Below are 115,343 nucleotides of genomic sequence, written 5' to 3'. Positions count from 1 at the left end.
TCGCGGCAACGATCAGAACGTTGCCATTATTTGTTCCGAGCACGGAACATTTTCGCAAACACCCGCCGGTCACATGTCCGGGAAAGGATGCTCTCGCTGCGCGGCGGCGAAACGAGGGAGCGATCGCCGATCGAGCATTGCCACATTCATCGAAAAAGCTAAGGCCGTTCACCGCGGCAAATATGACTACTCTTCGACAGTTTATCGAACATCCAACGATGATGTCGAAATCATCTGCCCTACCCACGGCCTCTTCTCGCAAAACCCTAACAACCATCTGCGCGGCAAAGGATGCAGGAAATGCGGAGAGATCGTGCTCTCGTCCTTATTCCGCAAAGAGTCGGATGTTTACCTCGCCGAAATTCAGGCCGCACACGGCAGCCGTCTTGATTACTCACTTGCCAACTACAAGAGCGCCTATTCACCGGTCACCCTGATTTGCTCAACGCACGGGCCCATTACGAAGCCGGCCCGCGATTGGCTAAAGCATGGCTGCTTTCAATGTGGAGTGAACACGCGCGCCCAGAATCGTCGCTTTTCCACCCAGAAGTTCATACAGCTCGCGCGAGAACGACACGGCGACAAGTACTCATATGAACTTAGCCGTTACACCGGTATCGCAGAGAAGCTAACTATCTCGTGTCGGCTCCACGGCACATTTCGCCAAACTGCGGCGACGCATCTCAAAGGCAGCGGGTGTCGCCAATGCGCGATCGACGAAGCTCTCTTCACTCCACGCCTCACCCAACAAGAGTTTATCGACCGCTGCATCGCAGTCCATGACGGCTTCTACGATTATTCCACCACAGCCTATCAGAGGACACACGACCAAATCGAAATTATTTGCCCATTGCATGGGTCATTTTCTCAGCTCGCTAGCAATCATGTTCGAGGCCATGGCTGCCGACGCTGCGCGGGATATGGACGGACAACTGAGGAGTTTATCGACGACGCGCGCGCCGTTCATGGTGACCGCTACGATTATTCGAACACTGAGTTCGAGACCGTCGATGGAATAGTCAGCATTATATGCAAGATCCACGGATCATTTCAGCAGCGGGCGCTGGGGCATCTGCACGGCAAGGGATGCACTGGGTGTCAACACGACGGATGGCGCCTTAGCCAGGATGAGTTCTTAGAGCGCAGTCGAGCGATGCACGGTGACGAGTACGACTATTCCCAGGTGGTGTACGGTCGGACCAACCGACACAAGGTGAAGATCATCTGCCTTGACCATGGCCCCTTCGAGCAGATGCCTGTGGCGCACTTAGAAGGGCATGGATGCCGTCATTGCTATTACGATGGCCGTCGTATGACCCTGGAAGAATTTCTCGAGTCAGCGCGAGCCGTTCATGGTAACAAGTACGATTACGCTGAAGTCGCCTATCATGGAATGAGTGAGTCCATAGACATTAAGTGTATCGTTCACGGCGTCTTTCGGCAGGCAGCATACACACACGTGCGAGGATCTGGATGCCCAGATTGCAATCTCTTCGGCCAATATTCACTCAAGGCGGCCATCCGCGGCGATTACGATTCTGCCGCGAGCGCCGGTGAGCGCACGCTATATGTTGCGCGCCAGCTTCGCTCCGGCGAACCCACTTTCGTCAAAGTGGGGCTCGCGAAGCAGGGCTACAAAAGACGGTATAGCGCTAGCCATCCCTACGCGACCGAGGGAAGTCCAGACCGCTTGACATTACCGACCGAGCTGGCGGTCATCATGGAGCAATGCATTCTGAGGGCGACAACTCGCTTCCATTATGACCCGGATCTCGAATTCCCCGGCGGAGCCCGAGAGTGCCGCACGTTGGAAGCACTTCCAATTATCGAAGATATGATCGCCGACTTTTCCAGCAATCCCGCGCGTCTAGCCGCAACGCCTTGGGTTGAACAGGAGGCTCGGCGACACGGACTTCTGCATCTCGTAGAAGATTTCCGTAGGCGCATAGGGCAATTGGCCAGCTAGGCGACGTGGAGCGAGGCTTCAAGGAAGCCGCCATGTCCTCTCCGCCTGCCGATCTCCCGAGCTGAGGTCGTGGCGTCTTAAGAAGATAGGCCTCTTACGCTTGCGGACGTGTGTGCGGAGATATTCGATGACCGGATAACGCTAGCAAACCTCAAGGCCGAGCACAGGCGGGGCAACCTTGTGCTTTTCAAGATTGGCCCGGCGTACTTCACGACGCGGCGGCCATGTCGAAGCGATGATTGAGAAGTGTCGTCTTCCTATGCGGGCGTCAGGGTCTAGAGGCAGTTCAGCCGAAAACCGCACGGATGGAGCCAGAGCCGCACGGGCTGCGGCATTGGCATTAGCTGAACACCTCAAGAAGAAACGCCAAAAGTGTTGAAGCTAAACGTCACGCGTCAGCTTCGAGCGTTGCGCCAGTTCTTTCCAGCCCGTTCGCACGCTGCCCGTATGTAAGGCAGCGCTTCTAGGATGTTGCGCCGTGGTGCCCAATGATGGCGGCCGAACGTGTCGGAGAAGCCTATTCGCTGATAGTCCCCCTTCGCCAGCCTTTCATGATCGGGGACGAGATAGGCGGTGTATTGCCCACCCACGGGCACTGGAGCGGGAAGGCCTGCTCCAAAATGCCCTCTCGTAACATCTTGATGAAGTGGGTAGTTGTCGAGAGTTGATAAGAGGCCGAAGCCTTTGTCAGGCGAGAAGCGCTCACGCAGATCAATCATCACATGTGTGAGCGTTACCTCGGAGGGGCCCATGTTTGTGGCTCGCAGTGTTAGAACCTCAGGCGTTTCGTCTGAGCCGAGTTCAACCACCTGAACCATGGAGAATGTGACACTCACCACCGGCTTAGGGTAGATGAATTTCGACCAGACGTTCCAAACGAAAGCCGCGAGCGAAACAATCAGCGACAAAATGCTGATTATGAGTGCCCAATCCCCAGTCTGCATTTGAGTCCCGCGCCCACTTAAAGCTTCGACGAAAAAGCAATCTTGCTAAAGTCGTTCTCTATGGTTGCGATACCCGACAGCGCGAAGAATCCAAGCATGCAGAACTTCTCCTTGCACGACATCTGCTCGTAAATCCATTCGCGCCGCGTTCCGTCTCGCCGCCGGTGCTCAAGCGCGAAATGGGTAGGTATACGTCGCCCCAACAACTTACTGACGGGCTCTTCGAGCGCATCTACGTCGCCCGCAGTCAAGGATTCTTTCTCCCGGTGCGCGAAATCGTTCCTGATGGTGTTGAGCACTTTTGCCGGTTCGATGCGAACTTCCGGCAGTCCGAGAGCCCGCAGAAAACGAATGCGCTGATCCATAAACCGGTGTTGGAGGTGCTGCGCCGCAGGCACCATCGTTGTAACAATGTGCTCTAAGGCGCGATCAATCTCGAAGTGCAGACGTACCACGGCCCCAATATCATCCGGTGTGTCGATAGCTCGCAACATCCTTGCAGTGTCGACGGGGAAGTTAAAAGTAGTGGTATCGGGCATGACTAACGCTGTGCTCAGGGGAGGGTTGGTCCTAAAACGGAGGGACTCCTTGGCCGTTCAACCTGAGTAGCAGCCAAATCGACCATGCTTGAGGCCGCGAATGTACCCGCGCGACACCCGCTCTTCCATCTCGCGCTCTAAGAACTCGTTCGCAATTAACAGCGCCTTCACGGCTTCGCGGGCGTCACCGCCGCACGCAGCTATGGCCTGATCGGCGGCATATTCCAAGGCTTGCGCGTCCGATTGGAGCTTGGGAGCGACGGCTTCAGCCATAAGGAAATCTGGATGACAGGGACTAGGCATTGTTCGCATTATGTTCTAAGCTAGTCAAGCGTGCACGACGGGAGTAACTAAACCGCGCGCGTCTCCAGGGGTGAACTATTGCCGACGCATCTTTTCAGAGGAATCGCCGTCTTTTGCGTGGTGAGTTTGCATGTAGTCGCCTGCTTCGCTGCTGAGGTGCTCGACACCAACGCGCTCTACGAGACGCTCAGAAGGTCGACTTACGCAGACCTTCAGCAGTTTAGGGAAGCTGCGGAGAAGGAGCGGCAGCGCAAGATAAGAGATAAAGTGCCGCCGCTGACCGCCGAGCGGGCCGCGGAAGGGGACTCCGCCATTGCCTTTGTTTTGTACAACAAGACTATGATCTACGTGGCTTGCGCTGAAGCGCTTGCCAATAACCCACCTCAACAGCCTGGCGAAGACGCGCTTAAAGAGTGTGTTTCCGCTAAGGGTGTTCAGTTCAACAAGTATCTAAAGCTGACCGAGTACGCTGACAGTCTTGGAAGCAAAAAGTTCGCGATCTGCGAAATGAAGGCTCGTGATTACGAGCGCGAGACGCGCTTTCCCCCGTATGACTTTCTTCGCGATCCTAGGGGGCCAAGGCTCCTCGACTTCGGCATTATGAACGAGTGCCTTACGTCGGAGCTTCGCTGACACATGCAGCGCTTGCGACTGACCGCGGCTGTTCTAGCAGCCGCCTTTGCTGTCAGTGAAGCGGCTGCTCTTGAACTGATCGGGCGAGCCAGCATCCTTGATGGCGACACGCTCGAAATTCACGGCACGCGCATTCGCTTGTGGGGCATAGATGCACCTGAAGGCTCGCAGCTCTGCCGAGGTGAGGACAGCTTGCCTTATCGTTGCGGTGCGAAGGCCGCGAACGAGCTGGACGCCTTCATAGCGCATCGGCCGGTTAGCTGTGAGCCGGTTGGGCGTGACGTCTATGGGCGCATAGTCGCAACGTGCTCAGTGGGCGGCGTTGACCTGGGGGACTGGCTTGTACGCGGTGGGCTCGCATTCGATTGGCCGCGCTACTCCAAAGGCAAATACGACAGTGCGCAACGCGAAGCGGATCACGCCGGGCGGGGAGTATGGGCGGGCAGCTATGTTGTCCCGTGGCTGTATCGGGCGTGCATCAAGGAAGGCGGGAGGCCGGGCGGCTGTTCGGATGACGTTGCATTGCCTCGGTAACTGTGTTGTGTCGCCAACGTTACGCACTAGAGGGTGACCTAATAATGCGGCTTCTATCTTCCTTGATCGCGATCCCGGCGTTTTTCCTCTTGAGCGGCACTGGAATAGCGGCGGATGTCTATTCCTGCGAGGTAAAAGCGGCATATGCTCTAAGCGATGACGGTACGATTCTGCGAGACGGGATCATCCCAAGTTCTCGCTTCATGCTCGACAAGAATACCGGGCAGGCGGTGGGGACGTTGTTCAATCAATTCACTGAGGGCTGGAAGGTCGTTCAGCGGGGGTCGAGCGCGCACTCGCTTGTAAGCGAAGGCATATACTTAGGCAAACCGATTTACCGCATCGTCGTTTACGGTTTCAACGCGAAGAAGCAGAAGCCTTTTGCGATTGAAGATCACGTAAACCCAGGTTTCGTCCAAATCTTCAGCGGGCTTTGCGAGTAGGCAAGCAAGGTCGGAGATTGTCGGGAGTAATACAGTGCGGCATGTAATCCTAACTGGTCTCGCTCTCGTGTTGTCGAGCGGCAGCGTGCATGCAGACGACAAAGCTCTTATTGAGAAGGTCAAGTCGACTTGGCGGGCGCAAAACGGCGAGACTGCCGAGCAAATCTTCGCCAAGGCCTCGAAGGTAGCGCACTTCGTTCCGAAAGCGTGGGAGGTTGGTCAGAAGACTGACGCGGGCGAGTCCGTGTTCTTCTCGTGGGCCAAACACAAGGCCGATAAATCGGAGGATGAATTCACTATCACGTGGGAAGTCGCACCCGATGGGACAGTGAAGCTGGATACGCCGTATGCAAAGCCAATGGAACTGGGCTGGCAGGCATTCGCGCTCTCCCTGCTCGCTGACGAAGCGTCAAACGACGAAAGGAGCGTCAAACGTCGTTTTCTGCATGATCCGGCAAACTTCAACTTCGTGACGACCGCTCAAGGCAAGCTGGGCGATGTTCTGCGGCGCGGCCGTTGCACTATCGGCGATCCGGTTGGGGTGGAATACTTGCCGAAGGTTGATGAGAAACAGACTGCGAAAGGCGACCTGTGGCGCGTTCAGCTTTCGGTAGACTGCAATATTCCCGGACCGCGCTATTTCACCCGTGATGGAATCATTGTCTTCGAGAAGCCGGAGGGGCGAGATTGGGAGCCCCAATCGTTCTTTGCAAAACGGATCGCCACGTATGCTCCCGGCTCTTGGTTTGATCGTGCGGACCCGAAAGAACAGGAAGTGTTTGAGGTCGGCCGTAGCGCTTTGGAGCGTGCAGGCATCCCGGCGCGGAGACTGCAATCACCTTTTCCGAGATAGAGCGAGAGGCGCCTTCGTCACCGAATACGGTACCGTGAAATTTTCCGCACTTAAAAGCCGAGTTTATAGGCAGGACAGTCGTGCGAATGGAGGTAACTTATCGCACGCGCAATGATCCTAGTGTAACTACCGGCGCCATGAAGGTCGTTGGTGCATCGGACAGCCGTTCCCTCAAGTATATTGGCGTTGCGCGACGTCATGGTCCTCACAGCTTCTAAGCTAAGCGATGGGTCGCGAAATTTCGTTTCATATTTGCAGATGGCCGTCTTGCCATAAATTCTCATGATAGAGCCGCGCATCTCCCACTCGTCGCTGATATTCCTAAAATCGATACGCGTATGCCAAACGGCGTAATGATCTCTCGGCATCTGCGGACCGGTCCAATGGAAATTCCCGGGCGGCCCCTTTATCGGGCGGGAGAACTCTCCGCTGGAGGTGACGGGGACGAAGTCGCGCCGCTCGTACGTGCATGGCTCGCCATTGATCTTGACGAAGTCAACAAGGTCAACTGCGGGGTCAATTGGCTGTTGCAAGATGCTATCATCTTTAACGGTGCCACCGGCTAATGTGCCAGCGTATGATGCAAATTGCAAAACCCGGGTCGCTGCCTTTAGTAATTCCTGTTCGTCATCGGCTCTCGCAAGTCTTGGATGATCTAACGCTGCGATTGCAGCAGCGGTGATTAAGGATATTGCGAATTTTAGGCAGCGCATTCAGGCCGCATCCCTTTGCAGACTTCGACATCAGTGCGCATACCGTCCCCTGATCCGACGGGCTGCTCAACGCTCACCGAGGCTGTGCGTGCGACAAGCTCGGCAGTCTCGCGAACCAGGGTGCCAAGTTCTTTGTTCCAGTCCATCTTGCTTGCTCCCGGGCGCAATTTGCCAGCGGCGAGGGCGGGCGGTCAAATGGCCATGTGATCAACGGGCCTTCCAAGGTTAACGACCCTGACGGCTCGCGGCGTGCTTATCCCGAGGCTAGGCGGGGCGTTCTTTGGGAACCGGGAACGCCTCACGGGCGCTTTTTGTTTGCTCCGCGACAGCCACCCGGCTCGCGTTCAGAATGTGCACAGTAGAGCCATGGATTATCTGCCCGAACTTGAGCGCCTTGAGCATCAGCTCGATTTAGCGCATCGGGCTATGCGGCGCATAACCGATAGAGAGACCGTGCAGCGCCTTCAGGCGTTCGCGCATGAGATCGGCGATAGCTTGCGCAGGCTGCAAGCGGCAGCCCGTGAAGAAGCGATCAGAAGGCGGGCCTACGATCTGTGGCAGAGCGGGGGGCGGCCCCAGGGTAGGGACCTGGAATTCTGGCTGAGCGCAGAGCGGGAGTTTCTACGGGGCACAAGTTGCCAACCCACACGTTCGAGTGGCAACGTGGGGTAAGTCGTGGGGGAATTTGAAAAACAACAAAAAATGTAATGATATCAGCTTTGTCAGGCGGACACCCCTTCCGCCAGCCCCCTCAACATCGTCACATCGGCTGCTGCAGCAACTCCTGCGCGCCCCCCTGGAGCGTGAGGCCTGCTTCAGCAAGCCCGGCCAGGAGGCGTCAGGCTTGGCAAAGATAGGCGATGCCGAGCGCCTGGAAGCGCTTACATGGAGCTTCGCACGCCGGGAAAAGTGAGAGAAGCCCCCGGTATCGTGCGGGCCTTTTGCGTCTTGGATTCAAATCGAATGAGCGTAACATGTAGTTATTTCAAGTCGTTATATTGGGAGGCAGCTTTGCCATCGAGTATTAATTTGATCGTCTCTGCATATGTGCGTTTGAAGAACCGCCGGGCGCTGGAGGATATGCGAGAACTTCGGCGCCAATTGCTTGCCAAGCAACACTCATCATCCGGTATCGATCAGCGTCATTCTCAAGAACTTGTTCTTGAGGATCTGCGAGTGATCGAGCACGGTCTGGAACTACTTCGTCTGCCTCCAGGCGCGTAGAGGCCGCAAGCAACCCCCGCGGTGTTTCCTAATCCGCGCACCTGAGTTCGGACGTTTGCAAATCCGAGTAGGACGATCGTCCCATCGCATCGGGCGCGCCCCTTAGAGCATGTTGGTGTCCCGGGCCAGCGCATGCCTTGGTTGGTCCGGCAACTTGGCCTGAGCTCCAACCCCGCCCGTTGAGTTCGGACCCTTTGCTATCCGGACGTAAAACGCCGCCTTGTCGTGTCGGGAAAAAGATGCAATTGGCGCGACCGAGAATCGGGTAGGTTCTGGCTGCAGCCGATGTCCATTCAAGCCCCTATTCGGCTGCTGGAATGCGGCCTCGCTTTCTCTGCCCGGAGAAGGCGAGGCTGTTTCATTTTTGAGGCTATCGATCGCGTTCGTTTTTCGACGTGCATGGGAACGCTGCTTTACAAGCGCGATTGAAACGGCAGCTTGCGGAGCAAGAGGCGCTTTTGATTGAATTGAAGCGGCAGCAGGCCGAACGGGCGGAAGGAATTGGCCTGTGCGCAAGTTTTCCAACTGGGCCTGCATGTCTTTCATTGCAGCTGCTCCATTCCCCAGCAGAAATCGTATGGCCAATGTTCGGAAGCGAACAGAACGGATTGCGGGTTTTTCCTAGTATCGGAGTGCTTGGTCTCCCCAAGGTCCAAGCGCTCCAACGGCCCCGGCCTCCACACCCCAAACGCCCCCCAACGGCCGGGGCCGTGTTCGCGCGGTAGCCATGGCGCCGGTGATCTGACCTTCGCTCCGCGCTAGCCACAGGCAAAGCAAATGAACGCCGGCCGCCCGGACAAGCGTGGCGCCAATAGAAATTAGGAGCATTCGGCAATGCGCGGTTTTGATCGCCGCTCGCCTTGAAAGGGCGCGGAATTCAAGCTGGGCCGCCGGCGATATTGAGATGAAAAGCCGGCGGCCCGCTTTGAGTATCATACTGACCCGACATTCCCAATTGCGGGAATTTGTCTCGCTTCCTAGCGTCGGTTCTTGTTTCTCTCGCAGAACAGAAGGCCCGCCACTTTTGATTTTGGCGCAGATGCTCCGCCTCCAGCGTCTGCGACGGTAAAGCTCGGACTTACGCCGTTTGCGCCGAGCTGGAACGTGTTGCCGACTCCGGCAACAAGCGCTCCTGCAGCGGGAGTGTACTCCTGCCATCCTTTCGGACAGCTAGGCAGATTGAAGGCCAGGACAGTGTGCTCAGGTAAGTCTTGCGCTTGGGCCGGAAAGTTGGACGCGCTCAGGACAACGATTGACATTGCGGCAGCAATTCTCATGGCTTGAAAATCCCTTCAGCTAAATGGTCACCGGCGCAGCATAGTTTGCCCGGTGTATTTCCGCGTGCCCAAACGGCAAGCTGTTGCACAAGATTGAGGCCGGCGCGGCACCCGCGCGACAACATCGCGCGGAGATCCCGCGCGTTCAGACCGGGCGCCAATCAAGTTCGATTTGCGGAGTGACTTCGCCGCGCGCGTCGATGATCTGCGGCAGGTCGTGGCTCACACCGTGCCGGCGAACGATACGGCCGGCGATCCGAATGAGGTCCTCGGAAAACCCACCGGCCCGCACCGGCGGGTCCTTCTCATCATGCCAGGCAGGCAACGATGGCGAGCACGACGTCGGCGCCGAGCTCGCCCGAATACATCCAGACAGCAATGCCGGCACCGAGAGTAAGCGCAATCAGCTTGAGAGTAATCATCTTCAATCTCCCCCTCCAAATCCCGGGAAAAAGTAGCAACATTGTGTTTCCGGGATGCTTCGCGCGGGGAGGCAAGTTGTTTCCTTCACCGAACCGTTATCGGCTCTCGTCCCACGCGGCTTCGCTGCGAACCTCGGTTTTGAGGGGCGCTGGCCCGGGCGACGGATTTTCCGAAGTTGGCAGAATGCCACTGTTTTGCCCGACGCGTCAAACGGGCTTTTCGCGGCTCCGAAAAAAGGCGTTGTGCCGGCGGGGCTTGGCTACTGTGCATGGGGTTGTTTTTCGGGATTTTGTTGGGAGGGCCTGCGGGCAGGGCCGGCGGCTTGAAATCGTGCGCCGGGGCCTGGCGGTTTTCCGCCGGTAAGGTCCTGAATAAGCGGACATTTCGGGTCGGCGCTTGCCGCCCGCCCGGTTCGGCCCATGGAACCCTTTTGCCGCATCTGCGTTGTCTCCGCATGACCGAAGACCTTTCCTTCCGACGCAAACCCTTGACCCCTGAACAGCGCCAGGCGCGCGATGCGGCACGCCGGATCGAGGCCGAAAAGGCCATGCGCGATCATGAGGAGGCGCAGAAGGCGTTTTACGCCAACAAGGACCGCCTGAAGGCCGAACGGCTCGCGCGTGAAGCGGAGGCAGCGAAGGGGTGACCTGATCCGGTCCTCGCCAACGACCCTCTGAACAGATCCCGCGATGCCGGCGGCTAGTGCCGGCTGGACATCCGCGTCGCGCTCAAGGCCAGCTTGAGCGCCTGGACGGCGCCTGCGAGCGCGCCGCGGGGCGACTGTGCCTCGATCGCTTCGGCAGCCACGCGGCAATCGTCGGCGACCTTGAGCAGCCCGCATCGGGCGAGGTCCAGGGTGGACAGGGCGGCCTGCTCCAGGCAGACCCGTTCAAGTCGTCGAAACTCCCGCAGCTCTTTGTTCATGCGTCAGCTCTCGATGTCCCCGGGCCATGCGGCGCTGAGTCCCGTTAACGAACGGTAAACATCCCAACCTAGCCGGTCTGGCTGGCGCGGGGCTGGCGCCATGCCGCCGGCCGGCGGCGCATCGGCAGGCTTGACGCCGTTTGCCTTCCGCCGGAAGCTTCAAATGATCCTAAACTGACGTGAAGCACGGAGACGTTCGCCCCCAGGCAGTGCGACCCTCATCAGCGAAAACGCAATGGAGCTGACCATGACCACGTTCGACAAGCGCGAGCAGGGCTTTGAAGCCAAATTCGCCCACGACGAGGAACTCATCTTCAAGGCCACGGCCCGGTCCAACAAGCTGCTCGGGCTCTGGGCCGCAAGCCAGCTCGGGCTCAGCGGCGATGCGGCAGCGAGTTACGCCACGGCGCTGGTGACGGACCATCTGCAGAACCAGACGATGAGCGAGGTCGTGGACAAGGTGTCGGGCGATCTCGCCGGGAAGGGCGTATCGCGCGAGCAGGTCGCAGCCAAGCTTCAGGAATGCCTGCACCAGGCCATCCAGCAACTGGAAGCGAACAAGTAAAGACGGCGGGCCTTTAAGCCTCACTCGGCATGTCTGCGCATTCCGGAATCGCTGATCCTGTCGACGTAGGCGATGCCGAGCGCCGAGACGATGAAGGTGATGTGGATCAGCACCTGCCACATCACGCCGGTCTCGGTGAAGCCGGCCCTGTTCGAGCCGAGATTGCCGGCCTCGATGAAGGTGCGCAGCAGCGCGATCGACGAGATGCCGATGATGGCCATGGCGAGCTTGATCTTCAGGACGCTCGACGTGGCCGAGCCATTCCGGCTCGTCGGGATGGCCCTGGAGGTCGAGCCGCGAGACGAATGTCTCGTAGCCGCCGACGATCACCATCACGAGCAGATTGGAGATCATCACGACGTCGATCAGCGCCAGCACGCTCATCATGATCTGCTGCTCGGTGAGATCGATCGCGTGCCAGGAGAGGTGCCAGAGCTCCTTCAGGAACAGCACGATGTAGACGCATTGCGCGACGATCAGCCCGAGATAGAGCGGCAGCTGCAGCCAGCGCGAGCCGAAGATGATCATCGGCAGCACGCCGAGGCGGGGCGAGGGCGGGCGGGCTTCGGTGGTTGGTACAGGCTCAACCGACATTCAGGCTGCATCCTCGCGAGCTGAGATGATCTTGCTTTCATGTAACCCGGCAAGATGGCCGGCGGAAGACGCGACGCGCTCGTCGCCTTCCAGGGACCGTGGCGTTTCGTGCTACCGTGCCGGCTGTCCGTCCGTGCGACGGCGTGGATCGGGAGGTGGGGAGTGTCTTGGAGCGGCTTCGGCGAGGGGCCCGGTGCGATCGCGCTGGCCGCCGCGATCCTGGTTTGCTGCAGCGGTGCAGACGCGTCAGCAACGCCGCTGACGCCGTTTCGCTACGAAGCGCAGGCGCAGCGCCATTGTCCGCATGACCAGGTGGTCTGGCTGGATTTCAAGAAGGGCGTCTACTACGCCAAGCGACAGAAGCGCTATGGCCAGGGGTTTGACGGCAGCTTCGTTTGCCTGGGCGAGGCCCGCGACAGCTTCTATCGCCGCTCGCTGTTGGGACTACGCTGAACGGCAGGCGTCGTGGATGGACCGGTTATTTTTGGCCCGGCAGCTTCATCGGCACGTGCGCGGAGGTGCTGATGATTCGGGGGCTTCCGTCGGGATAGGTGCGGTCGCCGCGGATCAGGGATTCCAGAACCAGGAAAAATTTCTCGGCAAGCATTTGCGTCACCCTCGTTGGTGATGGCCTCTTGAAATGGGTCGAGGCGCCGTATGCAGAAATTCAATCAACTAAACGGGAGCAGGGCAACAGCGGACCGGGCCGCATGCTGCATCGCGGTGTAGTTGTGGTTAGAAAAAGGGAAAGTGGTGGTGGTGCTCAGCCGAAGGCCAGTGCCACGAGGCTCGAGCAGAGCAGGACCAAGCCGCCGGCGGTCAATGCCAGGAAGCCATCCGATACGAAGTCATGGTTGCGCATGGGACACCTGCCGCTCTCGTCTTCGATGCGCGATCGGATCGATCAAAATTGTCCGAACGCGCCGTCTTGAAAGAGGTGATGCTTTGCCGTTCGCGCGAGTGCCTTCAGGCCCTCGTGCGGTAACCTTCGAACGCATGGGCCAGGAAGATCCCCGCGCTTACCAGACCCATCAGTGCCGAAACCGTCTCGATCATCGTTAAATTCCAAATCCCGCCCTTGCACGCGAGAGAACGCGGGCGGCCTTGCACAGTCAAAAGAATTCCAGTGAGCGGCGCGACAATGGGGGTGGAGTGAGGATTTGGCGCAACAGAATGTCCGGCGGTGGCACAGAGCAGGGCAGCCGCGCTCCGTAGATCAACGGGGGGAAACGAACGTCCCGTTTACCATCCCGGCGCGATGGCTGTGGGCTCCCCATTTCCGCCGTGTTCAGGTTGCGTTATCGTTACTTCGTCCGACGCGGTGGTGGGCCGCCTCGGAGCAAAGGACCGGACAGCGATTCCCCGCGGCCTAAGCGGGTACGCCTCCGGCAAGATGGTATTTGGGGCGAATGGGGATCCGACGGTCAGATTCGGTTTTGCGGACCGCGCGCGGTGTTGCGGCGGTCGCGGCCTGCCTCGCGCTCGCCAATTGCGCCTCCTCCAACAAATTCGCCAGCCGGGTCGATCCGAAATACGGCGTGTCCTCGAGTCCCCGGGTCGTGGCCCTGGGGGATCCGGTCCCGAAGGGCGGCGGCACCTACCGCGTCGGCAAGCCCTATGTGGTGGCCGGCCGGACCTATGTGCCGGAGGAAGACGTCAACTACCGTGCCGAAGGCATGGCGTCCTGGTACGGCGATGATTTCCACGGCCGCCTGACCGCCAACGGCGAAGTGTTCGACATGGGCTCGCTGACCGCGGCGCATCCGACCCTGCCGATGCCGTCCTATGCGCGGGTGACCAATGTCTCGAACGGCAAGTCGCTGATCGTCCGCGTCAATGACCGCGGGCCCTATCACGGCAACCGGCTCATCGACGTCTCGAACAAAGCCGCCGAACTGCTTGAATTCAAAGGCAATGGCGTCGCCAAGGTCCGCGTCGAATATGTTGGCCGTGCCCCGCTCGAAGGCTCCGACGACCGCCAGCTGATGGCGACCCTGCGCACCGGGATTCCGGCGCCGTCGCCCTCGATGGTCCGGGTCGCCTCGGCACGGCCGTTCGTGCCGGAGCTGCCGTCCTCGAACCGCGGCGCCATTCGCGGCGAGGTCCCGATGCCGGAGGGACGGCCCTACAATCTCGGCAACACGTCCGCCGACATGGCCTCGCTCAATGCGACCTCGGAAATGTCGGCCTCGAGCCGCAGCCGGGGCCGGGCGCTCCAGAACGCCCGCGCCGTCTCGTATGACGAGGACGGCCGCTATGCCGCCGAGAGCGCTCCGTCGTCGGCCGACGGCGCCGCCGAGGCCCGCAGCATCCTGAGCGGCCGCGGCCTCTACTGAGCCGCGCGCTCCTTCAAGAACTTCACCAGCGCAGCGTTCACCTCGTCGGGTCGCTCCTGCTGCACCCAATGTCCGGCGCCCTCGATGATCAGCTTGCGCTGGAGATTGGGCAGGACACGCTCGAGCTCGTTGACGCGCTTGGCTCCGATCAGGCCGGTGATGACGGCGTCTTTCGAACCGGCAATGAACAACGACGGCTGATGGATCTTCGCATCCTGCCAGGGCGCCGTCAGTTCCCAGTTGCGGTCGAGGTTGCGGTACCAGTTCAGCCCGCCGCGGAAGCCGGACTTGCGGAACGTCTCGGTGAAATAGGCGAGGTCGGTCTCGCTGAGCCAGGCCGGCAGCGGTTCCTCGGCGGTCGCGTGTTCGAGAAAGCCTTTGCCCTCCTGGACGAACAGGGCGGCGGAGGGATCGGCAAGGCCGCGTCCACCGAGCACGATGCGCATGGTGCGGGCAACGTCGCGCTCGAGCTCGGCTTCGGCAACGCCGGGGGCCTGGAAATACTGCCAGTAGAAATTGGTGACGCCGCCCTGGCGCAGCAGATCGAGCGGCTTGCCGCGGCCGCGGAACGGCGGTGGCACGCTCAGGCCCGCGACGGCCGTGAAGATGTCGGGCCGGAACAGCGCCGCATGCCAGGCGACCGGCGCGCCCCAGTCGTGGCCGACCACCATCGCCCTGGTCTCGCCGAGCGCCTGCACCAGGCCGACGACGTCACCGACCGTGTCGAAGATCGAATAGGCCGCAGCGTCCGGCGGGGCTGAGCTCTGACCGTAGCCGCGCATGTCGGGGGCGACGACGTGAAACCCGGCATCCGCCAGCGCGGGGATCTGGTGGCGCCAGGAGTAGGAGAGCTCCGGCCAGCCATGGCACAGCACCACCAGCGGACCGTGACCGGCTTCGCGGACGAAGAGATCGATCCCGTTGGCCTTGATCACGCGGGTGGAGGACATCGCTTTTCCGCCTTGTTTCAGGGATTTGGTCTGGAAACATGAGGTGTCACGATAGGGGCGTGACGAGAATCGTGCAATCTCGGGACAGGCGTCCAACCGCGTGTTGTTCGCGCCAGTTCCAGCTGTTAGAACGCCTCTCTCAGGGCTTGGCCATGGCATTTCCTCTTTTTCCGCTCCGTCGCCCCCGGTTCACTGCCGGAGCGCTGGCGCGCGGGCTGATCGCAGCGGCCGTGGTGGCCGGCATCGGCTGGAGCGGGGCGCTCTACGCCGCCAACCAGAGCGTCCAGGGTGCCAAGAAGACGGAAGAAGCCGGCTTCGACGGCGATGCGCCCACCGCGATCCTGATCGAGGCCTCCAGCGGCAGCGTGCTGTTCGAGAAGAACGCCGACGAGCTGCGTGCACCCTCCAGCATGATGAAGCTGATGACCGCGGAGGTCGTCTTCAACGCCATCAAGAAGGGCGACATCAAGCTCACGGACGAGTACCGGATCAGCGAGAACGCCTGGCGCAAGGGCGGGGCGCCTTCGGGCGGCTCGACCATGTTCGCCGCCATCAACAGCAAGGTTTCGGTCGACGATCTCCTGCACGGCGCGATCATCCAGAGCGGCAACGATGCCTGCATCGCACTCGCCGAGGCCATGGCCGGCAACGAGCGGATTTTCGCAGCCGACTTCATGACCAAGCGCGCCCGCGAACTCGGCATGACCAAGTCGACCTTCGGCAACTCCAACGGCCTGCCCGATCCCGGCAACAAGATGACCGTGCGGGAGCTCGGCATCCTCGCCCGGCACATCATTCTCGACTTCCCCGAATTCTACAAACTGTTCGGCGAGAAGGAGTACACTTGGAATAAGATCCGCCAGCCCAACCGCAATCCGCTGCTCAATTCGATGGAAGGCGCGGACGGTCTGAAGACCGGCTATACCAAGGAAGGCGGCTACGGCATGGTCGGCTCGGCCGTGCAGAACGGCACGAGGCTGATCGTCGTCGTCAACGGATTGGAAGATCCCGAGGATCGCGCCACGGAAGCCAAGAAGATGCTGGAATGGGGCTTTCGCAATTTCGAGACCCGCACGCTGATCGCGGCCGACCAGCAGGTCGGCTACGCCAAGGTGTTCGGCGGCGAGAGCCGCTCGGTGAAGCTCGTCGCCAAGACGCCGGTGAAAGTGATGGTGCACAAGAACGGCAGCGACAAGCTGATCGCGCGTGTCGTCTATAGCGGTCCGGTGCGTGCGCCGGTCGAGGCGGGCCAACGGGTCGGCGTGGTCAAGGTCTGGCGCAGCGGCAACATCGCGGTGGAAACGCCGGTGTATGCGGCGGAGGCGATCGGCACCGGCTCGACCATGCGCCGCGCGATCGACGGCGCCAGCGAGCTCGTGATCGGCATGTTCCGCGCAGGCGCCGAGAAGCTCTGATCATGAGTGAGAGCGCGGTACAGTGGCCGTCCGGACGCGGACGCTTCATCACCTTTGAGGGCGGCGAGGGGACGGGCAAGTCCACCCAGATCAAGAAGCTCGCTGACCGCCTCAAGGCCGCAAGGATGCGCATCCTCGTCACGCGCGAGCCGGGCGGCTCGCCTGGGGCCGAGATCATGCGCCATCTGGTGCTGTCGGGCATGGGCAAGCTGCTCGGGCCCGAGGCCGAGACCCTGCTGTTTGCCGCTGCCCGCGACGACCACGTCCGCACCGTGATCGAGCCTGCGCTCACCAAGGGCGCCTGGGTGCTGTGCGACCGGTTCGCCGACTCGACGCGGGCCTATCAGGGCAGCCTCGGCCGCGTCCCGATCGGACTCATCAACGCGATGCAGCGGGTCACGATCGGCGATCTCAAGCCGGACCTCACCATCATCCTCGACCTGCCGGTCGAGATCGGCCTGCAACGCGCCGCGACGCGTCGCGGCAACGGCACGCCCGACAGGTTCGAGAGCGAGAAGCTCAGCTTCCACCAGGGCCTGCGCGAGGCCTATCGCAAGATCGCGGCGGACGAGCCCGGCCGCTGCGTGCTGATCGACGCCAATTCGGATCCCGACACGGTTGCCGGGCGGGTCTGGACCGCGCTGCGCGAACGTCTCCTTCCCACACCGGCCTCGGTGATTTCGGCATGAGCCCGCGTCAGACGGAGCGTGAAACCGCCATTCCGCATCCGCGCGAGACATCGATGCTGTTCGGTCATCGCGAGGCCGAGACCGCGCTGCTGACGGCCTATCGCAGCGGACGCATCCCGCACGCCTGGCTGATCGGCGGGCCCCAGGGCATCGGCAAGGCGACGCTGGCCTATCGCATGGCGCGCTTCGTGCTCGCCCACGGCCAGCCTCGGGCGCCTTTCGTGCAGCGCGCCGAACACCTCGCGACCGATCCTGACGACGCCGTGGCGCGGCAGGTTGCTGCGAGCTCGCATGGCGGCCTGTTGACGCTGGAGCGCACCGCCAATGACCGTGGCGTGATGCGCACGGTGATCACAGTGGATGAGACGCGCGAGACGATCTCGTTCTTTGGCTCGACCGCGGCGGCGGAAGGCTGGCGCGTCTGCATCGTCGACACCGTCGACGAGCTCAACCCGAATGCAGCCAATGCGCTGCTGAAGATTTTGGAGGAACCGCCACAGCAATCGCTGTTCCTTCTGGTGAGCCACGCGCCCGCGCGCGTGCTCGCCACGATCCAGTCACGTTGCCGCAAGCTGCGCCTTCGCCCGCTCGCCACGGATGACGTGATTGCCGCGGCGGCTTCGGCCGCCGATCTTGATCCGAACGACCCGGCGCTGCGCGAGGCCGCGGAGGCCTCGGAGGGAAGCGTCGCGCGGGCGCTGACGCTGCTCGGCGGCGATGCCCTGAAGCTTCAGCAGCGCACGGCGGCGATGCTCGCGCGGCTGCCGCAGGTCGATCCGCGCGAATTGCACACGCTCGGCGATTCGCTTCCCACCAGCGACCGCGTCGCGCTTGCCGCCTTCATCGACGGCATCGACCGCTGGATCGCGGAACGCCTGCATGCGGACGAGGCCAGCGCCAACCAGAACCTGCCGCGCCTTGCGCGCCTAGCTGAGGTATGGGAAAAGATCGTCCGCGCCGCGCGCGACACCGAAACCTTCAATCTGGAGCGAAAGCCCTTGGTTTTCTCGGTGTTCGGCTGGCTGGCGGACGCAACGCGCTAGAGCATGACCCGGAAAAGTGCGGAGCGGTTTTCCGGGATGATCATGCGCAAAACAACAACCTAACGCAGGTTCGTTTCCAAATTTCGAGAAGCCGGTAAAGGAATTCGTCGTGGCAACGCGAGCTAAGAAAACCGCCAAGGGCAAGAAGAAGGCTGCGAAGAAGGCCGCCAAGAAAGCCACGAAGAAGGCTGTGAACGCGCCTGCGCGCAAGGCTGCCAAGAAGGTCAAGAAGACCAAGAAGGCTGCCGCCAAGAAGGGCGTGAAGAAGAGCGCTGCGAAGACGGCAAAGAAGGCCGGCAAGAAGGCTGCGAAGAAGCAGGTCGTCGCCAAGAAGGTAGCGAAGAAGGCGGCCAAAAAAAAGCCAGCCAAGTCTCCGGCGAGCACCAAAGCTCCGGCGAAGAAGGTGGTCAAAAAGGCGAAGGTGGTCGCGCCCGCCGTGACCGTCGCGCCAGCTCCTGTCGTCACCCCGCCCAAGGCCGCGCAGCCCAAGGCTGTGAAGCCCAAGGTGTCCAAACCCAAGGCGCCGCCTGCGCCGAAGCCCGTTGCAACTCCGCAAGCCGCAGCACCCGCTGCCGTTCCTGTGCGCGACAACGTCTTCTACATCACGACCGCCATCGCCTATCCGAACGGCAGCCCGCATATCGGTCACGCCTATGAGGCGATCGCGACCGACGTGCTGGCGCGCTTCGCGCGGCTCGACGGCAAGGATGTGTTCTTCCTGACCGGCACCGACGAGCACGGCTTGAAGATGGTCCAGACCGCGCAGAATGAGGGGCTGACCCCGTCCGCGCTCGCGACCCGCAATGCCGGCCGCTTCAAGGAGATGGACGAGCGTCTGAACGTATCGTTCGACCGTTTCATCCGCACCACCGAGGAGCAGCACCATCGCTCGACCCAGGAGATCTGGCGGCGCATGGAAGCGAACGGTGATATCTATGCCGACACCTATGCCGGCTGGTACTCGGTGCGCGACGAAGCCTATTACGCCGAGGACGAGACGCGCGTGAATGACGACGGCGTGCGCCTCGGTCCGCAGGGCACGCCGGTCGAATGGGTCGAGGAGAAGAGCTATTTCTTCCGCCTGTCGGCCTATCAGGACAAGCTGCTCAAGCTCTACGAGACGAAGCCGGATTTCATCGGACCGGACTCCCGCAAGAACGAGGTGGTGAGCTTCGTCAGGAGCGGCCTGCGCGATCTCTCGATCTCGCGCACCACCTTTGACTGGGGCGTGAAAGTGCCCGGCGACGAAGAGCACGTGATGTATGTCTGGGTCGACGCGCTGACCAACTACATCACCGGCGTCGGCTTCCCCGACGAGAGCGACCAGAACTGGCGCTACTGGCCTGCGGACGTGCACATCATCGGCAAGGACATCATCCGATTCCATGCAGTGTACTGGCCCGCGTTCCTGATGTCGGCCGGTATTCCCGTGCAGAAGCGGGTCTACGCGCATGGCTTCCTGTTCAACAGGGGCGAGAAGATGTCGAAGTCGGTCGGCAATGTCGTCGATCCCTTCAACCTCGCCGACCAGTACGGCGTCGACCAGATGCGCTATTTCTTCCTGCGCGAGGTGCCGTTCGGACAGGACGGCAACTACAATCACGAGGCCATCGTCGCCCGCATCAACGCCGACCTCGCCAACGATCTCGGCAACCTCGCGCAGCGCTCGCTGTCGATGATCGCCAAGCAACTCGGCGGCGTGCTGCCGGAGCCCGGCGAGTTCAGCGACAACGACAAGGCGATCCTGGCGATGGCCGACGGTATGATCGCGGCCTCCCGCGAGGCCATGGCGACGCAGCAGATCCATCACTGGCTCAACGCCGTGTGGGCCGTCGTCGCGGAGGCCAACCGCTATTTCGCAGGCGAGGCGCCGTGGGCCCTCGCCAAGACCGACCCGGCGCGACAGAAGACGGTGCTCTATGTCACCGCCGAAGTCGTGCGCCAGATCGCGATCCTGGCCCAGCCCGCGATGCCGACCGCCTCGGGATTGCTGCTCGACAGCCTCGGCATCCCGCAAGGCGAACGCAACTTCGCCATGCTCGGCGGCGAGAAGCGTATCGCACCGGGCTCGACGCTGCCGGCGCCGACCCCGGCGTTCCCGCGCTATATCGAGCCGGCGGCCTGAGGCATTCCGACGATGCTGGTCGACAGTCATTGCCATCTGGATTTTCCGGACTTTGCGGAAGATCTCGACGGGATCGTGTCGCGTGCGCGTGCGGCCGGCATTGGCCGCATGGTCACCATCTCGACGCGGGTGCGAAAGCTGAACCAGCTTCTGGCGATCGCCGAGCGGTACGACGATGTCTATTGCTCGGTCGGCACCCATCCGCACAACGCGGATGAGGAGGACGGCATCGCGCCGGACGAGCTGATCGCGCTGACGCAGCATCCCAAGGTCGTCGCGCTCGGCGAAGCCGGCCTCGACTATTTCTACGACAACGGCTCGCCGGAAGCGCAGGCGAGGGGCTTTCGGGCCCACATCGCGGCCGCCCGCGCCACCGGCCTGCCGCTGGTGATCCACACCCGCGAGGCCGACGAGGATTGCGCCCGCATCCTGGAAGAGGAGGCGGCCCGCGGATCGTTTCGCGCCGTGCTGCATTGTTACACCGGGGGGCGCGAGCTGGCGCTGAAGGCAGTGTCGCTCGGGCTTCATATCGGCTTCACGGGCATCCTGACCTTCAAGAAGTCGGACTCCTTGCGTGCGCTCGCGGCCGAATTGCCGTCAGATCGTATTCTGGTTGAAACAGACTCACCCTACCTTGCGCCCGGCAAGTTCCGCGGCAAGCGCAACGAGCCGGCCTATGTGGTCGAGGTCGCCAAGGTCCTCGCCGAGACGCGCGGCGTATCGTTTGACGAGATTTCGCGCCAGACCACCGAAAACTTCTTTTGCCTGTTCTCCAGGGTGAAAGCTTGAGGTTGGGGGCCGCATGACGTTGACGCTGACGATCCTGGGCTGCGGCTCCTCCGCCGGTGTGCCGCGCCCGGCACTCGGCTGGGGCGCCTGCGATCCCAACAATCCCAAGAACCGGCGTCGCCGCTGCTCGCTGCTGGTCGAACGGACGTCCGAGCACGGCACCACGCGCATCGTCATCGACACCTCGCCGGACCTACGCGAGCAATTGCTGTCGACCAACGTCGACCATATCGACGCAGTGTTCCTGACCCACGAGCACGCCGACCAGACCCACGGCATGGACGACCTGCGCTCGGTCGTGATGCACATGCGCAAACGTATCCCGACCTACTTCAACCAGTCGACCGCCAAGGACATCATGGCGCGGTTCTCCTATTGCTTCATCTCGCCGGAGGGCAGCGACTATCCGCCGATCCTGACCCGGCACTCGATCGAGGCCGGCGAAAGCCGGACCATTCTGGGGAAGGGCGGTGCCGTCACGATGACGGCCTTCCTGGTGCAGCACGGCGCCATTCCCGCGCTCGGCTATCGCATCGGGGATGCCGCCTACACGCCCGACCTCAACGACATCCCGCGCGAGAGCTGGGGCGCGCTGGAAAATCTGGATCTCTGGGTCGTCGATGGCCTGCGCTACACCGGCCATGTCAGCCATTTCAGCATCAACGACGCGCTGTCCTGGATCGCGCGCTTCAGGCCGAAGCGCGCCGTCATCACCAACATGACGGCCGATGTCGATTACGAGGTCATCCGGCAGTCGCTGCCATCAGGCGTGGTGCCGGCCTATGACGGGTTGCGGCTGGAGACGCACTGAGCCTATCCAGTGGAAATTTGCCGCAGGCCGGCATGCTCCTTGCTTTCGCGAGCCCCATCGTGTTGGTCTAACGTCTCAAAGACAGGCGTTGGCAGGGAGCGATAATCAGGCAAGGCCAGCATAGCGCCGGGCTTGGTTGTGCCGCAGGATGAGGACGGGGGCCGCGTGGCAGTGGACGGCGACGACGTAGAGGCTGTTGGACTGGTCCGACGCGCTCTGGATTTGCTTTACCTTGGCTCGGGCATTGCGGCCGGCGCCTTTCTGGTTGCGATCTTCGCCATCATGATGGTGATGTCGGTCGGGCGGCAGTTTGCGCTCAACATCCCGGCTGGCGACGATTTCGCATCCTGGTGCATGGCGGCGATGGCGTTTCTCGGCCTCGCGCACACCTTCAAGCGCGGCGAGATGATCCGCGTCGGCCTGCTGCTGGAGCGCCTGCACGGTCGGACCAAGCAGGTCGCGGAAATCGTGGCGCTCGCAATCGCAGCCGCCTTCATTCTCTACTTCACCCGGCACGCGTTGCAGATGACGTACGACTCCTGGCGCTTCAACGACGTGGCGCAGGGCGTCGTCGCGCTTCCGCTCTGGATTCCCCAGCTCGGCTTTGCCGGCGGCCTCGTGATCCTGTCGATCGCGTTGATCGACGAGATGATCAATGTCATCGGCGGTAACCGGCCGAGCTACGAGAAGGGCTCCCCCGACGAGACGCCGGAAGAGTTCGTCGAGCGCATCTCGCAGGGCGGCGGAGGTTGACCATGGCCAATCTCGGCATGATCGAGCTCTCCTTCATCCTGCTCGGCGTCATGATCCTGCTACTGGGAAGCGGCGTCTGGATCGCGGTGTCGCTCGGGCTCGTCGGCTTCGTGGCGATGGCGCTGACCACGAGCCTGCCGCTCGGCTCGGTGCTTGCGACGACCACCTGGAGCGCAAGCTCGTCCTGGACACTGGCCGCGTTGCCGCTGTTCATCTGGATGGGCGAAATCCTGTTCCGCACCAAATTGTCGGAAGAGATGTTCCGAGGGCTGTCGCCATGGGTCCAGTGGCTGCCCGGACGGCTGACGCATGTGAACGTGATCGGCTGCGGCATCTTCGCGGCGGTGTCGGGGTCTTCGGCGGCGACCTGCGCGACCATCGGCAAGATCGCGCTGCCCGAGCTCGACAAGCGCGGCTATGACAAGGGCCTGAGCCTCGGGTCGCTTGCAGGCTCCGGCACGCTCGGTCTGTTGATCCCGCCCTCAATCCCGATGGTCGTCTACGCGGTCACCGCGAACGTCTCCGTGCTTCAGGTGTTCCTCGGCGGCTTCCTGCCGGGTGTGCTCGTGATGGTGCTCTATTCCGGCTACATCATCATCTGGTCGCTGCTGAACCCCAGCAAGATTCCTCCGCGCGATCCGCCGATGCCGTTTCGCCGAAAGCTCCAGGAGTCCGCCAAGCTCGTACCGTGCCTGCTGCTGATCCTCGCGGTCTTCCTCTCGCTCGTCCTCGGCTTTGCGACCGCAACCGAATGCGCGGCCTGGGGTGTCACCGGCGCGCTGCTGTTGGCGTGGTGGAGCGGCACGCTCACGCGCAAGAACTTCCTCGAAAGCATCATGAGCGCGACGCGCCTGACCTGCATGATCATGCTGATCCTGGCAGGCGCGGCCTATACGACCGCGGCGATGGCCTATACCGGCATCCCCGCCGCGCTCGCCACCTGGGTCCAGGGGCAGCAGCTCACCCCCGGCATGCTCGCGCTGTACCTGAGCATCATGTACATCATCCTGGGATGCCTGATCGACGGCATCTCGATGATCGTGCTGACGGCCGTCATCGTGCTGCCGATGGTGAAGCAGGCGGGTCTCGATCTGGTCTGGTTCGGCGTCTATCTCATCATCCACGTCGAGATGGCGCAGATCACGCCGCCGGTGGGCTTCAACCTGTTCGTGCTCCAGAACATGAGCGGTCGCGATACCTTCACCGTCGCGCGGGCTGCGTTTCCGTTCTTCGTGTTGCTGCTGGCCGCCGTGTTCATCATCACGGAATACCCGCAGATCGTGATGCTTCTGCCCAAGCTTGCTTTCCCCGACTGATCTAATTCGACCGTGAGGAGAAGTCCGATGAAATCCCGTCTCATTCGCGCAGGCCTGATCGCCGGCGCCGTGCTGGCCGCAACCCCCACCTTGGCCCAGACCAAATGGAATCTGCCGGCAGCGTACCCTGCCGACAATCCGCACTCGGAAAATCTGGTCGCCTTCGCCAAGGACGTCGAAGCCGCCACCTCCGGCAAGCTTCAGATCACGATCCATCCCGGCGCCTCGCTGTTCAAGGCGCCCGACATCAAGCGTGCGGTCGTCACCGGACAGGCGCAGATGGGCGAGGTGCTGCTGTCGATCCACGAGAACGAGGATCCGGTCTTCGGTGTCGACGTCGTGCCGTTCCTCGCGACCAGCTTTCCGGATGCGATGAAGCTCTATCAGGCCTCAAAGCCCCTCATCTCCAAGAAGCTGGACGCGCAAGGTCTCAAGCTCCTCTTTGTCGTGCCGTGGGCGCCGCAAGGCGTCTACGTCAACAAGCCGCTGGCCTCGATCGAGGACATGAAGGGCCTGAAATGGCGCGCCTACAATGTCGGGACGGCGCGTATCGGCGAACTGGTCGGCGCCCAGTCGGTCACCATCCAGGCCGCCGAGCTGCCGCAGGCGCTCGCGACCGGCGTGGTGAATTCCTTCATGTCGTCGGGCGGCACCGGCTACGATTCGAAGGCGTGGGAGTCGCTGAAATATTTCTATGACGTGCAGGCCTGGATCCCGAAGGACTACACCTTCGTGAACAAGGCCGCGTTCGAATCGCTCGACAAGCCGACCCAGGAGGCCATCCTCAAGGCCGCCGCCACCGCGGAGACGCGCGGCTGGAAGGCCTGGGAAGCGAAGGCCAATTGGTACATCGATCAGCTCAAGGCCAAGGGCATGACGGTCGAGCCGCCCAGCCCGGCGCTGAAGGCCGGCTTCCAGAAGATCGGCGATCAGCTCACGGCCGACTGGCTGAAGAAGGCGGGTGCCGACGGCCAGGCCTTGATCGACGCCTACAAGAAGATGTGAGGGCGGGGAGAAGTGTTAGTGCAAGCAAGTGAGGGCGCCGCGCGCCGTCACCGATCAATGCACTTGGTCACCAGGCATAGCGCAGCGCGGCCTTGCCCGCGCAGGCTCACCACGCTTCCCGGCAGCGCAAGCTGCGTGCTCGTGCGCAGGCCGAGCTCGGTGCGGCTGTCGGTGAAGCTGTCGCTGCCGGACCCGGCCGAAAATGCATTGGCCGCCTCGGGGGGCTGCGCTCCGATCGAGGAGGGCAGGCGGAAGGTGGTGACCTGCGCCGCCGCATAGGGGGGTGAGCCGGTCCGTGTCATCTTGCGATAGCCGGCCCTGTAAGGATCAGCCTTTGCGAACCAATCGCCAGCGTCCTGGCGTGGCGCCCATTGCCGCTGAGAATGCTCTGGTAAAGTGGCTCTGATCCGCGAAGCCACATTTGATCGCAATCTCGGTGAGTGACAGCGTGGAGTTTGCCAACAGAACCTTGCTTTGCTCGATACGCTGATTCATCAACCATCGGTGCGGCGGGATTCCCGTGCTGACTCTGAAGGCGCGGGCAAAGTGGGCGGCTGACACGCCGCACTCGCTGGCGATTCGTGCCAACGCGATTTCGCCATCGAGATTCGCGCGGATTAGTGCCTTCGCCGTCCGAAGTTGCCATGGTGCCAATCCGCTGCGGCAGGAGCGATTGCGAGGGTGGCCGACTGCATATCTCTTGAGGAAATGAATATTGAGCGCCATCGCGACGTGGCCCACGAACAGCTCGTTGGCCTCATGCGGTCTTTCCAGCATCGGCAGAAGGCAACTGCCCAGATGAACCAGGATTGGATCGAGGAAGCTCGCGCCCGCGACAACGTCATATTCAACGCGACCAATGTCGAGCTCGTTCGCCAGCTCATTCAGCGCGTTGTGCGGCAGATACAGGTAAAGAAAATCAAACGGATCCTTGAAGTGAACGATCGTTTCACATCGCAAATCGTAGATGCTCGTCTCGTCCTTCAAGGCGCCCTTGGGCGCATAGCGGCCATCCACCCACGTCTCGGCTCTTTGATGTTGCAGCCGGAGGCAAAGCGCGAAGGCCTCGTCAGGAGGGGACGGCAGCGTCGGATCGCCGACCGGTCCCGAATATGCCATCCGCACGGCGGCGAAGGTTCCCTTCTGTAGCGACTTGAGGAGACCCATGCTCGGCTCGCGGATCATTGGAAATAGCTTCGCAAGCCGATCGCCGTAGAGGCCGTCATCAGTCATCATCTGTTCCCAATGCGCGGCAGGAGATGATTGGTCCAATCTGCATTCAGTCCTGTTACCGTATCTCCATGCAGGCTGGTTTTGATCAATCGGGGCTCAAGGCATTCAAGCGCCAGGGGACGGCCGTCCTTAAAGTTAGGTTCGCATCGGGTTGCCTCCGGAGCAGTTAATGCACGTCACAATGATCTATCTATAGTTGCAAGTTTGCACAATTGCAAAACTTCCCCAGATGACCCGAGGGCGCCATGGAACAGCCACACGAGAAAGATAAGTCACCATCGATCGATCAATTCAATCGAGACTCTCTGAAACTGTCGCTTGAAACTCTCAAGACCGAGAACAGCCGGTTGAAGGATCTTGTGATCCGGCTCTCAGAAACACTCATAAGAACGGTTATGGGAAGAAGGTAACGCCGTCCCAAAGTCGGCTTGCAGGATCGGTCTCGGAGGAAGCGATATCGCTCTTTGCTGCGATCTTGACGAGGCGCGGGTTCGGCTCGCGGATCGTTGCAAATGGTTTCGCAAGCCGAAGCGCGGCCGATGGCGCGATCGGCCAGTCTGCGTTCCATTTGCCCTGGCCTGATTTCCTTGCAGGCTGGTTTTGATCAATCGGGGCTCAGGATGTTCAAGCGTTACCGGTCGGGTGTCCCTAGAGTTCGGCAACACTTCGACTTTCACGCCGGCCGCCTCTGGAGCATTGATGTATTTCACAACGATCAAACCGCACGTCATGTCGGCGTCGGCGCAGACCAATCTGTCTTTCCTGGAAGATCTCGTCCGTGCCGCCCGCTCTCGGTTCGCCGCGCTTGCGGACAAACTTACTGAATTGCAAGCCAGTTCGGTATCGAGGATCCCCTGCGAGTGGAGTTCACGTGACAACAATCCGGGAAGCCGTGCACACGGTCTGGCGGGCGTGACCGAGGATCTGATCGCTATCGTCACGGTTATGGATCGGATGGCCGGCGAGCTCCTGCTGGAATCGAAGCAGTTGTGGGCGTCCGTCGGATTTGTCTCCGGGAACGTCCACAAGATCAGCTTTGGACGATGGCGATTGCTGGGTAGCCGGAAGCGAAACGATCTGTTTGCCGTTGCGGTCGATGAAAGGCTCAGGCGGATGCCGCGCTTGGTGATCTCGCTGCTTGAAGTAGCAACTATATTGGATGGAGCGGTTGCAGACCTGCAGCCGGTCATAACCGGAGAGAGGGCTGGCGATCGGTAGCTACGCCTCCACGGATCACCGAGACGCCGTACCGGGCAAGAACGCCTCAATGCGTAGAGGGGTCCATGGAATCAGCTCAGGCCGTGATCGCCTTGGCCGATCCCACTGCGTTGCGCAGCAGGAATTTCTGGATCTTCCCCGTCGACGTCTTCGGGATCGGCCCGAACACCACGGCCTTCGGCGTCTTGAAGCCGCTCATCTGGGAGCGGCAGAAGGCGATGATCTCGGCCTCGCTCGCACTGGCGCCGTCCTTCAGCTCGACGAAGGCGCAGGGCACCTCGCCCCATTTCGGATCGGGCTTTGCGACCACGGCGGCGAACAGCACCGCCGGGTGCTTGTAGAGGATGTCCTCGACCTCGACGGAGGACACGTTTTCGCCGCCGGAGATGATGATGTCCTTGGAGCGATCCTTGATGATGACATAGCCGTGCGCGTCGAGCACGCCGAGATCGCCGGTGTGAAACCAGCCGCCCTCGAAGGCTTCCTTGGTCGCCTTGTCGTTCTTGAGGTAACCCTTCATCACGATGTTGCCGCGGAACATGACCTCGCCGATGGTCTCGCTGTCGCGCGGCACCTCCCGCATCGTCTGCGGATCGATGACGGTGACGGCCTCCTCGAGCGGGTAGGGCACGCCCTGCCGCCGCTTCAGGCTGGCGCGCTCGGCTGCGGGCAGGTCGTCCCAGCCGGGCTGCTCGGCGCAGACGGAGGCGGGGCCATAGACTTCGGTCAGGCCGTAGACATGGGTGAGCTTGATGCCGATGCTTTCGGCGCCTTCCAGCACCGCGACGGGCGGCGCCGCGCCCGCGATCAGCCCGACGACACGGCGGGCCGCATGGCCGGCTGAAGTTTCCTTGGGCGCATCGGGTGCGTTGATCAGCGTGTTGTAGACGATCGGCGCGCCGCACATGTGGGTAACGCCGTGCTGCTTGATCAGCTCGAAGATTTTGGTCGGCTCGACCTTGCGCAGGCACACGTTGATGCCGGCGGCAGCCGCAATGGTCCAGGGGAAGCACCAGCCGTTGCAGTGAAACATCGGCAGCGTCCAGAGATAGACCGGATGCTGGCCGAGATTGCCCGCGAGGATGTTGCTGACGGCATTGAGATACGCGCCGCGATGATGGGTGACGACGCCCTTGGGGTTGCCCGTGGTGCCGGACGTGTAGCTCAGCGCGATGGCGTCCCATTCGTCGCCCGGCAGGTTGGCCGCGAAATTCGGATCGCCTTGCGCGACCGCCGCTTCGTATTCGATCTCGCCGATGCGCTTGCCGCCTTTGAACGCGGCATCGTCGACGTCGACCACAAACGGTTTTGGCCCGCTCATCTGCGCCAGCGCATCGGTGATCACGCCGGAAAATTCGGGATCGACCAGGATGATCTTCGCGCCGCCATGGTCGAGCTGGAACGCGATCGAGGGCGCATCGAGGCGGATGTTCAGCGCGTTGAGCACGGCGCCCGTCATGGGGACCGCGAAGTGCGCCTCGTTCATCGCCGGGATGTTCGGCAGCATCGCGGCCACGGTGTCGCCGACGCCGATGCCTTTGCTCGCGAGCCAGGACGCAAAGCGCTTGCAGCGCTCAAAGGTCTGCGCCCAGGTGAAGCTGCGTCCCTCATAGACCGTGCTGACGTGATCGGGATAGACGGCGGCGCTGCGCGCGAGGAAACTCAGCGGGCTCAGCGCGACGTAGTTGGCGGGGGTCTTGTCGAGGCCGATATTGTACTGGTTCTGCCGCTCACTCATCGATACCTCCTCAAAACGCGTCAAAGGAATCCGATCGAGATCCAGGGGAAGATCGCGACGATGATCAGTCCCACGAGCAGCGCCAGCAGATAGCCCCAGATCGGCCTGATGCCCTCGGCCGGGTCGACGCGTCCGATGGCGCAGGCGGCATAATAGCCGACGCCGAAGGGCGGAGCGAATAGTCCGATACCCATGGCGAGGATGATCACCATCGCATAGTGCACCTCGTGCACGCCGACGGCGCGGGCGATCGGAAACAGCAGCGGTCCGAACAGCACGATCGCCGGGATGCCTTCCAGCACGCTGCCGAGAATGGTGAAGGCCAGGATCGAGACGGCGATGAAGGTCGCGGGCCCGCCCGGCAGCCCGGTCATGGCGGCAGCCAGCGAGCGCGAGAAGCCGGACTGGGTCAGGCCCCAGGCCATCCCGGTCGCCGTCCCGATGATCAGCAGGATCGCCCCCGACAGCGCGGCCGTCTCGACCAGCATCGGAAACAGCCGCCGCCAGTCGAAGCGGCGGTAGACGAGGAGGCCGACGAGGAGGCCATAGACGACGCCGATGGTGGAGACTTCCGTGGCGGTCGCGATGCCCTCGACCACGGCGTAGCGGATCACGAAAGGCAGCGCGAGCGCGGGAAGGGCGATGATGAAGGTCTTGCCGATCTCGCCGGCGCCGGCGCGGCGGACATGGCTCATGTCCTCGTGGCGGTAGCGCCACCACACCAGCATGCAGAGCGTGATCGCCAGCACGACGCCGGGCAGCAGGCCGCCGGTGAACAGCGCGGCGATCGAGACGCCCGTGACCGAGCCGATCGTGATCAGCACGAGGCTTGGCGGAATGGTCTCGGTCTGGGCGCCGGTCGCGGCAAGAAGCGCGACGAGATCGCCGGGCTTGGCGCCGCGCTGCTTCATCTCCGGGAACAGCACGGGCGCGACCGCGGCCATGTCGGCGGCCTTGGCGCCGGAGATGCCGGAGACCAGGTACATGGCGCCGACCAGCACGTAATGCAGGCCGCCGCGGACATGTCCGAGCAGGCTTGCCAGGAAGGCCACCATGGCCCGCGCCATGCCGGTCATCTCGATCAGCAGCCCCAGGAACACGAACAGCGGCACCGAGAGCAGGATGAGATGGCTCATGCCCTCATCCATCCGCCCGACCAGCACCATCACCGGCGTACGCGTGGTCAGCGCCAGATAGCCGAAGATGGCGAGGCCAAAGCCGAACGCAATGGGAACGCCGGCAAAGACGCAGAAGCCGGCGACGCCGACGAAGAAGATGACCAGGTTGAGATTGCCGAGCGGCCGCAGATAAGGCTGTGCCAGCCAGAACAGGCCGACGACGACGGCAACGGAAAGCACGGCCATCAGCACCATGCGATAGTCGGCGGCGCGTAGCAGCCGTAGCAGCGCGAATGCCGCCATCAGGCAGATGCCGGTCGGCAGCGCCGCGGCGCGCCACATGTTCGAGATCTGGAGCGCCGGCGTGGTGATGAAGCTTTCCTCATAGGCGTAGTCCCAGGACGGCCAGACGACCAGCGCCAGGAACGCCAGCGCCGCAGAGGTTGCCACCAGATCGAGCCAGGCCCTCATCGCGGGCTTGGCGCTCGCAACGACCGCGGTCATGCGCATGTGCTCGGAGCGGCGAAACGCGACTGCCGCGCCCAACATCGCCAGCCACAGGAACAGGATCGAGGCGAGCTCGTCCGACCAGATCAGCGGCCGGTGCAGGCCATAGCGCGCGACCACGCCGGCAAACAGGATCGCGATCTCGGCGACGACGAGGATCGCCGCCGGGATTTCGACGAGGAGGCCGAGTGCGCGTTCCGTTGAGGCCAGCAACGAGGATCGGCGAGGGGACTGAACCGTCACCTCGCCCTCCACTGCGATCACCTCGGCCTCGATATGAGCCATGACGGCCCCGACGCGTTACGACAGCTTGCCGACGGCCTTTTCCAGGAGGTCCCAGGCCTGGTCGCCGTACTTGCCCTTCCATTCAGCGTAGAAGCCGGCGGACCGCAGCTTGTCGCGGAACGGCGCGACGGTGGGCTGGTTGAAGGTCAGGCCCTTGGCGGCGAGCTCCTGCTGGAGGTTGGCATTGAGCTTGGCGGTGTCCTCGCGCTCCTTGACGGCGGCGGCGTTGATGTTCTTGGCGATGATGGTGCGGATGTCCTCCGGCAGCGCGCTCCAGGCTCTCCGGTTGGCCAGGAACCAGAAGCCGTCCCACATATGGTTGGTCAGCGAGCAGTACTTCTGCACCTCGTAGAGCTTGGCGGTCGAGATGATGGCCAGCGGGTTCTCCTGGCCCTCGACGATCTTGGTCTGGAGCGCCGAATAGACCTCGGCGAAGTTGATCGAGGCGGGCGCCGCATCGAACGCCTTGAACATCGAGGTCCACAGCGGCGACACCGGCACGCGGATCTTGAAGCCCTTGAGATCGTCCGGACCGGCGATCGGCTTGGTCGACGACGTGGTCTGGCGGAAGCCGTTGTCCCAGATCTTGTCCATGACCTCGAGCCCGGCCTTCTTGATCTCGCCGCGGACGAACGCGCCCAGATCGCCGTCCATGGCCTTCCAGACCGTGTCGTAGTCCGGGAACGCAAAGCCGATGCCGTTGATGGACGCGGCCGGCACCAGGGTCGACAGGATCAGGCCGGACAGCGTGAAGAACTCGACGCCGCCGGAGCGGATCTGGCTCAGCATGTCGGTGTCGGATCCGAGCTGGTTGTTCGGGAAGATCTGCAGGTCGAACTTGCCGTTCGTCTCGCTCTTGATCGCCGCCGCCATCTCCTTGGCGCGCACGTTCAGCGGATGGGTGTCCGGCAGGTTGTTGGCGTATTTGTAGGTGAACTCGGCGCTCTGGGCGCGGGCCACATGGGGCGCACTGAGGCCACCCAGGACCGCGGTCGCGGCGGAGGCCTTGAGAAGCGTGCGTCGGGAAAAGCTCATGGGTCTGCTTCCTCGGAAGGTTTGTTGTTGTTCTGAGACGCAAACCTATACGGACGGAAGGCCATGAGGTCATCTGCGATCTCGCGAGGCCTCGCTTATTGCAGCCGGCCATCGTCCCGGCAATATCGGCTTTCGGCACATGAGACCGGATTCAAAAATGCGAAAACAACCCCATGCACAGTAGCCGGCGAGAGCTGGGACGAGGTTTCATGCGCCGGGCCGAAAACGGCGCTGGAGCGAAGGCGCGGTGGCAGGAATTGCGCCTAAATATTTGATCTGATTGTATATAAAGATATTCCATAATATACCTTATGCGAATTACGTGTTCCGGGCTTGGTGCGGCCTGGCTGTCGTTCGCGTTTGATTTTGTCATCCGCTCTGCTGAAGCAATTGACCTTTCGGCCAAACAGCACCTCTCACGTTAACCGACGGTCTATGATGCCTTTCTCGGCCGGTGCGAGCCTGCCTGACGTTGGGAGGGCTTGCCGGTCGACGACGTTCCGTGCGCCGCAAGCGGCTCCGCTTGCTCGCGTGCCACGGAGGCGCTCGGCGCCGGCGGTTTCTTTTCCAGGACACGCTGCGGCTTGGGTCGACGCTCGAAAGTGACCTTTTGCTCGTTGCCGTCCCGGCGCACGGTGACGCGGTCGCCGTCCTGAACTTCGCCGGCCAGCATGGCGCGGGCAAGCTCGGTCTCGATTTCGGAGCGAATGAGACGGCGCAGCTCACGCGCGCCGTATTCGGGCTGGTAACCGACCACGGCCAGATGGTCGATCAGCGTCGCGTCGAATTCCAGGTCGACACCCTGGCCATGCGCCGTCCGCTTCAACCGCTCGAGCTGCAGATTGACGATGTCGCGGAGCTGCTCGCGCGTGAGCGAGTGGAAGACGATGATCTCGTCGATGCGATTGAGGAACTCCGGCCGGAAGTGGCCGCGCAGAATCTCCATAAGGTCGCGGCGGAGCCGCTCCTGTGCCTCCTTGTCGCTTGCATCCAGGCGCAGCTGCCGGGCGATCACGTCGGCGCCGAGATTGCTGGTCGCGATGATGATCGTGTTGGTGAAATCCACCGCGCGGCCCTTGCCGTCGGTCAAGCGCCCGTCGTCGAACACCTGCAGCAGGACATTGTAGACGTCGGTATGCGCCTTCTCGATCTCGTCGAGCAGAATGACGGAATATGGCCGGCGCCGAACGCGCTCGGTCAGCTGCCCGCCTTCTTCATAGCCGACATAGCCGGGCGGCGCGCCGATCAGCCGCGCGACCGTGTGGCGTTCCCGGTATTCCGACATGTCGATGCGGATCATGGCGTCCTCGTCGCCATAGACCGCCTCGGCCAACGCTTTGGCCAGCTCGGTCTTGCCCACCCCGGTCGGTCCCAAGAACAGGAAATTGGCGACTGGCCGCCGGCCTTCGCGCAAGCCCGCCCGCGCCAGCCGCACCGCGTCGCTCACCGCCTTGACGGCTTCGTCCTGGCCGATGACGCGATGATGCAGCTTCTCTTCGAGCTTGATCAGCCGCTCGCGCTCTTCGGTCGTGAGCTCGGTAACCGGAATACCGGTGAGCTTTGAAACGACCTGGGCGATGTGCTCGGTGCGCACCTCGGCCGACGCCGAGCCCAGGCTCCGCTTCCAGCGCTCCGTCGACTGCTGCAATTCCTTTTCCTTCGCCTCGTGCTGGGATTGCAGATCAGATGCGCGGTCGAACTGCTTGCGCGAGGTTGAGTAATCCTGCTCGCGCTTGAGCTGCCGGACTTCGGACTCCAGGTCCTGCACCTCCACCGGCCGCGCCGTCGCCGACATCTTCACGCGCGCCGCCGCCTGGTCGACCAGGTCGATGGCCTTGTCGGGCAGATAACGGCCGGTGACGTAGCGGTCGGAGAGCTCGGCCGCCGCGATCATCGCTTCGTCGGTGATGGCGACCTTATGATGCGCCTCGAGCGTGTCGCGCAGGCCGCGCAGGATCATGATCGTCTGCGCCACGCTGGGCTCGGGGATGAAGACCGGCTGGAACCGCCGCTCCAGGGCGGCATCCTTCTCGATATGCTTCTGGTATTCGTTGAGCGTCGTCGCGCCGATCAGGTGGAGCTCGCCGCGGGCAAGTGCTGGCTTAAACACGTTGGCAACGTCGAGGCCGCCCTCACCGCCGGTCGATCCGGCGCCGACGATGGTGTGAATCTCGTCGATGAAAAGGATCAGCTCGTCCTGACGGTCGGTCACTTCCTTGAGAACCTGCTGCACCCGCTCCTCGAACTCCCCGCGATATTTCGAGCCGGCAACAAGCGAGTTGATCGCAAGCTCGACCAGCCGCTTGCCGCGCAATGCTTCCGGGATTTCGCCGGCGACGATGCGCTGAGCCAATCCCTCGACGATCGCCGTCTTGCCAACGCCGGGCTCGCCGATCAGCACCGGATTGTTCTTCTTGCGGCGGGCCAGCACCTCGACGGTGGTCTCGATCTCGCTGGCGCGGCCGATCACCGGATCGAGCTTGCTCTCGCGCGCGAGCTTGGTCAGATCGCGGGAATATTTGTCGAGCGTCGGCGTGTTGGTGGGCACACCGACTTGTCCTTCCTCGGCGCCGCGGCCGACGACTTTGACCGCCTGCTGGCGGATCGCCTGCGGCGTCAGGCCGTATCGTCGCAACACATCACCTGCAATGCCCTCCTCCTCGGCGAGCCCGATCAGGAAATGCTCGGGCCCGACATAGGAATGACCAAGCTCGCGCGAGACCGCGAAGGCATGCCCCAGCGCGCTCTTGACCCGCGGGGTCACGCCGATCTCGCCGCCCTCCTCCATCTTGGTCTTGCCGCGCGGAGCTTCCTGCTCGATCTGCCGGCGCAGATCGTCGATCGAGACCTTGAACTGTCCAAGAAGCGTGCGCACCACTTCGCTGTCGAGCAGAGCGAGCAGGAGGTGCTCGGTATCGACCTCGCCGCGGCTGAACTCGACCGTCTTTCGCGCCGCCATTTGCAAAAGTTCCTGGGCGTGCTCGCTCAGGCGCTCTTCGGCACTGCCGCCTCGCCGGCTGTGGGATGGACGGGACGATTGCGAGGAGCGGATCGGTATGGTGGCGGCGTCCGCGTCCCGATCGATGCCCGCGGTTTCCGCATCGGGGCCGCGGGATGATCGGCTGCCGAGAAAATCGTCGCCGAAGAGATCCTCAAACAGGCCACCGCGCCCGCCGAACAGGGATTCGAGTGGAGAGCTTTGCCTTTGTTGGCGCGCCAAACGCCGGTAATCGACTTCACAGAGGTCGAGAACCTGCGTGTCGCCGTCGCTGGTGGTCACCTGCGCGCGGACGGTGGCGGGCCGAATCCCACAAATATCGCATCGCTTGGCCATGACCGCCTCTCCCTCACTGAACGATTTCCGCTGTCGTTATGTGCAGTTCCGCGCGGGCGACGGCTGCGCGCACAAGCTTCGCGATCAAAAGTCGCCCCGGCCCGCGGGGGCATTGATGGATCGCAAGGGCCGGCAAGGAGGCTTCAGGCGGAGAACGCGGCCAGAGTGAAAGAGTTCGGAAACAATTTGGCGCAATCGCGCGCGAAGGCAAAAAACAGTCGAAACGTGCCGGCTGCGGCATGCGCCTCCCTATCCCATCCCCCGCCTGCAGCCGAAGTCGGTTGTTTCCGACTTTGGCCGGATATTAGGCGGCCGAACTCGGCGATACCCGAGTTCGGCTGGAGGCGAAGTTCTCCGCACTGCAGGAGATTGTGCTTTTTTGCTGAGGTTCGCCGATGGCACTCCGTCATTTCGCTGCTACGCGGCAATTCAGTCGCTTGCGGACTGAAGCGGACATTGGGCCGGATTTATGAGGACACGTCCTCCAGCTGGCGGAGGGAGTGCGACTGGGATCCAACGTTCTTCGGCTCCTTATTGAGCTTTTTGACTTTTGGAACCGAAGGCCACCCGAGGACGGAGGGCGCTTTATCCATGCTTGCGTCAGCCTTAGCCCAGAGCCGACATCGTGAGTGCCCCCTGCAACGTCCGCCCTTAGTGGAGAAGCGGACCTCCAGGCGGAGGCCGTACTTGGTCTGCTTCTGGCCCTTCAGAGACTTGCCGACCGCTACGGTGAATGTCCGCGTTCGAGGGCAAAGCGGAAAATATATGCTCGTACTGAGTTCTCTCAGTTTGACCCATAGCGGGCGTCACGACCGTACGGCATTATCTGTGAAGATCATGCTATGCCTAAAGCCCGCTGGCTGATGGAGCCGACGATGTCCTTGAAAGAGGAATTCACTGATCTGCGCCTGTCGTTCGAGCCGCTGACGTTCTACCAGAAATTCGAGCAAGTTTGCATCCTGATGCTGACCATGCTGATCGCCATCATCATTGCCCTCGCGCTGTGGAATCTGACGCTGAAAATCCTGCTCAGCATCTGGGCAACCAATTTCGATCCGACCGATTATGGTGTGTTCCAGACGGTGTTCGGTATGATCTTTACCGTCATCATTGCACTTGAGTTCAAGCGCTCCCTGCTGGTGGTAGCGGAGCGGCGCGACAGTGTTGTGCAAGTACGCTCTGTCATCCTGATTGCGTTGCTGGCGGTGGTACGCAAATTGATCATTCTCGATCTGTCAAGCACGGATGCCTTCCATCTGCTGGCGCTCGCCGCAGCCATCCTTGCGCTGGGCGCCGTCTATTGGCTGGTGCGCGACCAAGGGCAGCCGCGCGAAGTCATCGCGGCGCGAGACGGATGAGATTGCATTGCAAGGCGGTCGCTACAAAAGCTGACAAAACGATTTCAAATTCGAAGTTCCTGGCCTTGTGCGAGAAACAGGTTGCCAGCAAACCGACCTGCACTTCTGTTGTTGGCCCAAAGGTGGCCCTGGTTCGTTTGACCTGTTAGGGCGGCCCCCGGCCGGAGACGTCGCTCGGCAGATCGTTCCAGCAAAAGGAGCTGCCTACCGCTGGGCATTCGCAATGCAAAGCGAAAAACCAGATCATTGAGAGCTAGATTAGCCAGAGGTCGCTGCAGCCGTGTTCGTTCCAGGGGGCGTGGCGCGTTTGTTCCATCGCTCGGCCGCCTGTGTAACGGTCGGCGCACTGGGGCCGAACGCCCAACATTTCCTGCATGCCACGAATTTCGGCACGATGTCGCTGTTGATCCAAACTTCCGAGCCGCCGCAGAAAGGACAGGGCTGCAGCGGTTGCACAGAAACAGGGAATCCGTGCAGTGGATCGATAGCAGCGCTATGAGTGAGTTTCCTAGGCATGCAATTTCTCGTGTTCTTATCGCAAGGCGCAGGGAGGGACGGCGCGCTTGCCAATACACGCTGGACGGCTCGATGGCGAGGGCGAGTTCGAGCCTCGAGGTGCACGTCGTGAATTACTCAGAGTGTATCCCGTCTATCTGCCGCGTTCAGTTCGGCATCGATCTTGTCGAGGAGACGCTCGATTTCGATCATGGCGCGCCGCCGTTGCACCCGGGATCGTCGCGACGGATGGCCGCTCTGCGGACCCAACGGGGCGTTCTTCAACACGGGTGAAGTTCGCGAGGCGTCCCCCGTGATCGTCCGGCCGGCGATCAAGACGGCGCCGCGAAGTCGTAGGCGATGCGTCCGGCGGGCAGATAGAACAGCGCGATGACGGCGCCGCCGCGGACTTCGGGATAGTGACGGCTGCCGGGATCGGGCGCGGTCCAGCCGGGCCCCTGCCAGCCCTGCAGCCCCTTCAGCTCGGCGCCCTTGTCCAGCGGCACGACCAGGTTCAGCTCCCCATAGGGGTGGCCGTGATATTGCCCGCGCAGCACATCATGGTCGTCCTCGCCCTTGAAGCGCCGTGGATCGGTGCTGTTCATGTAGACGGCCGTGATGCTGAACTGGAATGTTTCGGGCATCGGTTCCAGAATGCGGCTGCGTCGGTAGTTCTGACCTTCGACCTCCTGGTTGGCGGCCCAGCCTTCCTCGACCCCGAGCTTAATCAGGCGCGCCAGGTCCTGGTAGAGCTGGCTACCCTCGCCGTATTTTCGGTTGAGCCACCGCTCCATCTCCGCGCCCGGCGTCATGTCCTTGACCTCGCGCAGAAACGGAATGCTGCACTGAATCAGCTCGTCTCGGCTGCCCATGGCCTTGTCCTTTCCATTTGGATTGCACTTTGTTCTTCGAAGCCTGCGAAAGACGCGAACTCTGCGACGTCGGCGCGCGGCATCAGCCTGCCCTTGGCGACGTCCCTGGCACGGCCGATCGAGATGCCGCACACGACCATTTGCTCCGCCGGGATTGACAGCAACGGGCGCAGAATCCGGTGGTATTTCGAGAACGTCTCCTGCGGACAGGACTGAAGCCCATGGCCCGCCGCAGCCAGCAGCACGTTCTGGACGAACATGCCGAGATCGAGCCAGCTTCCGATTTGCAGACGCCGGTCGATCGTGATGATCAGCCCGACGGGCGCGCCGAAGAAGGTATAGTTCTTGGCGGTTTGCGCGCTCCTGGCGCCGACATCGGTCTGGGCGATACCGAGCGAGCCGTAGAACAACCGGCCGAATTCCTGACGTCGTTGCAGGTAGGGTTCGGGCAGGTTGCTGGCGTAGTAGCTGTATTCCGACACGTGCCCGTCGCGGGCGGTCTCGTGCGCCTCGCGCAGCGCTGCCGACACCCTGTCCTTGGCGGCGCCCGTCAGCACGTAGACGTGCCAGGGCTGGATGTTGGCGCCGCTCGGCGCAAACCGCGCCACGCGCAGAATCTGCTCGATGGTCTCTCGCCCGACTGGCGCGCTTGAGAAATCACGGCACGCAAATCGGCTTGCGATGATTTCGTCGATCGCGCTCTGCACGGCTGTGCCCTCGCCGATCATGGCTGCTTCAGGAGCGGACATCCGCCTTGCTCCATCGGCCGGAAGGCTTCTTCGCCCGGTATTGTCGCCAGCAACTCGTAATAGTCGAACTTGTATCGGGACTGCTCAGGCGACTTGACGCGAAACAGATACATGTCGCGGACCAGCCGGCCGTCGTCGCGGATTCGGCCGTTCTTCGTCATGAAGTCGTTCACGGGCATGTCGCGCATCCTGGCGGCGACGGTCGGCCCGTCCAGCGTGCCTGCCGCCTGGACCGCTTTGAGATAGTGCATCACCGCGCCATAGGTGCCGGCGTGGATCATGGTCGGGACCTTCTGGGTCTTGGCAATGAAGCGCTTCGACCACCCCCGCGTGTCCTCGTTGAGGTCCCAGTAGAACGCCGAGCTCAGCATCAGGCCCTGGGCGCTCTGGAGCCCGAGGCTGTGAATGTCGGCAATGAAGACGAGCAGCCCGACCAGCTTCTGCCGCTGCGTGATGCCGAATTCACTGGCCTGCTTGACGGCGTTGATGAAGTCACCGCCTGAGTCAGCCAGTGCGATCACGTCCGCCTTCGAGGACTGTGCCTGAAGCAGAAAGGACGAGAAATCCGGCGTGTTGATCGGATGTTTCACCGCGCCGATCACCTTGCTGCCCATGGCGTCGATGACCTTGCGACTGTCGGCCTCGAGTTGGGCTCCGAGGGAATAGTCAACCGAGACGAAGTACCAGGAGTTCGCGCCGAGGCGCGACATCGCCCGCGTCGTTCCCTGCGACAGCGCATAGGTGTCGTAGGTCCAGTGAATCCCGGTCGGCGAGCATTCATCGCCAGTCAGGCGCGATGTAGCGGCGCCGGTGGCAAGGAACAGCTTCTTCTTGTCGCGCGTGATGCCCTGCACTGCCAGCGCGACCGCAGAATTCGGTACGTCGAGAATGACCTCGACGTTTTCGTTTTCGATCCAGCGTCGGGCGATCGTACCTCCCACATCGGCCTTGTTCTGGTGGTCTCCCGCGACGATCTGGATGCCGCGTCCGAGCACCTGACCGCCAAAGTCGTCGACGGCCATTTGCGCCGCGACCACCGAGCCCTGGCCGCCATTGTCGGCATAGAGCGAGGACATGTCGGTGAGGACACCGAGCTTCACCTGACCATTCTGCGCAATGGCCGGCGCAGCGAACAGCGCCAGTGCTAGTCCGAAAGCTCCGATCGACATCCCGCAGGATTTCATTGCCCATCTCCTCCAAATCCGGCGCCGGGATCATGACGGGATCGCGCGATTGCGGAAGTGAAACTCTTGCAGAGTGATCCTGAACCGCCTTCAGATTGGTGAGGCGAACGGTCAGGTGATCGGGGCGCCCTGCTCGGTTGCGTCGGCTGCGTGGTTGGCCTTAACTGGACGCGATCGCAGGTACGCAACGGGCGCGCGATCCGCCTTGAGACGGTGTGCTGCTCGTGGCTGTTTCCTTCAAGACCCTCGACCTGAACCTGCTCAAGGTCTTCGACGCCGTGATGGAGGAACGCAGCGTGCTGCGGGCAAGCCAGAGGGTGGCCCTCAGTCAATCCGCTGTGAGCCATTCGCTCGCTCGTCTCCGCGAGATGCTGGAAGACGATCTATTCGTGCGCACGGCGACCGGCATGCAGCCGACGGCGCGTGCATTGACGATGGCGCCGCAGGTTCGGCAAGCCCTGCGATCGCTCGAGGCAGCGGTCGAGCAGCCGCGCTTCGTTCCGGCGGCCTCCACCAGGCAGTTCATCCTCGCTGCCAACGACTTCACCACGATGGTGCTGGCCTCTCCGCTCCTGAATATCCTCAGACTCGAGGCGCCGGCGATCGACCTGATCATCAAGCCCGTGACACGGATCGACCTCGCCGAGCAGATCGACCTCGGTCGCATCGACGTTGCCATCGGCGTGTTCTCGGATCCGCCGAGCCGCTTCCGCACCTCCCTGCTGTTCGAATACGACGACGTGCTGATCGTGGGCGGCAAGCGCAAGCTCGGCCGGATCGACAATACGGCGCTGGCGCGCATGCCGCTGGTCGTCGTCTCCTTCGGCGGCGAGCAGGAGGGAGCGATCGGCGGCTTCATCTCCGAGCGCGGCCTCGCCCGGCGATCGGAAATGTACGACCGCGCGGCGCTCGAACGTGCCCTTTCCGAGAGCGACCGGCCGCCGCGCATAGCGGTCTCGCTGCCGCATTTTCTTGCCCTGCCCGCCCTGCTTGCGGACTCCGAATTGGCGGCCATCGTTCCGCGTCCATTGGCGCGGGCATTCGAACGCGCCCATGCCGTCACCGCTCACGAGCTGCCTTACGCCACAACTCCGGTCGAAGTCCGGCTATTGTGGCACGAACGTATCGTGGGCGAGCCGGCGCATGACTGGCTTCACGACATCCTCAGGCGCGCGACCGAGGACCTCCGGCGCGGACGCTAGCCGGAGACGCTCTCAGTTCTGGTTCCATTGTCCGGGGCCGTTCAATTGCGACGCACGGGTGGAGGTTGTGCTAGACGGAGCGTCGCGGTCGCGACCTCCAGGCACAATGCGCATTGCGCTCGCATGTCCGGGCGGCGTTTACGGCCAGTCGGCAAAATTCAGCGCCGGCCTGGATTGTCCGGCTCTTGCCCGCGCCGCAACGCGCCGGCGCCAGACACCCGGTGCCTCGCCGGTATGCTTGCGGAAGAAGCGGCTGAAATACGCGGTGTCCTTGAAGCCGAGCGCGAATGCGATCTGCTTGACGGCAACGGCGCCGGCCTCGAGCCGCGTCGCGGCTTCCTTGACGACGCGCTGCTGGATCAGCTCGCTCGGCGAGCGTTTCAGCTCGCGGCTACAGAGGGCGTGCAGGCGGTCCGGCGTCATGCCGAGGAGCCTGGCGTAATCGCCGACGCGCAGATGCTGCTGATAGCGTTCCTCGAGCAGCCGGCGGAAGCGGCCGAGGATCTCGGCGCTGCTGCCCTCCTCGTCCCGGTCGCTGTCGCCGGCAAACAGGCGCCAGAAGCGCAGCACGCATAGCGTCAGCTCGGCCGACATGATCGAGGCCGCGCCGCTGCGCGCGGGCGAGGCGATCTCGGCGGCGATCGCCGCGATCGAGCGCGCCATCGTGGTCACGAGATCGGGCTCGACCGGCAGCGCCATGATGCCGCCGGCGCCTTCGAGGGCGAGATAGGCCGGCTCGGCCGACGGCGGCAGATAGCGATGCCACACGCCCGTGCGCAGTTGCAGCAACTCCGCCGACGCTCCGGCCGCTACCTCCAGATACTCGGCCGATCCCGCCGGGAGCCAGACGATCGCGGGCCCGGCCAACGTCATCGTCTTGCCGGTCTTGGCGGCTTGGCCGATTTCGGCGGCGGCGCCGCGGTGAAGACAGAGCAGATGAATGAACGTTCGGGCGGCTTTCGACGTCAGCACCCAGCGTCGCGCAACATAGTGCGACCCGATCAGCTCGGCGCCGACGGGCGCAGCTGCGCCCGCATCGACTGCCGGCGCTGGACCGGCGCCCGCGACGCCTCGACGCACTTGCCCATGGCGACCAGAAACGTCCAATCTTTCGCCGGATTTGTCCATTGTGCGAACAAACCTCGGGGTGCTTGCTAGGTCAAGTCCTGGTCGCGGCCGGCTCAACGAAGCCGCGCCGAAATGAAATCGGGATCACGAGGAAACGACCCACTCACACCGCTTGCGAACAACCGCTTGAGTGAAACACGAGGGAGGATCGACATGTTTTCGGCGAACCGTCGAACGTTGCTGCACGCGACTGGCCTGGTGGCTGTCGCCACGGCGCTGGGGATCTTTGCGTCCACGGCCGATGCGCAGGAGAAGATCCGGATCGGCTATGCCATTTCCAAGACCGGTCCCTATGCCGGCGGTGCCGGCATCACCACCCTGCCCAATTACGAACTGTGGGTGAAGGACGTGAATGCCGCCGGCGGCATCAAGCTCGGCGACAAGAAGCTCCCGATCGAGGTGGTCGAATACGACGACCGCAGCAGCTCGGAAGAAGCCGTCAAGGCGATCGAGCGCCTCGCCAACCAGGACAAGGTCGATTTCATTCTGTCGCCCTGGAGCACGGGGCTCAACCTTGCGGTCGGCCCGACGCTGAACCGTCTCGGCTACCCTCACCTTGCGGTCACTTCGGTGACCGACAAGGCGCCGGAGCTCGCCAAGCGCTGGTCGAACGCGACGTTCTGGCTCGGCACGTCGGCGCAGATCTCCGAGGCGCTGGCCGATCTCATGGGCAAGCTGAAGAGCGAAGGCAAGATCAGTCCGAACGTCGCGATGGTCAGCATCGCCGATCAGTTCGGGATCGAGCTTTCCGCCGCCGGCCGCGAGGCTTTCAAGAAACACGGCTTTACGCTCACCTATGACAAGACCTATCCGATGGGAGCGCAGGATCTTCAGCCGCTGCTGAAGGACGCGATCGCGTCCAATCCGGATGCGTTCATCGCCTTCAGCTATCCGCCGGATACGATCGCGCTGACCGAGCAGGCGCAGCTCTTGAAGTTCAACCCGAAGATCTTCTACGTCGGCGTCGGCACCGCCTTCCCGCTCTACAAGGGCAAATTCGCCGGCAACAGCGACGGCGTGATGGGCATCGGCGGTTGGAACGCGGACTCGCCGCAGCTCCAGGATTATCTCGCGCGCCACAAGGCGGCGACCGGCAAGGAGCCGGATCGTTGGGCGAGCTCGATCACCTATGCGAGCCTCCAGGTGCTCCAGCAGGCGATCGAAAAGGTCGGCAAGGTGGACCGCGCCGCGGTCGCAGCCGAAATCCGCTCGGGCACGTTCGACACCATCATCGGCAAGGTCAAGCTGAAGGATGGGCTGCTCCAGGAAGTGTGGAGCGTCGGCCAGTGGCAGAACGGCGAGTTCTACGCGCTCGCGCCCGCTTCGCTTCCGGGCGCACGTGCGCCGGTCGTGCCCAAGGCGCAGTGGCAGTAGGCTTGGTTGGCAGGCCTTGCGCTGCGAGGCCTGCCTGCCGTCCGGTCCAGGGGACGCCGTTTCATGCTGCTCGTCGACATCGTCCTGCCCGGCCTCGTGCTTGGCGGCATGTACGCGCTGATCGCGCTTGGCCTGACGCTGCAGTATGGTGTGGCGCGGATCATGAACCTCTCCTATGGGGAGTCGCTGGTCGCGGCCGCCTTCGGCGCGTTCTCGCTCTACAGCGGCCTCGGCCTCAGCCCGCTCGCCGCGCTGCTGCTCGCGGTCCCGGTCGCGATGGTGTTGAACTGGCTGCTCTATCGTTTCCTGCTGGAACGGCTGATGCGGCGCGGCAAGGACCGGGGCGCGCAGGAGATCGACAGCATCCTCGTGACCTTCGGCGTGCTGTTCGTGATCCAGGGCGCCATGCTGGTCGCCTTCGGCGGCCAGTATTACAGCTATAGCTACCTCTCCATTCCGCTGACGATCCTCGGATCGACCCTTGCGGTCAATCGCCTCGTCGCGCTGCTGTTCGCAGCGCTGGTCGGCGGGGCCGTGTACCTCGCCCTCACCCGCACGCGGATCGGCACCGCCGTCCGCGCCATCGCGGTGGACGCGAATGCCGCGCGCCTTGTCGGGATCGACGTGGCGGCACTGTCAGGATTTGCGTTTGCCTTCGGCGGTGGCCTTGTCGCCGTCGGCGGCGTGCTCGTCAGCATGTTCCTCACCTTCAATGCCGCGATGGGCGTGGTCTTCACCATGAAGGCGCTGGTCGTCGTGATCATGGGCGGGGTCGGTAACGTCCTGGGCGCGCTGGTTGCGGGGCTGCTGCTCGGTGTGGTCGAAACCGCGGTGGCGCGGCTGGTCGATCCGGGCCTGACGCTTGCCGCGACCTACGCGCTGTTCCTGGGCGTGCTGCTGATCAGGCCGACCGGTCTGTTCGGAAGAGCCGCGTCATGACGGGGGCTCTCAGGATATTGCTGTGGTGCGCCGTCCCCGTCCTGGCTGCGACCGTCATCGCCTATCCGCTTTATGTCAACGGCTATTATCTCGCGCTCGGCATCAGCGTGCTCTATTTCACGATTCTGGCGACGGCGTGGGCGATGTTCTCGGGTCCGACCCGCTACATCTCGCTTGCTACGGTCGCGTTTTTCGGCCTCGGCGCCTACACCGCCGCGGTGCTTGGCGAAACGATGCCCTGGCCGGTCGTGGTGCTGGCCGCGGCCGGCGTCGGCGCCCTCACCGCTGGCATCACCGGGCTTTCGACGCTGCGGCTATCCGGCATCTATTTCGTGATCTTCTCCTTCGGGCTTGCCGAGCTGATCCGGCAACTCGTGATCTGGTACGAGGTCAACATCCACAAATCGGTCGGCCGCTATCTCTTCAGCGCCGTGACGCAGGACATTCTGTACTGGCAGCTCCTTGGCCTCACGGCGCTCGTCTTCCTGGTGGGCTGGCTGCTCGGGCGCTCGCGCTATGGGCTGGCGCTGCGCGCGATCGGTGCCGACGAGACTGCGGCCAGCCATTCCGGCATCGACGCCACCAAGGTCAAGCTCGGCGTGTTCATTCTGAGCGCGACATTCATGGCGATGACGGGCGCGGTGATGGCGCCGCGCTGGACCTACATCGATCCCGCGATCGCCTTCAATCCGACGATCTCGTTCCAGGTCGTGATCATGGCCCTGCTCGGCGGCGCCGGCTCCCTGTTCGGGCCCGTGCTGGGCGTCATTCCGCTGGTCCTGCTGTTCGAGGTTTTGACCGCGACGCTGCCCAATCATTTCAGCATCGTGCTCGGGATCATCTTCGTCCTCATCGTCATGGTGTTGCCGAACGGGGTGATCGGCCTGTTCGGGGCCGGACGCTGGCGGATTCCCGCCGGTCGTTCCGGCACGGCTTCCGCCCGTACGATGGAGTCCCCGCTCCTCACAGTCGATGGCGTCAGCAAGTCGTTCAGCGGGCTCCGCGCGGTCGATGGCGTCAGCTTCACGATCGGACCGGGCGAGATCATCGGCATCATCGGCCCGAACGGCTCCGGCAAGACGACGCTGCTGAATACGCTGTCCGGAGCCTTGCGCCCCTCGTCGGGCACGATCCGGTTCGGTGGCGCCGTCCTCAATGGTCTGCGCGCGCACCAGATCGCGCGCTTGGGCCTTGCGCGTACCTTCCAGTTGGTGCGCGTGATGCCGGACCTGACTGTCGCCGAGAACGTTGCGGCGGCGCGGCTGTTCTCCACGTCAAACGGTTCGGACGCAACGGGAAGCGAACTGCTGGATCTGGTCGGGCTCGGCACCATGCATGAAGCGCCCGCGGGCGAGTTGACCTATATCGACCAGAAGCGGCTGGAGCTTGCCCGCGCACTGGCGCTGCAGCCGCGCCTCGTGCTGCTCGACGAATGGCTGGCGGGACTCAATCCGAGCGAGCTCGAGACCGGCATCGCCTTGATCGCACAGCTGCGCGACCGCGGCCTCACCGTCATCATGGTGGAGCACGTCATGGATGCGATCCGGGCGCTGTGCGGCCATTGCATCGTCATGAACGCCGGCAGCGTGATCGCGCGCGGCACGCCGGACGATGTCCTGGCCGATCCAAAAGTCGTCGCCGCTTATCTCGGAGGCGACGATGCTTGAGGTCGCCGCCCTCTCCCATTTCTACGGCAAGCACCAGGCCCTGGCCGACGTCGCGCTCGACATCAAGCAGGGCGAGATCGTCGCCATCCTCGGTGCCAACGGCGCCGGCAAGTCGACCCTGCTCAAGAGCATCGCCGGCCTGGTCAGGCCCGCGCCGGGCGTTCGAATTGCGTTCGAGGGACAGAGCATCGGCGAGCTGCCGGCGCATCTGATCGTGGAGCGCGGCATCGCGCTGGTGCCTGAGGGACGCGGCGTCTTCGGCGAGCTGACCGTTGCCGAGAATTTGCAGCTCGGCGCCTATCCCGCTCGCGCCCGCGCAGGCGAAGCGGATCGGCTCGCAAGGATACTGCAACTGTTCCCGCGCCTTGCCGAGCGCATGAGCCAGGCCGTCCGCACCATGAGCGGCGGCGAGCAGCAGATGGTCGCGATCGGCCGCGCGCTGATGTCGAACCCGATGCTTCTCCTGCTCGACGAGCCCTCGCTCGGCCTGTCGCCCCTGCTCAGCCGCGAGGTGTTTCGCGCACTGACGCAGATCCGCGCTGGTGGCGTCGGTGTGCTGCTGGTCGAGCAGAATGCGCGGGCAAGCCTCGACATTGCCGATCGCGTCTACCTGATCGAGTCCGGTCGCAACGCCGGCAGCGGACCGGCGAGCGCGATGAAGAACGATCCCGAGATCCAGCGCGCCTATCTCGGCAAGGCGCGCGCCACATCGATTCCAACGTAGTCACCCCCAGCACCCCATGGAGAGCTCCATGAACGCAATCGACCTTCTCATCGGCGGCAAGGACCAGTCGGCCAGCAACCAGCGCACCTTCCAGCGCCACAACCCGATTTCCGGCGAGGTCGCGACCACAGTGGCGGCGGCCTCGATCGACGATGCGATGCGCGCCGCCGACGCTGCGGCGGCCGCCTTCCCGGCCTGGTCGCAGCTCGGCCCCTCCGAGCGCCGCAAGCGGCTCAGCGCGGCCGCCGACATCCTCGCGCGCCGGGCGGCGGAGTTCACGGCGCTGATGGTGGCCGAGACCGGTGCCACGGCGGGCTGGGCCGGCTTCAACGTACATCTTGCCGAAGGCATGCTGCGCGAAGCCGCCGCCATGACGACGCAGATTTCCGGCGAGGTCATTCCGACCGACAAGCCCGACAATCTCGCCATGGCCTACCGCCAGCCGGTCGGCGTCGTGCTCGGCATTGCGCCGTGGAATGCCCCGGTCATTTTGGGCGTCCGGTCCGTCGCGATGCCGCTCGCCTGCGGCAATACGGTGGTGCTGAAGGCCTCCGAGATGAGCCCAGGCGTGCATCGTCTGATCGGAAGCTGCCTGACGGAGGCCGGCCTCGGCGACGGCGTCGTCAACGTCGTGACCAACGCGCCCGAGGATGCGCAGGCCGTTGTCGAAGCCTTGATCGCACATCCTGCGATCCGCCGCGTCAACTTCACGGGCTCGACCCGTGTCGGTCGCCTGATCGCGCTGGCCTGCGCCAAGCACCTGAAGCGCGCGCTGCTGGAGCTCGGCGGCAAGGCCCCGCTCGTCGTCCTCGACGACGCGGACCTCGATGCTGCCGTGAACGCCGCAGCCTTCGGCGCGTTCATGAATCAGGGTCAGATCTGCATGTCGACGGAACGGATCGTCGTCGACGACAAGGTGGCGGACGCCTTCATTGCCAAGTTCGCTGCGAAAGCGAAGAGCCTGCCCCATGGCGATCCCCGCAAAGGCAATGTCGTGCTCGGCTCGCTCGTCAGCGGTGCGGCCTGCGACCGCGTACGCGGCCTGATCGACGATGCCGTCGCCAAGGGCGCCGTGGTCGCGGCGGGCGGGCACGGCAGCGGCACCATCATGCCGGCCACGATCGTCGATCACGTCACGCCGGCGATGCGGATCTATGGCGAGGAAAGCTTTGGTCCTGTCGTGACCGTCGTCCGCGTGAGCGGAGTGGACGAGGCCGTGCGGGTCGCCAATGACACCGAATACGGCCTCTCCTCCGCCGTGTTCGGCCGCGACATCGCGCGCGCGCTCGGCGTTGCCAGGCGGATCGAGGCCGGCATCTGCCATGTCAATGCGCCGACCGTGCACGATGAGCCGCAGATGCCGTTCGGCGGCACCAAGGCGTCAGGCTACGGCCGGTTCGGCGGCCGCGCGGCCATCGACGAGTTCACCGAGCTGCGCTGGATCACCGTGCAGACCGGGCCTCGCCATTATCCGTTCTAAAGCGAGGCCCGCGCCGCGGACCTGCGCCCGGCGGCCATCCGACCGTTGATCGGACGGTCGCCGGCAGCGGTTCGCCTTAGCGTAGCGGCAGCAGGTCCAACTGGCTCTGCGCCTTCTTCACCGCCGTGGCGTACCAGCTCTGGCTTGGCGCCTCCTTGGCGAAGCACTTGGTGTAGGCGTCCATGGCCTGGTCCTCTTTGGCCATGGTGTCCTGCGGGGTCTTCCTGGCCATCATCTGCTTCCAGACCTTTTCGCAGGCCGGGATCTCGGCCGTCTTCACGGCGTCGGTTGCGGCGAGGAAGAAGACCTTATCGCCCTGGATCGCGACCACGTCGATTTCATGCGGCGGTCCCTTCAGGTCGCCATTGCCGCGTAGGCCGAGCACGGCGACCGCGGCGCTCGCTGATGCGGGCTTGGTGATCGGCAGCTCGGCGTATTTGGCAAAGGCGGAGTCCTGGATGGCGCCGTAGTAGAATCGGTCGGACTTGAAGGCCGCGCCAATGTCCTGCGGCATTCCGTCCTCGCGATGCTCGATGAGCCAGTGCTTGAGCAGCGCGGTCGTGGTGACCACGGCCTGCATCTTGTCGCCCTCGGAGGCGAAGCCGAGCCCGTCGAGATGGCCGAAGCCTGAGTCGCCCTTGAAGAGCGTGTCGGCGTTCGACTTGCCGTCGGCCGGCAGCCCCTTGATCGCGACGGGGCCCACCAGACCGCGCAGCACGCCTGTCAGTTCCGCAAGCGCGGCATCGTGCTGCCGAGAGGTCTCGTCGTTCTCCTCGGCTTTAGAGAATTTTGCAATGTAGCGATCGCGCAGGTCGAGATAGTGCTGCTCGGGCGTGGCAGCCTGTGCGGCGGTGGCCAGGACAAGCAGGCAGAGCAAGGCAAGCGATCTCATTGCGATGTCCGGAAGGCTGGAAATGATCTCCAGTCTTTGTGCCCGGATGTCGCGGCAAGGTTCACCGGCCAAGGAGGTGACCGAGTGGCCCTGCCCTATGATTGGCACTCCCTGAAGAGGATGCAGACGGGGCTTCCGACCTTCACCGTCTTGTCGGTCGCCGTGAGGCGGCCATCCCCGGCACGCGTGAACATCGTCACCGTGTCGCTGTCCTCGTTGGCGGCAAACAGGAACTTGTCGGACGCCCCGAATGCGAAGAACCGCGGCGTCTTGCCGCCACTCAAGGTCCAGCCCACCGGCGTCAGCCGGCCACTCGCCGCGTCGATTGCGTAGATCGCGATACTGTCGTTGCCTCGATTCGAGGCATAAACAGTGCGGCCGTCGGCCGAGACCGCGATCTCCGCGGCCCGGCTGTTGCCGGTGAATGTATCGGGCACGGCCGAGACCACCTGGAGCGGCTCGAGCGTGCCAGTGGCCGGATCGAAGCGATAGCCGGTCACCGTCGAATCCAGCTCGTTGACGACATAGGCGAACCGGCCGCCGGGATGGAATGCGACGTGGCGCGGACCTGCGCCCTCGCGCGCCTGCACAGGCTTCGCGGCCAGCACGAGCTTCCCCTTCTCCGCGTCGATCCGGTAGGTGAAGACAAGATCGAGCCCCTTGTCCGGCACGATGATGAAGCCGCCGGAGGGATCGAATTCGACCTGGTGAGGCTTTGCAAATGGCTGCTCCACCCGGTGCGGTCCGATCTTGCCCTCCAGCTTGACCAGATCGATCACCGCGCCGAGCGAGCCGTCGTCCTGACGCGGCAGCAGCGCCAGCGTCGAGGTGATGTGGTTGGCGACCACGACGAAACGGTTGCTTGGGTCGATCGCGAGATGCACGGGGTTCTTGCCCTCGGTGCTCTGGCGGTTGATCACCCGAAGCTGGCCGCTGGCCGGATCGATCGCCATTGCCGTGATGTCGCTGAGATCGCCATGCACGGTGTAGAGGAATCGCCGGGTGCGGTCGAACGCGAGGAACGACGGATTGACGAGCTCGCCGAGCAGCTGGAGGTGGGTCCACGCTCCGCTCGCATTGTCCATGCGATAGACATTGAGGCCGTCGCCACGGGCGTTGCGCTCCTTCGTGGTGCGCGCGCCGACATAGACATACGAGGCAGCTGCTTCGGACATTCTCTGCTCCCCTGACGCCTGACGCGCCTGTGCGTGTGATCGGGATGGCGCGATCGCGGCGAATGCGCCGCCGATTGCGAGATGCGCCAGGCTGCGCCGGGACATCCCGGCCAAATGTGGTGGCGGCATCGTCATCTCCCATATTGCTTTTTATCATTTAAAACACAATTATGGGCTAGGCTCAATGGGCTTGACGCCCCTTGTGCCGGTCCGGCGGGTCGGCCAATGATCCCTGCTCCGGACCTTTTCGAGTCGATCGTATGCCTCGTCCCAACCTTGCCACCCAGATGACCGCGCGGATCCTCGACTACATCCGCGTCAACGATCTCGAGGCCGACCAGCATTTGCCGAGCCAGACGCTGGCGGACGCACTGCGGGTCTCGCGTGCGCCCATCAACGCCGCGCTGCAGATCCTGGAAGACATGAAGGTCGTGCGTTCCGAACCGAACCGCGGCTTCTTCCTGGTCAAGAGTGCGCGCGATCTCCCTGAAACCGTCGATGCCGGCGAGGAACCGGAGGACGAGTGGTACTTCGCGATCGCCGAGGACCGGCTTTCGGGCAAGCTGCCCGAGCGCGTCAGCGAAAGCGAGCTGATGCGGCGCTATGGCCTGTCGCGCACCCGTTTGCTGAAGGTTCTCACCAAGATTGCCGATGAAGGCTGGATCGAGCGTCTGCCGGGCAATGGCTGGGCCTTCGGGCCGCTCCTGACCTCGCGCGAGAGTTACCAGCAAGGCTATCAGCTGCGCATTGCGCTGGAGCCGCAGGCGCTGATGCTGCCGAGCTTCCAGCTCGACCACGCGGCCTTTGCGGCGGCGCGCGAAAAGCAGCAATGGCTGCTCGATGGCGGTTACAAGCGCGCCTCGCGCGCAGAGATTTTTGCCGCCAACAATGATTTCCACGAGATGCTGATGATCTGCGGCGGCAACCCGTTCTTCCTCGACGCCGTCAAGCGCGTCAACCGGCTGCGGCGCCTCGTCGAATACCGCATCACGGTCGATCGCAGCCGACTGCCGCAGCAGTGCCGCGAGCACCTCAACATCCTGGATTTGCTGGAGAAAGGACTGCGCCAGGAGGCCGCCGACTTCCTGCGGGTGCATATCTCCGGCGCGGGACTGATCAAGATCCCCCGCGCCTGACGCAGTACTTCGATATTGTCGTTTATAATTGAAAATGCAATAACGCTCCCGAAGGCGGCTGCCGGAGGGACGGACAAGCGCGCCAACCACAACCACAGGGAAGCGCCGCCATGTCCACGACATCTGTCGAGCAGTCCGCAACGCGCAAGGTGTTCTGGCGCATCGTGCCATACTGCTTCGCGCTCTACGTGATCTCCTATCTCGACCGCGCCAACATCGGCTACGCCGCGCTGCAGATGAACAAGGAGCTGGCGCTGACCAGCGAGGCCTTCGGCTTTGCCGCCGGCATCTTCTTCGTCGGCTATTTCCTGTTCGAGGTGCCGAGCAACGTCGCGCTCAACAAATACGGCGCCCGCATCTGGATCTCGCGCATCCTGATCACCTGGGGCATCGTCGCGACCGCGACCGCCTTCGTGCAGACCGCAACGCAGCTCTACGTGCTGCGCTTCCTGCTCGGCGTCGCCGAAGCCGGTTTCTTTCCCGGCATCATCATCTATCTGACCTACTGGTTCCGCGCCAAGGAGCAGGCCACCACGGTGGCGCTGTTCACCGCCGCGATTCCCGTGTCGTATCTGCTGGGTGCGCCGCTCAGCACCTGGATCATGGACCACATGTCCGGCTTCGGCCTGAGCGGCTGGCGCTGGATGCTGCTGCTCGAGGGCGGCCCCGCCGTGATCGCTGGCGTGGTGAACTACTTCATCATGACGGACAGCCCGGAGCAGGCGCGCTGGCTGACGACAGAGGAGCGCGACTGGCTCTGCGGCGAGTTGCGCAAGGACCACGCCGCCCGTCCCGACGTCGAGCATCTCGGCGTGCTCGCTGCGATCACCAATCCCAGGGTGCTGTTCCTGTCGGTGATCTATTTCGTCTACCAGGTCGGCAATCTCGGCATCGGCCTCTGGATGCCGCAGATCATCAAGGGGATGTCGTCGTCGCTGACCAATTTCGAGATCGGCCTCATTGCCATGCTGCCCTACGCCTTTGCCACGATCGTGATGGTGCTGTGGTCGCGCAATTCCGATCGGACCGGCGAGCGGCAGAAGCATTCGGCGCTGCCGCTGCTGCTCGGCGCCGTCGCCCTCGCCTTCACCGGTCTCGTGGTGCAGCCGGCGATTGCGATGGCGCTGATCTCGCTGGCGCTGGCCGGGATCTACGCCTTCAAGTCGCCGTTCTGGTCGTTGCCGGGGCTGTTCCTCAGTCGATCGACTGCGGCAGTCTCGATCGCCGCCATCAACTCGATCGGCAATCTCGGTGGCTTTGCGGGGCCCTACGCGATCGGTGCGATCAAGGACTGGACCGGCAGCACCTATGGCGGCTTGCTGTTCCTGAGCGGTCTGCTGTTCGTCTCCTTCCTGATGACCTGGTTTGCGCGGATGGAAGGCGCCGCTGCTGCGCGTGCCAAGCCGGCCGAGCAGCACGCCTGAGGACGCTGTCATGGCCGACTTCACCACCCTTTCAGCCGCGGGCAAGACCTACCGCATCGCCGACATCGCCGGCGCCGCGGGCCATGATCTGACGCAGCTGCCGGTGATCCTGCGCATTCTCTTGGAAAACGTGCTGCGCAATGCCGGGGATGAACGCGACGAGGCCGTCGCGGCGATCCGTGACTGGCTGCGAAACGGCAGGAGCGAGCGCGAGATCGCCTTCCAGCCCTCACGCATCCTGATGCACGACACCACCTGCGGCCCTGCCCTGGTCGACATCGCGGGCCTGCGCGCATCGCTGGCCGAGGCCGGCGGCGATCCGGCCCGCCTCAATCCCGTGCTGCCGGTGGATGTCTCGACCGATCACTCGATCGGCGTCGACGTGTTCGCATGCAAGGACGCGATCAGGCTGAACATGCAGCATGAGCTGAAGCGCAATGCCGAGCGCTACCGCTTCATGAAATGGGCGACCTCCGCCCTGTCAGGCGTGCGCGTGCATCCACCCGGCACGGGCATCATGCACACGCTCAATCTCGAGCGCCTGGCGAGCGTCGTCACCGGCTTCGATCGTGATGGCGCGCTCTGGGCGGCGCCTGACACGCTGATCGGCACCGACAGCCATACGCCGATGATCAACGGCATTGGTGTGCTCGCCTGGGGCGTCGGCGGGCTGGAAGCCGAGAGCGTGATGTTCGGGACGCCCGTGATGCTGCGCGTGCCCGACGTAATCGGGGTAAACTTCACCGGCCGCTTGCGCGAGGGCGTGCTTGCCACCGATCTCGCGCTCACCGTCACCGAGCGGCTGCGCCGCGTCGATCTCGCCGACCGCTTCGTCGAATTCTACGGTCCCGGCGTCTCCACGCTGTCGGCCGGCGACCGCGCCGTCGTCGCCAACATGACGCCGGAGTTCGGCGCCAATTCCGGCTACTTCCCGATAGACCAGCACACGCTCGACTACCTCGCGCAGACCGGCCGCTCGCCCGAGCTGGTCGCGCTTGTCGAGGCCTATGCCCGCCGGCAGCATCTGTGGTTCGATCCGGAGGCCAGGCCGCGCTACACCGAGACGCTCACGATCGATCTCGACGAGGTCGAGGTCAGCCTGGCCGGGCCGCGTCGCCCGCAGGATCGCATCGCGGCAAGCCGCACCATCGAGGCGCTCGGCACGGCGGCCGGGCCTTCGTTGGCCGATGGGCCAGCCGACGGTTCGGTCGCGATCGCCGCGATCACCAGCTGCACCAACACCTCCGATCCGCGCCTGCTGATCGCCGCGGGCCTCCTCGCCCGCAAGGCGCGCCGGTTTGGCCTCACCCCGCCCGCCTGGGTGAAAACCTCGCTCGCGCCGGGCTCGCCGACCGCCGAAACCTACCTGCGCCGAGCGGGGCTCATGGAGGACCTCGAAGCCATCGGCTTTGGCATTGTCGGCTACGGCTGCACCACCTGCATCGGCAATTCAGGCCCGCTCGCGCCAATCATGGCCGAGGCCGTGACGTCACGGAGGATCGCGCCCGTTGCCGTGCTGTCCGGCAATCGCAATTTTCCCGGCCGCGTCCACAGCCAGGTCGAGAACGGCTTTCTCGCCTCGCCGCCGCTCGTCGTCGCCTTCGCGCTCGCCGGCGATGCGCGGCGCGACATCCTCCACGATCCAATCGGACGCAGCGCCGATGGGCATGACGTCCACCTCGCGGGTCTCTGGCCGACCGGTGCCGAGATCGATGCTGCCTTGGCGCAGGCGCGCGAGGCGAGCGACTATGCCACCGCCTATGAAGCCGCCGAGGCCAGTGCCGATTGGGCCGCCCTGGATGCCCCGGACACGGCACTGTTTCCCTGGGATCAGGCCTCGACCTATATCCGCCGGCCGCCGTTTGCGAGCCTCGGCAAGGGCACGCGCCTCGGCCGCTATGCCGCGACGCCTTTGCTGGTGCTCGACGACGACATTACGACCGACCACATCTCGCCCGCTGGTGCTATTCCCGCCACTGGTGACGCTGGCAACTATCTGGTGACACGCGGCGAGAGCGCGCATGATCTCAACGTCTTTGCCTCGCGCCGCGGCAATTGGGAGGTGATGCTGCGCGGCCTCTTCACCAACAAGAGCGTTCGCAATCTGCTGGCGGGCGAATTGCGTCCCGGCAGCACGGTTCACGCCGGCACCGGTGAACACATGGCGCTGTGGCGTGCAGCGGATCGCTACGCCGAAGAGGGCCGCCCTGTCGCGGTGATCGCGGGCGAGCGCTACGGCATGGGCTCGTCACGGGACTGGGCCGCAAAGGGCGTCGCGCTGCTCGGTGTGCGCGCGGTGCTGGCGCTGAGCTTCGAGCGTATCCATCGCTCCAACCTGATCGGCATGGGTGTCCTGCCGCTCCGCCTGCCCTCCGATCGCCGGCCGCAGGATCTGGCCTTGCGCCCGACCGACGAGATCGAGATCGACGCGTCGGTCGAGGCCATTCGCCCTCGCGCCGGCGTGGTCGTTCGCATCCGTCGCGACAACACCGAGATCGATCGGTTCGAGGCGATGGCCGCGATCGAGACCAGCCTCGAATGCGAGATTCTCCGGGCCGGCGGCCTCCTGCCGCTGATCTTGCGGCGGGCGCTTTGACACGAACCTGGTGCCCTACTCCGCCGGCGTGAGCTGCCGGCGGCTCAGGCGCATCGCCGCGGTCTCGCGGACGCGGACACGGGCACGGCGCTTGTGCCACCAGATCACGACGCCGGTGACCGAGAGTGCCGCCACGACCAGCCCCATGATCGAGATCAGGATGCGTCCGAACAGGCCGACGATGCGGCCCGAATGCAGCGGAAACTGCGCCTGCACGAAGATGTCGGCGGTGGTGCCGACCCAGGGCAGCCGTTCGCCGATCGGACGGCCGTCCTCGCTGTCGTAATAGAGCTGCGCCGGTCCGACGCCGCCGGCGCCGTGATCGTCGCCGGGATTGAAGAAGGCGGCGGCATAGACGCCATGGGCGGGGCCGTAGTTGATCGAGCCGACCGGGACGATCCAGCCGCGCGCCTTGCCGTCCGCGGCAGCCCGCGCGGCGATGTCGGCGAAGGTGACCTTGGGCTCGATGGGATCGTCGAGGTCGCGATAGGGCCGCTGCTCATAGGGCGTCGGCGTGTAGTTCGACACCATCTTCATCAGCGGCGAGAACACCTCGAAATAGAGGTTCAGCGAGAACGCGGTGAAGGCGATGACGAACAGCACGCCCCAGGTCCAGAGGCTGAAGGCGCGATGGATGTCGAAATTGATCCGGTAGGCGCTGCCCGATGTCTTGATGGCCCAGGCCGGCGCCCAGCGCGCCCAGAAGCCGCGGTCGAGCTGGCGCGTGACCTCAGGCGCCCGCGCCGCCTTGGCGCGTCGCCGCGAGGGCAGCGTCAGGTAGAAGCCGACGAAGCAATCGATGGTCCAGATGATGGCGATCACGCCGAGCACGCGCATGCCCCAGCGGTCGCTGCCCCAGAATTCCGGGATGTGCATCGTGTAGTGCAGCTTGTAGAGGAACGAGACGAAGTTCTCGCGCGTCACCGGCCACACCGCGCCCCAATAGCGCCGGCCAAGCTCAGCGCCGGTGTTGGGATCGAGGAAGATCTGATTGTAGTCGAGGGCGTAACGCTTGCCGGTCGCGGGATCGATCCGCGGCATGATGAAGAACCACAGCGAGTGGCCCTCCTCCGGCGTCATGAAGAGATAGACCACGCGCGCGCGGGGATCGCGCTGCTCGATCGTTTTGGCGAGCTCGATCGAGGGAATGGCCGGGCCCTTGCTGGTAACGTCGAACAGGTGGCTGTTCAGGACGTCGTCGATCTCGTGGTCCCAGGAGATGATCGCCCCGGTGATGCCGGAGAAGAACAGGAAGCCGGCCGTGAGCAGCCCGGCCCAGCGATGCAACCTGCCGAATATCGCTCTCATGGTTCAAATTTCACTCAGCAGATCGGGCATCATGGCCGGCAGTCTTACTGCCGGCCCGGCGAATGCCATTTTTGATGCCCCGCCCTAACTCAGGCGATTTCGGAGTGCGATAGGAACAGCGTTAGAATTTCTCCAGACGTGTGCGCAGCCCGTGCGGCGAATGCGCCCATTCACGATGTGCCGCGCGATGGGCGCGGTCCGCGATGCCGTGCTTTTAGAATTGGAATACTTCCAAACGGGCAAATGACTGCCCGTCTGCGGCGCGGCGTCGCGCCAGGCGCACTGCCTGACGCGCGTTGGGCTTTACCAGGTCGGCAAATACGTGCCCTTGAAGCGCGTCTCCAGAAACGCCTTAACGGGATCGGAGTGATAGACTTCGATGAGCTGCTTGACCCAGGGCTTGTCCTTGTCCTCCTCGCGGACGGCGAGGATGTTGACCCAGGGTCCATCGGGATTCTCGCGGGCGATCGCGTCGGTCGCTGGATTGAGGCCGGCCTGCACGGCGTAATTGTTGTTGATGGAGACGACGTCGACGTCCTGGAGCGCGCGCGGCAGCTGGGCGGCATCGAGCTCGACGAAGCGCAGCTTCTTCGGGTTGTCGGTGATGTCGGCGATGGTCGAAGAGACGTTGTTCGGGTCCTTCAGCTTGATCACGCCGTGCAGCGCCAGGATCATCAGGCCGCGGGCGCCGTTGGAGGGATCGTTGGCGATCGCGACGCGGGCGCCGTCCGGCAAGTCGGCCAGCTTCTTGTATTTCTGCGAATAGACGCCCTGCGGCGAGCCGATCGTGTTCGCCACTTTGACGATCTTCCAGCCGGTCTTGGCGATCTGGTTCTTCAAATACGGTTCGTGCTGAAACGAGTTCGCTTCCAGGTCCTTCAGCGCCAGCGCCTGGTTCGGGATCACGTAATCGGTGAACTCGACGACCTTGATGTCGAGGCCGCGCTCGGCGCCGACCTTCTTCACGACGTCCAGGATCTCGGCATGGGGACCGGCGGTGACGCCGACCCGGATGGTTTCGGCGCGAGCGGTGGTCGCAAGCAAGGCTGCAGCCGCAAGGGTTGCGAGAAAACGCATTGAAGTCTCCAGTTTCAGAAAATTCGGCTCAGCGATGCCGCAGCCGACGGTTGACCCGTCGCGCCAGATAATCGCCCGCGCTCTGCACCAGCTGCACCAGTGCGATCAGCACGACGACGACGGCCAGCATCATCTCCGGCATGAAGCGCTGATAGCCGTAGCGGATGCCGAGATCGCCCAGACCCCCGCCGCCGACGGCGCCGACCATGGCGGAGTAACCGAGCAGGCTGACCACCGCGAGCGTCAGCGCCAGCAGCAGGCCCGGCAGCGCCTCGGGGATCAGCACCTTGAGCACGATCTGCATGGGCGATGCGCCGAACGAGGACGCGGTCTCGATCAGGCCGCCATCGACCTCGCGGATCGCGGCTTCGACCAGGCGCGCGATGAACGGCGTCGATGCGATCGTCAGCGGCACGATCGCCGCGGTCGAGCCGATCGAGGTGCCGGCAACGAGCCGGGTGAACGGGATGATGGCGACGACCAGGATGATGAAGGGCGTAGAGCGCGTCGCGTTGACGACGATGCCGAGCACGCGATTGACGGCGGGCGCCGCGAATAGCTCGCCCTTGCGGCTGGTCGCGAGAAAGACGCCGAGCGGCAGGCCGAAGGCGGTGCCGAGCAGCGCCGCGATGCCGACCATGTACAGGCTCTCGAAGGTGGCCTGGATGATCAGGTTGATAAGTTCAGGAGACATAGCCGAGACGCTCCGCCGGGAATTGATATTGAGACAGCCAGGTGAGCGTTCGCGTCACCGCGTCCTCACCACCGGGAATACCGAGGGTCAGCGAGCCGACATGCTGGCCGCCGATCTCGTCGATGCGGGCGGACAGCAGCGCCACGTCGAGGCCGAGCTCGCGGGCGAGCCGCGCGACCAGCGTATCGCCGGCCCCTGCCCCTCGCACCTGGACGCGGATCACGGCCTGCCCGCCGGCCGACGGTTCCGGAACGATCCGGCTCGCCAGCGAGACCGGCAGGCTGTCGCCGATCACCTCCGCCAGGAAGGACTGCGTGATCGGATGCTTTGGATGGGTGAAGATGTCGGCGACATGGCCGCTCTCGACGACATGGCCGGCGTCGAGCACCACGACTTCCTTGGCGAGCTGGCGCACCACGGACATCTCGTGGGTGATCAGCACGATGGTCACGCCCAGCTCGCGGTTGATGTTCGCGAGCAGATCGAGGATGGCGCGCGTGGTCTGCGGATCGAGCGCCGAGGTCGCCTCGTCCGACAGCAGCACGCTCGGTCGTGTCGCGAGCGCCCGCGCAATGCCGACGCGCTGCTTCTGTCCGCCGGAGAGCTCCGACGGATAGCGGTCGTGCTTGTCGGCGATGCCGACCAGCGCCAGCAGCTCGGCGACGCGGGTTTTGATGTCGGCCTTGGCCCAGCCGGCGATCTCGAGCGGCAGCGCGATGTTGTCGGCCGCAGTGCGCGACGACAGCAGGTTGAAATGCTGGAAGATCATGCCGATCGAGCGCTGCGCCAGCCTGAGTTCACGGCCTGCCAGGGCTGAGATATCGCGGCCGTCCACGATCACGCGGCCGGAGGTCGGCTTCTCCAGCCCGTTGATGAGCCGGACCAGGCTCGACTTGCCGGCGCCCGAGCGGCCGATCACGCCGGTGATGGAACCGCGCGGTATCGCGAAATCGATATTTTGCAGCGCGTTGACGCCGGGCTTGCCGCGATACGCCGGATAGGTCTTCGAGATGCCTTCGAAACGGACCATCGCGCCCGGCTCGGTTGCGGCTGGTGAAATCGCTTCAAGCGTTTCGATCGGTTGTCCGATCGCGAGCGATTGGTGGGCGTTCATGGAGACGGCCTTCATGCAGAATAATTCGCTCGCCCGCCCGAAAAGGCAAAACGACCGGGTCGCATCAGCGACGGGAGGTGAAGCAGTACCACGCTCGGAGCGGAACGCGCTGCACTGCAGCACGCACCATCGCTCTTTCCGGTCTTCCTTGCAATTTCAATGATTTGGGAGGAGTTGGACGAAGATTTCCCAATCCCTCCCCGGCGAAGAATATTCCTTCGCCGGGGAGGGATTGGCCTCGCACCCGGCTCAACGGGTCTGCAACCAGGGCAGCACGATCAGCAGGAGGCCGGCGAAATAGAGCAGCCCGAAGATCAGGCCAAAACCCCAGAACTGGCCCTTCCCGATATAGCCGCTGCCGAAATACATCGGCGCAGGCCCCGTCGCGTAAGGCGAGATCACGCCCATCAGGCCGAGCGAATACATACAGAGCATCGCCAGCGTCGTGACCGGCAGGTCGGCGATGCCGGATCCGACCGCCAGCACCACCGGCAGCACGGCGGCCGCATGCGAGGTGATGCTCGAGAAGAAATAGTGGATCCAGAAGAACAGCGCGACCAGCAGCAGCATCGCGGTGGACGGCGATAGCCCCGCGAGCGGTTTGGCGTATTCGGTCGCGAACCATTTGATGAAACCGATCTCGTTGAGACCCGAGGCCAGCGTCAGCAGCGAGGTGAAATAGAAGAACACCTCCCAGGCGCTCTTCTCGCTGACGATGTCGGCAAACTCGATCACGCCGGTCACCAGCATCAGCGAGATCACGATGAACACGACGGTGGTAGCGTTGACGAAGTTCGAGCCGAGCAGTGGCACGTGGATGTCCGGGCTCGAGCCCGCGATCCACAGGAACATCGCGAGCACGATCAGGCCGAGCATGATCCACTCGTTGCGCGACATCGGGCCCATCTCGGCGAGTTCCTTCGCCGCCCATTCGGAGATTTCCGGGCTGCGCTTCACCTCGGGACGGCACACCAGATAGCTGAGCAGCGGAACGAGCACCATCAGCAGGATGCCGAGCGGTGCAAAGCCCAGGAACCACTGCCCCCAGCTCACCTCGACGCCCACGGTCTTCTTGGCGATCGCCAGCGCCGCCGCATTGGGCGCGAGCGCGGTGAAGAACAGCGAACTGGTGACCGCGGTCGACGCAAAGGCGGTCCACATCACGTAGGTGCCGATCTTGCCGGCGGTCGGTCCCGGCTCGGAGCCGTAGATGCGCGGGATGTTGCTGATGATGGGATAAACGATGCCGCCGCTGCGCGCCGTGTTGGAGGGCGTTGCCGGCGCGAGCAGGAAATCCGACATGGCGACCGCATAGCCGAGCCCGAGCGTGTTGCGGCCGAGCCGCCGCACCAGCACCAGCGCGATGCGCCGGCCGAGCTGGCTCTTGCGATAGCCGATCGAGAACACGAAGGCGCCGACGATCAGCCACACCGTGCTCTCGGCGAAGCCCGCGAGCATCCAGCGCAGCGATTTGCCGGGATCGGCATCGATATAGCCGGCGACACCCGCGACGGTGAGGCCGATGAAGCCGACCGCGCCGACCGGCATCGATTCCAGGATGAGCCCGGTGATGACGGCGGCGAAGACGGCAAAATAGTGCCACTGATTGACGTTGAGCCCTGTTGGCACCGGCCACAGATAGATCGCCAGCCACACCGCGATCGGCGCGATCAGCTTCCAGCGAAATCCCTTCGTCGCCTCAGGCGCCTGCGAGCTAGCGGTCATGGGCCCTCCCCCTTGATTGTCTTCGCATTTTTCCGGCTCGTTGGCCGGGCCGATTTTGTCCCTGCGCGGCGTATACGGACTGTCCGCGGCCCGATCAATGGCTGACCTGGGGTCTACCGCCCCCTGAACCGCGGCTTGCGGCGTCCCGGGAACGCCTCGACGCCCTCCTTGTGGTCCTCGGTCAGGCTCGCCAGGGCGAACTGGTCGACGTCCATGTGGCTGGCGAGATCGTCCAGCGCATGCGCGAGCCGGTTGACGGTCAGTTTCGTCATCGCGACCGAGAGCGGCGGCTGCATGGCGACCTTCCGGGCGAGGTCCATGGCGGTATCGAACGCGTGGCCGGGATCGACGACGTGCTCCACCAGCCCCCATTCATGGGCTTCCTCCGCCGAGATGCGCTGATCGGCCAAAATCACCGCCTGCTTGGTGCGGGCCGGCCCGATCAGATGCAGCATGCGCGGGATGCTCTGCCAGCTCATGTTCATGCCGAGCCCGATCTCGGGCACGCGCAGATGGGCGTCGCTGCCCATGACACGGAAGTCGAGCGCGACCGCGAGCGCCACGCCGCCGCCGATGCAGAAGCCCTCGATCGCCGCGATCGTGATCTGCTCCATCTCCTGCCAGGCCTGGGTGAGGCGCGGCCCGAGCTTGAGGTGCCGCCGCAGCGTGCCGAGATCCATGTCCTTGCGCGAACGTCCCTCGGCATCCTTCAGGTCGAAGCCGGCGCTGAATGCGCTCGCGCTGCCGGTCAGCACCACGACGGAGGTTGCGGCATCGTCCTCAAAGCTGCGTGCAGCTGCCGTGAGTTGCCGCAGCGCCTCCGGCGACAGCGCATTGATGCCGTCGCCGCGGTCGAACCGCACGACCGCGATCCGCCCCTCCGGCCCCAGGCCATTCTCGATCTTCACATAGTCGGTCAACTCAGCCTCCCCGTTCTTGTTGCTCTTGGACAGCTTACAAATGCCCGGTGCGCCGATGCTCGGGCTCGCTGCCTCCGACCGGAAACCGGATCGTGGTGCCGATGGTGATCCAGTTGGCGTTTTCGCCGGTGATGTTGCGGCCGTAGATCAGGTCGACGGAAAATATCTCGTTCGGCCGGTAGCGGACACCGGTCTGGAAACGTGGCTGCACGACGCTTGCGACGTCCGAAGCACCGGCCTGCCCATAGGCCTCGATCGTCCACTGCAGGGTGTCGGTGAACTTCCAGTCGAAGCCGATACCGTAGGTCAGATAGTGACGGTCGATGGTGCGATCCCACAGCCAGCCACCGTTGACGTTGATGCGCATGGTCTCGGACAGGCGGAAGGTCGCGGGGATGACGGCGAAGGCGGTCAGTGCCTCGCCGGTCGCCGCGTCGAACGATCCGCCCCCGTAGGCCGACAAGCCCCACCGCCCGATTCCGGTCGGGATGAAATTCGTCTTGGCTTTCGGCGCAATCGTCGTGCTCCAGTCGCCGTCGCTGCGCGCCCGGACGGTCTGCAAGCTCAGCTCGATCGGCCTGAACGGATCGACCACGCAAGAGGGATTGGCGACCGCGGAGAAATCCGTGTTCGTCGCCGCCGACATCCAGCTTTCGACCTTGCAGGAGCCGACGTCGGAAATGTCGGCGGCATCGACCGCATAGGCGCCATTCGCGGCGCGCGCATCCTGGATCGCAAGCGCGGCAAAAGCCGCTGTTGCGACAGCTATTCCGGTTCGTTTTGCAACCCAGCCCATGCTGCGATGCTAGCAGAGTCTTCGCCTCGACAACGCCCGGATTCTGGGACTATCTTCCGCCCCATGAGTGAACATCACCACCACCACGATCACGACCATTCCGAGCTGTCCGAGACCGAGCTGCGGGTGCGTGCACTCGAGACGATCTTGACGGAAAAAGGCTATGTCGAGCCGGCTGCGCTCGATGCCATCATCCAGGCCTATGAGACCAAGATCGGCCCGCACAATGGCGCGCGCGTCGTCGCCAAGGCCTGGACCGATCCGGCCTTCAGGAAGGCGCTGCTGGAGGACGGCTCGAAGGCGATCGGCACGCTGGGGCACGTCAGCCGCGTCGGGGATCATCTCGTCGTGGTCGAGAACACAGCTGAGCGCCACAACATGGTCGTGTGCACGCTGTGCTCCTGCTACCCCTGGGAAATGCTGGGGCTGCCGCCGGTCTGGTACAAGGCAGCGCCCTACCGCTCCCGCGCGGTGAAGGATCCGCGCGGGGTGCTCGCCGATTTCGACGTCAGCCTGCCGAAGGACATGGAAATCCGGGTGTGGGACTCGACCGCCGAGACGCGTTTTCTGGTGCTGCCGATGCGTCCAGAAGGCACGGAAGGCTGGAGCGAGGAGCAGCTCGCCGAGCTCGTCACACGCGATTCCATGATCGGCACCGGCTTCCCGAAAACGCCGGGAGCGCCGTCATGAACGGCGTGCACGACATGGGCGGCATGGACGGGTTCGGCAGGGTCGAGCCCGAGCCGAACGAGCCGGTGTTTCACGAGGAGTGGGAGTCCCGTGTGCTGGCCATGGTGCGCGCGATGGGCGCGGCCGGCGCCTTCAACATCGACACCTCGCGCTTCTATCGCGAGATGATCCCGCCGCACGTGTATCTGTCGAGCTCCTACTACAAGAAATGGTTTCTCGGGCTCGAGGCGATGCTGATCGAGAAAGGCTACCTCACGCGCGAGGAGGTCGCCGCCGGCCATGCGATGCAGCCTGCAAAGGCGCTCAAGAATGGCAAGCTGAAGCGCGACGATGTCGAGCGCACCATGGTGCGCGGCAAGTTCGCCCGCCCTGCTCCGGCCCCGGCAAAATTCAACATCGGCGACCGTGTGCGTGCGAAGAACATTCATCCGACGACGCACACAAGACTGCCGCGCTATGTGCGCGGCCACGTCGGCATCGTCGCACTGAACCATGGCTGCCACGTGTTTCCGGATTCCGCGGCGATGGAGCTCGGCGAAAATCCGCAATGGCTCTACACCGTCGTGTTCGAGGGTCGCGATCTCTGGGGCGCGGATGGCGATCCGACCCTGAAAGTGTCGATCGACGCGTTCGAGCCGTATCTGGACCCGGCGTGATGAGTGGTGACGCTGCTGCCGCCGCGGCGGCGGCTATCCCAAGCATTCCGCGCGATGACGACGGCCCGGTGTTCCGTGCGCCGTGGGAAGCGCATGCCTTCGCGATGGCCCTGAGCCTGCACGACCGCGGCGTGTTCACCTGGCCGGAATGGGCGGCCGCCTTGGCCTCCGAGATCAAGCGCGCGCAGGCGGCCGGCGATCCCGATACGGGCGAGACCTACTATTTGCACTGGCTCGCCACGTTGGAGGGCCTCGTCGCGCGCAAAGGCGTCGCGTCCGTGGAAACCTTGCATCGCTACCGCAACGCCTGGGACCACGCGGCGGATCGCACGCCGCACGGCAAGCCGATCGAGCTTAAGCCGGAGGATTTTCGCTAGCTGTCGCCACGTCCGTCGTTGCGAAGCAAGGTGATGCTTTGCAGTTCACTCTCGTGTCCCGGACAAGCTGCAACGCGCAAGCGTTGCGGCGCAGAGCCGGGACCCAGACGGCGACACGATACGCTATGGAAGCATGGGCCCCGGCTCTGCAGCGCACCGCTGAAGGAGCGCTGCGCTGCGTCCGGGGCACGAGAGGAGTACGGCGAGGCCTTACCGCCCCGCCACAAACTCCCGCCACCCCTTCGCCCGCAGGCTGCACGCCGGGCACTCGCCGCACCCATAACCCCAATCATGCTGCGCGCCGCGTTCGCCGAGATAGCAGGTGTGCGATTGCTCGCGGATGAGATCGACCAGCCCCTCGCCTCCGAGGTCATGCGCGAGCTGCCAGGTCGTGGCCTTGTCGATCCACATCAAGGGCGTGTGCAATTCGAACTTCCGGGCCATGCCGAGCGAGAGCGCGGCCTGCATGGCGCGGATGGTGTCGTCGCGGCAATCGGGATAACCGGAATAGTCGGTCTCGCACATGCCGCCGACGATGTGGCTGATGCCACGCCGGTAGGCCAGCGCCGCCGCAAAGGTCAGGAACACCAGGTTGCGGCCGGGCACGAATGTATTGGGCAGGCCGTCGGCGCCCATCGCGATCGCGACGTCGCGCGTCAGCGCGGTCTCGGACACGTCGGCCAGCGTCGGGATCGAGAGCGTATGGCTCTCGCCGAGCTTTGCGGTCCAGTCCGTGCGCAGGCCCTTGATGCCCTCGAACAGCCGGTCGCGGCAGGCAAGCTCGATGGCGTGGCGCTGGCCGTACTCGAACCCCAGCGTCTCCACCCGCGCGAAGCGGCTCAGCGCCCAGGCGAGGCAGGTGGTGGAATCCTGGCCGCCGGAGAACAGCACCAGCGCGGTTTCTGATGAAAATGCGTCACTCATGGCCCGCGCTTTAGCATTGCGGGACGAGCGCGCCAATCGGTGGAAATCGGCTTGTTCCGTCGCGCCCGGCTGGGAACGGCGGCCTGCATTTGGCATAAGGTTTTGGACCCAGGAGACTGCCCCGCAATGACCCCTTCCCGCGACATTTCCCGCCTGATCGAGATCATGGCGGCGCTGCGCACGCCGGTGACCGGCTGCCCCTGGGACCTCGAGCAGGATTTCGCGACCATCGCGCCCTACACGATCGAGGAAGCCTATGAGGTGGTCGAGGCCATCAGCCGCGGCGATCTCGACGATCTGCGCGAAGAGCTCGGCGATCTCCTGCTCCAGGTCGTGTTCCACGCCCAGATGGCGTCCGAGCAGAACGCCTTCGCATTCGGCGACGTGGTCGAGGCCATCACGCGAAAAATGATCCGGCGCCATCCCCATGTCTTCGTCGACAAGGACGGCAATCTCGCCTCCTCCCACGTCAAGGAAGTCTGGGACCGCATCAAGGCGGAGGAAAAAGCCGAGCGTGCCGCGCGCCGGCCGCCGGAGGCAACGCCGGCGCACAAATCGCTGCTCTCAGGCGTCAAGGCCGGCCAGCCCGCGCTGACCCGCGCCATGGAGCTGCAGCGCAAGGCCTCCACCGTCGGCTTCGACTGGAACGACCCGCGCGCGGTGCTGCAAAAAATCCGCGAGGAAGCCGACGAGATCGAGGCCGCGCTCGACCGCAACGACAAGCAGGAGATTGCGGAAGAGACCGGCGACCTGATGTTCGCCCTCGTCAACCTCGCCCGCCATGTCGACGCCGATCCGGAGGCCGCACTGCGTGCGACGAATGCAAAGTTCGAGCGGCGCTTTGCCTATATCGAGCGTGCGCTGGAGGCGCAGGGCCGCACGCTCGAACAGGCGTCGCTGGCGGAGATGGATGCGTTGTGGAACGCGGCGAAGACGGCGACCTGAAACGAGGGCACGCAGTGGACATCAGGCAGGACAACCCGAAGGCGCCGCATGTCGCCGACTTGTTGGCACATCACCTCGAAGAGCTCCGCAGCGTCATGGGCGAGCACGCGCAGGCATTGGACGCGAGCGGTCTTTCGGCTCCGACCGTAACGTTCTGGACCGCCTGGCAGGGCAACGTGCTGGCTGGCTTCGGGGCCCTGAAGCAACTGGATGAGACGCATGGCGAGGTGAAGTCGATGCGCGCCGCGCCCACCGCGCGGCGGTCTGGGGTCGGGCGAACCATTCTGCACCACATCATTGCCGAAGGCCGCAAGCGCGGATATTCGCGTCTCAGCCTGGAGACCGGCACGGCGCCGCTGCACGTGCCGGCCGTCGCGCTCTACCGCAGCGCCGGCTTCGTATCCTGTGAGCCGTTTGCCGACTATCAGGCAAGCCCGCACAACCAGTTCATGAGCCTCGACCTGTCGAGGTGATTTTCGACGTGCGCCTCCACCGTCGTCCTGGCGAAAGCCAGGACCCATTACCCCACAAGGGAATTTGGCGAAGGCTCGAAGTTGAATATTCGTCGGTACGGAGACCGCCTGCCTCGATAGGTCACGCGGTATGGGTCCTGGCTTTCGCCAGGACGACTACGGGGCTGACAGATGCGGCACCGCGTCGAACCTCGACACCACGATATCCCGCTTGGTCTCGTCCACCCGCACCGTCATATCAAAACGGCCGTCATGCAGCTCCTTGGCCAGCACCTCGGAATTGCGGTGCAGCCAGCTGATGCCGGCGCCGTCTGCGGCGTCGATGGAGAGGTCGAGCGTGGTGCGTTTTGCGGCGAGGCGTTCCTCGATCGCGGCGAGCAGCGCGTCGACCCCCTCGCCTGATACGGCCGAGACCAGCATGGCCGGATGATCCTCCGGTCTGCGCGCCGCGATGTTCAGAAGCTCTTCGCGCTGCTCGGAATCGTAGCGGTCGATCTTGTTCCAGACCTCGATGATGCGGCCGGAATCATCAGGATTGATGCCGAGCTGGCGCAGCACGGCGTCGACGTCGCTCTGCTGCGCCTCGGCATCCTCGTGCGAGATATCGCGCACATGCAGGATGACGTCGGCCTCCAGCACCTCCTCCAGCGTGGCGCGGAAGGCGGCGACGAGCTGTGTCGGCAGGTTGGAGATGAAGCCGACCGTGTCCGACAGCATCGCCTTGCCGCCGTGCGGCAGGTTGAGGGCGCGCAAGGTCGGATCGAGTGTCGCAAAAAGCATGTCCGCCGCTTGCACGTCGGCGCGCGTCAGGCGGTTGAACAGCGTCGACTTGCCGGCATTGGTGTAGCCGACCAGCGCGACGACGCGATACGGCACGCGCTGGCGGCCGGCGCGATGCAGGCGCCGGGTTGCCTGCACCTTCTTCAGCTCGCTCTCGAGCTTGGAGATGCGCTCCTGGATCAGGCGGCGGTCGGCCTCGATCTGCGTCTCGCCGGGGCCGCCCATGAATCCGAAGCCGCCGCGCTGGCGCTCCAGATGGGTCCACGAACGCACGAGGCGCGAGCGCTGATAGTTGAGATGCGCAAGCTCGACCTGGAGCGAGCCTTCCTTGGTCTTGGCGCGACGGCCGAAGATTTCCAGGATGAGCCCGGTGCGATCGAGCACCTTGGCATGCAATTCCTTCTCGAGGTTGCGCTGCTGGATCGGCGCCAGCGCGCAATCCATCACCACGAGCTCGACGTCGAGGCTCTTGGCCAGTGCGGCGATCTCCTCGACCTTGCCCTTGCCGATATAGGTGGCGGGGCGGATCTGGCTGATCGGCGCGATGATCGCATCGGCAATGACGAGGTCGATCGCGCGCGCGAGGCCGGCGGCTTCGTCGAGCCGGGCCTCGGCGTCGCGCACGACATGACTCTCCGATTGCGCGTCAGCATTGCCCGCGCGCGCGCGCAAGTAGGGGCCGATGACAAGCACCCGCCCCGTCTGCTTAGCCCCTGCCGGCCGCGAACGGTCGGCATCCCCGTCGAAATTCCGGGGTTCCAATCAGAGCACTCTCAAGCCGGCTGATCCTCGCCGCCTTCGAACAACTGGATCGGTGCGCCCGGCATGATGGTCGAGATCGCATGCTTGTAGACAAGCTGCGAATGACCGTCGCGCCGAAGCAGCAAACAGAAATTGTCGAACCAGGTCACGATGCCCTGGAGCTTCACTCCATTGACCAGAAAGATCGTCAGTGGCGTCTTGGTTTTGCGAACGTGATTGAGGAAGGTGTCCTGTAGGTTTTGTGCGCGGTCTGCCGCCATTGTTTTTTTCTCGCTTTGAGTTTCTTTTTATTGCGCCGGTCGCGGCCCTCTTTGTGAAATTCGGGGCCTCTCCCGGTTGCCGTTCCTCATGAGATCCCCCTCGGAAGGAACAGCTGCGCAATTAGAGGACACGCGGGCTTATTAGGCAAGCCGCTTGACGCGGCAGCAGGTGCCGTATTGCCCCGAAAAACTACGGAAATCGATGATTTTCCTCGCCTAACCCTAGGGTTTGCCTGCAACGCGCGGCGCTGAAGCCACGTGCCGACGAAATCGGAACGTGGGCTCCAGATTCATGTTTCGACGCGCGCATTCTGTATGCGGGCCGGTATCCAACTTCGCTCGAACGCTCTAGCCGACACCAAGCGCCTTCAGCTTCCGATGTAGTGCCGAACGTTCCATGCCAACGAACTCGGCTGTACGAGAAATATTTCCTGAAAAACGGCTGATCTGTGCAATCAAATAGTCGCGCTCGAACACTTCGCGCGCTTCGCGCAGCGGCAGGCCCATGATGTGCTCGCCATTGTTGCTGGTCGGCATCGCCGGCACCATGGAGCCGACGTCCTGCGGCAGCATGTCGGCGGTGATGATCACCTCCGGTCCGCCCGCGGCCAGAATCATGACCCTCTCAACGTTGTTGCGGAGCTGGCGCACGTTGCCCGGCCAGACGTGCGATTGCAGCACCGCCATCGCATCCTGCCCGATCTGCCGCTTGGGCAGGCCGCTGCCGGCCGAAATCTGCTCCATGAAGTAGTCGATCAGTTCCGGAATGTCCTCGCGCCGCTCGGAGAGCGCAGGCACGCGGATCGGCACCACCGAGAGCCGATGATAGAGGTCCTCGCGGAAATGGCCCGCCGCGATCTCCTCTTCGAGATTGCGCGCGGTCGAGGAGATGATGCGCACGTCGACCTGCACCTTGGCGGTGCCACTGACGCGTTGGAACGACTGCTCGACCAGCACGCGCAGGATCTTGTTCTGGGTCTCGCGGGGCATGTCCGCGATCTCGTCGATGAACAGCGTGCCGCCATGGGCTTCCTCGAGCGCGCCGGGCTTGCGCGGCTGCTCGCCATTGGACTGCTCGACGCCGAACAGCTCGTGCTCCATCCGCTCCGGCGTGATCGCCGCGGCGTTGATGACGACGAAGGGACCGTCGGCGCGGCCCGAGGCCGTGTGCAGCGTGCGCGCGGTCAGCTCCTTGCCGGCGCCGGCGGGGCCGACGATCAGGATGCGGCTGTTGGCCTTGGCCGCACGCTCGATGGTCTGGCGCAGCTGGTTCATGCTGGGCGAGCGCCCGACGAGCTGGCTGGCGCTCGGCGCCAGCTGCTTCAGCTCCTTGACCTCGCGCTTGAGCCGCGAGTTCTCCAGTGCGCGGTTGGCGACCAGGATCAGCCGGTCGGCCTTGAACGGCTTCTCGATGAAGTCGTAGGCGCCGCGCTTGATCGCGGCCACCGCGGTCTCGATGTTGCCGTGGCCGGAGATCATCACGACCGGCAGATCGGCGTTGTCCTTCTTGACCTGCTCCAGCAGCTGCAAGCCGTCGAGCTTGGAGCCCTGCAGCCAGATGTCGAGGAACACCAAATGCGGCCTGCGGTTGGCGATCTCGGCAAGCGCCGTATCGCTGTCGCGTGCGGTCCGGGTCACGAACCCCTCGTCTTCGAGAATGCCCGCAACGAGATCCCGAATATCGGCCTCATCATCGACAATCAGAATTTCACTAGCCATGGGTCGCGCCTGTCTTGTCAGCTGCCTGTTGAGGCTTCGATTTTCGGTGAATCATTGGTCTTTTCTTCCGGCTCTTTGGTTCCGGCAGCCGGCTCTTTTGTTTCCGGATCCTTGGCGATTTCAGTGACCGTTTCGCTGACGGCCGGCGTCTGCTCGGCCGTCTCGGCCTTCGCGGGTTGACCGCTGATCGCGAAGCGCATTCGCATCCAGGCGCCGCGCTGGCCTTCACGGAAATCGGAGGCGTCCTTCAGCTCGATGCGGCCGCCATGGTCTTCCAGCACGCGCCCGACGATCGCAAGTCCCAGGCCGGTGCCCTTGGCCCGCGTCGTGACGTAAGGCTCCAGCAGCCGCGAGCGCGCGACCTTGGGCAGGCCGATGCCGTTGTCGATGACGTCGATCAGCACGTCCTCGCCCTGGCGCGACACCACGACGTCGATACGGCCCTTGCCAAGGCCTTCCGGCGGGACCTGCTCGATCGCCTCGGTAGCGTTCTTGACGATGTTGGTGACCGCCTGCGAGATCAGCCGCCGGTCGAACTGGGCGCGGAGCGGATCCTGCTTGAACTCGGCCTCGATATCGATCTCGGGATGGGCGACCTTCATCAGGAACACGGCCTGCCGCACGGTGTCGGCGACGTCCTCGCCTTCCATCACGGGCTTGGGCATCCGCGCGAAGCGCGAGAACTCGTCGACCATGCGCCTGATATCGTCGACCTGACGTACGATGGTGTCGGTGCACTGGTCGAAGATCTGCTTGTCCTTGGCCTCGGTGATGTCCTTGCCGAACTTGCGGCGGATGCGCTCGGCCGAGAGCTGGATCGGCGTCAGCGGATTCTTGATCTCGTGGGCGATGCGGCGGGCGACGTCGCCCCAGGCCGAGGTGCGCTGCGCCGAGACCAGCTCGGTGATGTCGTCGAGCGTGATGATGTAGCTGTCGTGCGGCTGGTTCTTCTCGGCGCTGACGCGGACCGAGAGGTTACGCTCCTGTCCGTCGCGGGTGATCGTGATCTGGCCCTGCACCAGGCGCTGGCTCCCCTCCCGCGCCGTCTTCATCATGTCGTCGAGCTCGGGCAGCACGTCGGAGAGCGGATGGCCCAGCGTCTCCGCTTCGGAGTGTCCGATCAGCTTCTCGGCAGAGCGATTGAGGATGCCCACGCTGCCCGACGTATCGACGCCGATGATGCCGGCGCTCGCGGACGACAGCACCGCCTCGATGAAGCGGCGGCGGCTGTCGATGAGGTCGCTCGCGTTGACGAGCTCGTCGCGCTGGCTGCGCAATTCCTGCGTCATCTTGTTGAAGGTCTCGCCCAGCTGCGCGAGGTCGCCTTCCGACTGGTACACCGGCACTTTCACATGGAGGTCGCCGGTCGAGACCGTGTGTGCCGCATTCATCAGCCGCCGGATCGGCGAGACCAGCGAGTTGGCGAAGTTCAGGCCGATCAGCACCGAGGCCATCAGGATGGTCAGCGCGATCACCGCGAACATCAGCGCAAAGGCGACCTGGATGCCGAGCCGGCGCGACTCGATCTGGGCATATTCGGCGACGCTCACCTCGGTCTGCTTGAGCTGGTTGACGACATTGGGATCGAGCGGCCGCGCGACGTAAAGGAAGGTGTCGTTGAAGGCGCGCAAACGGATCACCGCAGCCACGAAGCTCGCATCGGGAAGGACCGCGATCTCCGGCTCGGACTCGTTGACGTTGCTGAGGAAGTCCGGCGCGGGCGGCGAATAGGCCAGCCGCATGCCGGTGTCGGCGGACTCCAGGATGTTGGTGTTCTTGTCGATGATCATCGCGCCCGGCAGATTGCGGGAGCCGGCGCTCGACGTCAGCAATTCGCGGAACGAGCGGCGATCCTGGTCGTAGAGCGGCCGGGCATGCGCGATGTCGTTGGCCATGCCGAGAATGTCGCCGCGGATCAGCTGCGCATGGTCCTGCATATAGGCCCGCGCGATCGTCAGCGAATTCTGGATCACCTCCTTGGTCGGCCCCGAGAACAGCCGGTCGAGGCCGCGCTCGATGGTGACGTTGGCGACGACGGCGACCAGCACCGCCGGCAGCACCGCCACGATCGAGAACAGGCTGACGATCTGGACATGGAGACGCGCCGCCGCCCGTCCCCGCCGACGGGCCAGGATCAGCTGCCAGAGCTCGCGGATGATGATCCCGACCAGGAGCAGGATCGTCGCCGCATTGATCAGATAGAACGAACGGACGACCGTCGGCGTCGGCTCGATCTGGCTGAGGCCGGTCAGGACCAGGAAGGTCAGGAGCGCCGACAGCAGTGCCAGCGCCACGGCAAAGGGCGCCAGCCAGCGCCGCACCGACCAGCGCCGGGGCTCTTCCGCTGGGGCCGTGTCAAAGGATGCGGCCGAGGTATCTGCGCTGGTCATTCCGACAATGGTGCTGAAAACGGGGTCCGCGGCGGGCGGATACTGATGTATTCGTACCACATTGTTGCCGAATTGCGACAATTCCGCGGCGCCTGTCCCGCGGCGGACCGGCGCATCCACAGGGCATGCGGGGCCAGCGGGAACGGATTCCCGCTTTCCGGTTTGCCCCGACATGGACCGCTTCTTTCTCGCGATCATGGTTTCGGCTGTGCTGCTGCTGATCGTGGCCTCTGACCTCTTGGTCAATGGCCCGGGCATGCAAGCGCCGGCGGACGTCGCCATGCTGCCGGCAACAGGTCGCCTGGTCAGATAGGTACGACGCCGCGCCCGATCGCCTCATGACGAATTTGAAGGGTCCGGCGGAACATTTCGATGCGATTCGGACTTCTGCTCACCGCGCCAGCCACAACGGCCAGCGCGATCCGGACAGGCTCAGCTCCGCTGTGGTAGGGGGAGCTGAGCCACCGTTCGACCAGGAAGATCAGCCCCCGCTCCGATAGACCTGGATATCGAGATCCCGGATCTTCTTCCGCAGCGTGTTGCGGTTGAGGCCGAGCAGGTCGGCAGCGCGGATCTGGTTGCCGCGGGTGGCGGCAAGCGCGGCCGTGAGCAGCGGAACCTCGATCTCCTTGAGGATGCGGTGATAGAGGCCGGGCGGCGGCATGCCGTTTGGAAAGCCCTGGAAGTGCGAGGACAGATACGCCTCCACCGCGCCGCCGAGATTGTCGACGCCCTGCTGGACCGCTGCACCCGGGCTGACCGTGGGTGGCGCCAGCTCGCCGTCGATGACGGAGCCGGTGATCACGTCCTGCGGATAGAGCGCGGCGAGGCGACGGGCGAGATTCTCGAGCTCGCGCACGTTGCCCGGCCAGCGGTGCTGCTTCATCCGCTCCAGCGCCAGCGTGTCGAGCTTCTTCGGCGGCAGGCCGTCCTTCTCGGCGAGCGCGAAGAAGTGCCGCACCAGATCGGGCAGATCCTCGATGCGCTCGCGCAAGGGCGGCAGCCGCAGCGGCACGACGTTGAGGCGGAAGAACAAATCTTCGCGGAACAGCCCCTGCTGGATCAGGACGCGCAGATCCTTGTTGGAGGCCGCGACGATGCGCACGTCGGTCTTGATCGGCGTGCGGCCGCCGACGGTGGTGTATTCGCCCTGCTGCAGCACGCGCAGCAGACGGGTCTGCGCCTCCATCGGCATGTCGCCGATTTCGTCGAGGAACAGCGTGCCGCCCTCGGCCTGCTCGAACCGGCCCGAGGCGCGGGTGTTGGCGCCGGTGAAGGCGCCGCGCTCATGGCCGAACAGTTCGGACTCGATCAGGTCGCGCGGGATCGCCGCCATGTTGACGGCGACGAACGGGCCGTTGCGGCGCTTGCCGTAATCGTGCAGCGCGCGCGCCACCAGCTCCTTGCCGGTGCCGGACTCGCCCGTGATCATCACGGTAAGGTCGGTCTGCATCAGCCGCGCCAGCACGCGGTAGATTTCCTGCATCGCCGGCGAGCGGCCGACCAGCGGGATCGCCTCCATCTCGGCGTCGTCGTCCGGCGTCGAGACCCGCTCCTTGGGCTCGGCCAGCGCGCGGCCGACGATGGCGATCAGCTCCTTCAGGTCGAAGGGCTTTGGCAGATATTCGTACGCCCCCCGCTCGGAGGCGCGGATCGCCGTCATGAAGGTGTTCTGCGCGCTCATGACGATGACGGGCAGATTCGGCCGCATCTTCTTGATCCGCGGCAGCAGGTCGAAGGCGTTTTCGTCCGGCATCACCACATCGGTGATGACGAGATCGCCCTCCCCCTGGCTGACCCAGCGCCACAGCGTTGCGGCATTGCCGGTGAGCCTGACCTCGTAGCCGGCCCGGGATAGTGCCTGATTGAGAACTGTGCGGATGGCGGTGTCGTCATCAGCAACGAGAATGCTACCTGCGGGCATCGTTAATCCTCATTTTGCCCCCTGTGACGCAGACGACGACTTCCCGGCAGAGCCGTCGCGACTGCTTTGATCGGCATGTTTGACCGATGTGGAATACATCGGCATCAGCACGCGGAAGGTGGTCTTGCGCGGCTGAGACTCGCATTCGATGATGCCCCCGTGATCGCCGACGATCTTTGCGACCAGCGCAAGGCCGAGACCCGAGCCGGTCTGCTTGGTGGTCACGAAGGGATCGAACAGGTTGGGCAGAAGATCGTCCGGCACGCCTGGTCCATTGTCTCTCACGCAGAACTCAAGCGGCAGGGATACCCGGGATTTTTGACCGGGGACTGACAGGCGCACGCCGGGGCGGAATGCGGTGGTGAGCTGGATCTCGGCGTCGGGAACGTCGATCAGCGCTTCGGCGGCGTTCTTCACGAGGTTGAGGAACACCTGGATCAGCTGATCCTGGTTCGCCAGCACCGGCGGCAGCGAGGGATCGTAGTCCTCGATGAAGCGGATGTTGCGGGCAAAGCCCGATTGCGCCAGCCGCTTCACGTGATCGAGCACCGAATGGATGTTGACGGGGCCGCGCACCACGGGGCGCTCGTCGCCGAACACCTCCATGCGGTCGACCAGCGTCACGATGCGGTCGGCCTCGTCGCAGATCAGCCGCGTCAGCATGCGGTCCTCGGAGGAGGCCTGCTGTTCCAGCAGCTGCGCCGCGCCGCGGATGCCCGAGAGCGGATTCTTGATTTCATGCGCGAGCATGGCTGCTAGCGCTATCACCGAGCGCGCAGCGCTGCGGTGGGTGAGCTGGCGATCCATCTTGTCGGCGATGGAGCGCTCCTGGAGCATCACCACGATGTGGCCAGGCCGCTCCGTGAGCGGGGCCACATGCAGGTCGACCTGACGGTCGCCGCCCATGCGCGGCGTGCCGAGATCGACCTTGTATTCATTGACCGGCGAGTTCGACGAGCGCACCTGGTCGATCAGCGCCAGCAACGGACTGCCGAACGGCACCAGCTCCTTCAGCGACTGCCGCTTCAGGAACTGCGTCGAGATATCGAAGAAGGCTTCGGTCGCGATATTGGCGGCGACGATCTTGCCGTCCGGCCCGATCATGAGCACGGGATTGGGAAGCGCATCCAGGATCGCGTCGCTGTCGGACGGAACCGGCCGACGATGTTCAGCGGCTGAGCTCATGCAGCAGCGCTCCATGCGAAGTCGTCGAAGGCATCTTGCAGTGACTGGTGGACGCGGCCCGGATCTTCCGAGGTGAGGATGGTCTGGCGCCAGGATTTCAGCTTCTCGACCGGCGCGCCGCTCGCCTCGGCGGCGACGTCGAGCGCCCAGCCGAGATGCTTGCGGGCGTGCTTGAGGCCGACGCGCAGGCCGTAGAGCGCACAGACGCCCTCATAGAGCGTGCGGACGTATTGGAGTTGCGTCTCGAGCGACGGCGTGGCTTCAGCGGCCCCGCCCTTGAGGCGACGGCCGATCTCGCCAGGCAGCCAGGGCTGGCCGTTCGCGCCGCGGCCGATCATCACGGCATCGGCGCCGGAGGCCTCCAGCGCCGCAAGCGCCTTCTCGTAAGAGGTGATGTCGCCATTGACGACGAGCGGAAGGGAGATGGCTTCCCGCACAGCGCGGATCGCGTCCCAATCGGCCTCGCCCTTATAGAACTGGCAGCGCGTGCGGCCATGCACGGTGACGAGCTGGATGCCGGCCGCTTCCGCGCGCCGCGCCAGCTCCGGCGCGTTGCGGGTGCGGTCGTCCCAGCCGAGCCGCATCTTCAGTGTCACCGGTACCTTCACGGCCGCGATCGTCGCATCGATCAGGCTGACGGCGTGGTCGAGGTCGCGCATCAGGGCCGAGCCCGACTGGCCGCCAGTGACGTGACGGGCCGGGCAGCCCATGTTGATGTCGATGATATCGGCGCCTTCGGCTTCCGCGATCCGGGCGCCTTCCGCCATCCAGTGCGACTCGCAGCCGGCGAGCTGGACCACATGCGGGCCGACCCCGGTGGCTTCGCAGCGCAACCGGGACATCCGATGGCCGTTGGCGAGCTCGTCGCTGGCAGTCATTTCGGAGACGACCAGACCGGCGCCAAGCTCGGCGGCGAGCCGGCGGACGGGCGAGTCAGTCACTCCCGACATTGGCGCCAGGAAGACCGGGGTGGCGACATCAATATCGCCTATTTTCAACGGCTTAGTGCCTGATACTGCCGAGCCGGTCACAGGGGTCTCGTTGACTAGGCAGGGCCTCATCGCGCCTGCCATGATCTATCTTGCGCACAATTCTTGTGCAGTCAAGCGTCATGCCTACAGTTTAGACAGTTCTGCAAATTTTTCAAGTGCAGTGCAGCAAAATGCTGTTTCCCACAATCCGGGGAAACCCCCTTTTTTTGCGGGCCTGCCGTGCTAGAGGCATGCGGCAATCACCCCACTCCCCTGCTCTTCATCACCAATGAGTATTTGAGTCCTATGGCGAAATCACAGCGCACCGCAGTCGTTCTGGTCGCAGCCGGCCGCGGCCTGCGCGCCGGTGCCGGTGGTCCCAAGCAATATCGCGAGATCGGCGGTGTGCCCGTGATCTACCGCGCCATGGAAGCTTTCAGCCGCCATCCCGATGTCTTCGCGGTGCAGCCCGTGGTGAACCCCGACGACAGCGCCATGTTCACGGCCGCGGTCGCAGGGCTCACGCACGAGCCGCCGACCAATGGCGGCGCCACGCGCCAGGCCTCCGTGCTCGCCGGTCTCGAAGCGCTGGCGAGGCTCAAGCCCGATATCGTGCTGATCCACGACGCCGCCCGACCCTTCGTCTCGGAAGGATTGATCTCGCGCGCGATCGAGGCGGCGAGCCGCACCGGCGCGGCGATCCCCGCCATTCCCGTCACCGACACCATCAAGCTCACCGGCGCGAGCGGCCATGTCGAGGACACGCCGGACCGCGCGCGCTTGCGAATCGCGCAGACGCCGCAATCCTTTCGTTTCGACGTCATCCTCGAGGCGCATCGTCGCGCGGCGAAGGACGGACGCAGCGATTTCACCGACGATGCCGCGATTGCCGAATGGGCGGGATTGACGGTTGCAACCTTTGAAGGCGATGTTGCCAATATGAAACTCACCACTCCCGAGGACTTCGTGCGCGAGGAAGCGCGTCTGGCGGCCCAGCTCGGCGACATCAGGACCGGCACCGGCTACGACGTGCACGCCTTCGGCGAAGGCGATCACCTCATGCTCTGCGGCGTGCGCGTGCCGCACACCAAAGGTTTTCTCGCCCATTCCGACGGCGATGTCGGCCTGCATGCGCTGGTCGATGCCATCCTCGGCGCGCTCGCCGACGGCGACATCGGCTCGCACTTCCCGCCGAGCGACGCCAAGTGGAAGGGCGCCTCCTCCGACCAGTTCCTGAAATATGCCATCGAGCGCGTGACGCAGCGCGGCGGCCGCGTCGCCAATCTCGAGGTGACGATGATCTGCGAACGGCCGAAGATTGGCCCCTTGCGCGACACCATGCGCGCGCGCATCGCCGAGATCTCCGGCGTCGACATCTCGCGCGTCGCGGTGAAGGCGACCACCAGCGAGCGGCTCGGCTTCACCGGCCGCGAGGAAGGCATCGCGGCCACCGCGAGCGCCACCATCCGCCTTCCCTGGAGCGTGTAAGGTCATGGGCGGCAGCGACGCACGCGCCCTCTCCCGCTCGCTGCTCGATCTGTGCCGGATGCGCAAGCTGACGATCGCAACGGCGGAGTCCTGCACCGGCGGCCTCGTCGCCGGCGCGCTGACCGACATTCCCGGCTCCTCGGACGTCATCGATCGCGGCTTCGTCACCTATTCCAACGACGCCAAGCGCGCGATGCTGGGGGTCGAAGCCGGCACGCTCGCGAATTTCGGCGCGGTCAGCAAGGAGACCGCGACCGCGATGGCGGTCGGCGCGCTGGAGCGTGCCGGCGTCGACCTCGCGGTCGCCATCACCGGCATCGCCGGCCCCGGCGGCGCCACCCCGGGCAAGCCGGTCGGCCTCGTCCATTTCGCCGCCGCCGCGCGCGACGGCCGTATCATCCATCGCGAGCACCGCTTCGGCGCGATCGGCCGCACCGCCGTGCGTCAGCGCTCCGTCGTCGAGGCGCTGCGCATGCTGATGGACCTCGCCCGCGGCCCGCAGGTCGCGGCCAAGCCGCAACGCACAGCCGCAAGCCGCCTGCGTCCCCGTGTGACCCGCTCGCCGCGCCGGCATGCGGCAAAGCGCCGGCCGCCGCGCTCGCCAAGGGGATGAGGCCGCGTAGCCCGTAGCCCCGCAGCCCGGATGGAGCGCAGCGCAATCCGGGCTACGAGTCTGCGTACGCCGCAAGGTCTCACGCCGCCGCCAGCAGCGCGCTCGCATGATCGAGCACGCATTGCTTGACCGCGTCGGCTTCCGACGGCTTCGCCTTTGCGCTGACGGTCAATTCCAGAATGGGCGATGCCGGATTGGCGACATCGACGACCTTGGAGATGCGGACGGCAGGCTCGGCGTGATCGTCGATGCGGGAATCGTTGCGCAGCTCCTTCAAGATCTGGTCGGCCAGCGCGTTGGCCGATCCGGCCCTGACCGGAAACGTCACCTTCACCTCGCCCGTGCCGGGATAGGCGCTGTGATTGATGATCGCCGCGCCCCACACCTGTCCGTTCGGAAGCAGGATCTGCGTGTTGTCGGGGGCGACCAGCTCGGTCATGAACAGCGACAGCGACCGCACCTTCCCGGCCTTGCCGGCAACCTCGACGTCATCGCCGATGTGGAAGGGCCGGAACAACAGCAGCATCACGCCGGCGGCGAGATTGGAGAGCGTGCCTTGAAGAGCAAGGCCGATGGCGAGGGATGTCGCGCCCAGCACGGCGACGAGGCTTGCGGTCTGGATGCCGAACAGCTGAAGCACGGCGATGCCGACCACCGCCAGCACGCCATAGCGCGCGAGGCTGCCGACGAACAAGGTCACGAGCGGATCGACGCGGTGCGTGACACTGAGCACGCGCGTTGCGAAGCGCTGCATGGCGCCGGACAGATACCACCCGATCGCAAGGAGCAGGATCGCGTAGATCGCATTCAGCCCATACAGGACGAGCGACGCTTTCAGCGTGTCGAAATTGATGATCATGGCGGCTCCAACCGGGACAATCGGTTGAGAACGCGCCGTCGCGGAAAATGATCCCATCGCCGGCTTGCCAATCGTCAAGCACCCGTCGCCGGACCGCATGGGTGAAAGCAACGTGAACGCCGTGGATCGGCCGGCCGGAATCCCGCGTTCACCGCGGGCCCTGATATGGCGTCGTTCGCTCGACCCGATGAATGACGGGGAGTTTTTGCTCGATCGCCTTCGCGAGCACCGTCCCCGTGGTCCGTCCGAGCTCTTTCGCGATCGTCGTAATCGGCTTGGTGCCTGCGAGCATCCTGAGCCGGTTGAGGTCGTCCTCGCTCCACGATTGCTTCCAACGCGCCATGTATCCAGGTCCCGCTAAACAAGCCCCGCGCCCGACTCGGATTTTAGTTGAACATCCCATGAAATACAGCCTTTGCAGGTGTCCGCTCGCGGCAAGGGGTGTTCCGTCATCCCACAGCGTTTTGGCACAAACTGCACTGGTCACGTTCGATCGTGCCGAGTTTGAATTATCGATTGTGCGCCGGGCTTGTGGACGTCCTGCCCATCCCTACAAGCCCTTGTGCTGCCGGTCGGGCAAAACACCCAGCCGGCGGTCAATTGCCGCGCGCGAAAACACTCACCTTTACCGAACCTTTACCGAAATTCTGTTTTGGCGTATTCGCGCATCACCTCATCCCGGCCAAAGGGGCGTATCGCGATCATCACGACACGCGGGACGAGCGGCGGTGGACGCAGGCAGCACCGGCGCGACGGGCATCGCAGGGCGGGAAACCGTGAGCGAGGGCCTTCGCGCACACGACCGGTGTGATCTGCGTACGGCAAAACCGTGTCGTCCCGGCGTCCGGGGTCTGTGCGCCAAGTCTTGTGGTTGCCCCAGGTCTTATGGTTGCGCCAAGTCTTGTGGTGATGTGTGTTGCCCGACCGGGCACGCATGTCAGTCATCCGCAAGGCGACGGGGGCAATAGTGCATCGCGCCCCGGGAGAGCTCGGCATAAGCCGTCAAACCATCGCGCAGGGAAAGGCCGGGTGTTGGGCTTCAGCTGTATGCCGCTGTGCAGCTTCTTTCAGCGCAACCTTCGCACAGTGGGCCGTGGGTGCCAGACGGCACCCGGCCTTCCCTGCGCCCTCTGACATCGGAGGGGCGACACGACGAAGCAAAGCTCGGACAGAAACTGTCGCGAGAGCGCAGTGTTATGTCTGCTTTTCAAAAGGCGCGCAGAACTGGTCGAAATCGATCATAATTTGTCGCGCAACAGCGCGACTAAACGTCATCGGTCTTCTCCGAACTTGCGTACGAAAATATTGGCGCAATAATGCGGCTCTACGTTGTGGCCAGGAATCAACCGGGCTCAGTCTCTGGAGGCCGACGGCGTGTTCGCTCGTGCTACCGCTCTGGCCATTGCCACCTTGACCACCATTGGCGGTGCGGCCGCGCAGACGGCCAACCAGCCGCCGGATACGATGGCGGCGCGGGTCGAGGCGTGCACGCCCTGCCACGGCAACAAGGGCGAAGGCACCAGCGACGTCTATTTCCCGCGCCTCGCCGGCAAGCCCGCCGGCTATCTCTACAACCAGCTCCTCGCCTTCCGCAGCGGCCGGCGCAAATATCCGCCGATGAACTATCTGCTGGAATTCCTGCCCGATCCGTATCTGGAAGCGATGGCGGAGTATTTTGCCGGCGAGCATCCGCCGCTGCCGCAGCCGGCGCCGAGCGAGGTCAGCAAGGAGGTGCTGGCGCAGGGTGAGTTGCTCGCCACCAGCGGCGATGCGGGACGAAACATTCCGGCCTGCGTGAGCTGCCACGGCCCGGGACTGGCAGGCATGCAGCCCGGCATCCCCGGCCTGCTTGGCCTGCGCGCCAACTACATCAGCGCCCAGCTCGGCGCCTGGCGCTACGGCACCCGCACGGCGAAATCGCCCGACTGCATGCAGCTCGTCGCCGGCCATTTGACCGAGGCCGACGTCACCGCAGTCGCGGCCTGGCTCGCGACGCGGCCGGCGCCCGCCAATCCGGCCCCCGTGCCGAAAGGCAGCTACGCGCTGCCGTTCGGCTGCGGCAGCCAGCCCAACTGACGAGGCGGATGATGGGCTCGAAACTGTCGATCACGCTGTTGTCGATCAAGCTCCTGGCTCTCGCCGCGTTCACCACGGCTGCGCAGGCGCAGGACAAGACTCAGGACAGGAGCAGCGACATCATCGCGCGCGGCGAATATCTCGCCCGCGCCGGCGATTGCACCGCCTGCCACACCGCGCCGGAAGGCCGCCTGTTCGCCGGCGGCCGCGCCATGCCGACCCCGTTCGGCACGCTCTACACCTCCAACATCACGCCGGATTCCGAGACGGGCATCGGCAAGTGGAGCGCCGACGATTTCTACAAAACCATGCATAGCGGCCGCTTTCCGGATGGCGGGCTGATCTATCCGGCGATGCCGTTTGCATCCTACACAAAGGTCACGCGCGCCGACAGCGATGCGATCTTCGCGTATTTGCGCTCGATCGCGCCGGTGAACCAGAAGAACAAGCCGCATGACTTGCGCTTCCCCTACGACAACCGCCAGCTCATCCTCGGCTGGCGCACGCTGTTCTTCAGCGAGGGCGAGTTCAAGCCTGATCCGAAGAAATCGGCGGAATGGAATCGCGGCGCCTATCTGGTCGAGGGCCTCGGCCATTGCGGCATGTGCCATTCGCCGATCAACGCGCTCGGCGGCACCTCGCAATCGGACGCCTTCAAGGGCGGACTGATCCCGATGCAGAATTGGTACGCGCCCTCGCTGACGTCCAATCGCGAGGCCGGGCTCGGCGACTGGAGCATCAAGGACATCACCGATCTGCTCCAGACCGGCGTCTCGGCGCGGGGCGTGGTCTACGGCCCGATGGCGGAGGTCGTGCACAACAGCCTGCAATATCTCAACGACGAAGACACCCGCGCGATGGCGGTGTACCTCAAGAGCATCGCGGAGCCCTCGCCTCCGCCGGCCGCGAGCTCGGCGCTGCCGACCACCGAGAGCAGCCTGCTGATCAGCCTCGGCAAGACCGTCTACGACAAGAACTGTGCGAGCTGTCATGGCGCGCAGGGCGAAGGCAAGCCGCCGCATTGGCCCCCGCTCGCCAACAACCAGTCGATCGAGATGCAATCGGCGGTCAACCCGATCCGCATGGTGCTCAACGGCGGCTATCCGCCCGGCACCAAGGGCAACCCGATGCCCTACGGAATGCCGCCCTTCGCAGGCCTCCTCTCCGACAACGAGGTCGCCGCCGTCGTCTCCTATATCCGCACCGCCTGGGGCAATCGCGGCACGCCGGTCTCGGCGCGCGAAGCCAACGAGCTGCGCTCCGCACCGCTGAACTGAGAGGCGCCAGAGATTCGTCATGCTCAACTCCGACCCGCCGACCAGCCCAGCCGCCGCCGACCAGGCCGTCGAGGACGTCGTTGCGCAAGGGCCCTCCGGCGCGATCGTGCTCGCCGGCATCGCCACGGCCTGCGTGATCGCGATGTGGCTTGCTTTCTACCTGTTCGTCTTCCTGCCGCGCGGACCGCTGCAATGAGCGCCGAGGACACCCATGGAAGCGCCGAGGTCGCGGCCCGCGTCGAACGGCGCTGGGCCACCGTCGCCGTGATCATCATCGTGATGATGGCGCTGCTGGCGGCATTCGCCGGCATCCATCGCGCGACCATGCCGCAGCCCCGCGTCGAGATCACCGATCCGTCCCGGATCCATCTGTCCGGCGAATTCGTCGAAAGCAATCTCGGCAGCGTGCTGGAGACGAGCGGCAACGTGACGGTGCGCGCGATCGGCCAGCAATATTCCTTCACGCCGGCCTGCATCGTGGTGCCCGTGGACACGCCGATCACGCTGCGTGCCACCAGCGCCGACGTCGTGCACGGCATCCTGATCCAGGGCACCAACGTCAACACCATGCTGGTGCCGGGCTACGTCTCCGAGCAGCTGATGCGCTTTACCAGGACTGGCGATTATCTGATGCCCTGCCAGGAGTTTTGCTCCTTCGGCCACGAGGGCATGTGGGGCAAGGTCAAGGTGATCGGCAAGGCCGAATTCGCCGATCGTGCGAAGGGTGGCGGGAGGCTGAGCTGTGTTGGTCAATAGGAAGCTCATCCTCGCCCATTTCTGGCTCGCTTTTGCGGTGTTCGGCATCGCGCTGACGCTCGGCGCCTGGCAGATGTTTATCCGCAGCCCGATCGGCAGCTGGCTGTCCAACCCCGAGCTCTACTACCGCTCGCTGACCGCGCACGGCACGGTGATGGGCTACGTCTTCCCGACGCTGGTGGCGATGGGCTTTGGCTACGCCATCAGCGAGTCTGCGCTGGAGCAGCGCCTGGTCGGCGTGCGCTGGGCCTGGACCGGGTTCTGGCTGATCGTCATCGGCAGCGTCATGGCGGTGATCCCGATCGCGCTGGGCCGCGCCTCCGTGCTCTACACCTTCTATCCGCCGCTGATCGGCAATGTCTTCTACTATCTCGGCGTCGTGCTGGTCGTGGTCGGCTCATGGATCTGGGTCGCGCTGATGTCGATCAATCTGCGCGTCTGGCGCAAGGCCCATCCCGGCGCGCCGGTGCCGCTCGCCATGTTCGCCAACGTCGCCGGCTCATATCTGTGGGCCTGGACCGCGGTCGGCGCCGCGCTCGAGCTGCTGCTCCAGATTATTCCGGTGGCGGCGGGGCTGAAGAACACCATCGATGCCGGTCTTGCCCGAGTCTTCTTCTCCTGGACGCTGCACGCTATCGTCTATTTCTGGCTGATGCCGACCTACATCGCCTATTACGCCATCGTGCCGCGCGCGATCGGCGGCCGCATTTATTCCGACAGCATGGCGCGGATTTCCTTCATCCTGTTCCTGGTCGTGGCGATGCCGATCGGCATGCACCACACCTTTGCCGACCCGCAGGTCGGCGCCGGCTTCAAGTTCATCCACTCGGCCTTCACGGCGCTGGTCGCGCTGCCGACGCTGCTGACCGTGTTCACGATCTGCGCCTCGGTCGAGATCGCGGCACGCCTGCGCGGCGGCCGCGGCATGTTCGGCTGGCTCAGGGCCCTGCCCTGGGACAATCCGATGATGCTGGCGCTGGCCTTCTCCTTCGTCATGCTCGGCTTCGGCGGCGCCGGCGGCCTCATCAACATGAGCTATCAGCTCGATGCCTCGATCCACAACACGCAGTGGATCACCGGCCATTTCCACCTGATCTTCGGCGGCGCCATCGTGATCATGTATTTTGCGATCGCCTACGATCTCTGGCCGCATCTGACCGGGCGTGAGCTGATCGACATCCGCCTGATCCGCACCCAGCTCTGGCTGTGGTTCATCGGCATGATCGTGACGACCTTCCCATGGCACTGGGTCGGCATCCTGGGCATGCCGCGCCGCATGGCTTATTTCGACTTCGGCGATCCCGCCATTGCGCCGCAGGCGCTCTCGGTCACCTTCTCGGCCATCGGCGGCTTCATCCTGCTCGCGTCGGGCATCATGTTCATCGTCATCCTGGCCCGCGGCATGCGTGCACCGCAGGTCGAGGCCGGCCCCTACCGTTTTGCGCTGGCCGTGCATCAACCGGCGACCGTGCCGGTCGCGCTCAACACGCACGCGCTGTGGGTGGCGCTGATGATCGGCCTCACGCTCACCAATTACGGCTACCCGATCCTGACGCTGGCGCTGACCGAGGGCACGTCAGTTCCGGCCGTCTATGTGGGAGCGCAGTGATGAGCACGCGCGACCTGTTCACCTTCCGTAACAGGTATTTCAAGTTTGGCGTCGGCATTACCGCCGCGATCTTCATCGTGACGGCGATTGCCGGCTTCATCGTGCTGCCCTTCGCGCAGCCCTGGGTCCAGTTCGCCAACGTCTGGGACGCGATCTGCAGCGCCGCCGGCGTGCCACAGCGTGCGGCGAGCATCGCGGTACCCGAACAGGCAAAACGCCTGTCGGAGGTCGTGCTGACCTCGCACACGCTGTCGCGTCCGAGCCAGGAGGCGATCGGCCGCGGCGCCACGCTGGCGCAGCGCTGCGCGATCTGCCACGGCCCGACCGGCATCAGCCGCGCGGACTCGCCCAACCTCGCCGGCCAGTATGCGGCCGTGATCTACAAGGAGCTGCACGATTTCCGTTCCGGCGCGCGCACCAATGCCGTGATGTCGCCGTTCGCCGTCAATTTGACGGACCAGGAAATTGCCGATCTCTCGAACTACTATGCCTATCTGCCGCGGCTGCCGGCCTATCACCCGACGCCGCAGCTGCCGAAACCCAACATCGTCATCTACGGCGCGCCGATCCGCGGCATAGCGCCCTGCGGCGCCTGCCATGGCAGTCTGGACAACAAGACCGGCAGCCCCTGGCTCGAAGGCCAGTCCGAGGCCTACATGAAAGCGCAGCTGCAGGCCTTCGCGGCCGGCGAGCGCCGCAACGACATCAGCCAGCAGATGCGCAACATCGCGCGCGCGATGACGCCGCAGGAGATCGAGCAGGCCGCGGCGTATTACGCCTCGCAGCCGCCGGATGTGGTGAAGGCGGTGGATTGATTGCCACCGTCATTGCGAGCGAAGCGAAGCAATCCAGAATCTTTCCACGGAGGGAGTCTGGATTGCTTCGTCGCAAGAGCTCCTCGCAATGACGATGGAGAGAGTGCGCCCTACGTCGACGCCAGCTTCGGCCGGCCGTAGATCGCGTCCGCCCGCTTCTCAAACGCGGCGGAGAATCGCGCGAAGGCGGCGTCGAACATCGAGCCCATCAGCATCGCCAGCATGCGGCTCTTGAATTCGTAGGCGAGGAAGAAACCGACGTCGCAGACGCCCTCACCTTTGGGCTCGAACGTCCAACGGTTTTCCAGATTGCTGAACGGACCTTGCAGATATTCAACCAGGATTTTCAGATTGGCGCGGTCGAGCGTCACACGGCTGGCGAAGGATTCCTTGACCAGCTTGAACGACACCGTCATGTCCGCGATCAGCACCTCGGTGCCGTCGGGCTTCGCCATGCGCTGGCGGACCTTCAGCGCGCTGCACAGCGGCACGAATTCCGGGTAGCGCTCGACATCGGCGACCAGATCAAACATCTCGGACGCGCTGTGGTTGACGCGGTGCTTGCTCGAAACTCGATGCATGATACGTCAGCGGGCGTGAGCTGCCCGCGCAGCCTTCAGTCTCGCGAAATCCTCGCCGGCATGATGCGACGAGCGGGTGAGCGGGCTTGCCGACACCATCAAGAAGCCCTTGGTGTAGGCGACCTTTTCGTAGGACGAAAACTCGTCCGGCGGCACGTAGCGCATCACGGCGTGGTGCTTGCGGGTCGGCTGGAGATACTGCCCGATGGTCAGGAAGTCGACGTCGGCGGAGCGCAGATCGTCCATCACCTGCTGCACCTCGTGGCGCTCCTCGCCGAGGCCGACCATGATGCCGGACTTGGTGAAGATGGTGGGATCGAGCTCCTTGACCCGCTGCAGCAGCCGGATCGAGTGGAAATAGCGTGCGCCCGGCCGCACCGTGAGATAGCGCGACGGCACCGTTTCGAGATTGTGGTTGAACACGTCGGGCTTGGCCGCAGCGACGACCTCCAGCGCCCCCTCCTTGCGAAGGAAGTCGGGCGTCAGGATCTCGATCGTGGTCGAGGGGCACGCGGCCCGGATCGCACGAATGGTCTGGGCGAAGTGCTCGGCGCCGCCATCGGCAAGATCGTCGCGGTCGACCGAGGTGATGACCACGTGGGCCAGCCCCAGCTTGGCGGTCGCTTCGGCCACATTCTGCGGCTCGGCGGCATCCAGCGCATTCGGCAGGCCTGTCTTGACGTTGCAGAAGGCGCAGGCGCGGGTGCAGGTGTCACCCATGATCATGAAGGTCGCGTGCTTCTTGTCCCAGCACTCGCCGATATTCGGGCAACCCGCCTCCTCGCACACAGTATGCAAGCCGTTGGCGCGCACGATGTTGCGGGTGTCGGCATAACCGCGGGTATTGGGCGCGCGCACGCGGATCCAGTCCGGCTTCGGCGGCGAAGCGGAATCGGGACGGTTCACCTTTTCAGGGTGACGTGGGCGCAGCGGGTTCGTGATGGTATCGACAATAACGACCATGGGGTGTCCGGTCTGTTCAGGTCCTACCTAGTCGGTCTGGCCACGCATCGCAACCCGGCTCGCACCGCTTCAGGGAACATGGCAGATATGGGCAATATCCTGCTCTGTTCTCAGGCGATTCTCACCTCGAATGGCTCCAATCTCGAACACCCCACCACCGCGGCTCGGCAGGCTCCTGAAGCGCGCCTTTTTCGCGCGCAGCGTCCACGAGGTCGCGCCCGACCTGATCGGCGCGACGATGCTGGTCGACGGCGTCGGAGGGGTCGTCGTTGAGGTCGAGGCCTATCATCATACCGAGCCGGCGGCGCACTCCTATAACGGTCCGACGCCGCGGAACCAGATCATGTTCGGCCCGCCCGGCTTTGCCTATGTCTACCGCTCCTACGGCATCCACTGGTGCGTGAATTTCGTCTGCGAGGAGGAAGGCTCGGCCAGCGCGGTGCTGATCCGCGCGCTGGAGCCGACGCACGGCATCGCCGCGATGCGCCGGCGCAGACATCTCCAGGATGTGCATGCGCTTTGCTCGGGACCGGGCAAGCTGACGGAGGCGCTCGGCATCACCATTGCGCACAACACCCTGCCGCTGGACCGCCCGCCGATCGCGCTGCATGCGCGGACGAAGGATGTCGAGGTCGCGGCCGGCATCCGGATCGGTATCACCAAGGCGGCCGAGCTGCCCTGGCGCTATGGCGTCAGGGGCTCGAAGTTTTTGAGCAAGCCGTTTCCGAAGTAGGTCTAGGAGGCCTGCTTCAGCCGCTCCAACGCCTCGAGCAGCTTGGCCTTGCGGGCCAGCGCGGCCTCGCGCTTCTCACGCTCCTCCTCGACGACCTCCTCGGCCGCATGGGCGACGAACTTCTCGTTCGCGAGCTTCGACTCGGCGCGCTTGATGTCGGCGTCGGCCTTGCCGACCTCCTTGTCGAGGCGCGTGCGCTCGGCGGCGACGTCGACGACACCCTTGATCGGCAGCGCGGCGACCTCGCCGCGCACGAGCAGCTGAACCGCGCCGTCAGGCGCGCGGTCGGCGAAGGAGATGTCCGACAACCTTGCCATGCGCTTGATGACGTCGGTCCAGCGCGGGGCGCGCTCCTTCGTCTCGACCGAGGCGCCCGCGAGCACCAGCGCCGTCAGCGTTGCCGGCGGGATGTTCATCTCGGCGCGAACCGAACGGATCTGCGTCACGAGATCAATCACCCAGCCGATCTCGGCCTCGGCCTTGGGATCGGTGAAGTCGGCATGGTCGAAGATCGGCAGCACCCAGGCCGGCGAGACCAGCGCATCGGTCGTCCCCGTGGTTGCCGCGAGCACCGCAAGCTGCTCCGGCGTCGGCCCGGCCGGCTTCAGCGGCCATGGCGCCAGGGCGAGCAGCCCGTCGCGCTTGGCCGTCACTTCCCACAGCTCTTCGGTGATGAAGGGCATGAAGGGGTGCAGCAGCTTCAGGATCTCGTCACGCGCCCAGGCGACCATGGCGCGGGTCTCGGCCCGCAGCGGGCCATCTGCGCCGAGGAGCGCAGGCTTTGCGAGTTCCACGTACCAGTCGCAATAGATATTCAGGACGAACCGATACATCGCACTTGCAGCTTCGTTGAAGCTGTGCCCTTCGAGCGCCTCGGTCACCTCGCGAGTGGCTTCCGCTGCCTTGTGTGCGATCCAGCGATTCAGCGGCTCCTTGGCCTTCGCCGGCTCGAAGCCTTCCGGCACGACGCACTCGTTCATCTCGGCGAAGCGGCACGAATTCCAGAGCTTGGTCGCGAAATTGCGGTTGACCTCGACCAGCTGCGACGAAAGCTTGATGTCGTGCGTGTGGGCCGCCTCGCGTGCCAACGCAAAGCGGAGAGCATCCGCGCCGTACTCGTCGATCAGGTTGAGCGGATCGATGACGTTGCCTTTCGACTTCGACATCTTGGCACCCTTCTCGTCGCGGACGAGTCGGTGGATGTAGACCGTCGAGAACGGCGCCTCCTTCATGAAGTGAAGGCCCATCATCATCATACGGGCGACCCAGAAGAAGATGATGTCCCAGCCCGTGACCAGCACATTGGTCGGATAGTAGCGCTGCACCTCGGGTGCGTCTTCCGGCCAGCCGAGCGTCGAGAACGGCCACAGCGCCGAGGAGAACCAGGTGTCGAGCACGTCCTCGTCACGCGTGATGAAGCCTTCGCGCTTATTGCGGTCGAGCGCCATCTCGCGGCCCTGCTCGACCGTGATGACCTCCTGCTCGACGTAATAGCCGAGCGCGTGGCTGACGGCCTCCTCCTCGGTCTCGGCGACGAACACCTTGCCGTCCGGCCCATACCACGCCGGGATCTGATGGCCCCACCAGAGCTGACGCGAGATGCACCAGGGCTGGATGTTCTCCATCCATTCGAAATAGGTCTTTTCCCAGTTCTTCGGCACGAACGACGTTTCGCCCGAACGCACCGCGGCGATCGCAGGCTTCGCCAGCGTCTTCGCGTCGACGTACCATTGGTCGGTCAGATAGGGCTCGATCACGCTGTTCGAGCGGTCGCCATGCGGCACCATGTGGGTGTGCGGCTCGATCCGCTCGACGAAGCCGAACGATTCCAGCCGCTCGACGATGCGCTTGCGCGCAGCGAAGCGGTCGACCTTGTGAAACTCTTCGGCGAATTGCGCGGCGCCTTCGGGCAGATTGCGCAGATAATCCTCGTTGTCGACGAGGTCGAGGCAACCTTCCTTGTCGAGCACGTTGATCCGGGCCAGGCCATGGCGATTGCCGACCTCGAAGTCGTTGAAGTCGTGCGCTGGCGTCACCTTGACCGCACCTGAGCCCTTCTCCGGATCGGAATACTCGTCGGCGACGATTTTGATCTTGCGGCCGACCAGCGGCAGGATGACGTTCTTGCCGACCAGCTTCTGATAGCGCTCGTCCTCGGGATGCACGGCAACGCCGGTATCGCCGAGCATGGTCTCGGGACGCGTGGTGGCGACGACGATGAAGGTCGAGGTATCCTCGGGGTTGAACGTCTTGCCCTCGATCGGATAGCGCAGATACCAGAGGTGCCCCTTGACCTCGGTCTGCTGCACTTCGAGATCGGAGATCGCGGTCAAGAGCTTGGTGTCCCAGTTCACCAGCCGCTTGTCCTTGTAGATCAGGCCGTCACGGTGCAGCTCGACGAACACCTTGATGACGGCCTTCGACAGGCCCTCGTCCATGGTGAAGCGCTCGCGCGACCAGTCGCAGGATGCGCCGAGCCGCTTGAGCTGATTGATGATGGTGTCGCCGCTCTCGGCTTTCCACTGCCAGACCCGCTCCAGAAACTTCTCGCGGCCCATCTCGCGGCGGCCGGGCTGCTGGCGCTCCATCAGCTGCCGCTCGACCACCATCTGGGTGGCGATGCCGGCATGGTCGGTGCCTGGCTGCCACAACACGTCGCGGCCGCGCATCCGCTCGAAGCGGCACAGGATGTCCTGCAGCGTGTTGTTGAGGGCGTGGCCCATGTGGAGCGAGCCCGTCACGTTCGGCGGCGGGATCACGATGGTGAACGGCACGGCGTCGCGGCGGTCGGGACGGCCGGCCTTGAACGCAAGGCTGTCCTCCCACACGACGGACATGCGGGCTTCGATATCGGCGGGCTGGTAATTTTTCTCGATCATGGGGCTGTTAGAAAGCCGCGCGCGGGGGCCAAGTCAACGGAAACGTCAACGGAAAGCCTGGCGGCAACGGGGCTTCCCGGCCCGGCCAGCAGGCCGAACATGACGCACAAGCAGGGCTTTATGAGGGCTATGGGCCGGTCTTACCGGCCGCCGCGCGAGACCCGCTCGATTTCGGCCTTCACGATGCGTTCAACGAGGCCCGGCAAATTGTCGTCGAGCCAGGATTTCAGCATCGGACGCAGCATCTCCTTGACCAGATCCTCCAGCGTCCGGGCATTGCTGCTCAGCACCGTATGGGCCAGGGAATTGAAGGCGGATTCGACCGCGGAGACCGTCGATTGCGCCAGGATCGGCTGCTGCGGCGGCAGCGGCGGGGCATCGAAGTCCACGGGCGCGAAGGACGGTGGCGGGGTCGGGCGCGGCGGCGGCGATTCGGCGAATTCGAGATCGTCGCGCGGCTCGACCTTGCGGAAGCTCGGCGGCGGCGGAGGCGGTGTCGGATCCATCGCCATCTCGTCGGTCAATTCGAGCACGTCGGGCTCAGGCTCTGGCTCTGGCTCCGGCGCGCGGACCTCGGGCGCAGGCGTGGCCGCGTCGAGCCCCGCCAGCAGCGCGTCGATATCGTCCTGGCTGTTCGGTTCCGCCGCAGCTGCGGGTGGCGGCGGTGCCGGAGCGGGCTTTGCAGCCGGGGGTGGTGCGGGCTTCTCGGCGGCCGGTTTGGCCGGTGCGACCTTGGATGGCGGAATGTCGTTTATCGCCTGCGGCTTCGGCGGCGCGGCGGGCGCTGCGGCCTTCTCGGGCTTGGCGGCTTCAGCCGGCGGTGGCTTGGCCTCATCGTCGGCAATGATGCGCCGGATCGAGGCCAGAATCTCCTCCATCGAGGGTTCTGTGACCTTTGCAGGCTGCGTCATCTCCGACTCCACATCATCAACGCCCTCGCATGCGTTGTTTTACACCAAGCACGGCAGGATTGGCCGGTTCCGCAACGAGCCCCCCGACATTTTCGCCGCGGCAGCCCGACTTGTCCCCAGATCACGGCTCAACGTGCGGCGGCGCGCCCCTGCCCTCGGCACTCAACCTTTACGCAAACGACATCGAATGCGGAGCGAATCGACCCGCATCTTCTTGGCAAGGCTATGTCAGGGATTTTGATGATTGCAAGCAAAGCACCGGTCGGCCGCGGCTGTTCGCGAGGCCGACCGGATGACTACGGGAATCAGCGCCCGTCAGGCGTACGCACGCCGCCCCAGCTGTCGCGGACCTGATGGTAGTGAACGCTGGCATCGTAGACCGTGGTCGCAAGACCGAGCACCTGGGGCGACAGACGGCCGACGGCGGAGAGGACGTTATAGGACGCCACCACGCGGTCGTGCTGCGCGGTCACCAGCGCGACGCGCGCGTTGACCAGCGCCTGCTGCGCATTGAGCACGTCGAGCGTGGTGCGCTGACCGGCCTTGGCTTCCTCGCGCACACCGTTGAGTGCGATCTCGGACGCGGTGACCTGCGCCTGCGCGGACTGCACCTGCGCCTTGCCGGCCTGCAGCGTACCCCAGAACTGCACGACGTTCGCGCGGGTCTGGTCACGCGTCGTTTCGAGGTTGAGACGCTGCTGCGCCAGGTTTTCCTTGGACTGGCGGATCAGCGAATATTCTGCTCCACCCTGATAAATCGGCACCGAGACCTGCGCGATCGCGGATGCGTTGAACGAGCGCAACTGAATCAAGGACTGCTCGTTGGACTGCGTGGCCGATGCCTGGACCGTAACCGTCGGCAGCAACGCACCTTCGGCGACTTTGACCTGCAAGAAATTGACGTCGATGCCATACATTGCGGCCGTGACGTTGGGATGCTCGATCAGGCCGAGCTCGACGGCCGAAGCGAGCGTTGACGGCAGGAAGCGGTCGACCGGCGAGCCCGGTGCGAGGTTCGTCGGCTCGTTGCCGATGATGCGGCGGAAGTTCGCCCGCGTCGTGGTGAGGTTCGCTTCCGCGGTGAGCGCCTGCGTCTTGCCGGCCGCCAGTTGCGCTTCCGATTGCGCAACGTCGGTGCGCGTCACTTCGCCGACGTTGAAGCGATCACGGGTCTGCTTCAGCGTCTGCTCGAGCACGCGCACGTTGCTGCGCTGGACTTCCAGCGTGGCGGAATCGCGCAGATAATCCATGTAGGTCGTGGCGGCCTGTAGCAACAGGCTTTGATCGAGGCTGCGCAGCGCTTCGCGCGCACCGGACACCTGACTCTCCGCCGCCCGCGTTCGGTTGGCAGTCTGGTTGCCATTGTAGAGCGTCTGCGTGGCGGTAACTCCGGCGCTGCGAGGCAACACGGATCCGTGGATTGAGTTACTCCCCACGCCGCTCTGCAAATCCGTATATTGATAGCCACCGCTGGCCGTCAGCGAGACCTTGGGCCGATAGCCGGACAAAGCCTGCGGCACGTTTTCGTCGGTGGAGCGCACCTGGGCGCGCTGTGCGTTGAGCTGCGGATTGTTCTGATAGGCGCGCACCAAGGCGGCATCGATCGTGTCCGCCAAGGCAGGCGTCGGCCCGACGAGCGCCAGCAGCAGGACCGAAACCGCTGCTCCGGTGAAGAGCTTCACCCCATGCATCCCAAAATTTCCGTTCATTCTAACGCCCGGCTCGTGCCCGCGAGCTGGGTTATCGTCTACCGAGTGGAGTCGTTGCCCCGCCGCAACATAGGACGCGGATTGGCGCGACGGAACTACCTCAAGGTCGTTCCCGGTCGAAACTCTTCACGTGCAGCATCCCGGCCACACTTCTGATTCGGAACGGGATTTTGTAGGGCTTTGGACGTCAGAAGACGAAGGCGGCGGCCCGTTCCAGCCCGGGAAGGACCGGAGCTGCGGCATCGAACAGCGCCCGGTGGCCGAATTCGCCGTGGGTACGGGTCACGATCATGGCCCGCGGCGGCCGCGATTCGGCGGAGACCCCCACCAGACGCCCGCCCTCCTTCAGCTGCCCGAGCAGCGCTTCGGGGGTCACCTCGGCCGCGCCGTTGAGGATGATCACGTCATAGGGAGCGGCAGACGGGTCGCCCTCGGTGCAGGAAGCGGCCTTGCAGGCGACATTGGTGAGCCCGAGGCCTACCAAGGTATCCCTGGCCTTCCCGGCCAGGGCCGAATCGCATTCCGTCGCAGTTACATGGCGCGCGAGCTTCGCAGCCAGCGCGGCGAGGTATCCCGTGGCGCAGCCCACAACCAGCACGTTGTCACCTTCGCCGATCTCGGCCGCCTGGAGCAGCTTGCCGGTCAGCTGCGGCTTGATCAGGAAACGCTTGTCGGCGCCCTCGCTTACGTCGAGATCGAGGTCGAGATAAGCCAATGCCTGCCTGGCCGCCGGCACGAACGCCTCGCGGGGAACCGTGAGCATGGCGTCGAGAATGCGGCGATCAGTGACGTCATTGGTGCGCACCTGGCCATCGACCATTTTGAGGCGCGCGGTCGAGAAACCGGACATTTGCGGACCCTGAAATGCGGACGATGCCGCTGGGAGGAATTGGCGGCATCTTTGGAACATGCCCGGCCAAAACGCAACATGACCGTTGGCCTCCACCGGCCGACGCTTGCGCACTCACCGCACCAGGGAGCGATACGGACTATTCGATCGTCACCGCGAGGCGTCCGATCAGGGCAGCGACTTCGTCCAGCCGTGCCGAATCGGGCGTCTCGACCGCGCGCGCAAGGCAGGCGATGCACTCATCGTCGCTCAGCTCGGGGACGTCGGCCGGCAGAATCGAGGGGGCCAGTTGGGCACGGTCGATCTGGATGTCGGGCATGGGAATCAGCTCCGTAAGGGTCCGGCCCCGTGAAGCTCGATTTCAATTAAGTCGATTTGGTGCTGCCCCGACGGTCACGATGGCGCCGCCGCACACATTTGTTTGAACGCGATTCTGCGTGGACCGATCAGGCGCCGCCTCGAAACGACTCAAGCGACATCGCACGCCACATCAATGTGCGTCTGCATATTATTGAATTTACAGCGGAATTTGGCTCCCCGGGCTGGATCAACTTTTGTTGCAGCGGACTCTCTAATTATAGAGATGGGAAGAGCTGGCCAGTTTGCTTACCCCCAAAAGGGACCAATCCCGATGTCAGTTGGTTCTGACCCGGAGCTATGGAGACGTTGCGAATGCCCTTCGCAGGAGACGAGCCATCAGGTCCTTCGCGTCTTGCTCGCCCGTTGCGGGAGACGGCTTCTTGAATTTCCGCCGCGCGTGTCGCGCCCAGCTCGCTGTCTGCTTCAACTGCTTGACGTCTTCACGTGGTGCCCAAGCCAGAGCGAGGAAGCGCGCCTCGCCACCGGACCTGTCCATGAGGGACTCAAGCGCCTTGTAGATGTCGAACCAGAAGGTCGGCGGGTGGGGATTATCAGGCGCAGACACCCGGCCGAAGTAGATCAAGGCGTCTTCCAGGTAATCGTCAGTGTCAGCGATCGCGGCCCAGTTCTGAACCTCGCTTGGTTCTGGAGGGGGTGGAGGTGCGGGTTTGCCGTCCGGTCCTGTGATCCGAACTGCTGCCCCGTGCACTCGGGATCGACCGTCTATTCTGCCCTCAAGAAAGACCGTTCGATGCAGTTTGCCATCAGCCGCAAATTCGACCACATCCCCCAATTGAATCGGCCGACTCCGCCTCATGACGAACATGGCGGCGTTTAGCCGATCAATGTGAGCAACGGCTCGGCTCCGTACTTCGTCCGCTTCGGCAAGACCATCGAAGGAACTCGATCGCAAGATAGTGTCGCCGCCGCGCACCTCGATCCATGGATCGTAGGGCAGCTTTAACTCGTCGCACCAGTCCTGCAAATCGAACTCGTGCCCCCGAAGCGACGCTCCCCATTGTCTCGACATCCCTGCCTGCCTCTCCCCAAATGATCGCGGGTTTATTACATATCATCTGCGAAAAGCACGCTACCAGCACTCCAAGCTGCTCCTACTTTGTTATCCCTCTGCACCAGCGACGATTCTAGTCTCTTAAGAAGGTGGCTATAACCGAGTGTTCTGCACACCCACGACCCGCAGTAGTTCGGCGCCGTTCCGACATACCCGGAATCGATAATTTGACTCCGCGCAGTCGAGGCCATTCTTGGCCGGGATGCCCCGCCCTGCCCGCCGCCATACGCCTACCCATGCTGATGGTCGCTCGATCAAGATCACCTTCGGCGAGATGCGGGAGATGGGCGTCCGGGGCGTCCTGGTCTATTGCTGCTGCGGTCACCACGCCGCCGTGAGCGCCGACCGCTGGCCCGATGACCTGCGGCTGTCAGACGCGAGCCTCGCTTCACCTGCACCGTCTGCGGCGGACGGGATGCTGACGTCAGACCCGGTTTCGAGTGGAACAAGCCTGTCACCTCCGCGATGGGTTACCGATGAGGCTCGCCGACCTTGCGAAAGAGCCGGTGAGTTTCTGAGGCACATCGGGGTGATCGTCGGGGCAGCGAAAGCCGCTTAACCCTCCACATTGGTTATCCTGAAAAATAGCGCAGACGCCTGATCTCGCGCGACAGTTGCGTTTGGATATGTTGCCTTTGGGGGGAAAGAAATGCGTTGGCTGGCAATTGTCGTGCTCTGTGTGTCACTGGGTGGATGTTACGCAACAGGAGCAGATGTTCGCGCCAAGCTGGGGCAAGATTACGTCGGGAAAAATGTTGATGCTCTTGTCGTTAAGTGGGGGCCGCCCGCGGGCACCTTCAAGATGAACAGCGGCGAAACCGCTTATAGCTGGCAACTGGGAGTTCATTTTCCGTCTCTCGTGATAGCCAATCGAGCGCATCGGGAAGTTCGCGGGGGTACGCTTGCAAGGTCAACGTCGTTGCATCGCCGAGCGGAACGATCAAAAGTCTCGATACTGAAGACAAAGACAGCAGCCTATATTACGGGCCCATTCCCACTGGTGTCCAGCTTGGCAGCGTTTGCGCAGAGCAGCTTGGAATGAAGCAGTAGAGGATGGCGCTTCTGCCGTCCTAAGCGATGACAGGCTGATGATCGCTGCTATGCGTCGAACAACGCGGCTCATTCTCATTGCTCTATCTGCGCTCGTCACGCCGGCCGCTGGCGCAATCGCCCCTATGACCGACTCCATGCACGTGGGCCGCACCTCAGGGGACCTGGATCAATGGCAGAGGATCGATTTCCGCTCTTCGCACCTCCTCCGGCGAAAGGCGGCGCAAGTCAAAGTGGCCATCCGAACGAGGGGCCCGAGCATGCAGGGCCTCATCCGGATTCCCGGCGCACCAGCATCCAACTTCGACACCGGCATCGGCTTGACCGTCGTTGACCTAATCAATGTTGGCAACGATAGCAGCGGCTATGCCGATATTGTTGCGCTGGAAATACTGTTCACCCAGACGATGCCGGGACAATTCTACGAGGTATTCGCCATCGATGACGGCGACCAAGCCAGATAGATTTGCTAGAGTGCCACGCCTGCGGATGATCCGCCGATGGCTAACTCGCTCGTCCTACGCAAGGGAACGAATCTAGAGAATCGCGGCCTCGCGCTACGCGCGGCGCAATACGTTCGAATGTCGACCGAGCTGCAACGCTATTCGATTCAGAACCAGGCCGCCGTCATCGCCGCCTACGCGCGGGACAAGGGCTCACGATCGTTCGCACTTATAGGGACGAGGGTCGCAGGGGACTTAGGATCAAGGGCCGAGCGGGTCTGATCGAGCTGATCGATGACATCGAGTCGGGGCGCGCCGACTTCGACCACGTGCTCGTCTATGACGTAAGCCGGTGGGGTCGCTTTCAGGATGTCGACGAAAGTGCGCATTACGAATTTGTCTGCAAGCAGAACGGGGTTCGGGTCGCCTATTGCGCCGAGCAATTCGACAACGACGGCGGCCTTCTGTCTTGCATCATCAAGAACATCAAGCGCGTGATGGCGGCCGAGTACAGCCGGGAGCTTTCGGTCAAGGTCCATGCTGGCTTGTGCAGGTTGGCAAGCCTCGGCTATCGCGCTGGCGCTCCGATCACCTACGGCCTTCGCAGGGAGCTGGTTGACGAACATCATCAGCCCAAGGGGCGGCTCGCCAAGGGAGAATACAAATCCCTCAAATCAGACCGTGTTCTTGTGCAGGCGGGGTCCGACGAGGAAACCAGAATCGTCCGCTGGATATTCCATCAGTTCGTTGAAGAGCGGAAGTCGGACGCCGCTATTGCGCGCGCGCTGAACGAGGCAGAGGTCGGCAACCATCACCGGCGCCCTTGGACCTATCTGATGGTCCATAACATTCTGAAGAACGAGAACTACATCGGGAAGGTCGTCTACAATCGTACGTCGAAGCAGCTCGGTCAGAAGCTGAAGCCCAACCCTCCCGACCAGTGGGTTCGCAGCAATGCGGCCATCAAACCAATCGTTGATGAAGAACTCTTTGCGGGCGCCCAGGATATTATGGCGGACCGTTACATCGTGATCTCGGAGGACGAGATGCTGAAACGGCTGCGAGCGACTCTCGCGCGCAAGGGACGCCTGACCACCCGCATCATCAACACGACGCCAGGACTTCCCTGTTCCGATTCATACGTCGATCACTTCGGCTCCCTGCGCAAGGCGTATTCTTTGATTGGCTATACAGCGTCACGCGATTGCGACTGGTTCGATTGCCGCGATAACAGCTCTTCGATCCTCGCAGAGCATAGAAAGCAGATCGTGGAGGCACTGCGCAGCCAGAGTGGCCTTACAGTTGTCGCAAATGAAGTCGGCGCAACGGTAAACGAGGAGCGGCATGTATCGTTCTTGACCGCCCGACGTGCGGTGAACATCGATCCAAAGTGCGTTCCATTTTGGCGGGCCTACACGTATCGAATACCTTCTGGATTGCTGGCAGTGGCTCGACTGAACTGCGAGAACCGAGCCATTCAGGACTACGTCTTGATTCCTTATTCACGAGGACGCGCCACCTACCTAAGACTCTCTGATCTCGCTCTTCCTCGCTTGCACGCAACTCGCGTTGAGACCTCTGCGGAACTAGTTTGCGAAATCAAAAGAAGGGTGGCGTCCAACCGCGGCGAGCCAGCCAAGCCAGCGCGGCGGATGAAGCGAGCGAAAACAGGCCACCCCAAAACCAGGAACGCCCGCGAGCCGCGCTAATCGAGCGCAGGTACAGGAACGCCCCCAGCAGTGTTCCGTAGTTCCTTTGGAAGTCCCCGTTCAGCTTCGCGATTTTGGCGAGTTCAGGCGAGCTTTCGACCTGATCAGACATAAGCTGGTTCCCTTTGAGTTGGACCAGCGCCCTATGAACCACTGTTTTGCCCGACGGAGCAAGCGGAAAATTCGGTATACCGGAAGTCACTATGTTTGGTCCGCGATGTTGGCTCTACATGCTGTGATTGTGGATTGTCGGCATCTCGTCGCCGACGCTAGTTTACACTGCGATGTTGAGCATAGTGCTATAAGAGGGTGTGACATCAGGAGGGGTACAGGTGTACGGACCAAGCGGCCGGCCGGAGTTCTCGAAATTGGCCGATTTGGGCGATTGGGCATGGGCACGATTGATAAATCCCGTGCTTCTCACGACCTTGGGGAAGCCATTCTTGCCCCGATGGCAGCGGGCCATCCGGCATCCACCGAGGCCGACCTGAAGTAGATCAGGGAAGGATGAGAAGCGTGGCTCTGCAGCACGGGGTCTCATCGCAAGGAAGCAAGCTTTTAGAAGCGTGGTCCGCCGGTATGGAAGGCTACGGCGGCGCCCTCCCCGACAATCGGCCAATGCGTCATTGGGAGACTAGTCTGGCTGGAGGTCGAGCCGCCAGTCGCAAGACGCTAGCGTCCCGCTCGGCGCGTCCGTCACCCCAAGGACAAGCCGCTCTGGAAGCTTCGCTGAAACGCTGATCGTGCCGCACCCGGCGCTACGCGCCGCCCCACGTGAACGTCAGCAGGCCGGCAGGAAATCAAATAAAATAGGCGTCCCGAGCTAGCACCGGATTCTTGTACTGCTCGCGTGGGGGGACAATGACCGGGTCGAGATCGCGCTTGAGCCCGGCCAGCTAAACATTCCATATCGCTCTTCTTGCATCTACGTCACCTTCGGACGTACCGCGCCAATTGTTTCATCAGGCTAATTGATCGATGCTGGTATCCGGCAGTCGCGACAGCAGTTTCCGAAACTTCCGCAGCATACAGCTTGCGGTAGATCTCAAATATCTCGATTGGATCAGTTACGTGATGACCATCAGGGGTCGATTCTCCGTAACTTGCCCAGTTTATATTGCGCGGCCTATGTCCCGGAATGAACTCCGGAATGCGATAATGCATACTCAGAGATGCATCTTGCTCAAGCCTGAATGAGCCCGAACTAAGATTGCTCGCAGGCTCCATAACATCATGGATGAAGTCCAAACGCACCGACTTCTCGTCACGGAGATACTTGCGGGGTACTCGCAATACTGCCTCGGTTGCTCCAGCAACGAGCTCTGCGTAGGCTCTCGCCTCGCCCCCGGTATAGGCAATCAGCGTCGGTCGTTGCATCTTTCGAAGCGAAGCGTGAGGATCCTCGATCTCGCATTCGATAGTAATGGTGTCGGAATAGTCATCTCTGGCAGCGTTGAGGAGCCTCTCGATTTCGACCAACATTCCTTCAGGGTCGACACGACCCATCGCAGGCCGTCCGCGCGCTTTCGCAGCAACCACCAGCTTCTTTGCTTTGGTAATTGCGCGTTGCCAGCCTCTCGTCTGCTCAGAAAAATCCGAAAAAACGTTCAATTGCTCGGTAACGGGATAAATGACGACCGGGGAAAGGTTGAGACCAATGTCGTGTTCGATCGCAAACCCGACGTTGTCGGCAAGCTCTGCCATGTTCGACTTGCAGACAATCATTCCCACCGAATAGATTCGCGTGGGCGCGTCATAACCGTCGAGCAGACGCTTGAAATTGCTCCAAACTCTTTCAAATTTCGCACCGGCCCGAATTTGCTCGTAGGTCGCGGCATTGAAGCTGTCGATGGAAACAGACGCATTTATGCGGGGAAATTTCGCGAGCTTCTGGGCCTCCTCCGCCGTGATCATGGTGCCGTTCGAGGTGAATCCAAAAGTCAGATTGGGATTGTCCGCAGTGTCGAAACCGTCGATAAAGGAACGGAACTTCTTGATGAGATAGGGTTCTCCGCCGTGCCAGATGAACTGCGTCAGATGCGGGACCTTGGCCAAAACGGAAGGAACCGTCTCAGGTCGGTGTTGCACTTTCGTAACGCGAACCACGTTCTGACTGCAGCCGGGACAATCGATATTGCAATCGGCCGTGGAGATCAGGGAAATCATGCTCGGTTCGGCGAGAATTTCAGCCTTGCCAGCTTCATATTCGCTGTGGGCTCTCTTCAGATTTCGCCCCGACGCCGAGTCTGCTACAAGTCCACCGAGCGCAACCCGCGCTTGATCGTGAACCAGCTCATAACGCCGCCCGGACGCGATGGGATCAGCGTTGTCGGAGGACGAGAAATAGAGCCAGCCCTTCCAGACCGAATATCGGCCCCGGCCGACCTTGCGGATATCCTCATGCAGCGCGTTCGAGCCAGTTAGCGCTTCGCCGTCCTCGAGAAGCTTTACCGCGCCAGGGGCGCCGTTGATTGCCTTGAGAAAGGAATCCGGAATCCGGGCGAGATAGCAAAAGCCGGATTCGTGAGCGTACTCTACGGGCCAGCTGAAACCTGGAAATGTCCCGGTCGATCGATAGGCGAGACAGTTGCCGCACGGATGCCCCTCGAGCTGCCCCGAGGCGACCTTCTCTCGCAACTCGGTGTAGGCTTGGCCACGCCAGATCTCATCCAGTGAGTTGGCGTTGGTGTTCCCAAGAGGCTTGCCGAAATTCCCGTAACCGGACCAATAGCAGCACGGCACGACCTCACCAGTGAGATCGATGATCATTTGTTGCCACGGATAAGCGCAGCGTGTCATCAAAGTCGTTCCGTCATGATTGAGGAGCTTGGATAGGCCCTGAGGCGAGCCCCTCCCCCATGTCTAATTCCGCTTTAGCCCGCTTCCGCGACCACCCCGGGTGAACGCAACCGCTATAGTAAACAGCTACAACTTGCAATGCAATCAAGCGCCGGGCGCCTTATAGAGGGCCAAGGTTTCCTCGACCATTCGCTCGAGGCCGAAATGCGCTTTGACGAAGTTCGGGCCGACAGCCGCGGCCTGGTCGCGCGAGATGACGCCGGCCAGCACGCTCACCACCGCCTCGGTCAGAGCCCCGGCGAGCCCGCCTTTCCCAGCCCTGTCCTCCCGTACGAGGAGACCCATCTGCCCGTCGATCATCGCTTCGGGGATACCACCTGCATCGGTCGCAACGATCGGCACGCCGATGCCGCCCGCCTCGAGCACGACATTCGGAGTTCCCTCAAGTGAGGAGGTCATTAGCAGGACGTCGAGCCCCGCGATCGCGACTCGCGCCTCATTCGTATTTCCCGGCATCAGGAGGCGGTCCCCGATTCCGGCGCGCGCGGCGGCTTTCAGAATTTGTCGACGCATAGTGCCGTCTCCAAAAATCACGAATCGCGAGTTGGGCATTCGCCGGTGTACGCTGACTGCTACCTCGAGCCAGAGCAGAGGTCGCTTCTCCGCCTGAAGGCGGAACATTCCTCCGACGAGGAACTCGCCAGGAAGCAACCCGAGCTTTCGCCGGAACGCTCCGATCTCCTCGTCCGATGGAACGGCGAAGGCTTCAGTGGAGATTCCATTCCGTACGACGCGGATTGTGTCATCCCGGAGGTCTAGCCACTCTGCGTAGCTGCGGGCCCCCGCCCCGCTGTTGTTTGCAAGCGTCACGGATCGGTTCCCTGCAAGACTGCGATAGGCAGCCCTCATGTACGGGCGGCCGTGACTGAAATGCTCCGGATGAAGATTCCGGCCGCTAACGATAATCCGCGGTGTGCCGACGGCGAGTGCAGCAAACGCGGCGCCAATGCCCGGCGCATCCTGGAATCCATGCACGACGGCCGGGCGAGCGAGATGCAGCTCAGCGGCAAGCCGAATGATGTCGCTGCTGACGTCGGATGGCGCCCAGCTCAGGCTTTCCCGAAACGCATCGAAGCCGCTGCTTCCGCTCGTCTCGATCAGGTAGCGCGCAGCATTCCCCAGGGGCATTGCATTTCGAACCGCCAGATTGTCCAGGCCGGCCACTTCATCGAGAAAGAACAGCAAGTCGGGCCGCTCTTCACTTCGCAGCGTCAGGAGCAATACCCTGCGGTTCCGGGCGGCGAGTTCTCGCACGAGGTTGACGATCTGGCGCTCCGCACCACCCGCCAACAGGGATTCACCGACGATGGCGATCGGAAACCGCGTCGCAGCGTTGCCGTGCATGTGCGACGGTGCCAAAAGAGGATCCGGCAGCGCAACCGGGGCATCCGACATGCGCGCTTCGATGCGGCGGACCAGCCAACGACCTGCATGTCCGGCGACGTGGTGCAATCGTGTAGGCAACAACCGCCGAATATGCGGTCGAACGAACTGCAAATGGCCAGCTAACTGCCTGACACGCAACCGAGCCTCCCGGGCCGCTGAACGGCACAGTCCTATCTCAACGCATCCATGCGGTACAGGCGTCCGAGCCGAAATGGAGCTTCCGGAGCTGCCCCATCCGCCGCCTCCGGTCAGGCCATAAACGAATCGGGGGCCGCCTGCTGGATCGCCAAAAGCTTCAACTTTATGACCATTTGGCCACGCCAGCGGGAACGGTCTTGCTTGAACTGGATGGTCAAGCGATATATCGGCTGTCGAGAGCGGGGCCGTTCCTATTCACCCATGGATTGCACGGCAACCTCCCACTTTTGCGGGGTTACAAGACAATGACGGACAGGGCTTCATGATTGCGGCGCGCATCTTCAGTCCCATCGGGACGGTCCTCGCGCTGCGCGATGGCTTATTGGCCATTCGCCGCAATGGAGGACTTGTCCTCCACATGACCATTCGCGAGCTGCATGACCGATATGCCGGACAGATGCTCGGAATTGCCTGGACCGTCGGCACGCCGTTGCTGGCCATGGCAACCTACGTCTTTGCCTTCACTTTCATCTTCCAGCAAAGGCTGGGCGTGGATGATTCGGGCAGCGGCTATACCGCTTACGTGCTCGCAGGCCTCGTGCCTTGGCTGGCCATGACTGACGTCCTCTCCCGCGCTCCGGGCGCCGTATCGGCGAATGCGAGCCTCGTGAAGCAGATCGTGTTTCCCTCGGAGGTGCTTCCGCTGCGGGTGGCACTCGCAAGTATCCCCCAGCTCCTGGTCGGCCTGGCGGTCGTCCTCGTGATCTCCGCAATTGCGGGGCGACTGCCCCCCCATGCCGTCGTTTTGCTTCCTGCCGCTCTCGTGATCTACGTGCTCACAATGGCCGGCCTCGCCTATGTATTTGCGGCAATCGGAGTGTTCGTCAAGGACGTCCGCGAAATCGTGACGTTCGCGATTTCGATCGGACTGTTTCTCCATCCCGTTCTCTATTCGCCGGCTTCGACGCCAAGATGGCTCCTGCCGATCTTCTATGTCAGTCCGGCGAGCCATCTCGTCTGGTGCTTTCGAGACGTATTGATCGAGGATCGCGTCATGCATCCTTGGTCATGGCTTGTCGCCAGCGTCTTTGCGATCCTCGTATTTGCAACCGGTTGGCGCTTCTTCCGCATGCTTCAGCCCAGCTTCGGAAATGCGCTCTGACCATGGACAAAGCCGCGATCACGCCCACCGCCGCCATTCGTGTTTCGGGTCTAGGCAAGACTTACCGTGTTTGGCGTCGTCCGTCGGACATGCTGCTGGAGGCGCTGGCTTTCAGGCGCCGTCACACGGAATTCCAGGCTCTCCGCGATATTTCTTTCGAACTTCCGCCAGGCTCAGTGACCGGCATCATGGGCCGCAATGGCGCCGGCAAGAGCACGCTGCTGCGCATCGTGGCTGGCACGCTCGATGCCACGGCGGGGACCGTGGACGTAAGGGGACGAATTGCAGCCATTCTCGAACTCGGGACCGGCTTTTCACCGGAATACACCGCAAGGGAGAACATCTACCTGGGTGGAATGTGCCTCGGTCTGAAGCACCGCGATATCGAAAAGCGGTTCGATGAAATCGTGGCCTTCGCGGAAGTCGGCGATTTCATAGATCAGCCGTTTCGGACGTTCTCCAGCGGAATGCAGGCGCGTCTCACTTTCGCCGTGGCGACCTGCGTCGATCCGAGCATTCTTATCATCGATGAGGCACTCGCCGTCGGCGACGCGCGCTTTCAGGTCAAATCATTCGATCGCGTGCGCGAATTCAAGCGTCGCGGCAAGGCGATCCTGCTGGTCAGCCATGACACAAACCAGATCGCCTCGATCTGCGACAGGGCCATTCTGCTCGACAAGGGGCGTATTGTCGCCGACGGCCCACCGCAGAAAGTGTGCAATATCTACCACGAGATGCTGTTTGCTCCCAAGCAAGCGGTCCCACCGCCTGACGGTTCCATGCCATCGATTGATGAGCACCGCGAATACGAGGGACCAAAAACTGCAAATGATGACGTGCGTGCGTCCCCTCGCTCAACTGCGGAAACGGCGGAATCGGCCGGGACTGTCGCTATCGAAGCTGGATCCGAAAGTTCGTACGCAACGCCGGCGGATGTGGTTGCGCCACTGCTCGATGGGCCTCGTCTCGCTGAACACCGCTATGGCGACCACGCGGCAGAGATCGATGCCATTGCGATCACGGATCAAAATGGGCAGCCCGTCAATCGGCTACAAAGCCTCGGTATTTACCACCTCGTCTGTTGGATAAAGGCGAACGTTGATGTTGGACCACTCGTGTTCGGATGGCTTGTCCGCGACAAGCGCGGTCTGGACCTATTTGGTTGGGACATGCAGACCGGCAGGCACGAGCCAACTTCTCCCATGCGGGCGGGTGAAACGCTTAGGATCGTCGTTAGCTTTCAAGCCAATCTTGGAGCCGGTAGTTTTTTTGTCACCGCTGCACTGGCGGGCGTCGATAAGCACAAGCACGATGTACGATTTGAGGCACTCGAGATGTTGATTGAAGGGGCTCCCGAGATCTATGAGACCTCTATCATCAACCTCGCGCCGAGGCTGATCGAAGCATCTCCTCAGTCCCAACTCGTTCGTTGATCCTAAATAGATCGCGCGATCGGATTTTGCGTGGCGGATCGGATGGGAATGACATCTTACCGGAGAGGTCACTAACGATGCCACCGCCCAAGAGAGCAATGGTCCGGGACAGCCGATCTTCCACAATAGTGGCCGCCCGCGCGCTTCTCAGTTGACGTCTATTTGGGCGACTTTGATGCTTTGCACCACGGTGGTCTCCAAGCTGTGCGGATCGGTGCAAAGTCCCTGCGCAAGTATGATGTACGATCGAATCTTGTCCAATTTCACCTGAGAAAATGGGCCATAAGCAAACGGATTGGAGAAGACGTGGTGCGGGTAGAAATATATGCCATCGGCGGCGCGCTGCAACTGCTCCGCGCGTCGTTCCGCGTGGGTGTTACGAATGAACTCGGTCAATTTGGGATGAATTAATTTTCCAGGCGCCAGTTGTGGAGTCCCCTGCACTTGGCAATCGAACACTGCTCGCATCACATCCCAGTCTTTGGTCGTCCCCCAAGTGCCCGTGGGATAGAGCTGACTCTGTGTTTCTGGACCCCAGTTAAGGATCGATACAAAGGCGAAGCTATGAGCGCGGAAATACGCCGCCGGGACCGGAATGCGCGCACCATGCTCATCGACGGCGACGACTTCGATACGATTCAGAGCAGGCGTGTCGTACCAGCCCAGCTCTATGATGCCAAAGAAGTATGGCGACAGGGCGGTAAGCGCGCACGCAAGCAAGCGCATGCGCCGGTCAACATGTTCCGTACGTCCTGCCCAAGCCACGATAATTGCGACGTTCAGCAACATCCATTTCCAGAAGAATATTCCAGAAAACACAAACACGCCAAGATGCCAGACGTCGAATATCATCGTGAGCGGCACGATCACCGCCGGGATCAGTGGCGCTGCCAGTGCGGCCAGTTGCGTGGTGAGCGTCAACACATTCACAGGAATGTTTAGCGTTTCCCAAACTGCAAGCGCGTTGGGGGATAGATGGAGCGGTGCTGTGCCGAGAGCGGTGGCATTCGAGGCCAGGAAGTAGGTCTGATTTCCGCTCACCCAGGAGAATGGCCCCCCGTCGAGCAGAATTTTCGCCATCGCCGAATGGAAATAATTTCCCATGTGTGCAGCAATGTACAACATCAATAGCCCGGTGCACGCGACGCCCAATGAATCATCAACATCTGCCTCGGCGAGGCGCGCAGATTGTGGCCAGCCGCACTTCGGTACTGCAATACGCAACATCCAATCGAGCCCTCGAAATACCAGCGCTGCCGCGGCGAGGCAGGTTATGAAAAAGATTGTACTTTCTGCAATTGGCGTCCAGTCCACGTCAACGTTGGGAGTAATCAGCGAATGCCTGCGCACATAGTGTTGCATCCAGACGTAAGCGCAGGTCGGCACTGCGGCGAGGCCGGGCCAGCGAAACACGATCCAACTCCAAAGAGCGGCGAATATGACGCTCAGGCCCCACGCTACGAAGGGCGATCCTATCTGTGCTACGCCAGCGCGCCTCAGCACCCCAGACGCCACTATCACAAAACCCAACGCGAACATCGCGGCCAGCATTGACATTGCGATGCGGAGCCGTTTCGGCGCGCCATGCCCGATAAGCGAAGCACTGGCCGCAAGGGCGATCACCAACCCCCATCGTGCCCAGCTTGGGCCTTCCTCACTCTCATGAAGCAGGTAGAAATAGGGTTTTAGACACAGGATGAGGATGACGAGGCACGCGAATATCGACATCGACAATGAGCGCAAACCAGTAAGCACGCGCAATCGGTCCAACAAACCGGTCCCTGGTAGTGCGAGAACAAGAAGGACGAGCGTCGTCAGAAAGTTGCCGATCAACAGCCCGACAGGTATTGGGATTGGCCGCTGGAGCACATAGGAGCGTCCGTTCGTGCGCGGATCGGTTCCATCGGATGCGCTGAACCACAGCCCACCGCGCCAATACGCCCAGGTCCCACGCCCCTGCGTGCGAACGGCGTCGATAATGTCGGTCCGCGGCTTGAGCAAAGCACCGTTTTCGCGGAGCCGATAGCCCGATCGCCACAGCTGATTTTCATCGCCAGCATCAATCGCGGAGAAATAAGCGATGCCATCGGGCTCCGCATGAATCTGGTCTATACGGATTTGGTTCCACAATATCGGTGCGACAGCAAACATATGCAGCAGAGCCGCTAATAAAACCAGAGCACTCAGGACGGCCACCACCACCCAGCGCAAGTGCAGCCGGCGGCCGTCCTTAGCACTCACGCATTCGCCCACGCTGTGACCATCGCGGGCGCTCCCCCCAAAAAGCCTGTTCATCTGTCGACTATGACCAAGCCTTGGCCAGTTGAAAGGTGAATGATCGTCTCACGCTTGCTTTTAAAGAACTCGTCCATAGCCCTGCGAGCTCCCGGGCAGCTCGCAAAACCGTAGTCATCACAGAGAACGATGCCACCTGGGAGCATTCGTTCATAGAAAAAGGCGAGGCTCTCGCGCGTCGGGTGGAAGAGATCGACGTCGATGTGAACGAAGGCAAACTGGTCCGCAGCGACGTCGACGAACCGCTCGGGTATCCAGCCGCGATGCATGACGACGCTATCCGACCACTCGGCTAGGTTTGCACAAACCTCTTCAAGGCTTGAGGCCATGGCGCCGGCCCGCCAGTAAGAGCCATCAATCAGGGACGGGGCGGACAGCCCAGCGAAGGAGTCAAAGAGGTGCAGCTTGAGATGCGGCGCTCCATGCAAGCGGAGCGCCTTTGCGATCAGATATGCTGTCGCGCCCCGATAGACACCGCATTCGGCAAACGCGCCTTCGAGCGATACGGCATGTCGCGCAAGCTGTGCCACGGTCCATCGCCGGTCATAGGCGCGATAGTTTCCTTCGCCAAACCTTTCATAGATGGCGGCGAATTCCTGATCCTCAAAATACGTGCGGCCGAACTCGCTGAGTTTCGTGTTGGGCACCAGTAGATTGAACAGCCGCTCCGCCATTTCGAAACGTTGATAGTCGGTCTGGAGCGACGAAACCGCGTTGGAGGCCGCGCGCAACATGCGGGCTGCACCTTCGCCTTCGGACTCGACCAGGAGTTCGTAGCGACGGCCGTTTTCGCTTGCCGAAGTGCCGTCTGACGATGAGAGATACAGCTGACGCCCCCAATGCGAAAAGCGTCCCCCACCGAGCGCCTCGATCTCGTAATGCAGGGCATGCGCCGGTCCGAGTTCCAGGCCATCCTCGAACAGCCTGGCGGTCGACACGTTCGGCGTCATGACGCTATCGCCCGCCGGAACGTCGTCAGGCAATTCCACAACCTGCCTGAATCCCACGGTGCGTTGAGGCGATGGAAGTCGCAAGATGCGCGCGCGGCTGGTCATGCGATCGATCGAACCTCTGTCGGGGGCGCGTTAAAGCGACGCAATCTCAATTCAGCGCAAGGCATGCCGCGGTCGCCTGCGCGCCGTCCATCCACCGGCGCTTCCAGGCCTGGAACATGAGCACGCACCAAAGACGGTATTGCCAATTGATCTGCCCGGACAAATGCTGCTCCCAGGTTTCGCGGATAGGAACAGGATTCAAGATGCCATCGACTTCCATTCTCTTCGGATCGAGCAGATCCTCCGCCCATTCCCGCAACGGTCCCCGCAGCCATTGGTCGATCGGCATCATAAAGCCGGTCTTAGGCCGGTCCATGAGGTTTCTCGGAACACGATCGTAGAGCACCTGGCGCAATAGCCATTTCGCCTCGCCGCCTCGCACCAGCATATGCTCTGGCAAACCCAGCGTGAACTCGACGACTCTCTGATCGAGGAGCGGCACACGGGCTTCGAGGGCAACAGCCATGCTGGCCCGATCTACCTTCACGAGAATGTCGTCGGGCAGATAAGTCAGCGTATCGAGCATCTGGAAACGCCGTATCGGCTTAGGAAGATCGTCGCGGAGAGCGCCGAGCCAGATCGGATCGTCCTTGTGCAGTACGTCTCGCACAATATCCCCTGGATCCGACCACTGTCCGACGATCCCCTGGAAGATGCGCTCCTCTGCACCTCGCGCCAGAAGGTCTGCCAACCTCTGGGCTCTGCCGGCAAGCGGTGATTGTCCATATCGCTTCGGTATGAGCGGTTCAAGAACCCGCCAAGCGGCGTTCGGCATGTTCCGCAACGCGGCTATCGCTGCGGGCCGCAACGCGTGCGGGACCACGTTGGTCGCGCCGAGGACTTCGTTCGCGATCCGATAACGCGTGTATCCGGCCAGCAGCTCGTCGCCACCGTCTCCGGAAAGAGCGACGGTTACATGGCGCCGCGTCAGCTTGCACAAGAGGTACGTCGGCACTTGCGACGCGTCCCCGAAGGGTTCGTCATAATAGTCCGGAATGAGCGGAATAGTCTCCAGAGCGTCGGATGGCGACACGATCAGCTGGTGATGATCCGTTCCCAGATGACGCGCGATGGCTGCGGCGTGCCGTGATTCATCGTATTCGGCCTCCTGGAATCCGATCGAAAAGGTCTTTACGGGCTTGCTCGACGCCTTCTGCATCGAGGCAACGATGGTGGAGCTGTCAATGCCGCCCGACAAGAAGGCGCCGAGTGGAACGTCCGACACCATACGCCTGGCGACCGCTTCGTCGATCAACTCCTGAAGCCTGGTCTTGGCCTCTTGATCCCCGAGCGACGCCGGGGCGCGCTGCGCTGCAGCGGCCAGCTCGCGGATGTTCCAATAGAGGCTTCTGTCCGCAATTCGACCGTCGACAATGTCGACGCGCTCGGCCGGCCTCAGACACTCGACACCTGAATAGATCGAGCGTGGGGCAGGCACGTAGCCGAAGCGCATGAACCCCGCAAGGCTGGTCCGATCGACTTCGGGTGACCAGCCGGGCAATGCGAAGAACGATTTCGGTTGCGAACCAAAAAACAAGGCGCCGTTCGATCGTCCAAAGTAGAGCGGCTTCTTGCCCATGCGGTCACGAATCAACGTGAGGCGCCGCCGCACACGGTCATAATAGGCGATGGCAAACATGCCGTTCAGCCTAGGCAGCGTGGCTTCGATCCCCCATGCCTCGAACGCCTCCAGCATGACTTCCGTATCCGAGTGTCCGCGGAAGCGATGTCCTTTCGCTTCCATTTCCCTGGCAATCTCGGCTGCGTTGTAAATCTCGCCGTTATACGCAATGACGGAGCGGCCCGAACTCGAGACCATAGGTTGATGCCCGGCCTCGCTCAGATCGATGATCGCGAGCCGCCGGAAGGAGAGAACGAGACCTGCGTCAGGCTCGTCGAGCACGCCCCAATCATCCGGCCCGCGATGTTCTATCGCTAGTCCCATGGCGCGAGCGATGCGCTTGCGCTCGTCCGGCGCAAAGCGACGATCCAGATCGATAAAGCCTGCTAGTCCACACACGTCTGCGCTCTCTGCCGTTGTCGCCAGGGCACGGCTGTGCCTCCGGAATGGTTCGAAAACTTGCCGATCTAGTTCCCCGTTCCGGCTAGCGCCTCGGCGACGCGCGTTTCCCGGCTCCTGATCTCGAAAAGATGGCATGCGCTGCCGAGCACGCGTGAAAGCCTTTCACGGCGCTCCAGTGTCCAGCGCGTGTTGAACGTCATGTTGCCAGTATAGAACAGTCCCATAGGCTCATCCCTGACGATCTCAAACCCGTTGGCGTAGAAATTCCGGCGCCACCAGCTCGGATGGAATATCCAAGTCTCGGAGATGATGTTGCCACGTTCTCCGTGCCGGCGCTGGCCGAAGGGAGCAGCAAGATGCCGGCCAGCCGGGTACCACGCGCCCGCTAGGCGTTTGATTTCCGAGAGAGAGAGAGGCCAGCGCGGCTTGAGTTGATCGCCGATGGTGCCAGCGTACTGGACCGCCGTCGGGAACGCGGAGAGCGTGGTCCAGAACCGCCAGGCATGCGTAGGTAGAACGTGCAGGGCATATCCGCTCGGCTTGAGGACGCGCTTGATTTCACTGTGCATCTGCACGAGATCAGGCACATGTTCGAGCACGTTGGATGAAAACACGACATCGAAGCTCGCGTCCGGGAATGGAATGTGCCTGCCGTCGAAATCGACGATCGGAAACATCCGATCTTGAACGTAGTTCGAGCTCGGAATCTCGATGGCCTCGACCTGAAACCCGCGACGCCTGAGCTCCACTGCCTGCTGCCCGGTGCCGGCTCCGACTTCAAGAACTCGAGCGCCAGCCGGCCGCAGATGCCTGCTGATCTTCTCGATCTCGGCGGACCGGAGAACGTTAAGGTGATCGACTGAGAACATGATTGTCGTGATCCAAACTAGCTCTTGTTGACATTATAAAGGTCGAGCGTTTCAATAAGCATTCGCTCGACTCCGAACCGCTCGAGGACAAATCGCGGCCCAGTGTCGCGGACCCGACAGCGCCAGGCCCGGTCCGTCAGCGCCCGCATCGCTTTCGCCGCGAGATCATCAGGGCCGTCGGAACTTGCCACGAAGCCAGTGACCCCTTCGTCAATCGTCTCGCGCGTGCCTCCTGCATCGGCAGCGACCACTGGCACGCCGACAAGGCTGGCTTCAAGCACTACGTTCGGCGTGCCCTCGAACTCGGAGGTCAGCAGGAACAGGTCCATAACCGCAAGCCCGAGCGCTGCATTCGCGACGGTGCCGGGCATGTACAATCTGTCGGCGAAGCCGTTCTCTTGTGCATAAGCGAAGACTTCGCTCTTCATGGGACCAGTGCCGAACACCACAAATTGGCAATCCGGCCGCTGGACGGCGATACGCCCCGCCGTCTCGATCCATAGAAGAGGCCTCTTCTCGGGATAGAAGCGAAAAATCGATCCGATGACCGGGCGCCCCTCCGCCAAGCCGATGTTCGACTTGAACTCGCGCACGGCTTCCTCCGGCGGTAAACTTATCTCCGCCGCGTCAATGCCGTTCCGAATGATCCGGTATCGATCAACCGGGAGGCCGAGCCATTGGGCATAGTCGCGAGCGCCCGCCTCGCTGTTGTTGAGCATGACGATGTCAGGACACCGGGCAAGCTCCCGGTAGCCATCCGCCATGTATGGACGATGGTAGGCAAAGCGCTTCGCCGCCATATTGCGACTCGACACGATGATTCGGGGCACGCCAACCATGCGAGCCGCGAATCCCGCGGAAATCGAAAGCGCATCCTGCCATACGTGCACAACCGATGGCTTGAGCTGCGCAAAGTCACCAGCGAACATGAGGATCTCGTCCTGCACGTCGACGGGAAGCCATGCGGTCGCTTCTCGGATCCGGCGCTCAAGCCCGGAGCACATCCGCGCCAGATGGTCACGCGACCGCTTCAGGTCGATGACATTCCGAATCTCGCCTCGGAAATCGGCAAGTGTTGACTTGTAGAAATCATAGTCGGAGCTGTAACCAAGGCGTACGCACAGCAAATGGGGCGCATGGCCGTGCCGCCCGGCCAGACCGCGCAGCGTATTGACGACCTGTCGTTCGACGCCGCCCCATGCAAGCGCATTGTTGCAGAGAACGATCGGACCGTCTTTGAACGTCGATTGAAGAAATGCCGGCTGAAAGTCCGATAGTGGGCCATGCCGGCTTTCGAACGATCGTTTGTCGCGGCGCGCAAGAGCGCTCTCCATCGCCAGAGCGTGCTTCGACAGGCGAACTTTGATCGAGCGAGGCAAGACGGTCCGCGCCCTCGGCAGGACAGCACTCGCAGTCGAATAAACTACCGTCCGGGCAAGGCGTCCTAACCTAGATCCTTTCAAGGGAAGCACAGCTATCACGACATAGCGTCGGCCATTGTGGCGCGGGTCCTGGCCATCCGAGCTCGAGAACAGCAGATCGCGGGCCCAATGCGAGAAACGGCCTTCACCCAGCGTGGCGATCTCATCGTGCAAGGCGTGAGCGGGACCAAGCGGTACGCCGTCTTCGAACAGCTCCAGCGCCGAGCGC

General features: G+C 63.2%; 103 protein-coding genes and 1 pseudogene (1 of these 104 running past the window's edge). 50 read left to right on the top strand and 54 right to left on the bottom strand.

Annotated features, from left to right (window positions below):
* Positions 1–1,966, top strand: the 3' portion of a protein-coding gene (locus RAD15_RS25510; RefSeq protein WP_458180948.1) for a hypothetical protein. 323 nt of this gene lie to the left of the window's left edge; the window shows 1,966 of its 2,289 coding nt (coding positions 324–2,289); its start codon lies beyond the left edge, outside the window; the stop codon is at positions 1,964–1,966.
* Between the two features lie 395 nt (positions 1,967–2,361).
* Here the strand turns inward: RAD15_RS25510 and RAD15_RS25505 are convergent, their stop codons facing one another.
* From RAD15_RS25505 to RAD15_RS25495, 3 genes are read right to left on the bottom strand one after another with little or no spacing between them, the layout of a single operon-like run.
* Entirely contained in the window at positions 2,362–2,910 is a 549-nt protein-coding gene (locus RAD15_RS25505; protein WP_458180947.1) for a hypothetical protein, read from the bottom strand.
* A 17-nt stretch (positions 2,911–2,927) separates the two neighbouring features.
* Positions 2,928–3,449, bottom strand: a complete 522-nt coding sequence (locus tag RAD15_RS25500) for a hypothetical protein (protein WP_458180946.1) — start codon at positions 3,447–3,449, stop codon at positions 2,928–2,930.
* 57 nt (positions 3,450–3,506) lie between these two features.
* Positions 3,507–3,722, bottom strand: coding sequence for a hypothetical protein (locus RAD15_RS25495; RefSeq protein ID WP_458180945.1), 216 nt, complete (start codon positions 3,720–3,722; stop codon positions 3,507–3,509).
* A 108-nt stretch (positions 3,723–3,830) separates the two neighbouring features.
* Between RAD15_RS25495 and RAD15_RS25490 the strand changes: the two genes are divergently transcribed.
* The 4 genes from RAD15_RS25490 (at position 3,831) to RAD15_RS25475 (ending at position 6,215) form a co-directional block, all read left to right on the top strand.
* A complete protein-coding gene (locus tag RAD15_RS25490; RefSeq protein WP_458180944.1) occupies positions 3,831–4,385 on the top strand; it encodes a hypothetical protein in 555 nt (184 codons plus the stop codon).
* A 3-nt stretch (positions 4,386–4,388) separates the two neighbouring features.
* Complete coding sequence (locus RAD15_RS25485) at positions 4,389–4,919, top strand: thermonuclease family protein (RefSeq protein ID WP_458180943.1); 531 nt, start codon at positions 4,389–4,391, stop codon at positions 4,917–4,919.
* 44 nt (positions 4,920–4,963) lie between these two features.
* A complete protein-coding gene (locus RAD15_RS25480) occupies positions 4,964–5,362 on the top strand; it encodes a hypothetical protein (RefSeq protein WP_458180942.1) in 399 nt (132 codons plus the stop codon).
* Positions 5,363–5,447: 85 nt separating this feature from the next.
* Positions 5,448–6,215, top strand: a complete 768-nt coding sequence (locus RAD15_RS25475) for a nodulate formation efficiency C protein (protein WP_458180941.1) — start codon at positions 5,448–5,450, stop codon at positions 6,213–6,215.
* 50 nt (positions 6,216–6,265) lie between these two features.
* Here RAD15_RS25475 and RAD15_RS25470 read toward each other — a convergent pair whose 3' ends face one another.
* The gene (locus RAD15_RS25470) at positions 6,266–6,928 is read right to left on the bottom strand and encodes a hypothetical protein (protein ID WP_458180940.1); all 663 of its coding nucleotides are present in this window, start codon (positions 6,926–6,928) and stop codon (positions 6,266–6,268) included.
* A gap of 366 nt (positions 6,929–7,294) precedes the next feature.
* Here RAD15_RS25470 and RAD15_RS25465 point away from each other — a divergent pair, with 366 nt between their 5' ends.
* Together RAD15_RS25465 and RAD15_RS25460 are read left to right on the top strand one after the other, a co-directional pair.
* Complete coding sequence (locus RAD15_RS25465) at positions 7,295–7,600, top strand: DUF2934 domain-containing protein (protein WP_458180939.1); 306 nt, start codon at positions 7,295–7,297, stop codon at positions 7,598–7,600.
* 213 nt (positions 7,601–7,813) lie between these two features.
* Entirely contained in the window at positions 7,814–8,152 is a 339-nt protein-coding gene (locus RAD15_RS25460) for a hypothetical protein (RefSeq protein WP_458180938.1), read from the top strand.
* Positions 8,153–8,254: 102 nt separating this feature from the next.
* On the opposite strand, the gene RAD15_RS25455 is transcribed toward RAD15_RS25460, so the two are convergent.
* Positions 8,255–8,698 carry a hypothetical protein gene (locus RAD15_RS25455; protein ID WP_458180937.1) on the bottom strand — a complete coding sequence of 148 codons (444 nt, stop codon included), beginning with the start codon at positions 8,696–8,698 and terminating at the stop codon, positions 8,255–8,257.
* Positions 8,699–10,306: 1,608 nt separating this feature from the next.
* Here RAD15_RS25455 and RAD15_RS25450 point away from each other — a divergent pair.
* Positions 10,307–10,498, top strand: a complete 192-nt coding sequence (locus RAD15_RS25450) for a hypothetical protein (RefSeq protein WP_458180936.1) — start codon at positions 10,307–10,309, stop codon at positions 10,496–10,498.
* A 53-nt stretch (positions 10,499–10,551) separates the two neighbouring features.
* Here the strand turns inward: RAD15_RS25450 and RAD15_RS25445 are convergent, their stop codons facing one another.
* Positions 10,552–10,776 (bottom strand): hypothetical protein, encoded by a 225-nt coding sequence (locus RAD15_RS25445; RefSeq protein WP_458180935.1) that lies wholly within the window; start codon positions 10,774–10,776, stop codon positions 10,552–10,554.
* Positions 10,777–11,023: 247 nt separating this feature from the next.
* Here RAD15_RS25445 and RAD15_RS25440 point away from each other — a divergent pair, with 247 nt between their 5' ends.
* Positions 11,024–11,341: a DUF1476 domain-containing protein gene (locus tag RAD15_RS25440; RefSeq protein ID WP_458180934.1), complete on the top strand. Its 318-nt coding sequence runs from the start codon at positions 11,024–11,026 to the stop codon at positions 11,339–11,341.
* 20 nt (positions 11,342–11,361) lie between these two features.
* Here the strand turns inward: RAD15_RS25440 and RAD15_RS25435 are convergent.
* Positions 11,362–11,935, bottom strand: a pseudogene (locus RAD15_RS25435) (TIGR00645 family protein).
* A gap of 162 nt (positions 11,936–12,097) precedes the next feature.
* Between RAD15_RS25435 and RAD15_RS25430 the strand changes: the two are divergent.
* Positions 12,098–12,388 (top strand): hypothetical protein, encoded by a 291-nt coding sequence (locus tag RAD15_RS25430; RefSeq protein ID WP_458180933.1) that lies wholly within the window; start codon positions 12,098–12,100, stop codon positions 12,386–12,388.
* A 25-nt stretch (positions 12,389–12,413) separates the two neighbouring features.
* On the opposite strand, the gene RAD15_RS25425 is transcribed toward RAD15_RS25430, so the two are convergent.
* Positions 12,414–12,542 (bottom strand): hypothetical protein, encoded by a 129-nt coding sequence (locus RAD15_RS25425; protein WP_458180932.1) that lies wholly within the window; start codon positions 12,540–12,542, stop codon positions 12,414–12,416.
* An 802-nt stretch (positions 12,543–13,344) separates the two neighbouring features.
* On the opposite strand from RAD15_RS25425, the gene RAD15_RS25420 reads away from it, so the two are divergent.
* Positions 13,345–14,271, top strand: a complete 927-nt coding sequence (locus RAD15_RS25420; protein WP_458180931.1) for a septal ring lytic transglycosylase RlpA family protein — start codon at positions 13,345–13,347, stop codon at positions 14,269–14,271.
* Here RAD15_RS25420 and RAD15_RS25415 read toward each other — a convergent pair.
* A complete protein-coding gene (locus RAD15_RS25415; RefSeq protein WP_458180930.1) occupies positions 14,265–15,221 on the bottom strand; it encodes an alpha/beta fold hydrolase in 957 nt (318 codons plus the stop codon). The two genes, RAD15_RS25420 and RAD15_RS25415, sit on opposite strands and share 7 nt — an antisense overlap.
* Positions 15,222–15,373: 152 nt before the next feature.
* Here RAD15_RS25415 and RAD15_RS25410 point away from each other — a divergent pair, with 152 nt between their 5' ends.
* From RAD15_RS25410 to RAD15_RS25370, 9 genes are all read left to right on the top strand, one after another.
* Complete coding sequence (locus RAD15_RS25410) at positions 15,374–16,636, top strand: D-alanyl-D-alanine carboxypeptidase family protein (RefSeq protein ID WP_458180929.1); 1,263 nt, start codon at positions 15,374–15,376, stop codon at positions 16,634–16,636.
* Positions 16,637–16,638: 2 nt separating this feature from the next.
* On the top strand, positions 16,639–17,325 hold the full coding sequence (gene tmk, locus RAD15_RS25405) for a dTMP kinase (protein ID WP_458180928.1): 687 nt from the start codon (positions 16,639–16,641) through the stop codon (positions 17,323–17,325).
* Positions 17,322–18,368: a DNA polymerase III subunit delta' gene (locus tag RAD15_RS25400; protein ID WP_458180927.1), complete on the top strand. Its 1,047-nt coding sequence runs from the start codon at positions 17,322–17,324 to the stop codon at positions 18,366–18,368. Before tmk ends, RAD15_RS25400 begins: the two co-directional genes overlap by 4 nt.
* 109 nt (positions 18,369–18,477) lie before the next feature.
* Positions 18,478–20,493, top strand: a complete 2,016-nt coding sequence (gene metG / locus RAD15_RS25395; protein WP_458180926.1) for a methionine--tRNA ligase — start codon at positions 18,478–18,480, stop codon at positions 20,491–20,493.
* Positions 20,494–20,505: 12 nt separating this feature from the next.
* Entirely contained in the window at positions 20,506–21,282 is a 777-nt protein-coding gene (locus RAD15_RS25390) for a TatD family hydrolase (RefSeq protein ID WP_458180925.1), read from the top strand.
* Positions 21,283–21,295: 13 nt separating this feature from the next.
* Positions 21,296–22,093 carry an MBL fold metallo-hydrolase gene (locus RAD15_RS25385; protein WP_458180924.1) on the top strand — a complete coding sequence of 266 codons (798 nt, stop codon included), beginning with the start codon at positions 21,296–21,298 and terminating at the stop codon, positions 22,091–22,093.
* Positions 22,094–22,258: 165 nt separating this feature from the next.
* Positions 22,259–22,846 (top strand): TRAP transporter small permease, encoded by a 588-nt coding sequence (locus RAD15_RS25380; RefSeq protein ID WP_458180923.1) that lies wholly within the window; start codon positions 22,259–22,261, stop codon positions 22,844–22,846.
* A gap of 2 nt (positions 22,847–22,848) precedes the next feature.
* Positions 22,849–24,162, top strand: coding sequence for a TRAP transporter large permease (locus RAD15_RS25375; RefSeq protein WP_458180922.1), 1,314 nt, complete (start codon positions 22,849–22,851; stop codon positions 24,160–24,162).
* A gap of 27 nt (positions 24,163–24,189) precedes the next feature.
* Positions 24,190–25,167: a TRAP transporter substrate-binding protein gene (locus tag RAD15_RS25370; RefSeq protein ID WP_458180921.1), complete on the top strand. Its 978-nt coding sequence runs from the start codon at positions 24,190–24,192 to the stop codon at positions 25,165–25,167.
* A gap of 47 nt (positions 25,168–25,214) precedes the next feature.
* Here the strand turns inward: RAD15_RS25370 and RAD15_RS25365 are convergent, their stop codons facing one another.
* Positions 25,215–25,469, bottom strand: coding sequence for a hypothetical protein (locus tag RAD15_RS25365; RefSeq protein ID WP_458180920.1), 255 nt, complete (start codon positions 25,467–25,469; stop codon positions 25,215–25,217).
* Between the two features lie 25 nt (positions 25,470–25,494).
* Positions 25,495–26,400 carry a helix-turn-helix domain-containing protein gene (locus RAD15_RS25360; protein WP_458180919.1) on the bottom strand — a complete coding sequence of 302 codons (906 nt, stop codon included), beginning with the start codon at positions 26,398–26,400 and terminating at the stop codon, positions 25,495–25,497.
* A 699-nt stretch (positions 26,401–27,099) separates the two neighbouring features.
* Between RAD15_RS25360 and RAD15_RS25355 the strand changes: the two genes are divergently transcribed.
* Complete coding sequence (locus tag RAD15_RS25355; protein ID WP_458180918.1) at positions 27,100–27,618, top strand: hypothetical protein; 519 nt, start codon at positions 27,100–27,102, stop codon at positions 27,616–27,618.
* Between the two features lie 76 nt (positions 27,619–27,694).
* Here the strand turns inward: RAD15_RS25355 and RAD15_RS25350 are convergent, their stop codons facing one another.
* The 4 genes from RAD15_RS25350 to RAD15_RS25335 form a co-directional block, all read right to left on the bottom strand.
* Positions 27,695–29,356, bottom strand: a complete 1,662-nt coding sequence (locus RAD15_RS25350) for an acyl-CoA synthetase (RefSeq protein WP_458180917.1) — start codon at positions 29,354–29,356, stop codon at positions 27,695–27,697.
* A gap of 20 nt (positions 29,357–29,376) precedes the next feature.
* A complete protein-coding gene (locus RAD15_RS25345) occupies positions 29,377–31,266 on the bottom strand; it encodes a TRAP transporter large permease (protein ID WP_458180916.1) in 1,890 nt (629 codons plus the stop codon).
* Between the two features lie 15 nt (positions 31,267–31,281).
* Complete coding sequence (locus RAD15_RS25340) at positions 31,282–32,301, bottom strand: TRAP transporter substrate-binding protein (RefSeq protein ID WP_458180915.1); 1,020 nt, start codon at positions 32,299–32,301, stop codon at positions 31,282–31,284.
* Between the two features lie 433 nt (positions 32,302–32,734).
* Positions 32,735–35,635: an ATP-dependent Clp protease ATP-binding subunit gene (locus tag RAD15_RS25335; protein WP_458180914.1), complete on the bottom strand. Its 2,901-nt coding sequence runs from the start codon at positions 35,633–35,635 to the stop codon at positions 32,735–32,737.
* Positions 35,636–36,477: 842 nt separating this feature from the next.
* Between RAD15_RS25335 and RAD15_RS25330 the strand changes: the two genes are divergently transcribed.
* Complete coding sequence (locus RAD15_RS25330) at positions 36,478–36,993, top strand: phosphate-starvation-inducible PsiE family protein (RefSeq protein WP_458180913.1); 516 nt, start codon at positions 36,478–36,480, stop codon at positions 36,991–36,993.
* A gap of 258 nt (positions 36,994–37,251) precedes the next feature.
* Here RAD15_RS25330 and RAD15_RS25325 read toward each other — a convergent pair whose 3' ends face one another.
* The 4 genes from RAD15_RS25325 to RAD15_RS25310 all read right to left on the bottom strand — a co-directional run bounded on the left by RAD15_RS25325 (position 37,252) and on the right by RAD15_RS25310 (position 40,293).
* Positions 37,252–37,509 carry a Lar family restriction alleviation protein gene (locus RAD15_RS25325; RefSeq protein ID WP_080648031.1) on the bottom strand — a complete coding sequence of 86 codons (258 nt, stop codon included), beginning with the start codon at positions 37,507–37,509 and terminating at the stop codon, positions 37,252–37,254.
* A 311-nt stretch (positions 37,510–37,820) separates the two neighbouring features.
* The gene (locus RAD15_RS25320) at positions 37,821–38,360 is read right to left on the bottom strand and encodes a 4-hydroxylaminobenzoate lyase (protein WP_458180912.1); all 540 of its coding nucleotides are present in this window, start codon (positions 38,358–38,360) and stop codon (positions 37,821–37,823) included.
* Positions 38,339–39,109 carry a nitroreductase gene (locus tag RAD15_RS25315; protein WP_458180911.1) on the bottom strand — a complete coding sequence of 257 codons (771 nt, stop codon included), beginning with the start codon at positions 39,107–39,109 and terminating at the stop codon, positions 38,339–38,341. The genes RAD15_RS25320 and RAD15_RS25315 overlap by 22 nt, the downstream gene beginning before the upstream one ends.
* Complete coding sequence (locus tag RAD15_RS25310; protein WP_458180910.1) at positions 39,085–40,293, bottom strand: ABC transporter substrate-binding protein; 1,209 nt, start codon at positions 40,291–40,293, stop codon at positions 39,085–39,087. The genes RAD15_RS25315 and RAD15_RS25310 overlap by 25 nt, the downstream gene beginning before the upstream one ends.
* A gap of 224 nt (positions 40,294–40,517) precedes the next feature.
* On the opposite strand from RAD15_RS25310, the gene RAD15_RS25305 reads away from it, so the two are divergent.
* Positions 40,518–41,495 carry a LysR family transcriptional regulator gene (locus RAD15_RS25305; protein ID WP_458180909.1) on the top strand — a complete coding sequence of 326 codons (978 nt, stop codon included), beginning with the start codon at positions 40,518–40,520 and terminating at the stop codon, positions 41,493–41,495.
* A gap of 138 nt (positions 41,496–41,633) precedes the next feature.
* Here the strand turns inward: RAD15_RS25305 and RAD15_RS25300 are convergent, their stop codons facing one another.
* Complete coding sequence (locus RAD15_RS25300) at positions 41,634–42,575, bottom strand: helix-turn-helix domain-containing protein (RefSeq protein ID WP_458180908.1); 942 nt, start codon at positions 42,573–42,575, stop codon at positions 41,634–41,636.
* A 201-nt stretch (positions 42,576–42,776) separates the two neighbouring features.
* Between RAD15_RS25300 and RAD15_RS25295 the strand changes: the two genes are divergently transcribed.
* The 5 genes from RAD15_RS25295 to RAD15_RS25275 all read left to right on the top strand — a co-directional run bounded on the left by RAD15_RS25295 (position 42,777) and on the right by RAD15_RS25275 (position 48,807).
* Positions 42,777–43,997 carry an amino acid ABC transporter substrate-binding protein gene (locus RAD15_RS25295; protein WP_458180907.1) on the top strand — a complete coding sequence of 407 codons (1,221 nt, stop codon included), beginning with the start codon at positions 42,777–42,779 and terminating at the stop codon, positions 43,995–43,997.
* 63 nt (positions 43,998–44,060) lie between these two features.
* Positions 44,061–44,936, top strand: a complete 876-nt coding sequence (locus RAD15_RS25290; protein ID WP_458180906.1) for a branched-chain amino acid ABC transporter permease — start codon at positions 44,061–44,063, stop codon at positions 44,934–44,936.
* Positions 44,933–46,603, top strand: a complete 1,671-nt coding sequence (locus tag RAD15_RS25285) for a branched-chain amino acid ABC transporter ATP-binding protein/permease (RefSeq protein ID WP_458180905.1) — start codon at positions 44,933–44,935, stop codon at positions 46,601–46,603. The genes RAD15_RS25290 and RAD15_RS25285 overlap by 4 nt, the downstream gene beginning before the upstream one ends.
* Positions 46,596–47,327 carry an ABC transporter ATP-binding protein gene (locus RAD15_RS25280; protein ID WP_458180904.1) on the top strand — a complete coding sequence of 244 codons (732 nt, stop codon included), beginning with the start codon at positions 46,596–46,598 and terminating at the stop codon, positions 47,325–47,327. The genes RAD15_RS25285 and RAD15_RS25280 overlap by 8 nt, the downstream gene beginning before the upstream one ends.
* Before the next feature lie 28 nt (positions 47,328–47,355).
* Positions 47,356–48,807: an aldehyde dehydrogenase gene (locus RAD15_RS25275; RefSeq protein ID WP_458180903.1), complete on the top strand. Its 1,452-nt coding sequence runs from the start codon at positions 47,356–47,358 to the stop codon at positions 48,805–48,807.
* Positions 48,808–48,883: 76 nt separating this feature from the next.
* Here the strand turns inward: RAD15_RS25275 and RAD15_RS25270 are convergent, their stop codons facing one another.
* Both RAD15_RS25270 and RAD15_RS25265 read right to left on the bottom strand, forming a co-directional pair.
* Positions 48,884–49,699: a hypothetical protein gene (locus RAD15_RS25270; RefSeq protein ID WP_458180902.1), complete on the bottom strand. Its 816-nt coding sequence runs from the start codon at positions 49,697–49,699 to the stop codon at positions 48,884–48,886.
* Positions 49,700–49,794: 95 nt separating this feature from the next.
* Positions 49,795–50,874, bottom strand: a complete 1,080-nt coding sequence (locus RAD15_RS25265; RefSeq protein WP_458180901.1) for a lactonase family protein — start codon at positions 50,872–50,874, stop codon at positions 49,795–49,797.
* A gap of 260 nt (positions 50,875–51,134) precedes the next feature.
* Between RAD15_RS25265 and RAD15_RS25260 the strand changes: the two genes are divergently transcribed.
* The 3 genes from RAD15_RS25260 to acnA all read left to right on the top strand — a co-directional run bounded on the left by RAD15_RS25260 (position 51,135) and on the right by acnA (position 56,030).
* Positions 51,135–52,010: a GntR family transcriptional regulator gene (locus tag RAD15_RS25260; RefSeq protein ID WP_458180900.1), complete on the top strand. Its 876-nt coding sequence runs from the start codon at positions 51,135–51,137 to the stop codon at positions 52,008–52,010.
* Between the two features lie 110 nt (positions 52,011–52,120).
* Positions 52,121–53,434: an MFS transporter gene (locus RAD15_RS25255; RefSeq protein WP_458180898.1), complete on the top strand. Its 1,314-nt coding sequence runs from the start codon at positions 52,121–52,123 to the stop codon at positions 53,432–53,434.
* Between the two features lie 10 nt (positions 53,435–53,444).
* Positions 53,445–56,030, top strand: coding sequence for an aconitate hydratase AcnA (gene acnA, locus RAD15_RS25250; protein ID WP_458180897.1), 2,586 nt, complete (start codon positions 53,445–53,447; stop codon positions 56,028–56,030).
* Between the two features lie 15 nt (positions 56,031–56,045).
* On the opposite strand, the gene fsrB is transcribed toward acnA, so the two are convergent.
* The 7 genes from fsrB to RAD15_RS25215 form a co-directional block, all read right to left on the bottom strand.
* Positions 56,046–57,338, bottom strand: a complete 1,293-nt coding sequence (gene fsrB, locus RAD15_RS25245; RefSeq protein WP_458180896.1) for a siderophore utilization protein FsrB — start codon at positions 57,336–57,338, stop codon at positions 56,046–56,048.
* A gap of 303 nt (positions 57,339–57,641) precedes the next feature.
* Positions 57,642–58,415: a MetQ/NlpA family ABC transporter substrate-binding protein gene (locus tag RAD15_RS25240; RefSeq protein ID WP_458180895.1), complete on the bottom strand. Its 774-nt coding sequence runs from the start codon at positions 58,413–58,415 to the stop codon at positions 57,642–57,644.
* Between the two features lie 28 nt (positions 58,416–58,443).
* Positions 58,444–59,109 carry a methionine ABC transporter permease gene (locus RAD15_RS25235; protein ID WP_458180894.1) on the bottom strand — a complete coding sequence of 222 codons (666 nt, stop codon included), beginning with the start codon at positions 59,107–59,109 and terminating at the stop codon, positions 58,444–58,446.
* Positions 59,099–60,238 carry a methionine ABC transporter ATP-binding protein gene (locus RAD15_RS25230; RefSeq protein ID WP_458180893.1) on the bottom strand — a complete coding sequence of 380 codons (1,140 nt, stop codon included), beginning with the start codon at positions 60,236–60,238 and terminating at the stop codon, positions 59,099–59,101. Before RAD15_RS25230 ends, RAD15_RS25235 begins: the two co-directional genes overlap by 11 nt.
* Positions 60,239–60,472: 234 nt before the next feature.
* Positions 60,473–61,948, bottom strand: a complete 1,476-nt coding sequence (locus RAD15_RS25225; RefSeq protein ID WP_458180892.1) for a DASS family sodium-coupled anion symporter — start codon at positions 61,946–61,948, stop codon at positions 60,473–60,475.
* Positions 61,949–62,061: 113 nt separating this feature from the next.
* Positions 62,062–62,868, bottom strand: coding sequence for an enoyl-CoA hydratase/isomerase family protein (locus RAD15_RS25220; RefSeq protein ID WP_458180891.1), 807 nt, complete (start codon positions 62,866–62,868; stop codon positions 62,062–62,064).
* A 34-nt stretch (positions 62,869–62,902) separates the two neighbouring features.
* Positions 62,903–63,664: a hypothetical protein gene (locus RAD15_RS25215; RefSeq protein WP_458180890.1), complete on the bottom strand. Its 762-nt coding sequence runs from the start codon at positions 63,662–63,664 to the stop codon at positions 62,903–62,905.
* 63 nt (positions 63,665–63,727) lie between these two features.
* Here RAD15_RS25215 and nthA point away from each other — a divergent pair, with 63 nt between their 5' ends.
* The 3 genes from nthA to RAD15_RS25200 are packed head-to-tail and all read left to right on the top strand — an operon-like array spanning position 63,728 to position 65,387.
* Positions 63,728–64,354 (top strand): nitrile hydratase subunit alpha, encoded by a 627-nt coding sequence (gene nthA / locus RAD15_RS25210; RefSeq protein WP_458180889.1) that lies wholly within the window; start codon positions 63,728–63,730, stop codon positions 64,352–64,354.
* Positions 64,351–65,010 (top strand): nitrile hydratase subunit beta, encoded by a 660-nt coding sequence (gene nthB / locus RAD15_RS25205; protein WP_458180888.1) that lies wholly within the window; start codon positions 64,351–64,353, stop codon positions 65,008–65,010. The genes nthA and nthB overlap by 4 nt, the downstream gene beginning before the upstream one ends.
* Positions 65,010–65,387 carry a nitrile hydratase accessory protein gene (locus RAD15_RS25200; protein ID WP_458180887.1) on the top strand — a complete coding sequence of 126 codons (378 nt, stop codon included), beginning with the start codon at positions 65,010–65,012 and terminating at the stop codon, positions 65,385–65,387. Before nthB ends, RAD15_RS25200 begins: the two co-directional genes overlap by 1 nt.
* A 210-nt stretch (positions 65,388–65,597) precedes the next feature.
* On the opposite strand, the gene queC is transcribed toward RAD15_RS25200, so the two are convergent.
* Positions 65,598–66,311 (bottom strand): 7-cyano-7-deazaguanine synthase QueC, encoded by a 714-nt coding sequence (gene queC, locus RAD15_RS25195; RefSeq protein WP_458180886.1) that lies wholly within the window; start codon positions 66,309–66,311, stop codon positions 65,598–65,600.
* 126 nt (positions 66,312–66,437) lie between these two features.
* On the opposite strand from queC, the gene mazG reads away from it, so the two are divergent.
* Both mazG and RAD15_RS25185 read left to right on the top strand, forming a co-directional pair.
* Positions 66,438–67,256: a nucleoside triphosphate pyrophosphohydrolase gene (mazG, locus tag RAD15_RS25190; protein ID WP_458180885.1), complete on the top strand. Its 819-nt coding sequence runs from the start codon at positions 66,438–66,440 to the stop codon at positions 67,254–67,256.
* A complete protein-coding gene (locus RAD15_RS25185) occupies positions 67,229–67,729 on the top strand; it encodes a GNAT family N-acetyltransferase (RefSeq protein WP_458180884.1) in 501 nt (166 codons plus the stop codon). The genes mazG and RAD15_RS25185 overlap by 28 nt, the downstream gene beginning before the upstream one ends.
* A gap of 156 nt (positions 67,730–67,885) precedes the next feature.
* On the opposite strand, the gene hflX is transcribed toward RAD15_RS25185, so the two are convergent.
* From hflX to RAD15_RS25165, 4 genes are all read right to left on the bottom strand, one after another.
* A complete protein-coding gene (gene hflX / locus RAD15_RS25180) occupies positions 67,886–69,271 on the bottom strand; it encodes a GTPase HflX (RefSeq protein WP_458180882.1) in 1,386 nt (461 codons plus the stop codon).
* 11 nt (positions 69,272–69,282) lie between these two features.
* On the bottom strand, positions 69,283–69,531 hold the full coding sequence (gene hfq / locus RAD15_RS25175) for an RNA chaperone Hfq (protein ID WP_007591126.1): 249 nt from the start codon (positions 69,529–69,531) through the stop codon (positions 69,283–69,285).
* A 348-nt stretch (positions 69,532–69,879) separates the two neighbouring features.
* A complete protein-coding gene (ntrX, locus tag RAD15_RS25170; protein ID WP_458180881.1) occupies positions 69,880–71,250 on the bottom strand; it encodes a nitrogen assimilation response regulator NtrX in 1,371 nt (456 codons plus the stop codon).
* Between the two features lie 17 nt (positions 71,251–71,267).
* Positions 71,268–73,640 carry an ATP-binding protein gene (locus RAD15_RS25165; protein WP_458180880.1) on the bottom strand — a complete coding sequence of 791 codons (2,373 nt, stop codon included), beginning with the start codon at positions 73,638–73,640 and terminating at the stop codon, positions 71,268–71,270.
* A 172-nt stretch (positions 73,641–73,812) separates the two neighbouring features.
* Here RAD15_RS25165 and RAD15_RS25160 point away from each other — a divergent pair, with 172 nt between their 5' ends.
* Entirely contained in the window at positions 73,813–73,953 is a 141-nt protein-coding gene (locus tag RAD15_RS25160; protein WP_458180879.1) for a hypothetical protein, read from the top strand.
* A 168-nt stretch (positions 73,954–74,121) separates the two neighbouring features.
* Here RAD15_RS25160 and ntrC read toward each other — a convergent pair whose 3' ends face one another.
* The 3 genes from ntrC to dusB are packed head-to-tail and all read right to left on the bottom strand — an operon-like array spanning position 74,122 to position 77,747.
* Positions 74,122–75,564, bottom strand: coding sequence for a nitrogen regulation protein NR(I) (gene ntrC, locus RAD15_RS25155; RefSeq protein ID WP_458180878.1), 1,443 nt, complete (start codon positions 75,562–75,564; stop codon positions 74,122–74,124).
* A 9-nt stretch (positions 75,565–75,573) separates the two neighbouring features.
* A complete protein-coding gene (locus RAD15_RS25150; RefSeq protein ID WP_458180877.1) occupies positions 75,574–76,749 on the bottom strand; it encodes a two-component system sensor histidine kinase NtrB in 1,176 nt (391 codons plus the stop codon).
* Positions 76,746–77,747 (bottom strand): tRNA dihydrouridine synthase DusB, encoded by a 1,002-nt coding sequence (dusB, locus tag RAD15_RS25145; protein ID WP_458181039.1) that lies wholly within the window; start codon positions 77,745–77,747, stop codon positions 76,746–76,748. Before dusB ends, RAD15_RS25150 begins: the two co-directional genes overlap by 4 nt.
* 279 nt (positions 77,748–78,026) lie before the next feature.
* On the opposite strand from dusB, the gene RAD15_RS25140 reads away from it, so the two are divergent.
* A complete protein-coding gene (locus RAD15_RS25140) occupies positions 78,027–79,208 on the top strand; it encodes a bifunctional 2-C-methyl-D-erythritol 4-phosphate cytidylyltransferase/2-C-methyl-D-erythritol 2,4-cyclodiphosphate synthase (RefSeq protein WP_458180876.1) in 1,182 nt (393 codons plus the stop codon).
* Positions 79,209–79,212: 4 nt separating this feature from the next.
* Positions 79,213–79,821, top strand: coding sequence for a CinA family protein (locus RAD15_RS25135; RefSeq protein WP_458180875.1), 609 nt, complete (start codon positions 79,213–79,215; stop codon positions 79,819–79,821).
* Between the two features lie 79 nt (positions 79,822–79,900).
* Here the strand turns inward: RAD15_RS25135 and RAD15_RS25130 are convergent, their stop codons facing one another.
* Positions 79,901–80,680, bottom strand: a complete 780-nt coding sequence (locus RAD15_RS25130) for a mechanosensitive ion channel family protein (protein WP_458180874.1) — start codon at positions 80,678–80,680, stop codon at positions 79,901–79,903.
* 148 nt (positions 80,681–80,828) lie between these two features.
* The gene (locus RAD15_RS25125; protein WP_458180873.1) at positions 80,829–81,023 is read right to left on the bottom strand and encodes a hypothetical protein; all 195 of its coding nucleotides are present in this window, start codon (positions 81,021–81,023) and stop codon (positions 80,829–80,831) included.
* Between the two features lie 1,031 nt (positions 81,024–82,054).
* On the opposite strand from RAD15_RS25125, the gene RAD15_RS25120 reads away from it, so the two are divergent.
* Genes RAD15_RS25120 through RAD15_RS25095 form a run of 6 tightly spaced genes read left to right on the top strand, consistent with a single transcriptional unit; the run spans position 82,055 to position 87,213 of the window.
* Positions 82,055–82,756: a c-type cytochrome gene (locus RAD15_RS25120; protein ID WP_458180872.1), complete on the top strand. Its 702-nt coding sequence runs from the start codon at positions 82,055–82,057 to the stop codon at positions 82,754–82,756.
* A gap of 8 nt (positions 82,757–82,764) precedes the next feature.
* A complete protein-coding gene (locus RAD15_RS25115) occupies positions 82,765–84,033 on the top strand; it encodes a cytochrome c (protein WP_458180871.1) in 1,269 nt (422 codons plus the stop codon).
* 19 nt (positions 84,034–84,052) lie between these two features.
* Positions 84,053–84,229: a hypothetical protein gene (locus RAD15_RS25110; protein ID WP_458180870.1), complete on the top strand. Its 177-nt coding sequence runs from the start codon at positions 84,053–84,055 to the stop codon at positions 84,227–84,229.
* Positions 84,226–84,789: a cytochrome C oxidase subunit II gene (locus tag RAD15_RS25105; RefSeq protein ID WP_458180869.1), complete on the top strand. Its 564-nt coding sequence runs from the start codon at positions 84,226–84,228 to the stop codon at positions 84,787–84,789. The genes RAD15_RS25110 and RAD15_RS25105 overlap by 4 nt, the downstream gene beginning before the upstream one ends.
* Positions 84,776–86,398 carry a b(o/a)3-type cytochrome-c oxidase subunit 1 gene (locus tag RAD15_RS25100; RefSeq protein ID WP_458180868.1) on the top strand — a complete coding sequence of 541 codons (1,623 nt, stop codon included), beginning with the start codon at positions 84,776–84,778 and terminating at the stop codon, positions 86,396–86,398. The genes RAD15_RS25105 and RAD15_RS25100 overlap by 14 nt, the downstream gene beginning before the upstream one ends.
* Complete coding sequence (locus tag RAD15_RS25095) at positions 86,398–87,213, top strand: c-type cytochrome (protein ID WP_458180867.1); 816 nt, start codon at positions 86,398–86,400, stop codon at positions 87,211–87,213. Before RAD15_RS25100 ends, RAD15_RS25095 begins: the two co-directional genes overlap by 1 nt.
* Positions 87,214–87,323: 110 nt before the next feature.
* Here RAD15_RS25095 and RAD15_RS25090 read toward each other — a convergent pair whose 3' ends face one another.
* Positions 87,324–87,794, bottom strand: coding sequence for a type II toxin-antitoxin system RatA family toxin (locus tag RAD15_RS25090; RefSeq protein WP_458180866.1), 471 nt, complete (start codon positions 87,792–87,794; stop codon positions 87,324–87,326).
* Between the two features lie 6 nt (positions 87,795–87,800).
* Positions 87,801–88,757 (bottom strand): lipoyl synthase, encoded by a 957-nt coding sequence (gene lipA, locus RAD15_RS25085; protein WP_458180865.1) that lies wholly within the window; start codon positions 88,755–88,757, stop codon positions 87,801–87,803.
* A 130-nt stretch (positions 88,758–88,887) separates the two neighbouring features.
* Here lipA and RAD15_RS25080 point away from each other — a divergent pair, with 130 nt between their 5' ends.
* The gene (locus RAD15_RS25080; protein WP_458180864.1) at positions 88,888–89,490 is read left to right on the top strand and encodes a DNA-3-methyladenine glycosylase; all 603 of its coding nucleotides are present in this window, start codon (positions 88,888–88,890) and stop codon (positions 89,488–89,490) included.
* Positions 89,491–89,492: 2 nt separating this feature from the next.
* On the opposite strand, the gene RAD15_RS25075 is transcribed toward RAD15_RS25080, so the two are convergent.
* The 6 genes from RAD15_RS25075 to RAD15_RS25050 all read right to left on the bottom strand — a co-directional run bounded on the left by RAD15_RS25075 (position 89,493) and on the right by RAD15_RS25050 (position 97,229).
* Positions 89,493–92,369: a valine--tRNA ligase gene (locus RAD15_RS25075; RefSeq protein ID WP_458180863.1), complete on the bottom strand. Its 2,877-nt coding sequence runs from the start codon at positions 92,367–92,369 to the stop codon at positions 89,493–89,495.
* Between the two features lie 140 nt (positions 92,370–92,509).
* The gene (locus tag RAD15_RS25070) at positions 92,510–93,280 is read right to left on the bottom strand and encodes a PopZ family protein (RefSeq protein WP_458180862.1); all 771 of its coding nucleotides are present in this window, start codon (positions 93,278–93,280) and stop codon (positions 92,510–92,512) included.
* 305 nt (positions 93,281–93,585) lie between these two features.
* Positions 93,586–94,971: a TolC family outer membrane protein gene (locus tag RAD15_RS25065; protein ID WP_458180861.1), complete on the bottom strand. Its 1,386-nt coding sequence runs from the start codon at positions 94,969–94,971 to the stop codon at positions 93,586–93,588.
* Positions 94,972–95,176: 205 nt separating this feature from the next.
* Positions 95,177–95,839: a protein-L-isoaspartate O-methyltransferase family protein gene (locus RAD15_RS25060; RefSeq protein ID WP_458180860.1), complete on the bottom strand. Its 663-nt coding sequence runs from the start codon at positions 95,837–95,839 to the stop codon at positions 95,177–95,179.
* Positions 95,840–95,978: 139 nt separating this feature from the next.
* A complete protein-coding gene (locus tag RAD15_RS25055; protein ID WP_458180858.1) occupies positions 95,979–96,158 on the bottom strand; it encodes a hypothetical protein in 180 nt (59 codons plus the stop codon).
* A gap of 336 nt (positions 96,159–96,494) precedes the next feature.
* On the bottom strand, positions 96,495–97,229 hold the full coding sequence (locus tag RAD15_RS25050) for a hypothetical protein (RefSeq protein ID WP_458180857.1): 735 nt from the start codon (positions 97,227–97,229) through the stop codon (positions 96,495–96,497).
* 1,352 nt (positions 97,230–98,581) lie between these two features.
* Between RAD15_RS25050 and RAD15_RS25045 the strand changes: the two genes are divergently transcribed.
* Positions 98,582–98,785, top strand: coding sequence for a hypothetical protein (locus tag RAD15_RS25045; RefSeq protein ID WP_458180856.1), 204 nt, complete (start codon positions 98,582–98,584; stop codon positions 98,783–98,785).
* A 107-nt stretch (positions 98,786–98,892) separates the two neighbouring features.
* On the top strand, positions 98,893–100,473 hold the full coding sequence (locus RAD15_RS25040; protein ID WP_458181038.1) for a recombinase family protein: 1,581 nt from the start codon (positions 98,893–98,895) through the stop codon (positions 100,471–100,473).
* A 930-nt stretch (positions 100,474–101,403) separates the two neighbouring features.
* Here RAD15_RS25040 and RAD15_RS25035 read toward each other — a convergent pair.
* Complete coding sequence (locus RAD15_RS25035) at positions 101,404–103,272, bottom strand: SPASM domain-containing protein (RefSeq protein WP_458180855.1); 1,869 nt, start codon at positions 103,270–103,272, stop codon at positions 101,404–101,406.
* Between the two features lie 144 nt (positions 103,273–103,416).
* Positions 103,417–104,727 (bottom strand): glycosyltransferase, encoded by a 1,311-nt coding sequence (locus RAD15_RS25030; RefSeq protein ID WP_458180854.1) that lies wholly within the window; start codon positions 104,725–104,727, stop codon positions 103,417–103,419.
* Positions 104,728–105,274: 547 nt separating this feature from the next.
* Between RAD15_RS25030 and RAD15_RS25025 the strand changes: the two genes are divergently transcribed.
* Together RAD15_RS25025 and RAD15_RS25020 are read left to right on the top strand one after the other, a co-directional pair.
* A complete protein-coding gene (locus RAD15_RS25025; protein ID WP_458180853.1) occupies positions 105,275–106,018 on the top strand; it encodes an ABC transporter permease in 744 nt (247 codons plus the stop codon).
* Positions 106,019–106,020: 2 nt separating this feature from the next.
* Positions 106,021–107,451, top strand: a complete 1,431-nt coding sequence (locus RAD15_RS25020; protein ID WP_458180852.1) for an ABC transporter ATP-binding protein — start codon at positions 106,021–106,023, stop codon at positions 107,449–107,451.
* Between the two features lie 147 nt (positions 107,452–107,598).
* Here the strand turns inward: RAD15_RS25020 and RAD15_RS25015 are convergent, their stop codons facing one another.
* The 5 genes from RAD15_RS25015 to RAD15_RS24995 all read right to left on the bottom strand — a co-directional run.
* Positions 107,599–109,692, bottom strand: a complete 2,094-nt coding sequence (locus RAD15_RS25015; protein ID WP_458180851.1) for a hypothetical protein — start codon at positions 109,690–109,692, stop codon at positions 107,599–107,601.
* Positions 109,693–109,742: 50 nt separating this feature from the next.
* The gene (locus tag RAD15_RS25010; protein WP_458180850.1) at positions 109,743–110,801 is read right to left on the bottom strand and encodes a TylF/MycF/NovP-related O-methyltransferase; all 1,059 of its coding nucleotides are present in this window, start codon (positions 110,799–110,801) and stop codon (positions 109,743–109,745) included.
* A 46-nt stretch (positions 110,802–110,847) separates the two neighbouring features.
* Positions 110,848–112,821, bottom strand: a complete 1,974-nt coding sequence (asnB, locus tag RAD15_RS25005) for an asparagine synthase (glutamine-hydrolyzing) (RefSeq protein WP_458180849.1) — start codon at positions 112,819–112,821, stop codon at positions 110,848–110,850.
* Positions 112,822–112,889: 68 nt separating this feature from the next.
* On the bottom strand, positions 112,890–113,693 hold the full coding sequence (locus RAD15_RS25000; RefSeq protein ID WP_458180848.1) for a methyltransferase domain-containing protein: 804 nt from the start codon (positions 113,691–113,693) through the stop codon (positions 112,890–112,892).
* A gap of 17 nt (positions 113,694–113,710) precedes the next feature.
* A partial coding sequence (locus tag RAD15_RS24995; protein ID WP_458180847.1) for a glycosyltransferase occupies positions 113,711–115,343 on the bottom strand: 1,633 nt, incomplete at its 5' end.

The organism is Bradyrhizobium sp. 14AA, assembly GCF_054185205.1.
The sequence above is the reverse complement of the archived record's forward strand: the minus strand, read 5'-3'. Positions and strand labels throughout refer to the sequence as shown.

Coding starts and splice junctions, on each gene's coding strand:
- RAD15_RS25505 (WP_458180947.1), bottom strand. CDS start 2,910: ATGCAGACTGGGGATTGGGCACTCATAATCAGCATTTTGTCGCTGATT.
- RAD15_RS25500 (WP_458180946.1), bottom strand. CDS start 3,449: ATGCCCGATACCACTACTTTTAACTTCCCCGTCGACACTGCAAGGATG.
- RAD15_RS25495 (WP_458180945.1), bottom strand. CDS start 3,722: ATGGCTGAAGCCGTCGCTCCCAAGCTCCAATCGGACGCGCAAGCCTTG.
- RAD15_RS25485 (WP_458180943.1), top strand. CDS start 4,389: ATGCAGCGCTTGCGACTGACCGCGGCTGTTCTAGCAGCCGCCTTTGCT.
- RAD15_RS25480 (WP_458180942.1), top strand. CDS start 4,964: ATGCGGCTTCTATCTTCCTTGATCGCGATCCCGGCGTTTTTCCTCTTG.
- RAD15_RS25470 (WP_458180940.1), bottom strand. CDS start 6,928: ATGCGCTGCCTAAAATTCGCAATATCCTTAATCACCGCTGCTGCAATC.
- RAD15_RS25465 (WP_458180939.1), top strand. CDS start 7,295: ATGGATTATCTGCCCGAACTTGAGCGCCTTGAGCATCAGCTCGATTTA.
- RAD15_RS25460 (WP_458180938.1), top strand. CDS start 7,814: ATGGAGCTTCGCACGCCGGGAAAAGTGAGAGAAGCCCCCGGTATCGTG.
- RAD15_RS25455 (WP_458180937.1), bottom strand. CDS start 8,698: ATGAAAGACATGCAGGCCCAGTTGGAAAACTTGCGCACAGGCCAATTC.
- RAD15_RS25450 (WP_458180936.1), top strand. CDS start 10,307: ATGACCGAAGACCTTTCCTTCCGACGCAAACCCTTGACCCCTGAACAG.
- RAD15_RS25445 (WP_458180935.1), bottom strand. CDS start 10,776: ATGAACAAAGAGCTGCGGGAGTTTCGACGACTTGAACGGGTCTGCCTG.
- RAD15_RS25440 (WP_458180934.1), top strand. CDS start 11,024: ATGACCACGTTCGACAAGCGCGAGCAGGGCTTTGAAGCCAAATTCGCC.
- RAD15_RS25425 (WP_458180932.1), bottom strand. CDS start 12,542: ATGCTTGCCGAGAAATTTTTCCTGGTTCTGGAATCCCTGATCCGCGGC.
- RAD15_RS25420 (WP_458180931.1), top strand. CDS start 13,345: ATGGGGATCCGACGGTCAGATTCGGTTTTGCGGACCGCGCGCGGTGTT.
- RAD15_RS25415 (WP_458180930.1), bottom strand. CDS start 15,221: ATGTCCTCCACCCGCGTGATCAAGGCCAACGGGATCGATCTCTTCGTC.
- RAD15_RS25410 (WP_458180929.1), top strand. CDS start 15,374: ATGGCATTTCCTCTTTTTCCGCTCCGTCGCCCCCGGTTCACTGCCGGA.
- tmk (WP_458180928.1), top strand. CDS start 16,639: ATGAGTGAGAGCGCGGTACAGTGGCCGTCCGGACGCGGACGCTTCATC.
- RAD15_RS25400 (WP_458180927.1), top strand. CDS start 17,322: ATGAGCCCGCGTCAGACGGAGCGTGAAACCGCCATTCCGCATCCGCGC.
- RAD15_RS25390 (WP_458180925.1), top strand. CDS start 20,506: ATGCTGGTCGACAGTCATTGCCATCTGGATTTTCCGGACTTTGCGGAA.
- RAD15_RS25385 (WP_458180924.1), top strand. CDS start 21,296: ATGACGTTGACGCTGACGATCCTGGGCTGCGGCTCCTCCGCCGGTGTG.
- RAD15_RS25375 (WP_458180922.1), top strand. CDS start 22,849: ATGGCCAATCTCGGCATGATCGAGCTCTCCTTCATCCTGCTCGGCGTC.
- RAD15_RS25370 (WP_458180921.1), top strand. CDS start 24,190: ATGAAATCCCGTCTCATTCGCGCAGGCCTGATCGCCGGCGCCGTGCTG.
- RAD15_RS25365 (WP_458180920.1), bottom strand. CDS start 25,469: ATGACACGGACCGGCTCACCCCCCTATGCGGCGGCGCAGGTCACCACC.
- RAD15_RS25360 (WP_458180919.1), bottom strand. CDS start 26,400: ATGACTGATGACGGCCTCTACGGCGATCGGCTTGCGAAGCTATTTCCA.
- RAD15_RS25355 (WP_458180918.1), top strand. CDS start 27,100: ATGTATTTCACAACGATCAAACCGCACGTCATGTCGGCGTCGGCGCAG.
- RAD15_RS25350 (WP_458180917.1), bottom strand. CDS start 29,356: ATGAGTGAGCGGCAGAACCAGTACAATATCGGCCTCGACAAGACCCCC.
- RAD15_RS25345 (WP_458180916.1), bottom strand. CDS start 31,266: ATGGCTCATATCGAGGCCGAGGTGATCGCAGTGGAGGGCGAGGTGACG.
- RAD15_RS25340 (WP_458180915.1), bottom strand. CDS start 32,301: ATGAGCTTTTCCCGACGCACGCTTCTCAAGGCCTCCGCCGCGACCGCG.
- RAD15_RS25335 (WP_458180914.1), bottom strand. CDS start 35,635: ATGGCCAAGCGATGCGATATTTGTGGGATTCGGCCCGCCACCGTCCGC.
- RAD15_RS25330 (WP_458180913.1), top strand. CDS start 36,478: ATGCCTAAAGCCCGCTGGCTGATGGAGCCGACGATGTCCTTGAAAGAG.
- RAD15_RS25325 (WP_080648031.1), bottom strand. CDS start 37,509: ATGCCTAGGAAACTCACTCATAGCGCTGCTATCGATCCACTGCACGGA.
- RAD15_RS25320 (WP_458180912.1), bottom strand. CDS start 38,360: ATGGGCAGCCGAGACGAGCTGATTCAGTGCAGCATTCCGTTTCTGCGC.
- RAD15_RS25315 (WP_458180911.1), bottom strand. CDS start 39,109: ATGTCCGCTCCTGAAGCAGCCATGATCGGCGAGGGCACAGCCGTGCAG.
- RAD15_RS25310 (WP_458180910.1), bottom strand. CDS start 40,293: ATGAAATCCTGCGGGATGTCGATCGGAGCTTTCGGACTAGCACTGGCG.
- RAD15_RS25295 (WP_458180907.1), top strand. CDS start 42,777: ATGTTTTCGGCGAACCGTCGAACGTTGCTGCACGCGACTGGCCTGGTG.
- RAD15_RS25290 (WP_458180906.1), top strand. CDS start 44,061: ATGCTGCTCGTCGACATCGTCCTGCCCGGCCTCGTGCTTGGCGGCATG.
- RAD15_RS25285 (WP_458180905.1), top strand. CDS start 44,933: ATGACGGGGGCTCTCAGGATATTGCTGTGGTGCGCCGTCCCCGTCCTG.
- RAD15_RS25280 (WP_458180904.1), top strand. CDS start 46,596: ATGCTTGAGGTCGCCGCCCTCTCCCATTTCTACGGCAAGCACCAGGCC.
- RAD15_RS25275 (WP_458180903.1), top strand. CDS start 47,356: ATGAACGCAATCGACCTTCTCATCGGCGGCAAGGACCAGTCGGCCAGC.
- RAD15_RS25270 (WP_458180902.1), bottom strand. CDS start 49,699: ATGAGATCGCTTGCCTTGCTCTGCCTGCTTGTCCTGGCCACCGCCGCA.
- RAD15_RS25265 (WP_458180901.1), bottom strand. CDS start 50,874: ATGTCCGAAGCAGCTGCCTCGTATGTCTATGTCGGCGCGCGCACCACG.
- RAD15_RS25260 (WP_458180900.1), top strand. CDS start 51,135: ATGCCTCGTCCCAACCTTGCCACCCAGATGACCGCGCGGATCCTCGAC.
- RAD15_RS25255 (WP_458180898.1), top strand. CDS start 52,121: ATGTCCACGACATCTGTCGAGCAGTCCGCAACGCGCAAGGTGTTCTGG.
- acnA (WP_458180897.1), top strand. CDS start 53,445: ATGGCCGACTTCACCACCCTTTCAGCCGCGGGCAAGACCTACCGCATC.
- fsrB (WP_458180896.1), bottom strand. CDS start 57,338: ATGAGAGCGATATTCGGCAGGTTGCATCGCTGGGCCGGGCTGCTCACG.
- RAD15_RS25240 (WP_458180895.1), bottom strand. CDS start 58,415: ATGCGTTTTCTCGCAACCCTTGCGGCTGCAGCCTTGCTTGCGACCACC.
- RAD15_RS25235 (WP_458180894.1), bottom strand. CDS start 59,109: ATGTCTCCTGAACTTATCAACCTGATCATCCAGGCCACCTTCGAGAGC.
- RAD15_RS25230 (WP_458180893.1), bottom strand. CDS start 60,238: ATGAAGGCCGTCTCCATGAACGCCCACCAATCGCTCGCGATCGGACAA.
- RAD15_RS25225 (WP_458180892.1), bottom strand. CDS start 61,948: ATGACCGCTAGCTCGCAGGCGCCTGAGGCGACGAAGGGATTTCGCTGG.
- RAD15_RS25215 (WP_458180890.1), bottom strand. CDS start 63,664: ATGGGCTGGGTTGCAAAACGAACCGGAATAGCTGTCGCAACAGCGGCT.
- nthA (WP_458180889.1), top strand. CDS start 63,728: ATGAGTGAACATCACCACCACCACGATCACGACCATTCCGAGCTGTCC.
- nthB (WP_458180888.1), top strand. CDS start 64,351: ATGAACGGCGTGCACGACATGGGCGGCATGGACGGGTTCGGCAGGGTC.
- RAD15_RS25200 (WP_458180887.1), top strand. CDS start 65,010: ATGAGTGGTGACGCTGCTGCCGCCGCGGCGGCGGCTATCCCAAGCATT.
- queC (WP_458180886.1), bottom strand. CDS start 66,311: ATGAGTGACGCATTTTCATCAGAAACCGCGCTGGTGCTGTTCTCCGGC.
- mazG (WP_458180885.1), top strand. CDS start 66,438: ATGACCCCTTCCCGCGACATTTCCCGCCTGATCGAGATCATGGCGGCG.
- hfq (WP_007591126.1), bottom strand. CDS start 69,531: ATGGCGGCAGACCGCGCACAAAACCTACAGGACACCTTCCTCAATCAC.
- ntrX (WP_458180881.1), bottom strand. CDS start 71,250: ATGGCTAGTGAAATTCTGATTGTCGATGATGAGGCCGATATTCGGGAT.
- RAD15_RS25165 (WP_458180880.1), bottom strand. CDS start 73,640: ATGACCAGCGCAGATACCTCGGCCGCATCCTTTGACACGGCCCCAGCG.
- RAD15_RS25160 (WP_458180879.1), top strand. CDS start 73,813: ATGGACCGCTTCTTTCTCGCGATCATGGTTTCGGCTGTGCTGCTGCTG.
- ntrC (WP_458180878.1), bottom strand. CDS start 75,564: ATGCCCGCAGGTAGCATTCTCGTTGCTGATGACGACACCGCCATCCGC.
- RAD15_RS25150 (WP_458180877.1), bottom strand. CDS start 76,749: ATGAGCTCAGCCGCTGAACATCGTCGGCCGGTTCCGTCCGACAGCGAC.
- RAD15_RS25140 (WP_458180876.1), top strand. CDS start 78,027: ATGGCGAAATCACAGCGCACCGCAGTCGTTCTGGTCGCAGCCGGCCGC.
- RAD15_RS25135 (WP_458180875.1), top strand. CDS start 79,213: ATGGGCGGCAGCGACGCACGCGCCCTCTCCCGCTCGCTGCTCGATCTG.
- RAD15_RS25130 (WP_458180874.1), bottom strand. CDS start 80,680: ATGATCATCAATTTCGACACGCTGAAAGCGTCGCTCGTCCTGTATGGG.
- RAD15_RS25125 (WP_458180873.1), bottom strand. CDS start 81,023: ATGGCGCGTTGGAAGCAATCGTGGAGCGAGGACGACCTCAACCGGCTC.
- RAD15_RS25115 (WP_458180871.1), top strand. CDS start 82,765: ATGATGGGCTCGAAACTGTCGATCACGCTGTTGTCGATCAAGCTCCTG.
- RAD15_RS25110 (WP_458180870.1), top strand. CDS start 84,053: ATGCTCAACTCCGACCCGCCGACCAGCCCAGCCGCCGCCGACCAGGCC.
- RAD15_RS25105 (WP_458180869.1), top strand. CDS start 84,226: ATGAGCGCCGAGGACACCCATGGAAGCGCCGAGGTCGCGGCCCGCGTC.
- RAD15_RS25095 (WP_458180867.1), top strand. CDS start 86,398: ATGAGCACGCGCGACCTGTTCACCTTCCGTAACAGGTATTTCAAGTTT.
- RAD15_RS25090 (WP_458180866.1), bottom strand. CDS start 87,794: ATGCATCGAGTTTCGAGCAAGCACCGCGTCAACCACAGCGCGTCCGAG.
- lipA (WP_458180865.1), bottom strand. CDS start 88,757: ATGGTCGTTATTGTCGATACCATCACGAACCCGCTGCGCCCACGTCAC.
- RAD15_RS25080 (WP_458180864.1), top strand. CDS start 88,888: ATGGCTCCAATCTCGAACACCCCACCACCGCGGCTCGGCAGGCTCCTG.
- RAD15_RS25075 (WP_458180863.1), bottom strand. CDS start 92,369: ATGATCGAGAAAAATTACCAGCCCGCCGATATCGAAGCCCGCATGTCC.
- RAD15_RS25070 (WP_458180862.1), bottom strand. CDS start 93,280: ATGACGCAGCCTGCAAAGGTCACAGAACCCTCGATGGAGGAGATTCTG.
- RAD15_RS25065 (WP_458180861.1), bottom strand. CDS start 94,971: ATGCATGGGGTGAAGCTCTTCACCGGAGCAGCGGTTTCGGTCCTGCTG.
- RAD15_RS25060 (WP_458180860.1), bottom strand. CDS start 95,839: ATGTCCGGTTTCTCGACCGCGCGCCTCAAAATGGTCGATGGCCAGGTG.
- RAD15_RS25055 (WP_458180858.1), bottom strand. CDS start 96,158: ATGCCCGACATCCAGATCGACCGTGCCCAACTGGCCCCCTCGATTCTG.
- RAD15_RS25050 (WP_458180857.1), bottom strand. CDS start 97,229: ATGTCGAGACAATGGGGAGCGTCGCTTCGGGGGCACGAGTTCGATTTG.
- RAD15_RS25045 (WP_458180856.1), top strand. CDS start 98,582: ATGCAGGGCCTCATCCGGATTCCCGGCGCACCAGCATCCAACTTCGAC.
- RAD15_RS25035 (WP_458180855.1), bottom strand. CDS start 103,272: ATGACACGCTGCGCTTATCCGTGGCAACAAATGATCATCGATCTCACT.
- RAD15_RS25030 (WP_458180854.1), bottom strand. CDS start 104,727: ATGTCGGATGCCCCGGTTGCGCTGCCGGATCCTCTTTTGGCACCGTCG.
- RAD15_RS25025 (WP_458180853.1), top strand. CDS start 105,275: ATGACCATTCGCGAGCTGCATGACCGATATGCCGGACAGATGCTCGGA.
- RAD15_RS25020 (WP_458180852.1), top strand. CDS start 106,021: ATGGACAAAGCCGCGATCACGCCCACCGCCGCCATTCGTGTTTCGGGT.
- RAD15_RS25010 (WP_458180850.1), bottom strand. CDS start 110,801: ATGACCAGCCGCGCGCGCATCTTGCGACTTCCATCGCCTCAACGCACC.
- RAD15_RS25000 (WP_458180848.1), bottom strand. CDS start 113,693: ATGTTCTCAGTCGATCACCTTAACGTTCTCCGGTCCGCCGAGATCGAG.